Raw genomic sequence first — 111,377 nt, 5'->3', positions numbered from 1 at the left:
GACCGCCGATCCGCCGCTGCCCCTGACCGACGTGCTGGAACGCGCGCTGACCTTCGTCGACGCCCAGCTCGGCCCGGACGGCGTGCTGCCGCTGGCGCTGCAGGTGTGGAGCGAGGCGCAGCGGGATCCGGTGCTGGCGGAGTTCGTCGCCGCCACGTACACCCGGTTGCGCGGCCACTTCGTGACCGCGGCCCGACGGGCGCGCGACGCCGGTGAGCTACCCCCCGAGGCCGACCCGGAGGCGGTCGGCGCGGCGCTGTTCGGCCTGGTCCCCGGCTACTTCACCCAGCGCATCCTCACCGGTTCCCCGGACCGCGCCACCTACCTCGCGGGCGCCCGCACCCTCCTGCGCTGAGGTGTTGGGAGGGGCCCCTTGTTATGCAGAATGCGTTAACAAGGGGCCCCTCCTTTCACCAGCGCCAGACCTGGAAGGTGGGGCCGTCCGCGGGCAGCGTCACCGTGCCGTCGGCGTCGGGGCGCAGCGCGGGGGCGCCACCGTAGACGTTGTCGGCGGCGGGCAGGCCGGTCAGGCGGACCGGAGTGCCGGCGGCCCGGCGGGCCAGCACCAGCACCGTCGAGGTGGGCGCCTCGCGCAGGAAGACCAGGGTGTCCGCGTCCGCGTGCACCCACCGCAGGCCGCCGTGCCGCAGCGCCGGCTCGTCGCGGCGCAGCGCCAGCAGCGACCGGTACGCGTCGAACGTGCGCCGGTCCCAGCTCTCCGGCCGGTGCCACGGCATCGGGGTGCGCGAGCCCTCCCCGTTGGTGCCGGTCAGCCCCAGCTCGTCCCCGGCGAACACCACCGGCGTGCCGGGCATGGTGGCGAGCAGACCGGCGGCCACCTCCTGCCGGGCCGCGTCACCGACCACGGTGCGGATCCGGGCCGAGTCGTGCGAGCCGAGCAGCTGCCACGAGTGGGTGTACGACCGCCACGACACCAGCGACCGGTAGGTGTCCATGGTCGCCAGGACCGCGCCCGCGTCCCGCCGCCGCACCCCGCCCGGCGTGCCGAGGAAGTTCGGCACCGGGTCGTCGCCGGCCCGCAGCCAGGACCAGACCGGGTCGGTGAAGCCGACGTAGTTCATCGTCCCGTGCCAGCCGTCCCGGTCCAGGTCACCGGTGTGGTCGTGGCCGTGCTCGGCGAGCAGCAACGCGTCCGGCCGGGTGTCCGCGACCACCTCGCGCAGCAGCCGCGCCACCTCGTGGGTGTACGCGTCGGCGCCCCGCCGGCCGGTCATGTTCGCCACGTCCACCCGCCAGCCGTCCAGCCCGTACGGCGGGCGCAGCCAGCGGCGCAGCAGTGAGTCCTCGGCGGTGGCGAAGCGGCGGCGCAGCTCCGCGCTGCCCCAGTTCAGCTTCGGCAGCGACTTGACCCCGTTCCAGGACTCGTAGTCCGAGCCGGGCAGGTCGAAGTAGTACAGCTCGCGTTCCGGCGCGCCGACGTCGGAAATGGCAGCGGTGAACCAGTCGTGGGCGTCGCCGGTGTGGTTGCTGGTGATGTCGCCGAGCAGCCGCCAGCCCCGGGCGTGCACCGCGTCGGCGAGCCGGGCCAGCGCCGCGTCGCCGCCGAGCAGCGGGTCCACCGTGTCGAAGCTGGACGCGTCGTAGCGGTGGTTGGAGCGGGCCGGGAAGACCGGGGTGAGGTAGACCGTGTTGACCCCGAGCCGGTCCAGGTGGTGCAGGCGCTCGGTGATCCCGTCGAGGTCGCCGCCGTAGAACTGGCGGGGCGTCTCCGGGCCACGGCCGATCACCGGGGTGTCCCAGTCGCACGGAATGGCCCAGTCCGGCGCGGTCCGGGTGTCGGCGGCGGCCGAGCGGGCGAACCGGTCCGGGAAGATCTGGTAGATCACCGCGTCCCGGGCCCAGGCCGGCGGCGGCGCGTAGCTGACCAGCTTGAAGTCGCCGTGGTCCGGCACGTCGTGTCCGGCCGGGCCGGCGGCGTTGAGCCACCGGGCGCCGCGTTCGCCGTCGAGCAGGAAGCGGTAGTTGCTGACCGGGTTGCGGACCTCGACGTCGGCCCGCCACCACACGTCACCGTCGGCGGTGCGGTCGATCCGTGCCTCGGCGAAGCTCGGCTCGCCGTCGCCGGTGGTGCGCACGTGCACCTGGGAGACGCCGGATCCGGCCGGCACCCGGACGAGGACCGGCACGGTCTGCCCGAGCGCGGGCTCCTGCTCCGGGACGTAGGTGGCGGATCCGTCGTGGTGCGGTTGCAGGGACATGGTGCTGCCTTTCGCGTCGTACCGACAGGGAGTGGGGCGGGCACCCGCCGCGGTCGGTTCACCCGACCGCGGCGGTCCGCCCGAGAACCGCTCCGGTGTACGCCGACACGACGCCCTTGCCGCAGCGTGAGCCGAGGAGGCTCAGCCCTTGACGGCTCCGGAGGTGAGGCCGGAGACGATGTAGCGCTGGAGCAGTTGGAACACCAGCACCGTCGGGATCGCGGTGAGCAGCGTGCCCGCCGCGAAGATCCCGAAGTTGTTGTTGCGTTCGCCCGCCACCAGGCCGTACATGCCGACCGCGAGGGTCTTCGACTCGGTGTTGGTGAGGAACACGTTGGCGATGATGAACTCGTTGATCGACACGATGAACGCGAGCAGGCCGGTCACCGCCAGGATCGGCGCCACCAGCGGCAGCATGATCCGGAAGAAGACCTGCACGTGCGAGGCGCCGTCCATGGTCGCCGACTCGTCCAGCTCCTTCGGCAGCGTGTCGAAGAAGCCCTTCATCAGCCAGGTGTTCGCCCCCAGCGCGCCACCCATGTAGAGCAGGAACAGGCCCCACGGGGTGTTGAAGCCGATCGCCGGGTAGAGGTCGGTGACCGTGGTGAAGATCAGGAAGATCGCCACGATGGCCAGGAACTGCGGGAACATCTGGATCAGCAGCAGCGTGAGCAGGCCGACCCGGCGCCCGGCGAACCGCATCCGGGAGAACGAGTACGCGGCCAGCGCCGACAGGAAGATCGACGCGAAGCTGGCCACGCCCGCCAGGAGCAGCGAGTTGAGGAACCAGTGGGCGAACGCGGTGCGGTCGAACAGGTTGGTGAAGTTCTCCACCGACGCCCCGGTCGGTAGCAGTTCGGTGGAGGAGAGCGTGCCGAGCGGGTTGAGCGCCGCCGAGATCACGAACAGGATCGGAAAGAGGCTGAACACGACGGCCAGCACTCCGACCAGGTGCCGCCAGCCCACCTGGCTGAACCACCGGCTGCGGGCCCGGCCCGCCGCGTTGCGGTTGGCCACCGGGGTTTCCGCGATGCTGGTCACGAGTACACCTCCTCCTGCTTGCGGGTGCGCCGGAAGCTGATCGCCGACACCGTCGCCACGATCGCGAAGATGAAGATCGACACGGTGGCGGCCAGGCCGAACTCGGCGCCCTGCGCGCCGAACGCCAGCCGGTAGGTGTAGGTGATCAGCAGGTCGGTGGCGCCGTTGCGCGGGTTGTCCGGCGCGAACGGCCCGCCCTCGGTGGTGAACAGGATCGCGTTGACGTTGTTGAAGTTGTACGCGAACGACGCGATCAGCAGCGGCGACAGCGCCACCAGCAGCAGCGGCAGGGTGACCGCCCGGAACGACTGCCAGGGCGACGCCCCGTCGACCGAGGTCGCCTCGGTCAGCTCCCGCGGGATGGCCTGCAACGCGCCGGTGGCCACCAGGAACATGTACGGGTAGCCGAGCCAGAGCTGCACCAGCAGCACCGCGATCCGGGCCGACCAGGAGCCGCCGAACCAGTCGACGTTTAACCCGAACAGGTTGTTGACCAGGCCGAAGTCCGTGTTGAACATGTCCCGCCAGACCAGCAGCATCGCGAACGACGGCATCGCGTACGGGAGGATCAGCAGCACCCGGTAGAAGTTGGTGCCCTTCATCCGGGGTGAGTGCAGCGCGAGCGCGATGGCCATGCCGAGCAGGAAGGTGAAGCCGGTGGAGCCGATCGCGAACGCGAAGTTCCAGGCCAGGGTGCCGAAGAACGGCTTGGAGATGTTGGGGTCGGTGAGCACCGCGCTGAAGTTCTTCAGCCCGACGTTCACCTTCCAGCCCTGGGTGAGCCGTTCCCCGTCGGCGGCCACGAAGGAGCCGATCTTCTCGTCGGCGGCCCACGTCCTGCCGGTCTCGCTGTCCTTGATGCAGTCGCAGCCGGCGTCGTACGCCCGGGCCGCCTTGCCCTCGTAGGCCCGGGTGAGGCCGTTGGAGCGGATGGCGCCGTCGTCGGTGGGGACGATCAGCGCGGTGACGTCGTTGCTGCGGGTGCTGGCCTGGCCGATGTTCAGCACGGTGTAGCCGTCGGCGGCGGTGACCTTGCCGCTGAGGTTGCTGACCGTGACGTCGGAGGCGTCGAGGTTGCGCAGCCCGCCCGCGTCGCCCGCGAAGACCTCCTTGGTCTTCGGGTCGCTGAGCAGGAAGACCAGCGCACCGGTCGTGGGGTCGCCCTTGGTGGCGATGGTGAGCGCGTACTCGGTCGAGCCGGGGACCTGCTTCACCGAGGAGGTCTGGATGGCGACGATCGCGTCGTCCTTGCTGCCGCGGTGGCCGTCGCCGAAGTTCGTGAACGCGGTGCTCGCGGTGTAGAGCACCGGGAAGACCTGGAAGGCGATGAGGAAGAGCGTGCCGGGGACCAGGTACTTGGCCGGGATGTGCCGGCGGCTCAGGTAGAGGTAGAACAGGCCGGCGGTGGTGACCGCCAGGACACCAAGCCCGATCCAGTGTCCGGCCTCGATGAGCGGGAACGCCGCCCAGATCGCGATCCCGGCCACCAGGCCGAGCAGGACCACCTTGACGATGAGGCCGGTCGCGGTGATCGGCGCGTGGTTCCGCGCGGTACGGGACGTGCGCGGGAGCCCGGGGCGGGCGGGCTCCCGGCCCGGGGTCCGCGTGGCGGACCCCGGGCCGGACAGCGGCGCGCTCATTACTTGATCTGACCCTGGATGGTCTTGCCAGCGGCCGTGATCGTCTTGGCCGGGTCGGCGCCGCCGATGACGGCGGCCTCCGCCTTGCCGAACGGGTCCCAGATCGCGGCCATGGCCGGGATCGCCGGGAGCACCTGACCGTTCTTGCCGGCCTCGGAGAACTTGGCCAGGTCCGGGTCCTCACCCTTGACCTGGTCGAAGGCGGCGGTCAGCGCCGGCGGGCGCGGCTCGGCCTTGTACAGCGCGACGGCCAGCTCGGGCTTGGTCACGTAGTTGGTGACGAACTCCTGGGCCAGGGCCTTGTTCTTGCCCTTGGCGGCGACGTAGAACGCCTGGACGCCCACGAACGGCTGGGCCTCCTTGCCACCGGCGAAGCCGGGGACCGGGGAGATGTCGTACGTGATGCCGGCCTTCTTGGCGTCCGCGATGGCCCACGGGCCGGAGACCAGGTAGGCGCACTTCTTGCCGGTGAAGGTGGAGATCGAGTTCTCCGGGGTGATGGAGCGCTTCAGCGCGCCGTCGCCCTTCTCACCGAGCTTCGCGATCTTCTGGAAGGCCGCGATCGACCCCGGCTTGCCCACGCCCAGGTCCGTCGGGTCGTAGTCGCCGTTGGCGGCGGTGCCGAACAGGTAGCCGCCACCGGAGGTGTACAGCGGGTAGATGTGGTACGCGTCGCCGTTCTGGCCGGACTGGAGGCAGAGGATCTCGCTGGCCTTCTTCTCGGCCTTGAGCTTCTTGCCGGTCTGGACCAGCTCCTCGATCGTCTTCGGCGCCTCGGGGGCCAGCTCGGTGTTGCGGATCAGCGCCACGTTCTCGGTGGCGTAGGGCACGCCGTAGAGCTGGCCGTTGAACGTGACGGCCTTGATGGCGGTCTCGTTGAAGCCGCTCTTCTGCTCGGCCGGGAGCTGCACCGGGTCGATGGCGCCGTTCTGGACCAGGTTGCCGATCCAGTCGTGCGCGCCGACCACGACGTCCGGGCCGCTGCCCTGCTGCGAGGCGGTGACGAAGTTGGTCTGCAGGTCCTTGGAGACGGCCTGGACCTCGACGGTCACGCCGTTCTCCTTGCCGAACTCCTCGGCGAACGGCTTGAGGGCGGCCGTGCGCTTGTCGTCGGCCCAGATGACCAGCTTGCCGCCGGTCGCCTTGGCGGACTCGTCGGCGGCCGGCTTGTCGCTGCCGCTGTCACCACAGCCGGAGGCGGCGAGCGCCAGGCCGAGGACGGCGACCACACCCGCGGTACGGATGCGCATCGGTACTCCTGTCGTCATGGCGGCCCGCCGGGGGAAGGGCGGCCCGCCAGTGGAAACCTCTGAAATTTCTTGCTGACCGGCGCGGGAGTGCTGCGCCGCTGCTCTCGCATGTTGCGGGGACGTTAGCAAGAGGTTGCAGAGAATGGAAGGGCTTGCAGGAGTGTGCGCAAGAGTTTGCCATTGGGCTAAAGTGCCGCACATGCGCGCTCGACTGTCCGACATCGCCCAACAGGCTGAAGTCAGCGAGGCCACGGTGTCGCGGGTGCTCAACGACCGCCCCGGTGTGGCCCCCGAGACCCGGCAGGCCGTCCTCACCGCCCTCGATGTGCTCGGCTACGAACGACCGGCCCGGCTGCGCAAGCGCAGCGCCGGACTGGTCGGGCTGGTCGTGCCGGAGCTGGACAACCCGATCTTCCCGGCGTTCGCCCAGATCATCGAGTCCGCGCTCGCGCCCACCGGCTACACCCCGGTGCTCTGCACCCAGACTCCGGGCGGCGTCCGCGAGGACGAGTACGTGGAGATGCTGCTGGACCGGCAGGTCTCCGGCATCGTCTTCGTCTCCGGCCTGCACGCCGACACCGCCGCGGACCACGACCGCTACCGCACGCTGCTGGCCCGGCCGCTGCCGATCGTCATGATCAACGGGTACGCCCCGGGCATCCCCGCGCCGTTCGTCTCCTGCGACGACCGGGAGTCCGCCGAACTCGCCGTCGCCCACCTGGTCGCGCTCGGGCACCGCCGGATCGGCCTGATCACCGGCCCGGACCGGTTCGTGCCGGTGCAGCGCAAGGTCGCCGGCTACAAGGCCGCGATGGGGCGCCTGACCGACATCGCCCCCGACGAACTGACCGAGCTGACGGAGCTGTCCCTGTTCGGCGTCGAGGGCGGCGAGGCGGCCGCCGGACGGCTCATCGAGCGCGGCGTGACCGGACTGGTCTGCGGCTCCGACCTGATGGCGCTCGGCGCGATCCGGGCCGCCCGCCAGCGCGGGCTGTCGGTACCGGGCGACATCTCCGTGGTCGGGTACGACGACTCCCCGCTCATGGCGTTCACCGACCCGCCGCTGACCACGGTGCGCCAGCCGGTCGCCGCCATGGCCGTGGCCGCGGTCCGGGCCCTGGTCGACGAGATCAACGGGCACCCCTCCCCGAACTCGGAGTACCTGTTCCGCCCCGAGCTGGTGGTACGCGGCTCCACAGCGGTGGCCCGTCCCGTCGATCCCCCCAAGCGCCAGCGCCCCGCCACCCCTTCCTCCCCCACCCCGTCCCTCCCCATCCCCGCCTGACCCCCCGCGCCCGAGTCAGCCCGCCCGTCAACGCGGCGATCATGAAGTTGACGGGGACGAATCGGGCGGTGGAGGCCGTCAACCTCATGATCGACCGGGCCGAGGCCAGGGCGGGCCGAGGATGGGGGCAGGGTGGGTGGTGTCCCGGGATTCGGGAGAGGACGCGGGAGGGGTGGCGGGTGATCACTGTCATTTCTTGCGCAAGGAATGCTTGACTCTTGCAGTGCGATGGCGGCATTCTTCTCGAACACCCTGCGCCGCACCAGAAGCCGCCACAGAACGGGATCGACAGCGATGACCTCCGCCCCCCGCACCACCCCACGCACCGCCGACGACGACTGGTGGCGGTCCGCGGTCGTCTACCAGGTGTACGTGCGCAGCTTCGCCGACGCGAACTCCGACGGTGTAGGTGACCTCCAGGGCATCCGGCAGCGCCTGCCGTACCTGCGGGATCTCGGCGTGGACGCGCTCTGGCTGACGCCGTTCTACACCTCGCCGCAGGTCGACGCCGGCTACGACGTGGCCGACTACCGCGACGTCGACCCGTTGTTCGGCAACCTGACCGACTTCGACGAGATGATCACCGACGCGCACGCGCTCGGCCTGCGGATCATCGTCGACATGGTGCCGAACCACACGTCCAGCGCGCACCCGTGGTTCGCCGCCGCGCTCACCGCCGGACCGGGTTCGCCGGAGCGCGAGCGCTACCTGTTCGCCGACGGCAAGGGCGAGCAGGGCGAGCTGCCGCCGAACGACTGGGAGAGCATCTTCGGCGGTCCGGCGTGGACGCGCGTGGTCGACGGCCAGTGGTACCTGCACCTGTTCGACCCGGCCCAGCCCGACCTGAACTGGCGCCACCCGGAGGTGCGGGCCGAGTTCGAGGACGTGCTGCGCTTCTGGCTGGACCGGGGCGTGGACGGCTTCCGGATCGACGTGGCGCACGGGATGATCAAGGCCGAGGGTCTGCCGGACGTCGGCTTCAACTCGATGACCACCGGCCAGCGCCAGTCCGAGCTGCTGGGCAAGGGCCGGCTGCCGTACTTCGACCAGGACGAGGTGCACGACATCTACCGCGCCTGGCGGCCGATCCTGGACAGCTACCCGGGTGGCCGGATGGCAGTCGCCGAGGCGTGGGCGGAGACGCCGCAGCGGCTGGCCCGCTACATCGGTCCGGACGAGCTGCACCAGGCGTTCAGCTTCGACTTCCTCGACGCCACCTGGTCGGCCGACTCGTTCCGCAAGGTGATCGACACGGCGCTGGCCGAGTCCACGATCGTGGGCGCGCCGACCACCTGGGTGCTCTCCAACCACGACCGGCAGCGGCACGTCACCCGGTACGGCGACGGCGAGGCCGGCCTGCGCCGCGCCCGCGCCGCCGCGCTTCTGATGTTCGCGTTGCCCGGCTGCGCGTACGTCTACCAGGGCGAGGAACTGGGCCTGCCGGAGGTGCTGGACCTCCCCGACGAGCTGCGTCAGGACCCGGCGTTCCGGCGTACCGGGGAGAGCCGGGACGGCTGCCGCGTGCCGATCCCGTGGGGCGGCGAGTTGCCCCCGTACGGCTTCGGCCCGGACGGCAGCGAGCTCAGCTGGCTGCCGGCACCGTCGACCTGGCGGTCGCTGTCGGTGGCCGCCCAGACCGGGATGCCCGGGTCGACGCTGGAGCTGTACCGGACCGCGCTGCGCATTCGGCACGAACACCCGGCGCTGGCCGGTCTGGACGGCATCACCTGGCTGGAGACCGAGCCCGGCGTCCTGGCGTTCCGTCGCACCGCCGGGGACGCCGAGGTGACGTGCGTGGTGAACATCAGCGGCGCCGACGTGACGGTGAGGGGCTACGGCCGCCCGCTCGTCGCGAGCGCCGACCTCACCGAGCGGGGCGACGGGCACGTCCTGCCGGTGGACGCGGCTGCGTGGTTCGAACGGCGCTGAGCCGGGTAACCCGCGAACGACCTGGCCGTCCGTTGTGCCCCGCGCCGACGGGCGGCTGGGCTGCCGACCCCTTGTGGTGGGGGGTGAGGTGGCCCCGGCCCCTCGGGAGTGCGCTCCCGGGGGGCCGGTGTCCATCGGTGGCGCTGAGCGTCCTCAGCCGCCCTTCGTGGTGAGCAGCGCGGCGATCCGGGCGAACCCGGCCCGGATCTCCTCCCGGTCGGGTGCCCTCGCCGGCTCGGGCTCCGGCTCACGCTCGGCGGCTCGTTCCAGCTCCTCGTCGATGACGTCCTCGAAGTCGCCGTAGAGGTCCGCCTGGTCGACCTGCGCCGCCTCGTCCTCGGCCGCGATCTGCGCGGCCGCGATCTCACCGCGGATCTCCTCCGGAGTGAGCGCCGGCAGCAGCGGCTCCACCACCGCCATCAACTGCTCGTCGGCCACCACCGCCTCGGCCAGCGCCAGCGCGTGCGGTCGCTCGTACGGGCCGCAGACCACCGGCTCCCAGTCGTCCTCGGCGCCGAGCGGGCCGAACGTGATGATCCACGGCAGGCCCCGGATCGGCGAGTCGTCCGGCAGGTCCAGTGTCACGAGTGCGCCCACCGGCCCATCATGGTCGGCGCGCATCGGCCCGGGGAACGCAATCATCGGACTCTCCCCGCTTCGGGGACCACCCTCAGCCACGCGTACCGGCGTCCAGCGCCGCACGGACCAGGGCGACCGCCCGCTCCGGCGGGACACCCAGGCGGCGCGCCTGCTCGGCGTACTCGGCGGCGGCCCGCTGCAACCGGTCGGTGGCGTCGTCCCGGCCGGGTGCGACCACTGTGCCGTGCCGGCCCCGCGTCTCGACCAGCCCGGCGCCCTCCAGCTCCCGGTACGCCCGCGCCACGGTGTTCACCGCCAGCCCGAGGTCGGCGGCGAGCTGCCGCACGGCCGGAAGCCGGGTGCCCACCGGCAGCCGCCCGTCGCCGATGCGGGCGGCGAACTGCGCCCGCACCTGCTCGTACGGCGGCACCGCCGACTCTGCGTCGATCCGGATCCGCGCGCTCATCCCGCTCCCCCCGGCGTGCCCGGTTCGGTCTCCTCTTCGAGCACGTCCGCCTCCACGTCCACCTCCCGGGCACCGCCCTCGGCCAGGTCCACCACCCGGCCGTACCGGCTGGTGGCGGCGAGCGCGGCGCCGAAGAGCACCAGCTGGTTGAGCAGGTAGAGGTAGAGCAGCAGGCCCACGGCGGTGGCGACCACTGTGTACGCGGGGTTCCGCTCGGTGCGTACCACGTAGTAGCGCCCCACGGTGTTGAGCAGGGTGATCCCGACGGCGACGGTCAGCACCGCCGGGCGCAGCCGACGCCGGCTCATCCGCAGCCGGGGCACCGCGAGCAGCAGCGCGGCGGCGAGCACGGCGTTGACGAGCACACTCAGCACCGCGCTGATCGTGGTCAGGCCCACCGAGCCGGTGCTGCGCAGCAGGAAGCGCAGCAGCGACTCCAGCGCGTCCACGGCGGCGACCGAGACGAACAGCAGCACGAACACCGCGACCAGCACGCCCAGGTCGACCAGGCGCCGCACCACCAGGTTGCCGGGCTGCTGGTTGAAGCCGTACATCAGCCGCTGCGAGGAGCGGATGGCCTCCACCCAGCCGATGCCGGTGAAGACCAGGATGACCAGGCCGACCACGCCGACGGTGCCGCTGCTCTCGGCGATCTGCACCGGGTCCAGGAAGGGCAGGTTCTCCTCCAGGAAGTGGGCCGCGCCGCGGCTGACCTCCTCGTTGTCCCGCAGCACCGCCCCGAAGATCCAGTACGCGACGAGCGCGAGCGCGAACACGGCGAAGAAGCCGTAGTACGCGATGGCGGCGGCGAGCCGCCCGGCGAGCAGGTCGGCGTAGAGCGTCCCCGCCCGCCAGACGTGGTCGAAGACCGACGAGCGGCCCCGGGCCGCGTCGATGCGGCGCCCCGCCGCCGCTTCGATCCGGCCGAAGACGTTCACCCCGTCATCCTCGCCGATCTCCGCCCGTGGCGGAGGGGCCCCGGCCGGTCGGATGTTCAGCTTCGGCCGCCGAGCCGGAAGTCGCGGCGGGGCTGCCACCGGGTAGCCCCGCTGTGCGAGAACAGCGTGAACGCCTCCACCTGGAACAACGCGGAGAAGTCGGCCAGGTCCTCGTACGCCTTGTCGAGCACCTCGGGTGGCACGTCCTGCGCCACGGTGACGTGCGGGTGGTACGGGAAACGCAGCTCGCGCCGCAGCTCGGGGGCCGAGTTGATCGCGGCGGCCAGCAGTTCGCACTCGCTGATCCCGGCCGCCACCGCCACGAACACCACCTGGGTGACCGGGCGGAACGTGCCGGTGCCGCGCAGGTGCAGCGTGAACGGCAGGTGCGTGGCGGCGACCCGGTCCAGGTGCTCCTCGACGGCGGGCAGCGCGCGTACCGGGATCTCGGTGGGCCCGAGGAGGGTGACGTGCGCGGGGACGGCGAGCGGGTCGCCGGCCTCGACCCGGCGGCGGGTGAGCAGCCCACCCCAGGGCTCGGGGACGTCGACCGCGATCCCGATCTGGATCGTGTCCGCGCCGCCCGGCGCCGTGCCACTGCCCGCCACGTCGCGCGCCACCCCTCCGGCCACCGGCTGCGTCACCCGCTCCCGCCCGTCCGGGCCGCTACTCGAACCGCACCGGCGGGAAGAAACCGACCCGCTCGTACGCGTCCCGCAGCGTCCCGGCGGCCACCGACCGGGCCTTCTCCGCGCCCCGCGCCAGCAGCTTGTCGAGCTGGGCCGGGTCGTTCAGGTAGCCGTTCGTGCGGTCCTGGATCGGCGCGACGAACGCCCGGACCACCTCGGCGAGATCCTTCTTCAGGTCGCCGTAGCCCTTGCCGTCGTACGCGGCGACCAGGTCGTCGATGGAGCGGCCGGACAGCGCGGAGTAGATCGTCAGCAGGTTGCTGATGCCCGGCTTGCCCTCGGCGTCGAAGACGATCTCACGGCCGGTGTCGGTGACCGCCGAACGGATCTTCTTGGCCGACCGGGCCGGATCCTCCAGCAGGTCGATGATGCCGGCCGGGGAGGACGACGACTTTGACATCTTGGCCGTCGGATCCTGGAGGTCAGTGATCTTCGCGGTGTCCTTCACGATGTGCGGGGAGGGCACGGTGAAGGTGCGGCCGAACAGCGAGTTGAACCGCTGCGCCAGGTCGCGGGAGAGTTCCAGGTGCTGCCGCTGGTCCTCGCCGACCGGCACCGCGTTCGCCTGGTAGAGCAGGATGTCGGCGGCCTGGAGGATCGGGTACGTGAACAGGCCGACGCTGGCCCGCTCGCTGCCCTGCTTCTGCGACTTGTCCTTGAACTGGGTCATCCGGCCGGCCTCGCCGAAGCCGGTGATGCAGCCGAGCACCCAGGCCAGCTGCGAGTGCTCGGGCACCTGCGACTGCACGAACAGCGTGCTGCGCTCCGGGTCCAGGCCGAGCGCGAACAGCTGCGCGGCGGCCAACCGGCTGCGGCGCTTGAGCACCAACGGGTCGTGCCCGGCGGTGATCGCGTGGAGGTCGACCACGCAGTAGTAGGCGTCGTGGCTGTCCTGCAACGCCACCCAGTGCCGCAGCGCGCCCAGGTAGTTGCCGAGGTGGAACGAGTCGGCCGTCGGCTGGATGCCGGAGAAGACGCGCGGGCGGGCGGGTACGTCGGACATGGCGGCAATTCTGTCAGCAAGCCCCGGCATCCGTCATGACGGGCCGGTGGATCGGGCGGGTACGGGCGGAAGCGGACCGTTCACCTCACGCCGGGGCTCGGGCAGCCGTGCGGCGGAGACCGCCAGGCGGGAGACCCGCCGGCCGTCGAGTGTGAGCACCCGCAGCAGCCAGCCCGCCGGATCGGCGGGAACCGATCCGGTGGCCGCGTCGAGCGGCACCGGCACCTCGTCGCCGGCGACCGGTAGCCGGCCCAGGGCCGCCATCACGAACCCGCCCACCGTCTCGTACGGCCCGGCGGGCAGCGGCACACCGGTGCGCTCGGCGAAGTCGGTCAGGTTGAGCCGGCCGTCGACGACGGCGGGCAGGCCGGCGGCTTCCGGTTCGAGCGGGCCGTGCTCGTCGTCCCGGATCTCCCCGACCAGTTCCTCGACCAGGTCCTCGCAGGTGACGATGCCGGCGGTGCCGCCGTACTCGTCGACGACGACGGCCAGGTGGTGGCCCTCCCGGCGCATCTCGGTGAGCGCCGCCAGCACGCGTTTGCTGTCCGGCAGGCGCTTCACCTCCCGGATCAGGTCGCCGACCAGCAGCGGCCGGTCCGCTTCCGGGCGCAGCAGCACGTCCCGCAGGTGCACCATGCCGACCACGTCGTCCTGGGTGCCGTCGGCCACCGGGTAGCGGGTGTGCGGGTCGGCCCGGACCAGCCGCTGGGCCTGCGCCAGCGAAAGCGCCGCGCTGAGGAAGACCACCTCGGTGCGGGGCACCATCACCTCGCGGACGAGCCGGGCGCCGGCGACCAGCACCTCGTCGATGATCCGCCGTTCGTCCGGGTCGAGCAGTGTGTTCGCCGCGACCAGGTCACGCAGTTCGGCTTCGCTGATCCGTTCCCGCCCGGCGGTGGGGCTGGCCCCGAGCAGGGCGGTCACCAGGCGGGTCGCGCCGTCGGCGCCGCGCACCACGAGACGGGCCACGGTGCGGGCCAACGGGCCGGGTTCGCGTCGGGGCCGCCCCGACGGTCGCCGCCGGGGCCCGGGACCACCACCCTCCCGCATGAGAAGGATGGTAGACAGCGGCGGCGGCACGCTCGGCCGAATGTGCGTATCTGTTCAATCGTGAAGGATTATGGTGGAATAGAGGCGGGCTCAACTCGACAGCCGTGACGCAGCCCCCAGCCGTAGGGTGATCACGGTACGGCCGCCGCGGGACGCGGCCCAGGCAGGAGGACCGACGTGAAACTGCTCGTCACCGGCGGCGCCGGCTACATCGGCAGCGTGGTGACCCGGATGCTGCTCGACCACGGCCACCAGGTGACCGTGCTGGACGACCTGCGCACCGGTCACCGGGAGGCCCTCGCCCCCGACGCCACCCACGTCGAGCTGCCGGTGCACGAGGCCGCCCGGGTGCTCACCCCCGACGCCGGGTTCGACGGCGTGCTGCACTTCGCCGCGCTGATCGCCGCCGGCGAGTCGATGATCCGCCCCGAGCTGTACTGGCACACCAACACGGTCGGCTCGATCGCGCTCGTCGACGCGGTCCGCGCCGCCCGGGTGCCCCGGCTCGTCTTCTCCTCCACCGCCGCCGTCTACGGCAACCCCACCGAGCTGCCCATCCCGGAGACCGCCGTCAAGGCCCCCACCAGCACGTACGGCGCGACGAAGCTCGCCGTCGACATGGCGCTCACCTCCGAGGCCGTCGCGCACGACCTGGCCGCCGTCTCGCTGCGCTACTTCAACGTCGCCGGGGCGTACCTGCGCGACGGGCTGGCCATCGGTGAACGGCACGACCCGGAGACCCACCTCATCCCGATCGCGCTCGACGTGGCCGCCGGGCGGCGGGAGAAGCTCCAGCTCTTCGGCGACGACTACCCCACTGTCGACGGCACCTGCGTACGCGACTACATCCACGTCGAGGACCTGGCCCGCGCCCACCTGCTCGCGCTGGACGCGGCCACCCCGGGCCGGCACCGGATCTACAACCTCGGCAACGGCAACGGCTTCACCAACCGGCAGGTGGTCGACGTGGTCCGCGAGGTCACCGGGCACCCGGTGCCGGTCGAGGTGGCCCCCCGCCGCGAGGGCGACCCGGCCGAGCTGGTCGCGTCCTCCGCGCTGGCCCGCGACGAGCTGGGCTGGACGCCGGCGAAGGCGACCCTGCACGACATGGTCGGCGACGCCTGGGCGTTCTACCGGGCACACGTCGCGGGGCGTGCCTCATGAACGTCGCCGACCGCGCCACGGCCGGCTTCCGGCAGCGGTACGGCGCCGAGCCCGCGGGCCGCTGGGCGGCTCCCGGCCGGGTCAACCTGATCGGCGAGCACACCGACTACAACGACGGCTTCGTACTGCCCTTCGCGCTGCCGCTGCGTACCGTGGTCGCCGCCGCGCCCGCCCCCGGCGGACGCTGGACCGTCTGGTCGGAGCTGGACGACGAGCCGGTCGAGTTCGGCGCGGCCGAGGCCGACGAGCCCGGCCGGGTCGACGGATGGGCCGCCTACGTGGCCGGGATGGTGTGGGCGCTGCGCGCCGACGGCCACGACGTCCCGGGCGCGCGGCTCGCCGTCGCCTCCGACGTGCCGGTCGGCTCCGGGCTCTCCTCGTCGGCGGCGATCGAGTCGGCGGTGCTGGCCGCGCTGGTCGACCTCGGCGGGCTCGACCTGCCCGCCGGCCGGTGGCCGCGGCTCGCCCAGCGGGCCGAGAACGACTACGTCGGCGCGCCCACCGGAATCATGGACCAGTCCGCGGTGATCCGCGGCCGCGCCGGGCACGCCCTCTTCCTCGACTGCCGCACCGAGGAGGTCGAGCAGATCCCGTTCGACCTGGACGGCACCGGGCTGGCCGTCCTGGTGATCGACAGCCGGGCGCCGCACCGGCACGCGGACGGCGAGTACGCCGCCCGGCGCAAGAGCTGCGAGCAGGCCGCCGCGGCACTCGGGGTGACCGCGCTTCGCGACGTCATGGTGGCCGGCCTCGACGCCGCGCTGGCCCGCCTCGACGACGACGAGACCCGCCGCCGGGTCCGGCATGTGGTGACCGAGAACCAGCGGGTGCTCGACACCGTCGCGCTGCTGCGCGCGGGCCGGGTCCGCGACACCGGTCCGCTGCTGACCGCCTCGCACGCCTCCATGCGCGACGACTTCGAGGTCACCGTGCCGGAGATCGACACCGCGGTCGAGGCGGCGCTGTCCGCCGGGGCGTACGGGGCGCGGATGACCGGCGGCGGCTTCGGCGGCTGCGTGCTCGCCCTGGTCGACGCGGGCGCCGCCGACACGGTGGCCGCCGCCGTCACCGAGGCGTACGCCGAGCGCGGTTTCACCGCTCCGGGCACGCTCACCGTCCTGCCGGCCGATGGAGCAACCCGCCTGGGGTGAGGTGTAAGGAAGGGCCCCTTATTAACGCCTGCGGTAGAGGAAGGGCCCCTTATTAACGCCTGCGGTAGAGGAAGGGCCCCTTATTAACGCCTGCGGTAGAGGAAGGGCCCCTTATTAACAGTGACCTGTTAAGAAGGGGCCCTTCCTTACATGCAGGGGTCAGCCGGCTTCGACGATCATGCCGGCGCCGACCGTACGGTTCGTCGACTCGTCGATGATCACGAAGCCGCCCGTGGTGCGGTTGCGGCGGTACTCGTCGGCCAGCAGCGGAACCGTGGTCCGCAGCCGGACCCGGCCGATCTCGTTGAGCTTCAGCTCACCGGCCGTCTCGTCGCGGTGCAGCGAATTGATGTCCAGCCGGTAGTGCAGCCCGCGCACGATCGCCCGCGCCGAGCGGGTCGTGTGCTTGATCGCGTACTTGCCGCCGACCTGCAGCGGCCGCGTCTCGTCCATCCAGCAGACCATCGCCTCGATGTCCTGCACGGCCGTCGGGGCGTTGTTCGGACGGCAGATCATGTCGCCGCGGGAGATGTCCAGCTCGTCGGTCAGCCGGACCGTCACCGACATCGGCGGGAACGCCTCGTCCACCGGGCCGTCGGCGGTCTCCACCGCCGCGATCCGGCTGGTGAAGCCCGACGGCAGCACCATGACCTCGTCGCCCGGCTTGAGCACGCCCGAGGCCACCTGACCGGCGTAGCCCCGGTAGTCGGTGACGGTGGTGGACTGCGGCCGGATCACGTACTGCACCGGGAACCGCACGTCGACCAGGTTGCGGTCCGAGGCGATGTGCACCCGCTCCAGGTGGTGCAGCAGCGACGGGCCCTCGTACCACTGCATGTTCTCCGAGCGGGTGACGATGTTGTCGCCCTGGAGCGCGGAGACCGGCACCACCGTCAGGTCCGGCACGTCGAGCTTCGCCGCGAACGCGGTGAACTCGTCCGCGATCCGCTCGAAGACCTCCTGCGACCAGTCCACCAGATCCATCTTGTTCACGCACAGGACCAGGTGCGGCACCCGCAGCAGCGAGCAGAGGAACGCGTGCCGGCGGGACTGCTCCACCAGACCCTTGCGCGCGTCCACCAGGATCAGCGCCAGGTCGGCCGTGGAGGCGCCGGTGACCATGTTCCGGGTGTACTGGATGTGCCCCGGGGTGTCGGCGATGATGAACTTCCGCCGCGGCGTGGCGAAGTAGCGGTAGGCCACGTCGATGGTGATTCCCTGCTCCCGCTCGGCGCGCAGGCCGTCGGTGAGCAGCGCCAGGTTCGTGTACTCGTCGCCCCGGGCGGCGCTGACCGCCTCGACGGCGGCGAGCTGGTCGCTGAACAGCGACTTGGTGTCGTAGAGCAGACGGCCGATCAGCGTCGACTTGCCGTCGTCGACGCTGCCCGCGGTGGCGAACCGCAGCAGGTCCATCGGCCGCGCGGTCTCGCTCTCGGCCGGGGCCAGGGTCTCGACGCTCATCAGAAGTAGCCCTCTCGCTTGCGGTCCTCCATGGCGGCCTCGCTGACCCGGTCGTCGCCGCGGGTCGCGCCGCGCTCGGTGATCCGCGTGGCGGCCACCTCCTCGATCACCTTCTCCACCGTGTCGGCGTCCGAACGGACCGCCGCGGTGCAGGAGGCGTCACCCACGGTCCGGTACCGCACCTGGGCCTTGAACGACTGCTCACCGGCGCGCGCCCGGAAGAACTCGTTCACCGCGTAGAACATGCCGTCGCGCTCGATCACCTCGCGCTCGTGCGCGTAGTAGATCGAGGGCAGCGGGATCCGTTCCCGCTCGATGTAGTGCCAGACGTCCAGCTCGGTCCAGTTCGACAGCGGGAACACCCGGATCGACTCGCCCGGGTGGTGCCGGCCGTTGTAGAGCGCCCACAGCTCCGGACGCTGGTTCTTCGGATCCCACTGGCCGAACTCGTCGCGGAAGCTGAACACCCGCTCCTTGGCCCGTGCCTTCTCCTCGTCGCGCCGGGCGCCGCCGAACAGCGCGTCGAAGCGGTGCTTCTCCACCGCCTCCAGCAGCACCGGCGTCTGGATCCGGTTGCGCATGCCGTCGGCGGACTCGCGGACCAGACCCTTGTTCAGCGCCTCCGGCACGCTCGCCACGATGAGCTGCAGGCCCAGCTCGGCCACCCGCTGATCGCGGTAGTCGAGCACCTCGGGGAAGTTGTGCCCGGTGTCCACGTGCATCACCGGGAAGGGGATGTTGGCCGGCGCGAACGCCTTCTGGGCCAACCGGAGCATCACGATCGAGTCCTTGCCGCCGGAGAACAGCAGCACCGGCCGTTCCATCTCGGCGACGACCTCGCGCATCACGAAGATGCTCTCCGCCTCGAGCGCGTCGAGGTGCGACACCTGGTACGCGGCGGGGGACGTCATGACACGAACTCGATTCGCTCGGATCCGTACATCGGATTCCAGACCTTTCAGGTCGGACTCGTGAAGAAGAACGCTCAGGTTACCCGGAATGCCGCTGCAACGCTGCAAGCAACCGACTCGCGAGATCCTTGCGGCAGACCAGCAGATCCGGTAGGCGCGGGTCGGCCCCGTTGTATTTCAGCGCAGAACCGTCGATCCGGGAAGCATGCAGACCGGTGGCCGTCGCCACAGCGACCGGAGCAGCCGAATCCCACTCGTACTGACCGCCCGCGTGGATGTACGCGTCGACCTCACCGGTGACCACGGCGGCGATCTTCGCGCCCGCCGAGCCCATCGGGACCAGATGAGCGCCGACGTCCTCTGCCAGGTCGGTCAGGAAAACCGGTGGACGGCTACGGCTGGCCGCCAACCGGATGACCCGCGCGCCACCCCCGGTGGCCGCCTCCACAGTCATCGGCGGGTACGCCGGCGGGTGGTCGGTGCCGAGCACCCGGTGCTGGGCCGGCAGGGCCACCGCGCCCGCCACCAGACCGTGCGGCGTCGACGCGTTGCGCGACCAGAGCGCCACGTGCACCGCCCAGTCCGCGCGCCCCTCCTCCGCGTACTCCCGGGTACCGTCCAGCGGGTCGATGATCCAGACCCGGTCGGCGGTCAGGCGCGACAGCGCCGCGTCGGTCACCTCCGCCGTCCAGGCCAGCCGCGAACCCTCGTCCTCCTCGGACAGCACCGCGTCCGCCGGCCGCCACTTCGCCAGTTCGGTCCGGATCAGATCGTGCGACACCTTGTCGCCGGCCGACCGGAGCGCGCCCGCGTCGGCGAAGCCCATCTCCGCGCGCAGCGCCGTCAGCCCCTGACCGGCCCGGGACGCCAGCCACCGGGCGAACCCACCGTCGATCATCGGAGGACTGCCCATGCTGCTCCCCTCACCCGCCTTCGCTCCCGTCGCCCGAGGCTACCGGCCGGGCTCCGCCTCGCCGGTCAACCCCCGTGGTACAGGTTCTGCGTCGGCTCCACGCCCTTCAGAACCACCGACTCCACCACGTCCGCCGCGCGGTCCACCAGGAACTCCAGCTCCTTGCGCTCCGCCGAGGAGAAATCCGAGAGTACGTAGTCGGCCGGATCCTGCCGGCCCGGCGGCCGCCCGATGCCGAACCGCACCCGCACGTAGTCCTTGGTGCCGAGCGACTTGGACATCGAGCGCAGGCCGTTGTGCCCACCCTCGCCGCCGCCGCACTTCACCCGCACCTGCCCGTACGGGATGTCCAGCTCGTCGTGCACCGCGATCACGTGCGCCGGCGGGATCTTGTGGAACTGCGCCAGCCCGGCCACCGGACCGCCGGAGAGGTTCATGTACGTCAACGGCTTCAGCAGCACCAGCTTCGGCCCGCCGAAGCCCAGCCGCCCCTCGGCAGCCTCGGCCATCGCGCGCTTGTGCCGCCCGAACTTCGCGCCCACGCGGCCCGCCAGCAGGTCGGCGACCATGAACCCGACGTTGTGCCGGTTGTGCGCGTACTCCCGGCCGGGGTTGCCCAGGCCGACCACCAGCCACGGCCCCGCCTCGTCCGTCACCCGACGCCCCTTCCCGCTCGCTCGCCCGACCAGCCGTCCCGATACGCCGACAGGCGCCCCCGGGAACCGGGGACGCCTGTCGCACAGCCTTGCGGACCGGTCAGGCCTCGGTCTTCGCCTCGGCCGGGGTCTCCTCGCCCTCGGCGGCCGGAGCGCCCTCGGGTGCCTCGGCGGTCTCCTCGCCGACCTCGGCCTCGGCCTCCTCGGTGGCCTCCTCGACCTCGGGCAGGGTGGCCTCGAGCTGCTCGGCGGTCGGGGCGGCGGTCACCGAGGCGACCTGCGTCTCCGCGTCCGTGGCCAGCTCGACGCCGGCCGGCAGCTCGACGTCGGCGGCGGTGATCTGGGTGCCGACCTCGGCGCCCTCGATCGACGCCTCCAGGTGGTCCGGCACCTTGGTCGCGTCGGCGGTCACCGACAGCGTGTCGTGGTCGTGCACGATAAGCGTGTCCTTCGCGGCCTCACCGGTCAGCTGGACCGGAACCTCGACGGTGACCTTCTCGCCCCGGCGGACCAGCAGCAGGTCCACGTGCTCGAAGGTGTCCTTGATCGGGTCACGCTGGATCGCCTTGGGCAGCGCCAGCACCTGCGTGCCGTCGCTGACCTCGATCGCGAAGAGCTGGTTCGCGCCGCCCTTGCGGATCGCGGCGGCGAACTCCCGCGCCGGAAGCGCGATGTGCTTGGGCTTCTCGCCGTGGCCGTACAGCACGGCGGGCACCTTGCCGGCCCGGCGGGTACGACGGGCACCACCCTTGCCGAACTCGGTACGGGGCTCGGCGCTGATCTTTACCTCGGACACGGGGAAACTCCTGATGCTTCGCTGCGGCGGCTTGTCGTCTGGCGGTGCTGGGCGAGGGGCTCGCTGGGGCTAGGGTCATGAACGACCGCCCGGAGCACCGCGTCGATGACGGCGCCTCCGTGCGGTGCTTGTCAGCAGCCCGCCGGGCACCCTCGCCGTGGCAACCGCACCAGTCTACCCGAGGGATTTCCCGGCTCTCCGGCAGTCCCCCATATCACCGCCCCGCCGGGTCCGCAGGGCATCGGCCCGGCCGCCGGAGACTCTCCGGCGGCCGGACCGGCGTGCTCAGCTCAGGCCACCGAACAGGGTGGTCACCGAGCCGTCGTCGAAGACCTCCCGGATCGCCCGCGCCAGCAGCGGGGCGATCGACAGCACGGTCAGCTTGTCCAGCTGCTTCTCCGACGGCAGCGGCAGCGTGTTCGTCACCACGACCTCGCTGATCGGGCTGTTCTTCAGCCGCTCCGTCGCCGGGTCGGACAGCAGCGCGTGGGTCGAGGCGACCACGATCTCCGCCGCGCCCTGCTCCTTGAGGATGTCCGCCGCCTTGGTGATCGTGCCACCGGTGTCGATCATGTCGTCCACGATCAGGCACACCCGGCCCTCGACCTCACCGACCACCCGGTTCGCCACCACCTGATTCGGCTTGAGCGGATCGCGGGTCTTGTGGATGAACGCCAGCGGGCAGCCGCCCAGCCGGTCGGTCCAGCGCTCGGCCACGCGTACCCGGCCCGAGTCCGGCGCGACCACCGTCATCGGCCGGCCCGCGTACTTGTGCTCCACGTACTCGGCCAGCACGTCCATCGCGAACAGGTGGTCCACCGGGCCGTCGAAGAAGCCCTGGATCTGCGCGGTGTGCAGGTCCACGGTCAGGATCCGGTTCGCGCCGGCGGTCTTCAGGAGATCCGCGATCAGGCGCGCCGAGATCGGCTCCCGGCCGCGGTGCTTCTTGTCCTGCCGCGCGTACGGGTAGAACGGCAGGACCACGGTGATCCGCTTGGCCGAGCCGCGCTTCAGCGCGTCGACCATGATCAGGGTCTCCATGACCCAGGTGTTCACGCCGTGCGTCACGGACTGCACCACGAAGGCGTCCGAGCCACGGACCGAGTCCTTGTACCGTACGAAGATCTCGCCGTTGGCGAAGTCGTACGCGTCGGCCGGCGTCGGCGCGACGCCGAGCACCTCACCGATCTCCTTGGCCAGCTCCGGAAAACCCCTCCCGGAGAAGAGCATCAGGCTCTTGCGGTTCTCGGCGACGATGCTGCCCATGGGCCCGTCTGCTCCCGTATGTCGGTGGTACCCGGCGGCGGTGGGGCCGGGGACTGTTCGGTTGCAGTATGCCCCCGGTTCAGCGATCCACCCACGGCCCGCCGATCCCCGTGGATTCAGTCACCTTCGCTTGCGGCGCCGCCCGCGTCCGGCTCACCCTCACCGGCCCGCCGCGCCGCCTCCGCGGCGTCCGTACCGGCCCGCTTGCGCAGCACCCAGCCCTCCACGTTGCGCTGCTGACCACGCGCCACGGCCATCGCGCCCGGCGGCACGTCCCCGGTGATCACCGAACCCGCAGCCGTGTACGCCCCGTCGCCGACCCGAACCGGCGCCACGAACATGTTGTCCGCTCCGGTACGGGCGTGACTGCCGATGGTGGTGTGGTGCTTGCGTACCCCGTCGTAGTTGACGAAAACGGTGGCCGCGCCGATGTTGCTGTGGTCGCCGATCGTCGCGTCGCCCACGTACGACAGGTGCGGCACCTTCGACCCGTCACCGATCGACGCCTTCTTGGTCTCCACGAACGTGCCGACCTTCGCCTTGCGGCCCAGCCGCGACTCCGGACGCAGGTACGCGTACGGGCCGACGCTCGCCTGCGGGCCCACCTCGGCGCCGAGCGCGTGACTGCGCACGATGCTCGCGCCCGCGCCCACCACCGTGTCGACGAGCGTGGTGTCCGGGCCGACGAGCGCGCCCTCGCCGACCGTCGTGGCGCCCTGGAGCTGCGTGTTCTGGTCGATCACCGCGTCCCGCTCGACGGTCACCGTCACGTCGATCCACGTGGTGTGGGGGTCGAGGATGCTGACCCCGGTACGCATCCAGCCCTCGTTCACCCGGTCCCGCAGCAGCCGGCGCAGCGCGGCCAGCTCGACCCGGTCGTTGCAGCCGAGCGTCTCCACATGGTCGGCGGCGCGGTGCACCGCCACCGGCTCCCCCGCGTCGCGCAGCAGCGCGAAGACGTCGGTCAGGTACTCCTCGCCCTGGTCGTTGTCGGTGGAGAGCTTGCCCAGCGCCTCCCGCAGCCGGGCCGCGTCGAACGCGTAGATGCCCGCGTTGATCTCCCGCAGCGCGCGCTGCTGGGGGGTGGCGTCGCGCTCCTCGACGATCTGCTCCAGCTGCCCCTGCACGTCCCGCACGATCCGGCCCAGGCCGGTCGGGTCGGGCACCTCGGCGGCGAGCACGGTGGCCGCGGCGGCGGCGTCCTCGTGCGCCTCGACGAGCGCCTGGACCGTCTCCGGCCGCAGCAGCGGCACGTCGCCGTTGATCACCACGACGGTGCCGGAGGCGTCCGGCACCGCGTCCAGGACGATGCGGACCGCGTGCCCGGTGCCGAGCTGGCGCTCCTGGAGCACCGGCGTGGCACCCGGGGCGACCTCGGACAGGTGCTCCCGGACCTGGTCGGCGCCGTGGCCGACCACGACCACCGTGCGGTCCGCGCCGAGCGGACCGGCCGCGGCGAGGACGTGACCGAGCAGGGTACGGCCGAGCAGCGGGTGCAGCACCTTGGGCAGGGACGACTTCATCCGCTTGCCCTCACCGGCGGCGAGCACGACAACGGTGCGGAGGTGGGGCTGGGACACGACGTGGCTCCCGTCGGGACGGCGACAGTCTCGCGGTCATGCTAACCACGCGACGGAGGGCAAACAGCAGAAGCTCCCGGGAGAGGATTCGAACCCCTATAATCAGGACCAAAACCTGACGTCCTGCCATTAGACGACCCGGGATGGTCGAAAACGGGCAAATAGTAACCTGCCCGCCGGCTGCCTACACCTTACCGGCCACGAGGTGGATCTTCATCGCTCATTCCTTTCATGATCCCCTCGATCCGCCAGTAGAGCCGGACACCGCCGACGACGTACACGGTCAGGCAGCCGTGGTAGTCGACGCCGACGTTCTTGCGCCCAGTCAGCGGCCGATGCCTCTTGATCGTGGTGGGCTGGAAGCTTTCCGCAGGCACGCCCACGCGGGCCGCCCACCACCGCACCGCCGCCGCGTCGTCCGCCGTCTCATGGATGCTCACTCGAAACCTTCGGTCTTGGACCGGAACCTCGACGGCATCCAGGAAGCGCAGGAAGAGCATCACCAGCAGTGGATCGCTGTTGACGAATTTGATCCTGCAGTCGTTCGGGCGCCAGGGCTTCGCCTTGCCACCTTCACACCAGTAGATCGCCGCCCCGATCAGCAACAGCTCGCGCCGGTCGAGCCGCCCGACCCAGCCCGTGGCCGCGGCCACCACCTCGGCCCGGGCCGAGTCCCGTGCCACCCGGTGCGCGTTCCACTGAGCGTCGGCGCGCGCCCGCTGGGCGGCTCGCCGCCGGCGGCGCACCAGCTCCGGATCCAGCGGCAGATGCCGAGTCCACAGACATGCCGTGGACTTCGAGACGTCGAGCACCCTCGCAATCTCCCCCACCGGACAGCCGGCCCGTCGCAGGGCTAGCGCCTGCGCGTGCAGCTCCGGCTTCCAGCCTCGATAAGGAGGCGGGCGGGTGTCGGACTCGTCATCGATGGTCACCGGCGCAGATTAGAACCTGTGTACGACAGCGACCGGTCTGACCGCGAGCGTCGCGCCTGGCAGGATGGACGGGTGACCGACGTTTCCGGCAGCGAACGCGCCCGGCGGCGGCCCGTGCCGGCGGCGAAGCCCTCCCGGGTGCGGATGTCCGCGACGCAGCGACGCGAGCAGTTGATCTCGATCGCCCGGCAGATCTTCGCCGAGCGCGGCTTCGACGCGACCTCGATCGAGGAGGTGGCGGCGCGCGCCAAGGTCTCCAAGCCGGTGGTCTACGAGCACTTCGGCGGCAAGGAGGGGCTCTACGCGGTGGTGGTGGACCGGGAGGTCCGCGCCCTGCTGGACCGCGTCACCACGGCGCTGACCGCGGGCAACCCACGGGAGCTGCTGGAGCAGGCGGCACTGACGCTGCTGACCTACATCGAGGAGGAAACCAGCGGGTTCCGGGTGCTGGTCCGGGAGTCCCCGCTGATGTCGGCGACGGGCAACTTCAGCAGCGTGATGAACGACGTGGCGCACCAGGTGGAGCACATCTTGGCGGGCGAGTTCTCCATCCGGGGGTACGACCCGAAACTGGCGGAGCTCTACTCGCAGGCGCTGGTGGGCATGGTGGCGCTGACCGGCCGCTGGTGGCTGGAGGTGCGCAAGCCGCGCAAGGAGACGGTGGCGGCGCACCTGGTGAACCTGGCCTGGAACGGGTTGTCGCACCTGGAGTCGAAGCCGGGGCCGATCCCCCGCGGCTGAGCCGCCTCAGCGCTCGCCGATGGGGTGGTAGCGGCGCTGCCGTTCCTCCTCTTCGTGCTCGGGTGTGCCGACCTTGTCGTACAGGCCGGTGGCGAGCAGGACGAGCCCGAACAGCAGCGACACGATGACCGTCGACATCGAGAAGTTCAGGAAGTTCGCCGGGGTCTGCAGTACCGACATCATCAGGATGCCGGTGACCAGGAAGACCGCCCCGGCGGTGAGGTTCATGTAGTGGCCGAGGTTGTCGCGACGGGACGCGCCGACCAGCAGGACCGCACCGAAGACCACCGAGACCAGCGAGAAGGCCAGGTTGGTGCGCAGGCCGAGCGCCCAGTCGCTGTCCCGGCCGAACAGTCCTTCACCCCAGGTCTGGAAGACGCCGAAGACACCGAAGATCAGGATGTAGAGGCCGATGAGCCCGGACAGCACCCGGTAGAGCGGCCGTGCGGGGTGGTTCACCGGGAAGTGCGCCATGATGCCCTCCAGCCGTGTGACTGATTCGGGGTCATTGTCGCCCGGGTTGTCCGCTCCCGTCCGGAGAACAGCGAAGGCCCGGCGCAGCGCGCCGGGCCTTCGGTACGAGGCGGGATCAGAGCACCAGGCGGGCCTTCTGCCAGGCCTCGTGCTCGTCGTCGGTGCCGACCTTGCCGTACATGCCGACCATCAGGAGCACCAGCGACAGCGTCAGGACCACGACGTCGGTCATGATCGAGAAGTTGAAGATGTTGGCGTCGGTCTGGAGGAACGCCAGCGCGGCCAGGCCGACCACCATCAGCGTGTAGGCCAGCCACTGGTTGATCGCCACGTCGAGGTTGCGGCCGATCGCGGTGCCGACCAGGATCACGACGCCGAGGAGCACCGACAGCAGCGAGAACGCCATGTTGGTGCCCTGGCCGAGGACCTTGGTGTCGTCCTGGGCGAGGAAGTCGTTGCCGGCGCTGGCGATGACGCCGAGGCCGCCGAAGACGACGAAGTACAGACCAACGAGCCCGCCGATCGCCCGGTAGATCGGCCGCGCGGGGTGGTTGACGGGGGTGTGGGCCATCTCTGCGTCTCCAAAAGACCGTTCGGACGAGGGTTCCACCGGTGATTGTCCCGTACGCCGGACAGTGACGCCGCACACCCCCCACCTCGCCGGCAGGTCAGCCGGCCGGAAGCTCCTCGGCGAGGGCCAGCCAGGTCTCCTCGGTGCGGTCCCGCTCGGCCCGCACCTCCTTGAGCTGGGCGTCCAGCTCGGCGACCCGGGCGTAGTCGGTGGCGTTCGCGGCGAGTTGCTCGTGCAGGCCCGCCTCCTTCTGTTCGAGCTTGGCGATCTGCCGTTCCAGCCGGTTGAGTTCCTTCTTCGCGACGCGTACCTCGGCCGCGGACATGCCCTCGCGGGCCGGCGCCGCCGTGCCCGGGGTGAGGTCGGCGGGCGCCGGGCCGCCGGCCGCGGCGGCGCGCGCCAGGTACTCGTCGACGCCGCCGGGCAGGTGCACCAGCCGGCCGTCACCGAACATGCCGTACGCGACGTCGGTGACCCGCTCGATCAGGTAGCGGTCGTGGCTGGCCACCACGATCGTGCCGGGCCACGAGTCGAGCAGATCCTCCAGCGCGGCGAGCGTGTCGGTGTCCAGGTCGTTGGTGGGCTCGTCGAGCAGCAGCACGTTGGGTTCCCCGGCGAGCAGCCGCAGCATCTGGAGGCGGCGGCGCTCGCCGCCGGACAGGTCGCTCACCGGGGTCCAGAGCCGTCTGTCGTCGAAGCCGAAGACCTCGGCGAGCTGGGCGGCGCTGATCTCCCGGTCGCCGAGTTGCACGCGCCGGGCCACCTCCTCGACGGCTTCCAGCACGCGCAGGTGGCCGGGGAGTTCGGCGAGTTCCTGGGACAGGAACGCGGGCCGGACGGTCTGCCCGGCGGCGAAGCGCCCGCCGTCGGGGTCCGTCACCCCGGCGAGCATCCGCAGCAGGGTGGTCTTGCCGGCGCCGTTGTGGCCGAGGACGGCGACGCGGTCACCGGGGCCGACCTGCCAGGTGGTGTCGTGCAGGATCTCCTTCGGCCCGGCGTGCAGCCGGACGTGTTCGAGGTCGTACACCTGCTTGCCGAGCCGGGCGGTGGCGAGTCGTTGCAGCGACATGGTGTCGCGGGGTTCCGGCACGTCGGCGATGAGCGCGTTCGCCGCGTCGATGCGGAACTTGGGCTTGGAGGTGCGGGCCGGGGCGCCCCGGCGCAGCCAGGCGATCTCCTTGCGGAGCAGGTTCTGCCGGCGGGCCTCGGTGGCGGCGGCGACGCGCTGCCGCTCGACGCGGGCCAGCGTCCAGGCGGCGAAGCCGCCCTCGTACGCCCGGACGGTCTGGTCGGCGACCTCCCAGGTGCTGGTGCAGACGGCGTCGAGGAACCAGCGGTCGTGGGTGACCACGACGAGCGCGCCCTTGCGGGTGACGAGGTGGCGGGCCAGCCAGTCGACGCCGCCGACGTCCAGGTGGTTGGTGGGCTCGTCGAGGACGAGCAGGTCGGCGTCGCGGACCAGCAGCGCGGCGAGCGCGACCCGCCGGCGTTCGCCACCGGACATCGGGCCGACCGCCGTGTCCAGGCCGAGGTGGGGCATGCCGAGGCCGTCGAGGATGGCGCGCACCCCCGCGTCGCCGGCCCACTCGTGCTCGGCGCCCATGCTCTCGCCGAGCCAGGCGGTGCCGAGCACGACGTCCCGCACGGTCAGTTCGGGGGCCAGGTCGAGGCGCTGCGGCAGCCAGGCCACCCGCAGGTCGCGGCGGTGCGTGACGCGGCCGTCGTCGGGTTCCTCGGTGCGGGTGAGCAGCCGCAGCAGCGTCGACTTGCCGGCGCCGTTGAGGCCGACCACGCCGACCCGGTCGGCGTCGTCGAGGCCGAGCGAGACGTCGGTGAGCAGCGGCCCGGCGGCGCCGTACCCCTTGGACACCCGGTCCAGGTTGACGATGTTGGCCACTGACCCCACCCTTCACGACTCAGGCGTCCCGGGGGCCCGGGACGCCTGAGTCAAGGGTACGGGGCGTCAGACGACGCGGGCGCCGGCGACCGGACCGTGCGCGACGCGGGCCTCCCGGCACACCCCGGCGGCGGTGATCTCGGCGGCGATCCGGACCGCGTCGGCCTCGCCGGTGGCGAGGAAGACGCAGGTGGGACCGGAGCCGGAGACGATACCGGCGAGCGCGCCGGCGGCCTCGCCGGCCTTGAGCGTCTCGGCCAGCGACGGGCGCATGGTCAGCGCGGCGTCCTGGAGGTCGTTGCCGAGCGTGGCGGCGAGCACCCGGGGGTCACGCTGGCGCAGGGCGGCGAGCAGCGCGTCGGTGCTGCCCAGCGGCGTGCCGGCGGCTCCGGTGTCGCGCAGCCGGTCCAGTTCCCGGTACGCGGCCGGGGTGGACAGGCCGCCGTCGGCGATGGCCACCACCCAGTGCCAGGAGGTGGGGCGAGCCAGCACCGGGCTGACCGCCTCGCCCCGGCCGGTGCCGAGCGCGGTGCCGCCGTGGATGAGGAACGGCACGTCGGAGCCGAGGTCGGCGGCGATGCCGGCGAGTTCGTCGCGGGACAGCCCGGTGCCCCAGAGCGTGTCGCAGGCGACCAGCGCGGCGGCGGCGTCGGCGCTGCCGCCGGCCAGCCCGCCGGCGAGCGGGATCTGCTTGCGCAGGTGCAGCCGGGCGTGCGGGGCGACGCCCGCGTAGCCGGCGAGCGCGTGCGCGGCGCGCAGCGCCAGGTTGGTGTCGTCCAGGGCCAGCTCGCCGGCGCCCTCGCCCTCCATGGTGAGGGTGAGCGTGTCGCCACGGCGGGCGGTCAGCTCGTCGTAGATGGAGATCGCGTGGTAGACGGTGTTCAACTCGTGGTAGCCGTCACGCCGCAGCGGTCCGACGCCGAGATGCAGGTTGACCTTGGCGGGCACCCGCACCTTGACCGGGCCGCTGGACCCGCGCCGCTGCCCGTCCTCGTCCTCCGGTCGCCATGCCTCGGTCACCGGGCGGACTCCACCGGACGTGGGCGGATGTCGAACGGCTTCGGCACGGTCAGCTCCTCGGCGAGGGGTCGGACAACGGCGCCAGCCTACTGCTCGCCGCCGGGGGCGTCCGGGGCCGACGCGGCGATGGCGGCGAACTGCTCGACGGTGAGCGATTCGCCCCGGGCGCCCGGGTCCACGCCGGCGGCGGTGAGCGCGGCGGCGGCCCGGTCCGCGCCGCCGGCCCAGCCGGCCAGGGCGGCCCGCAGCGTCTTGCGGCGCTGCGCGAACGCGGCGTCGACGACTGCGAAGACGGTCTTCCGGGGTACGTCCGGCCGGGGCGGCTCACGCCGGGTGAACGCGACCAGACCGGAGTCGACGTTGGGCACCGGCCAGAACACGTTCGGCGGAACCTTGCCGGCGGCTCGGGCGCGGGCGTACCAGGCGAGTTTGACCGACGGGATGCCGTACACCTTGGAGCCGGGACCGGCGACGAGCCGGTCGGCGACCTCCTTCTGCACCATCACCAGGCCGTGGCGCAGCGTGGGCAGCTCGGCGAGCAGGTGCAGCACGACCGGCACGGCGACGTTGTAGGGCAGGTTCGCCACCAGCGCGGTCGGCGCCGGGCCGCCCAGATCGGCGGCGGTGACCCGCAGCGCGTCGGCCGGGTGCACGGTGAGCCGCCCGGCGGCCGTCCCGGCGAAGCGGGCGGCGGTCTCCGGCAGCGCGGCGGCCAGCGCCGGGTCGAGTTCCACCGCGTGCACGTGCGCGGCGACCGGGAGCAGGGCGAGCGTGAGCGAGCCGAGCCCAGGGCCGACCTCCAGCGCCACGTCGTCCGGGGTCAGCCCGGCGGTGGTGACGATCCGGCGCACCGTGTTCGGGTCGTGCACGAAGTTCTGGCCGAGTTTCTTGGTCGGCGTGACGCCGAGGCGCGCGGCGAGTTCCCGGATCTCCGCCGGGCCGAGGAGTCCGGTCACGCCCCGTAGCGTAAGCGCCCCCTTCCGCGGGGAAGGAAGGGCCCCTTCTTAACGCCTCGCGATATGGAGGGGCCCCTTCTTAACGCCACGGGCCGAACGCGCGCTCACCGTTGGTGGAGAGGGCGGCGCAGAGGGCGTCCAGGTCGGTGCCGGTGGTCCCGGCGAGGAAGCGGACCGTCAGCGGAATCAGGTACGACGCGTTGGGCCGCCCCCGGTACGGCATCGGGGTGAGGTAGGGCGCGTCGGTCTCCACGAGCATCTGCGCGGGCGGGGTGACGGCGGCGGCCTCGCGCAGCGCGGCGGCGCTGCCGAACGTGACGGTGCCGGCGAAGCTGAGCAGGAAGCCGCGCCGGACGCACTCGCGGGCGAAGTCGGCGTCGCCGGAGAAGCAGTGCATGACCACGGTGTCCGGAGCGCCCTCGTCATCGACGACGCGCAGCACGTCGGCGTGCGCGTCCCGGTCGTGGATGACGAGCGCCTTGCCGTGCCGCTTGGCGATGGCGATGTGCGCCCGGAAGCTCTCCTCCTGCGCGGCCCGCCCCTCCTCGCCGGTACGGAAGAAGTCCATGCCGGTCTCGCCGACGCCCCGGACGCGGTCCCGCCCGGCGAGCGTCTCGATCTCGCGCAGCGCCTCGTCCAGGTCGGTCAGCCGGGGCGCCTCGTTCGGGTGCAGTGCGACGGTGGCGAGCACCGGGGCGTACCGGTCGGCCACGTCGGCGCTCCACCGGGACGAGTCGACGTCCACCCCGACCTGGACGAGGCGGTCCACGCCGGCGCGGGCGGCGACGTCGATCGCGGCGGCCACCGGGTCGTCGCCGGATGCGCCGCCGGGAGGCGTGCCGAACTCGCCGACGGTGATGTCGAGGTGGGTGTGGCTGTCCGGCACGGGTACGGGCAGCGGCTCGGGGGCGGGCGGGAACTCCCCGGCCCGGCGGGCGGCGCGCTGCTTGCGGGTCTCGGTCTGCTCGGTCATCGCGGCCAGCATCACACACCGGCCCGGTGCGGCGTTCCCGGACCGCCACCGGCTGTTCACGCGCCCCACATCTGGCGGGCTTAGCGTCCTGGAGTGACCGTCACCGACCAGGCCGGCGGGCCCGCCTCCGACCGGGCCGGGCTACGCGTGACGTACGGCGGCCGGGTGCATCCGGCGGAGGAGATCGCCAGGGGCGCGGCGTACGAGTTGTTCAGCGCCGACGAGACGCCCGGGTTCGAGTGGTGTCCCCGGCCCGGCAACGGCTATCCGTGGCGCCGGTTCGTGCACGCGACCGAGGTGGACGCGGTGCACGGGGGCGCCGGGCCGGCGGACGACACGGACGCGCCGCTGCTGATGCCGGTGCACCGGGACCGGGGGTGGGCGTACCTGCACCAGCTCAGCCAGCAGCCGGGCGCGGCGGCCGATCCGACGCTCGCCGCGGTGCGGGCGTCGGCGGTGGTCCGGCCCGGTACCCGGATGGTGAAGGTGCTCTCCGCCCGGCAGCTCGCCGGGTACGTGCGCGGCTGGCTGCCGCACGGCTTCTGCTACCGGGAGCACGACGTGGCGCACCTGCGGACACCGGCGGGGATGGCGGTGCTGCGGGGCGACTCCGAGGGCGGCGACGTGGCGTACGCGCTGCGCTGGCGGGCCGCCGACCCGGCCGACTACGACGTGCCGGTGGGCCCGGCGCACCGGGGGCTCATGGCGTTGCCGCCCCGGGACCGGCTCGGGCCGCCGGTGCTGGGCACCGGGTTCGTGCCGAGCAGCGCGCAGCTCGTACCGGAGTTCGTCACTCGGGAGTTCGCCGACCTGCCGATGCCGGCGAACGCCACGCTGCTCGCCTACCCGGCCGAGGGGGTGGAGGTGGTGCTGTACACCTACCAGGCGGAGCAGCGGGGCTGGCTGCGCCTGGCCGGGCCGCAGTGGCGGCACCTGCTCGCCGCGGTGCCCGGTCTGGCCGCCGACCAGGAGTACGTGCCGACCGGCGAGGCGCCGCGCTCGACCCGGCTCGTCGGCACGTACGCCGGGTCGGAGTACGAGGCGGTGGCCGACCAGCCGGGCGGGTTCCGGGTGCTGGCGATGACCCGGGCGGCCCGGTACCCGGTGGACGCGGCGGCCCGGCGGGTGCGTACGGCGGTCTGGCGCGGGGTGCCGTGCCTGGTGCTTCGGGAGGAGGGCGGCTGGCTGCGGTTGCGGCTGCGCCGCCCGGATTCGGACGGGGTGGCCGCGACCGGCGCGCAGTGCCTGGAACGGGGTGTCTACGAGGTCTGGGCGCCCGGCGCCGAGCTGACCGACGACCGGGTGGTGGACCTGCCCTATCCGGCCCGCCACGAATAGACGAGGGCAGGTCGGGAAGGCGTGGGGGGTCCGAGAAGCCCGCGCGAGGGGGAATCCCGACATGCCTTTCGTCACCGTCGGTACGGAGAACTCCGCACCCATCGACCTGTACTACGAGGATCACGGTTCCGGCCAGCCGATCGTGCTGATCCACGGTTTCCCGTTCAACGGGGCGACCTGGGAGAAGATGAGCGGTCCGCTGCTGGACGCCGGATACCGGGTGATCACGTACGACCGGCGTGGGTTCGGCAATTCCGCGCAGCCGGCCATGGGCTACGACTACGACACGTTCGCGGCCGACCTGGACGTGCTGATGACCGAGCTGAACCTGCGCAACGCGATCCTGGTCGGGCATTCCATGGGCACCGGCGAGGTGACCCGCTACCTGGGTGCGTACGGGTCGGACCGGGTGGACCGGGCGGTCATGATGGCCCCGTTGGCGCCGTACCTGCTGAAGGCGCCGGACGACCCCGAGGGCGTCGACAAGAGCATGTTCGACGGGTTCCAGAAGGCGATCATCCAGGACCGGTTCGCCTACCTGACCCAGTTCTGCGACGCGTTCTTCAACGCCAGCGAGAACCGGGGGAAGCTGGTCAGCGACGAGGCGTACCACGCGCACTGGCAGATCGGCGCGCAGGCGTCGGCCAAGGGCACCCACGACTCGGTGGACGCCTGGCAGACCGACTTCCGCGGTGACCTGCCGAACATCGACGTGCCGGTGCTGATCATCCAGGGCGACAAGGACAACGTGCTGCCGTACCCGGTGACGGGCCAGCGGCTGGTGAACATGCTGTCCGACGCCAAGCTGGTCACGCTGAAGGGTGCGCCGCACGGCACGCCGTGGACCCATCCCACCGAGGTCAACAAGGCCATCATGGAGTTCATCGGCAAGCCGAGCATGGCGACCGCCTGACCTGGCGGACGACCGCGGCCCGGGGAGATCCCCGGGCCGCGGTCCGCGCGTGTGCTCAGCCGGCCAGGCGGGCCAGTTCCTCCTCGACGATGGACGGGTCGAGCTTGCGGAACACCGGCTTCGGCGCCGCGAGCGGCCGGCCCACCTCAAGGGGTACGGACTCCCAGCGCGCCCCGACCGTGTAGTCACCGGTCAGCACCGGGTACGACGGCCCGCCGTCGAGGTCGTCGACCTCCTCGACGACCGGCATCGGCGCGTGCACACCGGTGCCGCCGAGCAGCTCGTGGATCTTCTGCGCGGAGTGCGGCAGGAACGGGGTGAGCAGCGTGTTGGCGTCGCTGACCACCTGGAGCGCGACGTGCAGGACGGTGCCCATGCGGGGCTTGTCGTCGTCGCCCTTGAGCTTCCAGGGCGCCTGCTCGGAGAGGTACTTGTTGGCCTCGGCGACGACCTTCATCGCCTCGCCGATGGCCTGCTTCTGCCGGTGTCGGGCGATCAGGTCGCCGACGACCGCGAAGCCGGCCTTCGCGGTGTCCAGCAGAGCCCGGTCGGCGTCGGTGAGCCCGGCCGGGTCGACCGGCGGGATCGCGCCGAAGTTCTTCGCCGCCATGGACACCGACCGGTTGACCAGGTTGCCCCAGCCGGCGACCAGTTCGTCGTTGTTGCGGCGCAGGAACTCGGCCCAGGTGAAGTCGGTGTCGTTGCTCTCCGGGCCGGCCACCGCGATGAAGTAGCGCAGCGCGTCGGCGTCGTAGCGCTCCAGGAAGTCCCGGACGTAGATGACCACCTTGCGGGAGGAGGAGAACTTCCGCCCCTCCATGGTCAGGTACTCGCTGGAGACGACCTCGGTGGGCAGGTTGAGCCGGCCCAGCTCGCCGGGCTCGCCGTCGCGGGCGCCCTCACCGGAGTAGCCGCCGAGCAGCGCCGGCCAGATCACCGAGTGGAAGACGATGTTGTCCTTGCCCATGAAGTAGTAGGAGCGGGCGTCCTTCCCCTGACCGTCGGCCGACCACCACTTGCGCCACGCCTCCGGGTCGCCGGTGCGCCGGGCCCACTCGATGGACGCGGACAGGTAGCCGATGACCGCGTCGAACCACACGTAGATCCGCTTGTCCGGGCGGTCGCGCCAGTCGTCGAGCGGGATCGGCACGCCCCACTCCAGGTCCCGGGTGATGGCCCGGGGCTGGAGGTCGTCGAGCAGGTTGCGGGAGAACCGCAGCACGTTCGGGCGCCAGCCGTCGCGGTTGTCCAGCCACTGCCGCAGCGCGTCGGCCAGGGCGGGCAGGTCGAGGAAGAAGTGCTCGGTCTCGACGAACTCCGGCGTCTCCCCGTTGATCTTCGACTTGGGGTTGATCAGGTCGATCGGGTCGAGCTGGTTGCCGCAGTTGTCGCACTGGTCGCCGCGCGCGCTGTCGTAGCCGCAGATCGGGCAGGTGCCCTCGATGTAGCGGTCGGGCAGCGTCCGGCCGGTGGACGGGGAGATCGCCCCGGTGGTGACCTTCGGGACGATGTAGCCGTTGCGGTACAGGCCGGTGAACAGCTCCTGCACCACCGCGTAGTGGTTGCGCGTGGTGGTGCGGGTGAACAGGTCGTACGTCAGGCCCAGCGCCCGCAGGTCCTCGGCGATCACCCGGTTGTAGCGGTCGGCCAGCTCGCGCGGGGTGACCCCCTCGGCGTCGGCCTGCACCTGGATCGGGGTGCCGTGCTCGTCGGTGCCGGAGACCATGAGCACGTCGTGACCGGCCATCCGCATGTACCGGGAGAAGACGTCGGAGGGAACGCCGAATCCGGATACGTGGCCGATGTGGCGCGGGCCGTTGGCGTAGGGCCAGGCGACCGCGGCGAGAACGTGACTCATGGGCAGCAAGCCTAGTGATTGCCGTGGGTGTGCCGCGAACCAATGGGGTGCGCGCTCCGCCCGTACGTCCGATTTGTCGCCGACACGCGGCGTGAGCTGCCCGACAAGCCAGACTTACCGGTGTGAAATGAACATCGTGACCAGCAGACCAGCTGCGCCCGAGCCGTCGGCCGCCGCCACCCGGCGGGCGGCGCGGCCAATGCCGCCCGCCGGGCCCGTCGCCCCGCAGCCACGGCTCGACCCGGCGGACCCGCCGGTGGAGGTGGAGCCGACCACCGGAGCGCCGGTGGACGCGGTGCCGAACCGGGTGCCGGTACGCCAGCCGCGCTGGCAGCGCGAGACCGCTCCGTCCGGCGGCTGGGCCCCGATCGAGGAGGTGCACTGGGACGGCACGCCGCTGCGTGACGAGCCGCGCCCCCGCCCCGGCCGGCCACCCGCGCGGCGGGAACGCGTCCGCCCGCCCGTGCCGCCGAGCCCGGCCGCCGGGCTGGCCGTGCTGCTGACGCTGAGCCTGCTCGCCGCGTTCTTCGCCTGGGTGAGCGCCGGGCCGTTCTGGCTGGCGGCCGGGCACTCGACCGGCGGCACCGTGATGATCACCGAGTGCGCGGGCGGCGGGCTCACCCAGCGCTGCCGGGGCATCTTCTCCGCCGACGGCGACCGGTTCCAGGCCCACGGGGTACGCGTCAGCGGCGTCCCGGCCGGGCGCACCGACACCGGCAGTTCGCTGCGCGCGCGGATGACCGGGCCGGACGGGTCCACCGCCTACGCGGACACCGGCGCCGGACGGCACCTGCACTGGCTGCTGGGGCTGTCCCTGGTGGCCGGCTGCGCCGCCGGGATCGCCAGGTGGACCGGGGCCACACGGCTCGCCGACGAACGGCAGCGGCGGCGCGCGGTCGGCCTGGCGTTGGCCGGGCCGCTGCTGATCACAGTCGGTTTCCTGGCCGCCGCCTGGTGAGGTGAGGCGTTAAGAGGGGGCCCTTCCTCCACCGGAGGCGTTAACAGGGGGCCCTTCCTTTCACTGGTGCACGACGGCGTACACCTCGCGCCGCCGCAGCCCGTACGCGGTGGCGACCTCGGTGATCGCGTCCCGGCGGGACAGCCCCGCCGCCTCGCGCTCGGCCACCGCGGCGCGCAGCGTCTCGTCGTCCGGCCGGACCGCGGGCGTGGCCGGCGCGCCCGCCACGACGAGCGTGATCTCGCCCCGGGGGTCGCCCTCGGCGGCCCACTCGGCCAGCTCGCCGAGCGGCCGGCGGACGACCTCCTCGTAGGTCTTGGTCAGCTCGCGGCAGAGCGCGGCGGGCCGGTCCGATCCGAACGCCTCGGCCAGGTCGGCGAGCGCACCGGCGATGCGGTGCGGCGCCTCGAAGAACACCAGCGTGCGCTCCTCGGCGGCGAGTGCGCGCAGCCGGGAACGGCGGGCGCCGGGGGTACGCGGCAGGAAGCCCTCGAAGCAGAACCGGTCGCAGGGCAGCCCGGACAGCGCCAGCGCGGTGGTGACGGCGCTCGGCCCGGGTGCCGCGGTGACCGGCACCCCGGCGTCCAGCGCGGCCCGGACCAGCCGGTATCCGGGGTCGGAGACGCTCGGCATGCCGCCGTCGGTGACCAGCGCGACCGTGTAGCCGGCGGCGAGCACCTCGGCCAGTTCGGGGGTCCGCCGCTCCTCGTTGCCCTCGAAGTACGAGACGATCCGGCCCGGGACCGTCACGTCCAGGTCTCGGGCCAGCCGGGTGAGCCGCCGGGTGTCCTCGGCGGCGACCACGTCGGCGGCGGCCAGCACCTCGCGGAACCGGGCGGACGCGTCGGCCGGGTTGCCGAGCGGCGCGCCGAGCAACACGAGCCGCCCTACCTCGGACATTTCCCCCACGGCACGCGCTCCTTCATCGACGGTCGTACCAATTTCGGGGACGACAGACGCCACCGGGCACCCTCGCAGCCTACGATCGCCGGGTGACGAGTGCGTCGACAGCACAGAGCGCGAACCCGGACCCCTCCACCACCGACCGGGGCGACGGCGCCGGGCGCGGGCTCCCCGCCGCCGTGCGGCGCCGGCTCGCCACCGTCGACGACAGCATCGGCCGAGGTCAGGCGTGGCTGGCGACAGCGGTGGTGGTGGCCGTCGCGGCGATCCTGCGTTTCGTGGGGCTCAGTTTCCCGCCCGGGAAGATCTTCGACGAGACCTACTACGCCAAGGACGCGTACGGGCTGATCGACCGCGGCTTCGAGTGGAACTACAAGGACAACGGCCCCTCGTACGTGGTGCATCCACCGCTGGGCAAATGGATGATCGGCATCGGCGAGTGGGCCTTCGGCTACCAGGACGCGGACAGCGGCGTCTCGGTGCCGGGCCACCTGATCACCACCGCGCCGGAGTTCGGCTGGCGGTTCGGCGCGGCGGTCGCCGGCACGCTGTCGGTGCTGCTGCTGGTCCGCATCGGGCGGCGGATGTTCCGCTCCACGGTGCTCGGCTGCGCGGCCGGCCTGCTGCTCGCGCTCGACGGCTATCACCTGGTGCTGTCCCGCACGGCCATCCTCGACATCTTCCTGCTCCTGTTCGTGCTCGCCGCGTTCGGCGCGCTGGTGCTCGACCGGGACGCCCGGCGGCGGCGCTGGGCCCGGGCGCTGGAGGACGGGCTCGACCCGGCACAGCCGGGCAGGGCCGGCCGGCCGTCGTCGGGCTGGCGGGACTGGCCGTGGTGGCGGCTGGCGGCCGGCGTGCTGCTCGGCTGCGCCTGCTCGGTGAAGTGGAGCGCGCTCTACTTCGTGCCGGCGTTCGCGTTGCTGGTCCTGCTCTGGGAGGTGGGCGTCCGCCGCTCGTCCGGGGTACGCCGGCCGTGGCGCGACGCGGTGCTCGACGAGCTGCCGTGGCTGCTCGCCGCGGGTGCGCTGATACTCGTGACCTACGTGGCGACGTGGTCCGGCTGGCTGCTCGGGCAGGACGGCTACTACCGCCTGGCGGAGCGCTACCCGAACAACCCGGAGCTGAGCGACACCCCGGTCGTCGGGGCGCTGATCAACCTGTGGGAGTACCACAAGGCCGCGTACGGCTTCCACACCCAACTCGACGACCCGCACAAGTACCAGTCCTGGCCCTGGCAGTGGCTGCTGCTCGGCCGCCCGGTGGCGTTCCACTGGTCCGGGGACGGCAGTTGCGGCGCGCCGAGCTGCGCCTCGGAGGTGCTGCTGCTGGGCACGCCGCTGCTGTGGTGGTCGTTCCTGCCGGCGCTGGCCGCGACCGCCTGGCTCGGCCTGGCCCGGCGTGACTGGCGGGCGGGCGCAATCCTGCTCAGCGTCGCCGCCGGTCTGCTGCCCTGGTTCTGGTTCGCCCTCGACGGGCGGACGATGTTCTCCTTCTACGCCGCGCCGGCGGTGCCGTTCCTGGTGCTCGCGGTGGTCTACGTGCTCGGCGCGATCGCCACCCCGGCGCCGGTGACGAACACGGCCGTGCCACCGGACCCGCAACAGGTCCACGACCGCCGTCTGGTGGGCGGGATCATCGCGGGCGCGTACGTGTTGCTCGTGGCGCTCTGTTTCGCGTACTTCTACCCGATCTTCGTGGGCCGGGTGCTGCCGTACGCGGACTGGTCGGCGCGGATGTGGCTGGACGGCCGCTGGATCTGACGCGCGGTGCCGGGCGCCGGCACCGCACGGCGCCGGGCACAAAGAAGCGCGCCCCGATCGCCTGCCACGGGGGAAGCGGGCGATTGGGGCGCGCAAGACAGAGCTTAACCACACTCCGGCAACCGCACAACGGGTGCGGGCCGGTCAGATTTCCGACGAGTGCACCACCGGCCGAAAGGTTACATGGTGCAGCTGATGGCGGGTGGCCGGGCGCGGCCATGCCAGCCCGGCGGGCGCCGGAAAGCGGACCCCGGCCGGCACCTCCGCCCCGGATGATCTTCCAAAGTGGATCCCACTACACTCCGCCCGGTGATCAACAAGAGACGATCGACGACCGTCCTCATCGGACTGCTGGCGGCGGCCGCGCTGATCGGGCCGAGCCCCGCCGGGGCCGACGACGAGACCACCGAGCCCGTCGCCGAACCACCCAAGGTCGAGCTGGTCCTCGACGTCAGCGGGTCGATGCGGGCCCGCGACATCGACGGCCGCAGCCGGATCTCCGTCGCCCAGCAGGCGTTCAACGAGGTGGTCGACGCCCTGCCGGACGAGACACAGCTCGGCATCCGGGTGCTCGGCGCCACCTACCGGGGCAAGGACAAGAAGCAGGGCTGCCTGGACACCCAGCAGATCGTGCCGGTCGGCCCGGTGGACCGCACCCAGGCCAAGGCCGCCGTCGCCGGGCTGCGCCCGACCGGCTTCACCCCGGTCGGGCTGGCGCTGCGCTCCGCCGCGCAGGACCTGGGCACCGGCAGCACCGCCCGCCGGATCGTGCTGATCACCGACGGTGAGGACACCTGCGCGCCGCCCGACCCGTGCGAGGTGGCCCGCGAGCTGGCCGCCCAGGGAACCCGCCTGGTGGTCGACACGCTCGGCCTGGCGCCGGACGAGAAGGTACGCAAGCAGTTGCTCTGCATCGCCGGCGCGACCGGTGGCACCTACACCGCCGCGCAGAGCGCCGACGAGCTGACCGGCCGGATCAAGCAGCTCGTCGACCGCGCCCGGGACACGTACACGGCCGCCCCGGCGGTGGTCGGCGGCGGCGCGGCGTGCGAGGGCGCGCCGCTGCTCGCCCCCGGCGTCTACAGCGACCGGGAGGCGTTCTCCGAGCACCGCTGGTACCGGGTGCCGGTGCGTCCCGGGCAGGAACTGCGCGCCTCGGTGAGCGTCGCGCTGGACCGGCCGGTCAACCCGGACTACGGCGTGCTGCTGCGCGCCACCGCGCCGGACGGCCGGGAACTGGTCCGGGGCGTCGACGCCGGCAGCGGGCGTACCGACGTGGTCTCCGCCGGGCTGCGCTGGTCGGCCGCCGAAGAGGAGGAGGACGGCCCGAGCGCCGAGCCCACACCGGGCGCCGAGCAGGCGGTACGGACCGTCTGCCTGGTGGTCAGCAACTCGTTCGCGGCCAGGCCCGGCACCCGGGCCCAGCCCGGCATGCCGGTGGAGCTGACCGTCGACGTGGTGGCCGCCTCCCCCGCGCCGGACGGGCCGGATCTGGGTCGCGGCTGGGTGCTGCTGCTCCTGCTCGCACTCGCCGGACTGCTCACCGGGCTGGTCGCCGGACTGCTCACCCGCTGGTGGGTGCACACGTGGAGGACGAACTGAGCATGCGTACGCTGATCCGCGCCGCGGCGGCGACCACCGCCGCCGGACTCGCCCTCACCCCGGCGGCGGCCCTGGCTGCGCCCAGCCCGTCACCGGGCGCGACCACCGTCACCAAGGCCGGCACCTCGTTCCTCACCGCCGCCACCGTCACCGCCGGTCAGCCGGTGCAGGTAGGCGCGTCGACCGGCGACCACCTGTACTGGTCGTTCCGGGCCGACGCCGGGCAGGTGCACGAGATCGCCGCCACCGTCACGTTCCCGAAGCCACGCAGCGGCGCGTCCACCTGGACCGTCGACGTCTTCGACGGGCTGCGCCGCCGGCAGGCGTGCACAGCGGGCGCACAGACCCCCACCGCCGGCGCGTCGGCGACGAGCGTCGCGTTGGGCTGCACGCTGCGCCGGGTACGGCCGTGGGCCGAGCCCTGGTCGGGCGACCCGCTGCCCGGCACCTACTACATCCGGCTCTCCGTCACCGACCTGCCCGAGCCCGACCTCGGGCTGCCGATCGACGTGGAGATGCTCGTCGGCGCGACCGACTCCGGCGGCGCGTCCGGCGACGACGGCGAACTGGCCGCGCCACTGGTGCCGAACACCAGGGCCGGCACCGTGCTCGGCGCCGAGCCGACGCCCGAGCCGGTGGCCGACGAGGAGACCGACCTGACCGGCTGGCTCCCCGAGGCCGGATCGCGCTGGGTGTGGACCACTGTGGGCGGTGTGCTCGCCGCCGTGGCCGGCGTGGTCGGCTTCGGGCTCACCCGGCGACCACGCCGCCCCTGAGGACCGCCGCCCTCCGAGACCGCAACCGGTGGCCGCCGCGAACCCGACGCGGCGGCCACCGGACGCGCTCACGCCTCGGCGGTACGCGGACCGCGCGGCACCCAGCCGATGAACCGGTCCTGGAGCGCGGTGACCGGCACGGAGCGCAGGTCCTGCGTCGCCGCGGCGAGGCAGGAGCCGAGATAGACGCTCAACGACGCCCGGTCCACCTGGTACTCGCGCAGCAGGTGATGACGTTTCGCGGCGCAGGGCCAGTCGTCACCGCACGAGCCGCAGGTCCAGTCGGGGATCACCGGCACGTGTTCGCCGGTGCTCTCGGAAATCTCCGCACCAGGCGTCATCGGCCGCTCCTTCCGGGTCGGGTATGGGTGGTGGTGCACCGGTTGCCTCCCCGCAACACTCCTTCAGCGCGGCGGCACGCCCAAGCGTTACGGTACGTTCACCGCGTGTCCCCGTCATCCACCTCTCGTGCGTGATCTGCTTCCGGCCGAGGTCGCCGTGGCGGTGGCCGGCCCGGCCGACTGGGCCGGTGAGCTGCTCCCGGCCGAACTGGCGGCCCTGGGTGAGCGCGCGGTGCCCGGCCGTCGTCGCGACTTCACCGCCGGGCGGGTCTGCGCCCGGCGGGCGCTCGGCGCGCTCGGCCTGCCCGTCACGCCGGTACCGGCCGGCGCCGACCGCGCCCCTATCTGGCCCGTCGGCGTGGTCGGCGCCATCACCCACACCCGCGACTACTGCGCCGCGGCCGCCGCCCGCGCCACCGACGTGCGGGCCGTCGGCATCGACGCCGAGCGGCACCGCCCGCTCTCCCCGGGGGTACGCCGGAAGGTGTGCCGCCCCGACGAGGAGGCGGACCTGGCCCGGCTGCCGTCCGGCACGCCCTGGCCGACCGTGTTGTTCAGTGCGAAGGAGACCGTCTACAAGGTCTGGCACCCGCTCGTCGGCACGTGGCTGGGCTTCGCCGACGCGCGCGTCGTCCTCGACCCGGAGGCGGGCACGTTCCACGCCGAGATCGCCCCGGCCCGGCTCGCCGCCGCACCGGTGCCCGATCCCCCGTCGGCGGTGACCGGCCGGTTCGCCGTGGACGACGACCTGGTCCGCACCGCGGCCGTGCTGCCTCATCGCTGAGGCAGGACCGGCCCGGTTGTGCCCGGCCGGTACCGTCGTTGCGACTGAAAATCCCGAAGGCGCCCCAAGGAGTACGGTGAGCCACCCTCAGCCTCCGTCCGGGTCACCGGACCCGAACCAGCAGCCGCCGGAACCGCCGACGCAGGCGTTCCCCACCGCGCCGATGCCGCCGGTGCCGGACAGCCCGTACGCGCCGCCGCCCGCTCCGACCTCGGGCACGCCCTACCCGCCGCCGGGCAGCGAGTACCAGGCGCCGGGTGCCGCTTACCAGCCGCCGGGGTCCGAATACCAGCCCCCGGGCGGTGCGTACCCGCAGGCGGGGTCCGGGTACCAGCCCCCGGGTGCCGCGTACCAGCCCCCGGGTGGCGAGTACCAGCAGCCGGGTGCCTACCCACCTCCGGGCGGTTACCCGCCTCCGGGTGGTTATCCGCCGCCGGGTGGCGCGTACCCGCCGCCCGGAGCGCCGTTCGGGCCGCCGGCGAAGAAGTCGAACAAGAAGGTCTGGATCACCGTCGGCATCATCGCGGTGATCCTGCTGCTGCTGTGTTGCGGCGGCGGCATCTTCGCCATCTACAGCGGCGTGAAGACGACCCAGGAGGCGATCGACTCGCTGCCCACCCCGGGCGTCACCTACGGCCAGCCCACCGGTGACACCCCGACGGGCGTTCCCACCGGCACGCAGCAGCCGGGCAACGCCGACGACAAGTCGTTCAACATGCCGGCCGGCGACAAGCTGGTCGTCAACGACGACCGCGGCACCATCGAGGTCACCGTCGGCAACTTCCGGGCCAGGAACGCCGCCTGCACCGAGATCATGCCCGGCCCCAAGAACGGCATGTTCCTGATCGCCGACGTGACCGCCGAGATCACCAAGGGCACCGGTTCGATCAACCCGTTCTACTTCACCTGGGTGGCAGCGGACGGCACCGAGGAGAGCGGCATCGGCGGCGCCTTCTCCGGTTGCGGAAAGCTGATGACCTCGGGTACCAACCTGCCCGAGGGCTCCAAGCGCAGCGGGCAGCTCATCTTCGACGTGAAGGACCAGAACGGCGTCGTCGAGTACAAGCACCGCTTCCGTTCCGCCGGGTCCTGGAAGCCCTGACCCCAAGCGAAACCTCGCACGGGGGCCGGTCCACAGCGGACCGGCCCCCGTGTCCGTTCGGCCGGCGCCAGCAGCCGATCGGACATTTCCATGTGCGCATGACGGCTCACGGTCGCCAGGCTCGGACGCATGGCGAACGAGACGACGATCCCGCTGCTGCCGTGCCGCTCCCTGGACGACGTGGCGCCCTTCTACCAGGCCCTCGGCTTCGAGATCACGTACCGGCAGGAGCGTCCGAACCCGTACCTGACGCTGCGGCGGGAGGATCTCCACCTGCACTTCTTCGGGATGCCGCAGTTCGATCCCGCCGACTCGTACGGCTCCTGCCTGGTGGTGGTGGACGACCTGGTCGACATCCACCGGGCCTTCGCCGACGGCATGCGAGCCACGTACGGCAAGGTGCTCGTGCCCGGCGTACCCCGGATGACCCGGCCCCGGCCCCGCCGCAACCAGGAGGGCAATTCCGGGTTCAGCATCGTCGACCCCGGCGGCAACTGGATCCGGTTCGTCGGCCGGGCCGAGCCACCCGAGACCGACGACAGGGGCGGGCTGGCCCGCACGCTGGGCAACGCGGTGGTGCAGGGCGACTCGCGCGGCAATCCCGCCCAGGCAGCGCGGATCCTCGACGGCGCGCTGGCCCGTCCGGACGCCGCCGACGATCCGGCCGTCCAGGTGGAGGCGCTGGTCTACCGGGCTGAGCTGGCTCTGCAACTCGACGAGCCTGAGTCCGCGCGGGAGCTGGTGCGGCAGGCCCGTTCGATCCCGCTGGACGACGGTCCGCGCGACGCGTTGGCGGACACGCTGCGGCATGCCGAGGACCTGATCGCCGCCCTGCCGCCCGCATGACTGCACGCCCGGCCGGTGGCGGCGGTTTGCCGGCCGGGTCAGCGGGGACGCGGCGCGGCAGGCGGCGAGCGCCGCCACGCGACGATCCGGGGAGGCGGCATGAGCGTCGAGCGCGCGAAGAACGACCTGGAGGATCTGGCCGGTCCGGGGCGGGCGCGGCTCGGTGACCTGAACCAGGACGAACACGCCGAAGCGGACCGAGTACGTGAGCAGGACGAGATCCGGGGCAAGCGCCCTGGCGAGCACATCCAGGCGGACGCCCGCGACGCCGACGACAACTTCTCCGCCTGACGCGTCCCGCCACACATCCGAGGTCGGCCCCGGCCCGGCGGACGTCCGCTGTCGGGGTTCGTCCCTATCCTGGGGCGATGGTTCTCACCGACGCCACCGGGTCGTGGGCCGGCACCAACGGCTTCCGGCTGATGCCCGCCGATCCGCTCGCCGAGTCGCCGGCCGCGCTCACAGTCGCCACCGCGGCCGGCGGGCACCTGACCACCGTGTCGTACTCGTGGGAGCATCCCGGCGACGGCCCGCAGGAGGGGCTGCTGGTGATCGCCGCCGGCGACCGGCCGGGCTCGCTCGCCGCCTGGTGGGGCGACTCGTGGCACCAGCAGCCGACCCCGATGACGCTCACCGGCGCGGCGGGCGGGACGGCGGTCGAGCTGACCGCCGAGTACGGCGGCGGCTGGGGGTGGCGGATCGTCCTCGACACCGCCGACCCGGCCGTGCTGCGGCTGCGGATGGAGAACGTGGTCCCCGCGGACCAGGCCGGGCCCGGCACACCGGCCGGGCCCTACCCGGCGATGGTCACCGACGTGCGCCGGGCCTGAGCCCGGTCAGGCGTCGAGGATCTCCCGCAGCCGGCGCGCGAACGCCTCCGGCTGCCCGGCGTGGCCCATCTCCTCGCCGAGGAACCCGCCGTGGTGACTCGGGAAGACCGCTGGCTGCCCGCCCAGCAGCTCGGCCGTGGCCACCGACGTCCGCGCGGTGAGCGTCTCCGCCGACTCCTCGCCCACCGCGATCACCACCCGGGTCGGCGCGGCGCGTAGCGCGTCGGCGTCCGGCCGGAAGACGGTGACCGCCTCGGACCGGTCGGACAGCAGCGGATCGTCCCGGCTGCCGTCGTCCTCGGCGGGCAACCCGAACGCGGCGGGGTCCGGCGCGGGCTGGGCGAAGTAGTCGTCGGTGAACTCGCCCCGCCACGACGTCATGACGAAGAACGCCGCCATGCCGGCGCCCCAGCCGTTCTTCCGGTACGCCTCCTGGCAGGCGGCTGTCGCCCGGCCCACCGCTTCGGCGTCGGGAAGCAACGCGACCAGCGGCGGCTCGTGCGCCACGAGTGTGGTCACCACGTCCGGGTAGGCGGCCACCAGGGCCAGCGCCGTCACCGCGCCGCCGCTGCTGGCGAACATGTCGACCGGGCCCACGCCGAGGGCGTCGACGATGTCGCGTACGTCCCGGGCCTGCACCTCGGGCAGCGAGTCCGTCCGGCCGTCCTTGCGGACGCTGCGGCCGAGCCCGCGCGGGTCGTACGTGATGACTGTGCGGTCCGGGAAGTACGACGCGAGCGTGGCGAAGCCGTCGGCGCACATCGGCTGGCCGATCATGAACAAGGGGCGGTGCCCGTCCTCGGCCGCGGTGGGAGCGTGGACGTCGTAGACCAGGTCGACCTCGGGGGTCTGGAGCGTGAGCGTCTTCATGCCTCTGTCGACCGGCGCCGACCTCGGAATTCATCGGTCCGGTGCGAACTCGTGCCGGGACGGCTCGCGGCGGTGTCGACGCCCGCCGCCGCGAGCCGTGCCGCCGGGGTCAGCTCACCGTGCCGGTGACGGTTCCGCCGGACTTGGTCACGTGGTAGGTCAGCTTCGTCCCGCTCCAGAAGTGGAACGTCAGCGTGACCCGCTGGCCGTCGTTGACCTCGGCGAAGAACTCCGGCTTCAGCGCGATCGTGTTGCCGGTGTAGTTCGGCGCGAACGTCACGTCGAACTCCTTGTACGAGGTCCAGTTGTGCGGCCCGGCGTTGCTGCCGTCGGCGTACTTCGCCTCCATCGTGGCCAGCTGGTCACCGCGGAACTGCGCCGGGAGCGTGAACGCGGCGGTGGTGCCTGTCGCGTTGGAGAGCACCGGCGGGTCGTACGTGATGATGCTGATCCGCCACGGCACACCCGTCGAGAAGCGGGCCGTCAGGTTGGCGTTCACCCCGTACGCGCGGGAGCCGACCAGCCGGGTCAGCGCCGACGCGGTGAGCGTCAGGGTGCTGCCGGAGACCGTGTAGTCGGTGCCGTTGACCAGGTCGGTGGTGCCGTGGCGCAGCCCCTGGAACGTGGTGCCGTTCAGGTTGAGCGTCAGGCTCTTGGCGGTGATCGAGCCGGTACGCGGCACGTACACCTGGTCGCTGGAGGCGGTGCCGGAGCGGGTCGTCCAGCTCGACTTGATCTGGGCGAACAGCTCGGGGTCCTTCCACACGAAGGACGTCCGGTCGAAGTGCTGGCCGTTGTCCCAGAGCTGGGTGGTCAGCTTGCGGCTGCGCGCGTAGTGGCCGAGGAACTCGAAGAACTTGAGCTTCTCGCCCTGCTCGATGGTGCCGGTGTGCCGGTCGAAGCCGAGCAGCCCGTACTCGCCGATGATCACCGGGATGTCGCGGGTGACGAAGGCGTTGTAGACGCGGTCGAACTGGTCGGTCAGGTCCTGCTGGACGGTCGCGTCGAACCGGGTGCCCCCCGCGACGTTCACGCTGAACGGCCAGTACCCGTAGAAGTGCACGGTGGCGATCAGGTTCGGGTCGTCGAGCGTGTCGAACGTGCTGACCAACTCGTCCACCCGGGCCTGCTCGGCGGAGGTGTGCAGGGTCGGCAGGACGAGCAGCCGGGTGGCGTTGCCGCCGCCGGACTGGCGGACGATGCGGTGGAACGAGGTGTTCAGCTCGTTGAGCAGCGTGGCGTTCTGCGCGTCGCCGGAGCTGCCGGTGAACTGCGGCTCGTTGACGCTCTCGAAGGTCAGCTTCGGCGAGGAGTCCTTGAACGCGGCGGCGATCTGGGTCCAGAGCGCGTTGTAGCGGTTCAGCACGCCTGTGCGGTCGGTGGGCATCGTGTTGATCCACTGCCACGAGTCGTGGTGGATGTTGAGCACCACGTAGAAGCCGTCGGCGAGTGCCCAGCCGACCACCTCGCGTATCCGGTTCAGCCAGGCCGGGTCGATCGTGTACTTCGGCGCGGCGCCGTGGTGGTTGCTCCAGGTGACCGGGATGCGGATGCTGTTGAAGCCCTGCGCCCGGACGTTGTCCAGCAGCGCCTCGGTGACCCGCGGGTTGCCCCAGGCGGTCTCGTCCGCGCCGACCGCGTCGAAGGAGTTGCCGAGGTTCCAGCCGGGCTGCATGGCGGCGACAGCGGCCATGGCGTTGCCGGCGGGCGGCGGCGTGGTGGGCGGCGGAGTCGTGGGCGGCGGCGTGGTCACCGGGGGCGTGGGGCTGGGCGGCGCGGTGGTCCCGACGACGCCGCCGGTGCAGGCCACTCCGTTGAGGGAGAACGCTGTCGGCGCGGTGTTCACACCGGACCAGGAGCCGTTGAAGCCGAACGAGACGCTGCCGTTCGTGGCGATCGCGCCGTTGTAGCCGACGTTCGTGGCGGTGACATCGGCGCCGGAGGAGGTGACTGTGGCGCTCCACGCCTGGGTGATCCGCTGGCCGGACGGGAACGTCCAGCGCAGGTTCCAGCCGTTTATCGGGTCACCGAGGTTGGTCACGCCGACGTTCGCGGTGAAGCCGCCGGGCCACTGGCTCGCGGTCGTGTAGGTGACGCGGCAGCCGGCCGCCGCCTGGGCGTTCGTCGCCATCACGGCGGTGCCTGTCACGAGTGCGGCGGCGGTCGCCGCGACCAGGCCGACCCGCAGTCGGGCGGTACGGGGAGAGCGGAACATGGTGGTTCCTTCGTGGTGGGGTGGGCGCGTGGACGGGGAAGGCGGGGCGCGCACCCGCCCAGCGCGAGAATAAGTTTGGATTCCAAACATTGTCAATCGGCAGACGTTGATGCAGCGGTCCGGACGTTCCGCCGCGGCTGAACCGGGTTGCTGTCGCCTCCCGCCGGGTAGCAGAGGCGTCATGGATCGACGTACCCGATCGATGCAGAACCGGTGGAACACCTACCCGGAAGCCACGACCGGACAGCGGACCACAGCGATCGTCCTCGCCCTGGTCCTGTCGGCACCGGCGGGCCTGCTCTGCGTGTGGCTGGCCACGTCGCTGCTCAGCGGGACCCACTGGCTACTCCAGACGCTCGCCTTCGCCGTCGTGGGTCTCGTCATCGGCGGCGGCGCGCTCGTTTTGCTGTCGAAGCTCGCCGGGCGCGGCGGACGCCGGACGGTCTGAACGAGGCGAGCGCCTGCCTGCCCTTCGAGACCCGGGCACGCCGTCACGAGGGCTATGGTCGGTTCGTGCCGCCCGAGGGGACGGTCGCCTGACACCCGGCACGGGGGATCGCATGTTCGACGTGATCGTGGTCGGCGGTGGGCCGACCGGCATGATGCTGGCCGGTGAGCTGCGCCTTCAGGGCGTCGGCGTGCTCGTTCTGGAGCGGGACGCCGAACCGCCGCCGTACGTGCGCTCGCTCGGGCTGCACGTCCGCAGCATCGAGGTGATGGACCAGCGGGGGCTGCTGGAGCGGTTCCTGGAACACGGCGGCACGCACCCGATCCGGGGGTTCTTCGCCGGCATCGACAAGCCAGCGCCCGCCGACCTGGACACCGCCCACCCGTACGTCCTCGGCATCCCGCAGACACTCACCGACAGGCTGCTCGCCGACCACGCCGCCGAGGTCGGCGCCGAGATCCGGCGCCGCAGTGCGGTTGTCGGCCTGGAGCAGGACGGCGACGGCGTGACGGTTCACCTCGACGGCGAGACCTCGGAACCGTTGCGGGCGCGGTTCGTCGTCGGTTGCGACGGCGGGCGCAGCACCGTCCGGAAGCTGCTCGGCGTCGGATTCCCCGGCGAGCCGTCGACTGTCGACACGCTGCTGGGCGAGATGGAGGTGACGGCGCCACCGGACGAGATCACCGCGATCATGACCGAGGTACGCCGCACCGAGAAGCGGTTCGGGCTCGGCCCGTCCGGCAGGCCCGGCGTGTTCCGGGTGGTCGTACCGGCGGCCGATGTCGCTTCAGTGCCGCCGACGCTCGACGACTTCAAGAGGCAACTGACCGCGTATGCGGGCACCGACTTCGGTGTGCACTCGCCGCGCTGGCTGTCCCGGTTCGGTGACGCGACCCGCCTGGCCGAACGCTACCGGGCCGGGCGGGTGTTCCTGGCCGGCGACGCCGCGCACGTCCACCCGCCGCTGGGCGGGCAGGGGCTCAACCTGGGCATCCAGGACGCGTTCAACCTGGGCTGGAAGCTGGCGGCGGCGGTGGACGGCTGGGCGCCGGACGGCCTGCTGGACACCTACGAGTCCGAGCGGCGTCCGGTCGCCGCCGACGTGCTGACGAACACGCGCGCGCAGATGCTGCTGACCACGAACGAGCCCGGACCACAAGCGGTACGGCAGGTGCTGACGCAGCTCATGGACTTCGACGAGGTCAACCGCTTCCTGATCGAGAAGGTCACCGCGATCGGTGTCAGGTACGACGTCGGCGAGGGGCATGCGCTGCTCGGGCGGCGGCTGCGCGACGTACCGCTGCGGGAGGGACGCCTGTACGAGCTGATGCGTACCGGGAGCGGGTTGTTGCTGGACGGGACCGGGAAGCTGTCGGTGGACGGCTGGGCCGACCGGGTCCGGGTAGTCACCGGCACCGGCGACGAGCTGGACGTGCCGGCGGTGCTGTTGCGGCCGGACGGGCACGTGGTCTGGGTGGGCGACGATCAGCAGACGTTGGAAGCCGCGCTGACCAGGTGGTTCGGTAGCGCGACGGGGTGAGCTGCCGCCGATCGCCCGAGGGTGCTCAGGGTCCGGTCGTCTGGAAGCTGCGGAGCGCGGCTCCGGCGAGTCGGGTGAGGTGATCGTCGCCGCCGGGCTCGTTTCCCTGCTCATGAACGACCAACAAGGCGGTGCCGATCCGGACGAGGATGCTGTCCCATTCCAGCGTGATCGATCCGGAGGTCGCGCTGGAGTCGACGCGCATGCTCTCGTCACCGAGTCGCGGCCCCGGTACCACCGCGAAACGGTGGCTGCCGCCGTCCCGGCCCGGTGACGCGACGGTGGGGCACCGGCCGATGAACGTCCGCAGGTCCGCCATCGCACCTCGGGCGCCGTCGTCGGCGTACGTTCTGAGCACTTCGCTCGCCACCCACGGGTAGTCGGGGCCCTCGGCGGAGCTGACGGTGGCAGCCGCCATCGCCGACGGAGTACCGGTCAGCCGCTTGGCCGACAGCAGCGGAATCATGTCGGCACAGGGCACCTCGGGGCCGGGGCGCTGTCGGCCCGCATCCGTGGCCATGACCGTCGCGACATCCACAGTGAAGCCCGGTGGCAGCGCATCAGTGGTCACCAGCCGCGCCGACAACGTCGCGGAGTAGCCGGATCCGCCGGTCGCCGGAATCGTGGACGGCTTCCCGGTGGCGGGCGTGCCGGTCGCCTGGGCCGTGGAGGGAACCGCTTCGCCGGCCGAACGATCCGCCGGGTCAGCAGTCGAGGGTCCGCACGCGGCCACCACGCAGACCGCGCCGGCCGCGCCCAACCTTCGCAGCACCATGCTGAGCACCGGGCAGACTCCCTCTGTCGTACGGGACGCGTCAGGCTACCAACGGACGCGACTCCAGTCGGCTACCCGGCCGCGGGCCGGGTCACATCTGCGCGCTGCGAAAGATCGGGCGTCGAGGTCCAGGACGTCGTCGTGCAAAACGAGATCCCTGCCGACGGTGACTGGTGGTCAGCCACCGTCCAGTTTCACGAGCCCCGGTGACCATCGTCAGCCCGGGCGGCTGATACACGGCGAACGTGCCGGCGCACGACGTTCTCGTCCGGGCAGTGAGCGGGCCGACACCTGGCGGGGTGTAGGCGGGCGGGGTGCCGGGTACCTCGCGCCTTACCCCTTACCCCTGCTCAGGAGGACCCCTATGACCGTCGTACTCGCCATCGTCTGCAGCGACGGGGTGGTGATCGGTGCGGACTCCCAGATCACCGAGAGCGACCGCGGTCTGAGCTTCCCCGCCCAGAAGCTGCACCCGCTGGGCGACTGCGCCGCCTGGGGCGGCAGCGGCGCGCGGGGCGTACTCAACGACCTGCGCCCTCTCCTCCAGGACTCGGCCACCGCCATCCTCGAAGCACCCGACATCGGCGACGAGTTGCAGGAGCGCGTCCTGCCCATCTTCAAGAAGCACTACGAGAACTACATCCCGGACGTACCGGGCGAGGGCAGCGGCGGCGGGGTGTCGGCGTACCTGCTCGCGGCCGGCTTCAGCCAGGGCAATCCCTGGATCGTGGAGATCAACCCCAACGGGCTCATCGGCCGCTACGAGGACGTGGGCTTCCACGCCATCGGCTCCGGAGCGCCCATGGCCCAGCAGGCCGGCGCGCTGCTGTCCCACTTCCGGATGACCACGCGCACCGTCGAGTACGGCGTGGTGGGCGTGGTACGGGTGCTGGAGGCGCTGGAGCGGACCTCGCCGTCGGTCGGCGGGCCGTTCAGCGTCGCGTGCATCCGCGAGGAGGGCGCCCACCACCTCGACGAGAAGGAGATCACCAAGGCGATGAAGGACGCCCAGCGCTGGCGCGACCTCGAACAGGAAGCGCTCGACCGGCTGTTCGACTGACCCCGGCGGATTGTCGGAGACCGCCGGAAAAGGCCGTCTCCGACAAGCGGAAACGGCCTTTGAACTGGGTGGAGCTGAGGGGATTTGAACCCCTGACCCCCTCGATGCGAACGAGGTGCGCTACCGGTCTGCGCCACAGCCCCTCCGCCGGCGAACCGGCGTCGGTCCCACCCAGCTTTCACCGGGTGGGCCGGCGACAAGGCTAACAGGTCGCGCCCCCACGACGCGAACCGCCCCACCGCGCACGTAGATCTTGGAAGAAAGCGGCCCTCAGAGGGGCCCAATCCTTCCAAGATCGCCCGCCGCGGGCGACGCGTCGTGGAGGGCCGGAGACACCCATGGCGTTCCACCCGCTGGAGATCACACGCGGGCGAGGGCCGCGCCGACGAGGCGGGCAAGGCGGTCAGGCGCCCCGGCCGGACTGGTAGGGGCGCCCGCGCAGGCCGCCGGCCCGCCGGTAGGACACCGAGCCGCCGCTCGCCGCCGGTGGCAGGTCCGCGGGACGATCCAGCCCCATCGCCGTACGCCGGACCGCCTCGCGCTGGGCGGCCAGCCGGCGCTGCGCCTCCCGCCGGGCCGCCGCGCGCCGGGCCTGCTCGCGGCGCACCTCGGCCTGGCGGGCGGCCAGCCAGGCCGCCTCGCGGGCGTCCGCGCGCCGCCGCCGGCGCTCGGCCAGGGCGCGCTGCCGCAGGTGTACGACGTACGCGACGAGCAGCGTGCCGGTGACCGAGACGCTGATCCAGAACCCGGGTCCGACGAGCACCACGCCGCCCAGCTCGACCACGTTGAGCAGCAGCAGCGCGGCCAGCACCCGGCGGCGGCGGTAGATCGCCGGGGTGTGCCGCCGCCGGGGCGGGTGCCGTCGGCGGGACTGCGCCGGCACCGCGGAGACGGGCCGGAGCCGCCCGGAGCGACGGCGCAGCGGCGGGGCCGAGACCGGGCGGGCAAGACCGCCCGTGTCGGAGTCTTCACTGAGGGTAACGACGAGGGAGCGCGGCGGGTGCAGCGGTCGCCGCCCTGGCACGGTGCGCCGTCGACGCTGGCGCTGGAGCACCCGCGCCGTCGACTGCGCCCGCTCCGCCACCAGCCGCTCGGTGGCGTCGTACCGGCGGACCAGCGCCGGAGCGAGGGCGAGCAGACCGGCGGCGGCGAGGACGGCGAGGAGCACCGACGTGGGCACCCTCACCCCTCCCGTCACCAAAGTTCGGGGCAAGCATCAGACCGCCGCAACTTCTTCCGTCGGCCGTCGTTTACGGCGCACTTCGTGCGGGCGGGCAGCGCTTGCCACAGCTTGCAGTTACTTGAGGTTACGGGCCGCCGACCGGGTTCACAGTGCGCCGCGCCGGGCGTTCGCCTCAGCGGCGGTTGTCACGTACGCGGTGCCACCGCGCCAGCAGGCCGCCCTCGGCTACGACTTCCTCGCCGGTCATCGCATATCCGATGTGGTCGCGCCACGCGCCGTCGATGTGCATGTACCGCACGTGGTAGGCCTCCTCGCGGAAGCCGAGCTTCTCCACCACCCGCCGGGACGGCATGTTCTCCGGCCGGATGTTCACCTCGATCCGGTGCAGGCCGCCCGGCCCGAACGCGTGGTCCACGGCGAGCGCCACAGCGGTCGGGATCACGCCGCGACCGGCCACCCGGAAGTCCACCCAGTAGCCCACGTACCCGGAGCAGAACGCCCGCCGCACGATGCTGCCGATGTTGACGTGACCGACCAGCCGCTCCCACCCGTTCTCACGCAGGCAGACCGCGAACGGCATGCCCTCACCGGTGCGCGCGGACTTGCGCTGGTCAGCATGCACCAGGCGGAACGCGGCGGGCGAGTTCGTCTCGTACCAGCCGCCGGGCACATGGGACTCCCACGGCGCCAGCCACTCCCGGTTCGCGCGCCGGATCTCCGACCAGGAGGCGGCGTCCGAACGCCGGTACGGCCGCAGCACCACCGGACCGTCCACCAGCACCGCCGGCCACCCCGGCGCCCGCCGGAACCTCACCGGCGCCGGTCCAACAACAACACATCCACGGTGGACCCGGCAGCGGCCGTGGTGACCCGCTCGCCGAGCACCAGCAGGCCGTTCGCCTCGGCCAGGCCGGAGAGCGTGTACGGGCCACCGGCCAGCGGCTGCACGGTGTAGCCGCCACCGCGCCGCTCGGCCACGTGCGCGGGCCGGAACTCGCGCAGCCCCACCGGGGACGAGACCGTCTCCAGCAGGTGCGCGCGGACGCTCGGCCGGAACACCGGCTCGGCGCCGGCCAGCAGCTGGATGGCCGGGCGGGCCAGCACCTCGAAGCCGATCAGCGCCGCGCCGGGCTCACCGGGAAGACACACCACCGGCACCTCCTCGGCGCCGACCGTACCGAACCCGAGGGCCGTTCCGGGATAGAGGGCCACCTCTGTGAAGGCGACCGGCCCGGCCCGGCCGCCGTCGCGGCGGGACAGGATGCGGCGGACCATGTCGCCGGGGCCGGTGCCGGTGCCGCCGGTGGTGATGATCAGGTCGGCGCGCAACGTCTGGTCCTCCAGCAGACCGCGCAGCGCCTCCGGGTCGTCGTCGCAGATCCCCACCCGGTACGCGAGCGCGCCCGCCTCCGCCGCCGCCGCGGTCAGCGCGTGCGAGTTGGTGTCCACCACCTGGCCGGGCTGGCTGCCCCGGCCCACGTCCACCAGTTCGTCGCCGGTGGCCACGACGACCACGCGCGGGCTGGGCCGCACCACGACGTGCCCGATGCCGGTGGCGGCGAACACCGCGACCAGGGCCGGTGACACGTACGCCCCGGCGCGGGCGAGCAGCGTGCCGGCGACCAGTTCCTCGCCGGCGCGGCGCAGGCCGTACCCCCGTTTGGGGGCGCGGAAGATCTCGACGGCGGCCATGCCCTGGTCGGTCCACTCCACCGGGACGACCACGTCCGCGCCGATCGGCAGCGGCGCGCCGGCCGCCACCGAGAAGCACGAGCCGGGGGTGAGCCGGACCGGCCGCCAGCTCGCCGCGCCCAGGTCACCCACCACGTTGAGGCGGATGGTGCGGCCGCCGGGCATACCGGAGGGGGCCGGGACGTAACCCGGCCCCCGACTCCCACCGGAGATGTCCTCCCAGCGCGCGGCGTACCCGTCCACCGCCGCCTGGTCGAAGGCGGGATACGAGTGCGGGGCGACCACGTCCTCGGCGAGCACGTTGCCGTACGCCTGGGTCAGGTCGAGGTCGAGTGGAGGCAGCGCGCGTAACCTGCGCAGCACACTGCCCAGGTAGTCGGCGAGCGGCGTCAACTCGTTCGCGGCCGCCTCGGCGTCGGCCGTCGCGGTCATGTATCGGCACCGCCGGACGCGTCGCGGATGCCGTTGAGGACGGCGGCGGTGACCGTCTCGTCGCCGTTGTTGACGAACTCGGTCAGCCACTTGCGGAACTCGGCACCCAGGTCGTCGCGCTCGGCGGCGATCTGCACCACGGTCTGGAGGTAGCCGAGCGGCATGCCCGTGTCGTAGCGGGTGCCCCGGTAGACGATGGCGTGCACCGGCACCCCCTCGGTACGCAGCAGCTCCATCGCGTCGGTCAGCTGGATCTCGCCGCCGCTTCCCGGATCGGTACGCCGGATCGCGTCGAAGATCCTCCCGGGGAGCACGTACCGGCCGAGGACGGCCAGGTTGCTGGGCGCCTCTTCCGGGCTGGGCTTCTCCACCATGCCGGTGACCTTGACGACCTCGGCGACGTCGGAGTACTCCGACTCGGCCGGCTCGACGGACGCGATGCCGTACCGGCTGGTCTCGGCCGGGTCGACCTCGAAGAACGCGAGCACCACGCCGCCGGTGCGGGCCTGGAGTTCCAGCATGGCCGGCAGCAGCGGCTCGGACGGCTTGACGAACTCGTCGCCGAGCAGCACCGCGAAGGGCGCGTCACCGACGTGCGACTCGGCGTACCCGACGGCGTGGCCGAGGCCGAGCTGTTCCGGCTGGCGGACCGTGTAGATGGCGGCCAGTTCCTCGGTGCGCTTGACCTCGGCCAGCAGCTCGGGCTTCTTGGCGAGCCGTTCCTCCAGGTCCGGCCGGCGGTCGAAGTGGTCCACCATCGAGGTCTTGCCACGACCGGTGATCAGCAGGATGTCGTCGATGCCGGCCTGCGCGGCCTCCTCGACGATGTACTGCAACACCGGCCGGTCGACGACCGGCAGCAGTTCCTTGGGAACCGCCTTGGTGGCCGGCAGGAACCGGGTGGCCAGGCCGGCGGCCGGGATCACGGCCTTGACCGCGCGGGAGCGGCCGGGGGCCGCTGAGGGGTTCGCTGAGTGCTCCGACATGTCGCGAGACTATCGGCCACGGCTCTGCCGCGGCGGGTGAGGACCGGAAGACGCGCCGCCCTGGACGGTGCCCGCCGGGTCCGCCGCGCCGGCCCGGGGCAGCCCGTCCGGCGGGCCGGCACCGGCGGCCACCACCGGGATCTCCGGGGTGGGCACCGGATCGGGCGCCGGGGCCAGCCGGTAGCCGTCGCGTCCGGCGGCCTTCGCCGCGTACAACGCGTCGTCGGCCGCGTCGAGCACCTGCTGGCCGCCGGCCGCGTGGTCCGGGTAGACGGCGATGCCGATGGAGACGGTCACCGGCACCCGCACCGGCTCGTCGCCGCTCCCCTCGACCGCCACCGGCTGGTCACGTACCACAGCGCCGAGCCGCTCGGCGACGATCGTGGCGCCCCGGGCGTCGGTCTCCGGCAGCAGCACCACGAACTCCTCACCGCCCTGCCGGAACGCCAGGTCCACCTCGCGGATCACGCCGCGGACCCGGCGGGCGAACTCGACCAGCACGGCGTCCCCGGCGGCGTGCCCCCAGGTGTCGTTGACGTTCTTGAACCGGTCCAGGTCGAGCGCGAGGACGCTGAGCATCCGGCCGAACCGGTTCGCCCGCTCCACCTCGCGGCGGATCGACTCGCGCAGGTAGCGGTAGTTCCACAGCCCGGTGAGCGGGTCGGTGAGGGATAGCCGCTGCGCCTCCTCGTGCACCCGGACGTTCTCCACCGCGACCGCCGCGTGCCCGGCGAACGTCCGCAGCGTCACCACGTCGTCGTCGTGGAACTCGTGCCCGCCGACCCGGTCGTAGAGCACGAGCACGCCGAGCGCCGCACAGGCCGAGCCGGGCGGGTCGCCGTCGGCGGGCGGGTGGCCGGGCCGGTCCGGGCCGCGCGGCTCGGCGCCGCCCGGGGTGGCGAACGGCACCGCCACGTACGTCTCGCAGGTCGGCTCCCCGGTCGGCGCGTCCGGCGGCGCCCACCGTCCGCGCAGCGGTTCGCCGGTCGCGGCCACCGCCCCGAGCACCCCGGCGCCGACCGGCACCCGCAGCGTCGCCGGGTCGGCCGGATCGTCCGTCGGCCAGCGTCCGGTCAGCCCCTCCACGCACCGGCCGACGAGTACGCCGTCGCCGTCGACCAGCAGCACCGCGCCGGCCCGGGCACCGGTCGCGGCGATCGCGCTGTCCAGGATCACCCGCAGGATGCGTTGCAGGTCGTGCGTGCTGGCGAGCGTGTCGCCGAGCACGGCGAGGTGGTTGCGGAGCTGGTCGCGGCTGCTGGTCAGCGCCGTCACGTAGGTGCCGGTCTCCCGGGTCATCCGGTTGAACGCGCTCGCCAGCCGCCCGATCTCGTCGCGGCTGCGCACCGGCACCCGGGCGCTCAGGTCTCCGCGCGCCACCCGGTCCACCGCGCCGGCCAGCTCACCGAGCGGCCTGGTGGTCACCCGGGCCAGTCGCCAGGCGGCGAGCACGGCGAGCAGGGCGGCGAGCGCCACGGCGGCGATCAGCGCCCCGTACAGGCCCGGCGCACGCTCCCCCGGCACCGACAGCACCAGCGGCAGCGGCTGACCGGGAGACGGACCGACCCGGCGCACGTACCGGCCGTCGGCGGTCCCGGTCACCCGGTTCCCGTCCGCCTTGCCGGCGGCGGCCAGCACCGCTGCGCGTACCCCCTGGTCCTCGGTCGTGTGGGTGATGCCGCCGGGGTCGTCGAGGAGGGTGACCCCGACGCCGGTCACGGCGGCGAGCCGCGCCACGAAGGCCCGGTCGACGGGCTGGGCGGCGGCGACCGCCCCCAGGTCGGTGCCAGCCGGGTCGCGGAGCCCGACCTGGGCGGAGAGCGCCACGACGGGGGTGGCGGGGGCACCGGCGCAGTCCTGCCAGCGCCCGGCCGGCCCGCCGGCCGTGGCGTAGGTGGTGCGGCCGGCGGCGTCGGCCATTCGCACGGCGGCGGCCAGGCCCCGGGCCACCACCTGGTCGGCCGCGCGCGACCGGGCGGCCGGGTCGCCGACCAGCGCGACCGCGTCGGCCGCCGCGCGTAGTTGCTGGCAGAGCGCGTCGATCGAGGTACGGACGCCGGCCGCGGCCAGGCCCAGCCGCTCGGTGGCGCGGCTGTGGTCGACGGCGCTGAGCGTGGCCCCGACGAAGAACGCGCCGAGCAGGACGGGGCCGAGGACCACCGCGAGGAAAGCCGCCGTCAACCGCCCGCGTAGCGTCAATCTTCCCCCCGGAAGTTCCGCTCCCTTGGTGCGATGCTGACACAGAGCGACCATTAGGCAAGCGTTGCGTCAGGAGTGTTGCGTGCCGGAATTTTCGGATGAAGCGCACGATGCGAAGCGGGAGATGCGCATCGCGCTACTCGCCGCGCGCCGGTCGCTGTCCGCGGCCGACCGGGCGGTGGCGGCGGCCGCCGTCCAGGCCGAGCTGGTGACGTTGGTACGCCGGCTGCGGCCGGCCAGGATGAGCGCGTACGTGCCGGTCGCCTCCGAGCCCGGCGGCGGCGACCTGCCGGACGTGCTGCGCGCCGCGCTGCCGCCCGACGCCGAGTTGCTGCTGCCGGTGCTGCGCGCCGATCTGGATCTGGACTGGGCCCCGTACACCGGCCCGGAGTCGCTGCGCGCCGCCGGCCGGGGTCTGCGCGAGCCGACCGCCCCGCCCCGGGGGCGTTCCGCAGTGGCCGGAGCCGGCCTGGTCGTGGTGCCGGCGGTGGCGGTGGACCGGCGGGGCATCCGGCTGGGCCGGGGCGGCGGCTCGTACGACCGCGCGCTGGCCCGGGTACCCGCGACGGTGCCGACGGTGGCGTTGCTGCACGACGGCGAGCTGGTGGAGGCGGTGCCCGCCCTGCCGCACGACCGCCCGGTGCACTGTGTGATCACTCCAGCGGACGGGCTGGTGGCGGTCCCGGGTGTGGGCCCGGGCGCTTCCGCTGGACGAACCCGGGGGTCATGACGCACCATTGGCACTCGAATACCACGAGTGCCAGAAGGCCGTGCCGAAGATCCGGAGGAGAACGTGCCCACGTACCAGTACGCCTGCACCGCGTGCGGCCACCAGCTCGAGGCGGTGCAGTCCTTCTCGGACGAGCCGCTGACCGAGTGCCCGGCGTGTGAGGGGCGGCTGCGCAAGCTCTTCAACTCGGTAGGCATCGTGTTCAAGGGCTCCGGCTTCTACCGCACGGACTCCCGTTCGTCCGGCTCCGACAACGGCACCTCGACCACGAGCAAGCCGGCCAAGTCCGAGTCCTCGTCCTCGTCGTCGGACTCCTCGTCGTCGTCGACGTCCTCCTCGTCCGGTTCGTCCTCGTCGTCCGGGTCGGGGTCTACGGCGAGCAAGGCATCGGCGGCGTCCAGCTCCTCCTGACCCGCTGTCGCACGCGACACGTGGCCGTTCCCGCTCGGGGGCGGCCACGTTCCGTTCGCGGCGGATGCTCGCCAGCTCGGCGAGGTTGCTGCATCCGCCGATCCGTAAGCAGCAACCTCCCCGAGCTGGCGGTCCCAGCCGCACCGGACCTCCGCGCTGGTGACGGCGGGCCTCCCGGGGAGCGGTTTTCCACAAGCCGGCGGGTTATCCACAGGGACGAGCGGTGGGGCGGCGGGGGCCGGGAACCCGGTCCTAGCCTGCGGGTCAGACGGTTGACCGGCGGTGGGAGGCAGCGGTGGCGGATGGCGAGACGACGTTGCGTCCGGTCCGCTGGCGCGGGCTGCCCCGGCGCCGGACGCTGCTGCGGGTGACGCTCGTCGCGGTGCTGCTGGGCCTGGCCGCGGCGGTGCTCCAGACGCCGCCGTCCTGCCCGCCGCCCCGCATCCTGCCGGGCGCCTCGGCGACGGCGTCGCCGTCCGGCGGCACCCCCGCCCTGCCGGCCGGTGCCGTGGGCCTACCGATCCGGCTGGCCGAGCCGGCCGCGCTCGCCGTGCTGCGCCCGGGTGCCCGCGTCGACCTGCTCGTCGTGCCGGCCGGCGGCTCGCCCGACCCGACGCTGCTGGCGCCCCGCGCGCTGGTGCTCGACGTGGTCGGCGCCGCCGGGGCGGTCGACGGCTCCTCGGCGCTCTACCTGGCGCTGCCGCCGGAGCAGGCCCGGCGGGCGGTCGGATTGCCGGAGGGCAGCCGCTTCGCCGTGGTGGTACGAGGCTGACGCGATCCCCGCGAGCCGGGCCGCTGCGGCGCGATCAGCCGGCACGGGCCGGATGCGGGCGATCAGCCCCAGTGCGGCGGGCGCTCGGCGAGCAGCCAGTCGTCGTCGCCGGGGCGCTCGCCCCAGCCGCGGTCGGTGTCGTCGCTGGTCTGCTCGGGCAGCACCACGAAGTCGTCGCTGAGGTCGACCACGCGGTCGTCGTCGTCGCGCGGTGTCCGGATGGCGGGGTCGGTCACGAGCAGCAACGATACCGCCGAACCGGCCACCGGCTCGATTCCCGCAAGGGTGGCGGGCCGGAGGGCCCGTGCCCGGCCGTGGTGTGGCCGGGCGGCGGTGATCGACGCGTCGGGCGGCCGACCGGCCGGGGCGTTGGTAGCGTCGGACGGCGTGACGACGCCGAGCGGTGGCAGCCCCGACGACGAGACCTGGCGACGCCCGGAGGGCCGCGATCCGGACCGCACCGACGCGCCGACCGTGACCGCCGGGCAGCCCGATCCGCGCACCCCCGCAGCGGACCCGGCCGTCGCCGGCCGGATCGACACCGCCGGAGCCGCCACCGGCGCCGCCGGAGCAGAGGACACGCCGGGAGCGGCCGGAGCGGCGGAGACGCCGGAGGCGGCCGGGAACGCCAGCCCGTGGTCACGCGAGGCGGCCACCGACAGCCCGTGGGCCCGGCCCGAGGCGGCGGGCGGCTGGGCGGTGGCCGGTGGCGCGTGGCCGGGCCCGCCCGGTGGCGGCACCCCTCCCTCGGGGTACGCGGGACCGCCGCCGAGCACGCCTCCGCCGCCCGGGTGGCGGCCACCGGTACACGTGCAGCCGTCACCGCCCCGCCGGCTCCCGCCGCAGGACATGGCCGCGATGGACCAGGCGGAGCAGCGCGCGCAGCGGCTCACCTACGGCATCGGGGCCGCCGTCGCCGTGGTGCTGGTGCTGCTCACCTGCCTGCTGTGCTCGCGGGTGCTGTTCTGAGTCAGACGACGCCGTCCCAGACCATCTTGGCGCCGCTGTCGCCGGTCCAGTAGACGTACACGAGCGCGAAGACCGCGAGCACGGCCACCACGACGGTGAGCACCACCGGGAGCCAGCGGGGCAGGTTCCGGCCCGCGACGAAGCGGCTCGTCGACAGCACGAGCAGCAGCGCGGCGACGCCGAGCCCGAGCGCGAACCAGAACAGCATGTCGCCGTACTCGGCGTGCTCGCTGATCTGCTGGAGCCGGTCCGGCGGGTAGCCCTTCGCGCGCAGGGCCTCCTCCAGTTCCTCGCCGGACTCGGTCGCCACCCAGGCGACGATCGGGGTGACCACGGCCAGCGCAGCGACCGCCCAGTCGAGGCGGTGCCGCCAGCGGGGCAGCACCCCGTAGCCGACGGCGAGCAGTGCCAGCAGCGGCACCAGCACCACCGCCGCGTGGATGACCAGCACGTGGACCGGCAGACCGTTGATTTCCCTGAACACCGACACCTCCGGCGAGTGGGTGGTTTGGCGCGCTCAGCGTACGGCGTGACGCCGCCTTCCTCGATACACGCGGGCGCGGGGGCGCCGGTTCACCTGTGGCCCCGGCCACGGGTGGACAACGCTCGCTTGTCGGCCCGCCTGCCCCGTGCTGTCATGGATCCATGTCCACAGGTGAGGAAATGCTCCGGTCGAGGGGCCTACGGGTCACCCGGCCGCGTCTCGCCGTGCTGGACGTGCTCTCCGCCGGTGGCCACCTGGAGGTCGACGAGATCACCCGCCGGGTCCGCCAGCGCATCGACTCGGTCTCCACCCAGGCCGTCTACGACGTGCTCGGCGCCCTGTCCCGGGCCGGCCTGTCCCGCCGGATCGAGCCGGCCGGCAGTCCGGCGCGGTACGAGGCCCGGGTCGGCGACAACCACCACCACGTGGTGTGCCGGGGCTGCGGGGAGATCGCCGACGTGGACTGCGCGGTCGGCAGCGCCCCCTGCCTGGACCCGAACGTGGCGCACGGCTTCGAGCTGGACGAGGCGGAAGTGACCTTCTGGGGTCTCTGCCCGGCCTGCCAGTCCCGCCGCTCCGCCGACGACTGACAGTCGCGCCGAGGACGGCCGCCGCATGGCCGCCGCACCGAGGACGGGGGGCGGCGGCGCGTGGCACTCTTGATCGGTGGACACCGAAGACCTCGGCCTCTTCGGTCCGGGATCGGTCACGTGGAAGGTGCACGAGGAACCGATCCTGATCGTCGCCGGCCTGCGCTCGCTCTACCTCCAGGCGCTGCACCCCCGCGCGATGGCCGGCGTCGCCCAGAACAGCAACTACCGCACCGACGCCTGGGGGCGGCTGGTCCGCACGGCGACGTACGTGGGGACCACGATCTACGGCACCACCGCCGAGGCCGAGGCGGCCGGGCGACGGCTGCGTACGCGGCACGCCCGGATGCGCGCCACCGACCCGTTCACCGGTGAGGAGTTCCGCGTCGACGATCCGGAGCTGCTGCGCTGGGTGCACGTCACCGAGGTCGAGTCGTTCGTGAGCACCGTCCGGCGGGCCGGGCTGGCGCTCACCGACGACGAGGTGGACGGCTACTACACCGAGCAGCGCCGGTCGGCGGCCCTGGTCGGGCTGGACCCGGACGACGTGCCGGGCACCGCCGCCGAGGTGGCCGACTACTACCGGGACGTACGCCCGCAGTTGCGGATGACCCGGGAGGCGGCCGAGACCGCGGTGTTCCTGACCGCGCCGCCCATCCCGTGGAAGCTCAGCCTGCCGGCGCGGGTCGGCCTGAACCTCGGCCCGCCACGCTGGGCGTACCTGGGGATCGCCGCCACCGCGCTGGGGATGCTGCCGCCGTGGGCGCTGCGGCTCTACGGCGGACTGGGCCTGCCCACCACCGCCCGGTCGGCGGACCTGAGCGCGCGGGCGCTGCGGCTGGCGCTGGCCGCGGTGCCCCGGCGCTACCGGGAGGGTCCGTTGCAGCAGGCCGCCAAGGAGCGTGCCGCCCGTCTCGCCGCGGCCTGACGGCGCTCCGCACTCACTCCGGGTCGGTGAACCGCTCGACCGCCGACCAGGGCTCCTTGCCCGGGGTCTGCGCGCCGGTCGGGCACGTACGCCGGTAGTCGCACCAGCCGCATCGCGGCCCCGGCTCGGTGGGGAAAGCCGTGTCGGGGTCGGCGCCGTCGGTCACCGCGCGCTCGGCGGCCATGATGTCGCGCGCGGTGTCCTCGGCGCGGGTGAGCTGCCGGTGCAGGGACTCAGGTGTGTGCTCGTGCGCGGCGACGGTGCCGGTGGGCAGGTGGTGCAGCTCGACCCGGCGACACGGCTTGCGGAACACCCGCTCGGCCGCGTAAGCGTAGAGCGCGAGCGCCTGCGAGCCGCGCGCGTCGTCGGAGTCGAGGCCGGTGCGGCCGGTCTTGTAGTCGACGATGACCAGCTCGGGCCGCCCGTCCGGGCCGGGACGCGAGTCGATCCGGTCGGTGCGGCCGTTGAACGCGAGCACAGCGGTCTTGACCGCGACCACCCGTTCCACGCCGACCGGCTCGTCGGCCGGGTCCAGGCCCGCCACGTAGCTCTCCAGCCAGGCCAGGGCCCGCCGGAAGGCGTCGCGCTCCTGCTCGTCGTCGCGGTAGCCCTCGCGGACCCAGGTGCCCTTGAGCAGCGTGCCGAGCACCTCGGGCCGGCGGCGGCCGGGGGCCAGCGCGTACCAGTTCTTCAGCGCTGTGTGGACGCTCGCGCCGAGCGAGTTGTGCGCCCAGGGCGGGCCCTTGGGCGGCGCGGGCCGGTCCACGTAGGCGTAGCGGTAGCGGCGGGGGCAGTCCGCGTACGCGCCGAGCTTGCTCGGGGTGCAGACGAACAGGCGTTCCGGCATGCCCTCGAAGCCGAGCTGCTCGGACTGCTCGGCGCGGGGTCGGGGAGCCCGGGAGCCGCTGGCTGCTGACGGTCGTCGCACCCGGAGAATCCTGCCATCCGGGTACGACACCGCACGGACCCGCTCAGGCGTTGTTGAGGTACTGGGTGACGAACGCGGCGATCGCGTCGGCGATGAGCTGCACGGCGATGGCGGCCAGCAGCAGGCCGGCGATCCGGGTCAGCACCTCGATGCCGCCCGGGCGCAGCACCTTGACGATCCCGCCGGAGAAGCGCAGCACCACCCAGACGGTGACCATCACCGCGACGATGGCCAGCCCGATGGCGAGGTAGTCGACGGGGCCGCCGGCCTGCTGCACGAACAGCATGGTCGCCACGATGGCGCCCGGTCCGGCCAGCAGCGGGGTGCCGAGCGGCACCAGCGCGATGTTCGAGGTGACCTGGTTGCTCGGGTCGTCCGCCTTGCCGGTCAGCAGCTCCAGCGCGACCAGGATCAGCAACAGGCCGCCCGCCGCCTGAAGGGCGGGCAGGTCGACGTGCAGGTACGCCAGGATCGTCTGCCCCGCCACCGCGAAGATCACGATGACCACGAGCGCCAGCGCCACGGCCTGCCAGGCGGCCCGGTTCCGGTCGCGCGCGGGCAGCGGCCCGGTCAGCGCGAGGAAGATGGGCATCATTCCGGGCGGGTCGACGATCACCAGCAGGGTCACGAAGACCTCGCCGAAGAGCTTGAGATCCACGCGGACACGGTAGCCGTGCCGCCGCAGCGCTTCAGCTCGAAGCGACAGGGGTCACTCCGCGGGCCAGCGCGAGGATCCGCTCGTACGCCTCGGGGCCGGTGGTGTGCGCGCCGAGCCGGACGGTCTTGTGCGTGCCGTGGAAGTCGGAGGAACCGGTGACCAGCAGTCCCAGGTCGGCGGCGAGCCCGCGGACGTGCGCCCGCTCGGCCGGGTCGTGGTCCTCGTGGTCGGCCTCCAGCCCGGCCAGGCCGGCCGCCGCCAGGTCCGCGATCAGCTCGTCCGGCACGATCCGGCCGCGCCTGCTGGCCCGCGGGTGGGCGAAGACGGGCACGCCGCCGGCCGCTCGAACCAGCGCCACCGCCCGGAACACCTCGATGTCGTCCTTCGGCAGCCGGTACCGCTCGCCGAGCCAGTCCGGACCGAACGCCTCGGTGGTGGTGGCGACCAGGCCGGCCCGGATCAGCGCCTGCGCGATGTGCGGGCGGCCGACGGTGCCGCCGCCCGCACCGGTCAGGATCTCCGTCCAGCTCACCGGGATGCCGTCGGCCTGGAGCAGCCGCACGATGCGCTCGCCGCGTTCCTCGCGGGCCCGGCGTACCCGGGCCAGTTCCGCGGCCAGGTGCGGCTCGGCCGGGTCGAACAGGTAGGCGAGGAGGTGCAGCGGGATCGCCGGTTCGGCTCCGGACCAGCGGCAGGAGATCTCCGCGCCGCGGACCAGGGTGAGGCCGGGCGGCAGTGCGGCGACGGCGGGCGCCCAGCCCGCTGTGGTGTCGTGGTCGGTGAGTGCCACCACGTCGAGCCCGGCCTCGGCGGCGGCCCGGACCAGGTCGGCGGGGGTCAGGGTGCCGTCGCTGGCGGTGGAGTGGGTGTGCAGGTCGATGCGGGCGGGGACGCTCACCCGCCCGACGCTACGCCCCGTCCGGCACCGTGGGGACGTCGGCCACCACCACCGGGTGGTCTTCCGGCGCCAGCCCTTCGACAGTCGAGGCCGTGGGGCGGTCACCGGCCAGCACCCGCTCGGGCTTGACCCGGACCAACCCGCCGCTCGCGTCCACGTGCAGCGCCACGCCGCCCCTTGTCCAGGCCACGCCGCCGGCCAGCACCGGGCCGGCCGGGTGGGTGACCGGGCGGGCCGGGTCGCCCAGGTCCACCAGGAAAGCGGTACGCGACGTGCCGTTCGCGAGCAGCCACCGCCCGTCGAAGGAGACGGCGCCGAGCCCGTCGGTGGCCAGGTCCAGGCCGCATCCGGTACGCACCGGGGCGAGGTCGCGGGCCGGGTCGAGCAGGGCCAGGCAGAGCTGCTGCTCCCGGCCGGCGGCGACCAGGCCGACCACCCGGCCGTCGGGCCGGGTGCCGTAGACGGTGCGGACGTCCGGGTTCACCGGACCCGGCTGCCCGCCCAGTGCGCGGTCCCAGACGCTCATCCCGCCGCCGGGCTGCTGGATCAGCACGGTGTCGCCGGCGAAGCCGACCGGCACGGCGCCCTCCGGCGCGGCGGTCCGGACCGGCGCGATGAGCTGGCCGGCCACCACACCGGCGGCGATCACGTCCGTGCCGTCCCGCCAGGCGACCTGGCGGCCGTCCGGGGAGACCGCCACCGCGTCCGCGGCGGCGAGCATGACCTGCGGCGCGCCCCCACCGCCCGGCACCCACCAGAGGGTACGGCCGGCGACGGTGGCCGCCGAGGTGAGCAGCCAGCCCTCCTGGTCGTGGATCCGCTGCGCCCGTTCGACGCCGCTCACCCCGGCCAGCTGCCGCCGTTCGCCGCCGCTGGTGTCCAGCCGGTCACCGACGAGCAGGTCGAGTTCGGCGCGGACCGGCCCGAAGCGGGTGACCGAGGACGGCCCGGACTGCGACGGGGACGGAAAGAGGACGGGCGGGTCGCCGAGCACCACGGTGGGCGTGCCGCCGTCGCCGCCGGACGCGCTGAACTGGGCCACCCCGGTCGTGATGAAGACGGTGGCGACCCCGGCCAGCGCCAGGCCGGTGAGCGTGCGGCGCCGGCCCGTGCGCCGCGCCCGGCGCAGGATCTCCCCGGCCGGGTCGGCGGGCAGCGGGCGGGACGTCGCGACGCGGCGGGTCAGCGTCTCCCGCAGCGCCCGCTCCAGCTCGTCGTCGCTCACGGGGAATGGACGCTCCGGGCTGCCCGTCCGGTTGTCAGCGTCGTGCCGGGTGCCGCTCATCGGCTCTCCGCCGGGATCGGGACCGCGGGGCGGACCGGAGTCGCGGGTGGGACCGGTCGCGGTGCCCGGGCGGCGGGCTGCCGCGCCGGGGTACGGGTCGGCTCGGTGCCCCGGGCCGGGGTACGGGTCGGCTCGGTGCCCCGGGCCGGCGGGACGGACCGGCCGCCCGCAGCGGGCGCGGCCGGGTTCACCGCGGGCGCGCCGGCCGGCGCGGGCAGGCTCAGGGCCGCCTCGGAGCCGAGCCGGCGGCGCAGCGTGTTCAGCGCCCGGGAGGTCTGGCTCTTGACCGTGCCCGGGGAGATCTCCAGCAGCGCGGCGGTCTGCGCCTCGGACATGTCCTCGTAGAAGCGCAGCACCAGCACGGCCCGCTGCCGGGCGGGCAGCGCCTGGAGGTGCCGCCAGAGCGCGTCCCGGTCGAGTTGCTGCTCGATCTCGTCGACACCGGCGCGCTCCGGCAGCACCTCGGTGGGGCGCTCGCCGTGCCAGCGGCGCCGCCACCAGCTGGTGGACGTGTTGACCATGACGCGGCGGGCGTACGGCTCGATGGCGTCGATCCCGCCGAGCCGCTTCCAGGCGAGGTAGGTCTTGGTGAGCGCGGTCTGGAGCAGATCCTCGGCGGTGGCCCAGTCACCGGCGAGCAGGTACGCGGTGCGCAGCAGTGCGCCGGACCGGGCCGCGACGAACTCGCGGAACTCCTCCTCCAGCGGATCTCTGCTCACCACCACACTCATCTCCCCCCGTCCTGCCTGGCAGAATGCCACGGCCTGCCCGGTCGGGTCGATGGCGGAAGGTGTGCAGTTCATCCGATGTTCGGACGAAAAGTTTCAGGCTCCGTCGTCGGCCTTGGCCTCGTCGGCTTCCTTGCCCAGCCGCGCCTCGACCGCCTGCGGCTCGTACATCTCCTCGACCACGCGCAGGTAGAGCTCGTTCGGGTTGGGCAGGTTCTTGATCACTCGGAGTGCCTGTTCCTGACCGGCGGACTCCAGCACGAACGTGCCGTAGTTGAGGGCGCGGCCGGTCGGGCTCTGCTCGTACTTCATGTCGGTGACCCGGGTGAGCGGCATCATCGCGACCTGCCGGGTGATGATCCCGTTGACCACCATCACCCGCTTGTTGGTCAGGATGAACCGGTCGTACCACCAGTCGGCGACCTTCCAGGCGACCCAGCCCATCACGGCGAACCAGAGCAGCACGGCGACGGTGGTCAGCGCGCCGACGTCCCGCCCGGCGAGGAAGCCGGAGAGGTAGCCGAGCACGAAGGTGGCCGCCACGCCGACGATGATCGGGGTGGTGAGGTGGATCCAGTGCCGCTTCCACTCGCCCCGGTAGCGCTCGGTGGGGAAGAGGTAACGCGCCACGAGCGAGCTGGGCTCGTCCTCCAGCGGCAGCACCCGGCGGGGTGCCATGCCGGAGGCGTCGGACCGCAGCCCGGCCAGCTCGTCCTCGGAGATCGGCTGGTCCGGGAAGCCGTCCGGGTCACGCGCCCAGGCCCGGCCGGACCGCCCCTCAGCGGCGTACGCGCTGCCGTAGCCGGCGTCGTCCGCGTCCGCGTACGGACCGGGACCGTACGCGCCGGGCGGGTCGTCCGGATCGATCCGGGGGATCGGCTCGGTGTCGCGCTCCCGGCGTGCCCGGTCGGGGTCGTCCGGGTCGAAGGGTGGACCGGAGGGGCTTCCCATGTGCGGCTAGGCGACGAGGTTGGTGAAGAAGTCGCCGAAGCCCTGCGCGATGTCCATGATGCCGCCACCGAGGGACTTGAAGACGTCGGCGGCGGAGTTGGGCCGGTACGCAACAAAGAAGATCAAGAATGCGATGCCGGCCCAGGTGAGGACCTTCTTGACCATAGCGGGCCATCCTCTCGCGCGGCGCCGGGTCCGTTTACCGCAGCGGCACCCAGAGTATCAGCATGGTGTCTTACCGTGAATATCTGCGTCCGCTCTCCGACTAGCCGTGGCGAGCCGGTCAGGCCCGCCCATGCAGGTACGGAGACGGTGCGCCGTACACGAGTTCGGGCGGTGTCCACTCGGTGAGGTCGTGCAGCACGACTTCTTCCGCGAGGAGGTGACCCGCACTCGCCGGCCAGGCTATCGCATGGAGCCACATTCCCCGAGCCTCGCCGGCGTACGCGCTTCGATCCGTTTCGGAGCGGACGAGCCACAGTGGAGTCGGATGGCCGCCCGCCCGGATCTTCGCGTGCGGCAGCCGCTCGGGATGACCAGGGCCGGGATCGGTGAGCGCCTCCTCCACCTGTGGACCGGGGTCGGGTCCGGGCAGTCCCGCGAAGCGGGATCCGAGGCCGACGCCGGGTTCCTCGGCGACGAAGATCAGGTCGGCCGGCCCACCGTCCAGGGGGGCCGGTCCGGCGCAGGCGACCAGCGTGGCCCGCACGCCCGCGCGGTCGTCACCCGCCCACGCCACGCCGGTGAGCGTCCACCCCGGCGGGAGCGGCCACGGGCACCACAGCGGCATCCGGAGCCGGTCGGCCGGGTCCGGATCGGCCGCCACCCGCTCGACCACGCTGGCCATGATCTCGGCGCTGATGTGCTCCGGCACGTGCAGCGGCGCGACCGGGCCGCAGCGGACGCACCGGTGCTCGGCGTGCATCAGGTCCGGCTCGCGCACCGGGCCCGCACATCTCGGACAACTCACCGCGACAGTCACACCCTCACCGTCGCCCCGGACTCGCCGGGCGTCAAGCGGGGCGGGCGGACGAGCGTGGGATTTCCGCCCGGTGGTGGACCCACGCGGCGTTCAGTGCGGCGGCGGCCCGGCGTACGACCGGATCCAGGCGTGCATGGCGATGCCGCTGGCCACGCCCGCGTTGATGGACCGGGTCGAGCCGTACTGGGCGATGGAGAACAGCGCGTCGCAGGCCGATCGGGCCACCGCCGACAGCCCCGGCCCCTCCTGCCCGAACAGGAGCACGCAACGGCGCGGCAGCACCGCCGTCTCCATCGGCCGGGAGCCGGGCAGGTTGTCGATCCCGACCACCGCCAGCCGTTCGCCGCGCGCCCACGCGACGAACTCCTCGATCGTCGCGTGGTGCCGGACGTGCTGGTAGCGGTCGGTCACCATCGCGCCGCGCCGGTTCCACCGCCGCCGCCCGACGATGTGCACCTCGGCGGCGAGGAAGGCGTTGGCGTTGCGGACCACGGTGCCGATGTTGAAGTCGTGCTGCCAGTTCTCGATCGCCACGTGGAAGTCGTGCCGGCGCCGGTCCAGGTCGGCCACCACCGCCTCGCGCCGCCAGTAGCGGTAGCGGTCCACCACGTTGCGCCGGTCCCCGGCGGCGAGCAGCTCCGGGTCGTAGCGCGGGTCGTCCGGCGGGTCACCGGGCCACGGCCCCACACCCACGTCGAGCTGGTCGTCGGTCACGGTCTGCAGAGGGTACGGCCCGGCGGCGTCCCCGGTCAGCGCAGGTCGAGCGCGCCGCCCAGCCGGTCGAGGAAACGCGTGTCGGCGGGGCTCGGCGGGGTCTGCCCGGCCCGGCACACCCGGGCGGCGACCGACTCCACCCACTGCCGGTACGCCGCCGAGTCGGCCGGATCGGCCCGGCGGCGCAGCACCCGCACCGCGGCCCGGACGGCGGCCAGCAGGTCGACCAGATCGGTCAGGCGCTCGTCCCGCTCGGTGACGCCGTCGTGGCGGGCGTAGATCGCGGTCACCACGGCGCGGACGAGATCGCTGTCGAAGGCCCGGCCGGCGGCCACCGCGTCCAGGCCGGCCAGACCGGCGGCGACACCCCGCGGCGGGCGCCCGGGTCCGGGCGAGGCGGCGGCGACGAGGACGCGGCCCGGCAGGCCGGTCAGCAGATCCCACTCCGCCGCCGAGTAGGCGGCGGTGGTGACCGGTACGGCTCGGCGACCAGGGGAAGGCGGCTCTCCGGCGACGGAGTGGCTCATGGGCACCTCCAGCCCGAGCATATGCTCCCGGACGAGGTCCGGGCCCCGTCCCCGCCGAACGGGGAACGGGGCCCGGTGGCCGGACGGACGCAGGTCAGCGCGGCTCGGGGAAGCTGGGACGCTCCGGGTCGACGCCGTCCGGGACGGCGGCGGCCGCGTACTCCTTCTTCGGCACCATGACCTTGCGGCGGAACACGCAGACGAGCGTGCCGTCCTGGTTGTAGCCGCGGGTCTCGACCGCCACCACGCCGCGGTCGGGCTTCGACGCCGACTCCCGCTTGTCCAGCACCGTCGTCTCGCCGTAGATGGTGTCGCCGTGGAAGGTCGGCGCGACGTGCCGCAGCGACTCGATCTCCAGGTTGGCGATCGCCTTGCCGCTGACGTCCGGTACGGACATGCCCAGCAGCAGCGAGTAGATGTAGTTGCCGACCACCACGTTGCGCTTGAACTGCGAGGCGGACTCGGCGTAGTGCGCGTCCATGTGCAGCGGGTGGTGGTTCATGGTGAGCAGGCAGAAGAGGTGGTCGTCGTACTCGGTGACCGTCTTGCCCGGCCAGTGCCGGTAGACCGCGCCGACCTCGAACTCCTCGTAGTAACGGCCGAACTGCATCCTGGTCCCCTTCACGGGCGGCGATGGAGTTCGGCACAGCATGCCTTATCGCTTGTTAAGGCGAGGGGCGGGGCGCTCGCCCGGCGGAAATGTCACACCGGGGACACCGAGGTCCGGACGCAATGAGCGGCGGGGCCCTCCCCGGCACCCGCCGCCCACGCTCTGATGCGAAGAATTCTGCCGTACGACCACCCGGCACCGACAGAGACGGAGGTCACATTTATCTTTTCGTAACACTACTCAAAGTAACCGAAGTGCGGTCGGTAGGCGATCTCCGCAGGCCGGATAGACGCTTGTCAAGCCCGAAGTTACCGAGACGTAGCGGAAACTGAGCGTGATCTCCCTGGAAACGCTCCCATCACGTCCCGTCACGCAAGTGCGGTGTGCATTTGCGTTCCGCACGACCGGCGCGAACAGATGGTGTTCGATGTGCCCAGGGTCACCGTCCCGGCGCTCAGCGTTTCGTCACCCGCGCGACGGGAATTCGGGCGGACTGACCCTGGTTCCACCGGACGTACGACAATCCGCGGTGATCGGAGAGAGCAAATGGCAACGGTTGAGCTGACCACGGCCAACTTTGACGAGGTGACCGGCCAGGACGGGATCGTCCTGCTCGACTTCTGGGCGGACTGGTGCGGCCCGTGCAAGCGCTTCGCCCCGGTCTACGAGCGCTCCTCGGAGAAGCACCCGGACATCGCCTTCGGCAAGGTCGACACCGAGGCGCAGCAGGAGCTGGCGGCGAAGTTCAACATCAGCTCCATCCCGACGATCATGGCGATCCGTGACGGCGTGATCGTCTTCGCCCAGCCGGGCGCGCTGCCCGAGTCGGCGCTGGAGAACCTCATCGAGCAGGTCCAGGCGCTGGACATGGACGACGTCCGCAAGAAGCTGGCCGAGCACAACCACTGACGTTCGAACACGCCGCCGGCCGGTGCCCGCCTCGGGCGCCGGCCGGCGGCGTGTTCGCATTCCCGACCGGCAGGACGGCCGACCAGGAATGGCCGAGAGAGGGACCGTTTCGGACGCTTCACTCCCGTAACGTCACCAGACGATGGAGACCTTGACCGCCCGCGGGCGCGCGGTCCGGCTGGGCGCCACAGTGCTCGGCCTGGCGCTGTTGCTCTTCGGCACCGTTCGCGGCACCGACGACGACTTCCCGTTCGGGCCGTTCCGGATGTACTCCACCTCCGACCCGCCGAACGCGCCCGCGCCGGACACCCGCGTCGAGGGCGTCGACCGCTCCGGTGCGGTGGTGCCGCTCGGCCAGGAGGCCACTGGCATCCGCCGGGCCGAGATCGAGGGGCAGCAGGACCGGTACGCCGCCGACCCGAGCCTGCTGCGGACCGTCGCCGATGCGTACGCCGAACGTCACCCGGGCGCACCGGAACTGCTGGAGGTACGGATCGTGGTGCGCTGGTTCGACATCCAGGGCGGCCGCCCGACCGGCGAGTGGACCGACGAGACCGCCGTACGCTGGGAGACCGGCGGATGACCGCCTGGCTGACCGAGGCGGTCCCGCGCGGCCGGATCGCCGCCTTCCGCACCCTGGTCTACCTCTTCGTCGCCGCCGATCTGGTCGTCTTCACCCCCTGGGTGCGCACCCGGGTCGACGTTCCCGGCGACCTCTACCAGCCGCTGCTCGTCGGCCGGCTGCTCCCGCTGCCCACCCCCACCCCGGCCCTGGTCGGCGTGGTGTTCTGGGCGCTGCTGGTCACCGCGCTGCTCGCCGCCACCGGCCGGGCGCACCGGCTGCTCGGCTGGACGGTCTTCGCGCTGTACTTCGAGTGGATGATCGTGGCGATGAGCTACGGCAAGGTCGACCACGACCGGTTCGCGCTCCTGGTCGCACTCGCGGTGCTGCCCACCGCCGGCTGTGCCCGGCACGGCGACCCGATCCGTACCGAGGCGGGCGGCTGGGCGCTGCGGGTCACCCAGATCTCGGTCATCTGCACGTACTTCCTCGCCGCCTGGGCCAAGTTCCGCTTCGGCGGGTGGGACTGGGCGAACGGCTCGGTGCTGGCCCGGGCGATCATCAGGCGCGGCACCGACCTCGCCGACCTGATCGCGCAGGTGCCGCACCTGCTGATCGTGGCGCAGTTCGGCATCCTCGCGTTCGAACTGCTCAGCCCGGTGGTGTTCGTGCTGCCGGCCCGGTGGCGGACGATGACCGTCGGCTTCTTCTACTCGTTCCACCTGGTGACCATCGCGACGATCACCATCTCGTTCGCGCCGCACCTGGTGGCGATGACCAGTTTCCTGGCGCTGGAGAAGATCCGCCCGGTGGTGTTCGTCAGGCGCCTGCTCGGCCACCCGCCGCCGACGTCTCCCGCCGACGGGGTACCTGCGCTCGACCAGTCCGCGACGGCGACCGCCTGAGCGCGGGTACGCCGCTCACGCGGGCGGCCCGGGCCGCCCGGCCGGGCCGTACAGCCGCTCCCGGGCCTCCTGCGGCAGCGCGCAGGCGGCCGTGCCACCCGGCATCCGGTGCCGGTTGCGGGCCACCCAGCGGTACGCGGGCCAGGCCGCCGCGCGGACCGGCGGGAGGCGCAGCCCGGCCCCGGCGAACCGCCAGAGCGGCCCGCTGTCGCCGAGCAGCCGGGCGATGGCGTCCGGCCCGGCGGCCCGGGAGCCGTCGGCGCCCACCCACTGGACCGCCTCCTCGCACTCGGCCTCCGTCAGACCCAGCGCCGCCAGGTCGGCGAACTGCCACGGCACCACCCGGGCGCCGGTCGGGACACGACGCTCGATGAACTGCGCGCAGCTGGTGCAGAAGGCGCAGTCGCCGTCGTAGACGAAGGTCGACGTCTCCATGCCCCCATCCTGCACCGCCCCGGGACGCGGCGGCGCGCGGTGTCCGGAGCATCACTTGCACTTTGTTCGTACACATGTTCGAATGAGCTCCATGCGCTGGGACAACCTCTCCGCTCCCCCGGACGAGGGGACTCCCGATCGGGCGGCGCCGGCGGCTCCACCCCTGCCGCTGGCGCTGCCCGGCGCCGTCACCCGCACGTTCGACACCCCGGACTTCGCCGGCATGACCTTCTACGAGGTCCACGCCAAGTCGATCATCAACCGGGTGCCCGGCCAGTCGCGGGTGCCGTTCGAGTGGACGATCAACCCCTACCGGGGCTGTTCGCACGCCTGCGTCTACTGCCTGGGCGGCGACACGCCGATCCTGATGGCCGACGGCCGCACCAGAGCGATCAGCGAGTTGGAGCCCGGCGACCGGATCTACGGCACCCGGCGGCGCGGCGCCTACCGCCACTACGTCGTCACCACCGTGCTCGACAAGTGGTCCACCGTGAAGCGGGCCTACCGGGTCACCCTCGCCGACGGCACCACGCTCGTCGCCAGTGGCGACCACCGGTTCCTGACCGAACGCGGCTGGAAGCACGTCACCGGGACGATGCGCGGCGACGGGCGCCGTCCGCACCTGACCACCCGCAACCGCCTGCTGGGCACCGGCCGGTTCGCGGTGGCGCCGAAACGCTCGGCCGACTACCGCCGCGGTTACCTGCACGCCCTGGTCCGCGACGACGGCCCCTCCGGCGACCGGCGCGACACCCGGTTCCGGCTGGCCACCGCCGAGGCGGAGGCGCTGGACCGGGCCGAGCGCTATCTGACCGACGCGGGCGTCACCGTCGAGCGGGCCACAGTCGCCCGGGTGGGCCGCCGGGCGACGACCACTGTGGTCCGCACAGGCGGCCCGGCCGACGTCGTCACCGGGCTGTTCGAGCCACCCGACGAGACGACCGACGACTGGGCACTGGGCTACCTGGCCGGCATGTTCGACGCGGCCGGCACCTGCCATCAGGGTGTGTTCCGGATCAGCGTCGCCGACGACGAGCGCCGGGCCCGCGCGGCCGGCGCGCTGGAGCGTTTCGGCTTCCGGTGGGCGCTCGACGTGCCGGGCGCACCCGGCGCGGCGGGTCAGCTCCGGCTGACCGGCGGGCTGCCGGAGCGGTTGCGCTTCTTCCACCTCACCGACCCGGCCGTCACCGCCCGGCGCTCGATCGCGGGCATGGCGCTCAAGTGCGCGGCGCGACTCCAGGTGGCAGCCGTGGAGGATCTCGGCCTGGAGCTCCCGCTGTGGGACATCACCACCGGCACCGGCGACTTCATCGCCAACGGCGTGGTCAGCCACAACTGCTTCGCCCGCAACACCCACACCTACCTCGACCTCGATCCGGGCGCCGACTTCGACCGCAAGGTCATCGTCAAGGTCAACGCGGGCGAGCTGGTCCGCCGCGAGCTGGCCGCCCCACGCTGGCGCGGCGCGCACGTCGCCATGGGCACCAACGTGGACTGTTACCAGCGGGCCGAGGGCCGCTACCGGCTCATGCCACCGATCATCGAGGCGCTGCGGGACTTCGCGAACCCCTTCTCCATCCTGACCAAGGGCACGCTGCTGCTGCGCGACCTGCCCCTGTTGCGCCAGGCGGCCGAGGTGACCCGGGTCGGGCTGTCGTACTCGGTGGGGTTCGTCGACGAGGCGCTCTGGCGGGCGGCCGAGCCCGGTACGCCGAGCCCGCGCCGCCGGCTGGACGCGGTCCGCCGGCTCACCGACGCCGGCTTCTCCGTCGGCGTGCTGATGGCGCCGATCCTGCCCGGTCTCAGCGACGACGAGGAGTCCATCGACGCCACCGTCGCGGCGGTCGCCGCCTCCGGGGCGGCGAGCGTGACGCCGCTGCCGTTGCACCTGCGGCCCGGCGCCCGCGAGTGGTACGCCCGCTGGCTGGCCCGGGAGTTCCCCCACCTGGTGCCCCGCTACCGGCAGCTCTACCAGGCCGGCTCGTACGCGCCGCAGGCATACCAGCGGGAGATCACCGCGCGGGTGCGGATGGCGGCACGCCGGCACGGGCTGCACCGGGGCGAGACCGGCGACAATCGCCGGCTGCCGGAGACCCCGCCGCGTGCCCCGGCCGCCGAACAGCTCTCCCTGCTCCAGTGACCGGGAGAACCCGTACCGGCGGGGCTAGTCTCGGGGAATGCGTTCCGCTCAGCAGATCCTCGCCGACTCCGCCGTGATCGCCGTCGTGGGCGCCTCCCGTGATCCGGGCAAGGCCGCGCACCGCGTACCGCTGGAGATGCAGCGGCACGGCTGGCGGATCATCCCGGTCAACCCGACCGTGGACGAGCTGTTCGGCGAGAAGGCGTACCCGGCGCTCGCCGACATCCCGCACCCGGTCGACCTGGTCGACGTGTTCCGCCCGGCGCGCGACGCGGTCGACGTGGTGCGGCAGGCGGTGGCGATCGGCGCCCCGGCGGTGTGGTTGCAGCTCGGGATCTTCTCGGACGAGGCACGCCGGATCGCCGAGGAGGCCGGCCTCGACTACGTCGAGGACCGGTGCCTCATCGTCGAGCGGGCCGCCGGTGGGCTGACCCGGCGCGCCTGACCGCCGAGCCTTACTGCTTGTACTGCTTGAGTAGGCCGCGCGAGATGATCGTCTTCTGGATCTCCGAGGTGCCCTCGCCGATCAGCAGGAACGGCGCCTCGCGCATCAGGCGCTCGATCTCGTACTCCTTGGAGTAGCCGTAGCCGCCGTGGATCCGGAACGCCTCCTGGACCACCTCGGCGCAGTACTCGGAGGCCAGCAGCTTCGCCATGCCCGCCTCGACGTCGTTGCGCTGGCCGGCGTCCTTGAGCCGGGCCGCGTTGACCATCAGTGCGTGCGCGGCCTCGATCTTCGTACCCATCTCGGCGAGCTTGAACGCGACGGCCTGGTGCCTGGCGAGCGGCTGGCCGAAGGTGTGGCGCTGCTGGGCGTACGCGACGGCCAGCTCGAACGCCCGGATCGAGATGCCGCAGGCGCGGGCCGCGACGTTGACCCGGCCGACCTCGATGCCGTCCATCATCTGGTAGAAGCCGCGGCCGACCTTGTCCTCGCCGCCGAGCACGGCGGAGGCGGGCACGGTGACGCCGTCGAGCACCATCTCGGTGGTCTCGACGCCCTTGTAGCCCATCTTGTCGATCTTGCCGGGGATGGTGAGGCCGGGCGCGGTCTCGCCGAAGCCGGGCTCCTTCTCCAGCAGGAAGGTGCTCATGTTGCCGTACACCGAGTCGGCCCCGGTGTCGGTCTTGACCAGGGTGGCCACCACCGAGGAGTACGCCCCGTTCGTCAGCCACATCTTCTGGCCGTTGAGGACGTAGTCGTCGCCCTGCCGGACGGCCTTCGACTTGATCGCCGAGACGTCCGAGCCGCACTCGGGCTCCGACATCGAGAAAGCGCCGCGCACCTCGCCGGTGGCCATCCGGGGCAGCAGCCGGGCCTTCTGGTCGGCGGAGCCGTGCTGCGAGATCAGGTACGCCACGATGAAGTGGGTGTTGACGATGCCGGAGATCGACATCCAGCCCCGGGACAGCTCCTCGACCACGAGCGCGTAGGTCAGCAGGGACTCGCCCAGGCCGCCGTACTCCTCGTCGATGGTCAGGCCGAACAGCCCCATCTCGCGCATCCCGTCGAGGATGTCGCTCGGGTACTCGTCGGCGTGCTCCAGCCGCTGCGCGTGCGGGATGATCTCCTTGTCGGCGAACTCCCGGACGGTTTCCAGGATCGACCGCTGCACGTCGGTCAGTCCGGGTGTCTGGGCGAGTCGGGCCATCTCAGCCTCCGGGGTCGGCGCCTTACTCATGGGTAACTGAACGCTCGGTCAGTATCGGCCCCGGGACCGGCCGCGCCAAGGTGACCAGTCCACACAACCGCTGTGAAAAGGTTCACCGCTGCGGGTAGCGTCCGCAAGAGAGAGGGCCGTTGACCTGGGGGAAGGGGCGCCCGTGAGTGACGAGCAGCCACCGTCGCCGTACGAGCCGCCGTCGCACGGTCACCCGTACGGGCAGCCGCAGTACGGCCAGCAGCACCCGCAGTGGGGCCAGCAACCCCCGTACGCCCCCCAGCCGCCCTACGGCCAGTACGGCCCGCCCGGTCAGGGGCCAGGTCCTCGTGGCACGAACGTGCTCGCCATCCTGTCGCTCGTCCTCGCATTCGTCTTCGCGCCCGCCGGTATCGTCTGCGGCCACCTGGCCAAGCGGCAGATCCGGCAGACCGGCGAGGACGGCGACCAGCTCGCCAACTGGGGCCTGATCCTCAGTTACGTCTTCACCGTGATCGGCGTGCTGGTCTGCTGCGGTTGGATCGGGCTGGCGATCTGGGCAAACTCCGACAGCGGCACGTACTGACCGTCAGCGGAACTGCGCCTCCCGGACGCTGTTGCCGCCGTCGACCACGAGCATCTGCCCGGTGATGTACGACGCAGCCGGCGAACACAGGAACGCGATCGCGGCGGCCACCTCGTCCGGCGTGCCGGGACGCCCGACCGGCGTGCCGAGGCCCTGCTTGATCTCGGCCATGGTGGACGCCGCGGTGTGGATGATGCCCGGCGCCACCGCGTTCACCGTCACCCCGTCGGCGATCATCTCCATCGCCAGCGCCCGGGTCAGCCCGACCACGCCGGCCTTCGCCGCCGCGTAGGCCGCCTCGGTGGGCAGCGCGTTCACCGGCCCGGCGGTGGCGGCCAGGTTGACGATCCGGCCCCAGCCCCGCTCGGCCATGCCGCCGATGAACGCGCGGCTGCACAGGAACGCGGTGGTCAGGTTGCGGTCGATCTCGCCGCGCCACTCGTCGTACGTCAGCTGCGCCACCGGCCGCAGCACCTCCGGGCTGGCCCGGCTGGCCAGGCCCGCGTTGTTCACCAGCACCTCCACGTCGCCGAGCTGCTCGGCCACCGCGTCGGCGAGCGCGCCCACCTCCGACTCGTCGGTGAGGTCGGCGACGAAACCGGTGACATTCAGCTCGCCCGCGCGTTCGTGGATGCGCCGGGTGGTGGACACGATCGCCACCCGGGCGCCCAGGTCGGACAGCCGGCGCGCGGTCGCGTACCCGATGCCGTCCGGGCTGCCCGCGCCGGTCACCAGCGCGACCCGGCCGTCCAGGCGCGAGGTGGTCGGTTCCGGCAGCGGCGCCGGCCGTTCGGAGTCGGCGCCGCCGACCGGCTCGCCGCCGCGTGGGCGGCGCACCGAACCCGGCCGGCTCATGTCCCGTCGCGACCGACCCCCACGCGCGTCAAGTGCCATGCCGAGGATCCTGCCCGGTGCCGACCCCACGGGCAACGCGCTGGCCGGAAAGGGGACGTCCGTGTCGCGCGCCGGGTGGCTACCCTGAGCGCGACCACGTACCTGGAGATGATCAGATGACCTATCCCCCACCGTCCGGTGGCTGGCACGATCCGTCGGCGACGGCCGGACCGCAGTCGAGCCCGCCGGCCGACCCGGCGCTGCCGATGCCCGGCCACCCCGTCCCGACCCAGCCGACCTCGGCGGACCCGTACGCGTCCGCCGATCCGTACGCCGGCATGAAGTCCGCCGACCCGTACGCGGCGGCCGGCTACCCGCCGGGCGCCTACCCGCAGCCGGGTGCGTTCCCGCCCCCGGCCGGTTATCCCGGATACGGGTACCCGCCGGCGCCGAAACAGAACGGCCTGGCCATCGCCGCGATGGTCGTCTCGATCATCGGCGCACTCGGCCTCTGCGGCTACGGCCTGGGCGGCTACATCGGCGCGGTGGGCGCGATCCTCGGACACATGGCCCGCAAGCAGATCAGGGAACGCGGCGAAGGCGGCGAGGGCTTCGCCACCGCCGGCATCATCGTCGGCTGGATCTCCACCGTGCTGGCCGTGCTGGCCACCGCCGCCATCGTGATCTTCATCGTCTGGGCGGCCAACCAGGACTCGTCCGGCTACGGAAGCACGACCTACTGAACCCGGTGGGCCGCCCCGCGAACTCGGGGCGGCCCGGGCCGGTCACTCCGAGGGCGGGGTGAACGAGGAGGTACGCGACATGCCGGCGGCGCGGCCCTTGGCGGCGATCACCAGCGCCATCTTGCGGGACGCCTCGTCGATCATCTCATCGCCGAGCATCACCGCGCCGAGCTTCCCGCCCGCCTCCGAGGTGTAGTAGTCGTACGCGTCGAGGATCAGCTCGGCGTGGTCGTAGTCGGCCTGCGCCGGGGAGTAGACCTCGTTCGCGGCGTCGATCTGGCCGGGGTGCAGCACCCACTTGCCGTCGAAGCCCAGCGCCGCCGAACGCTTCGCCACCTCGCGGAACGCGTCCACGTCCCGGATCTGCAGGAACGGGCCGTCGATGGCCTGCTTGTCGTGCATCCGCGCGGCCATCAGGATGCGCATGAGGATGTAGTGGTACGGGTCGCCCGGGTAGTCCGGGATCAGCGCGCCGACCACGAGCGACTTCATGTTGATCGAGGCCATGAAGTCGGCCGGGCCGAAGATGATCGTCTCGACCCGGGGCGAGGCGCCGGCGATGGCGTCCACGTTCACCAGCCCGGCCGCGTTCTCGATCTGCGCCTCGATGCCGATCCGGCCCACCTCCAGGCCGAGCGTGCGCTCGATCTGGGTGAGCAGCAGATCCAGCCAGTGCACCTGCTCGGCGTTCTGCACCTTCGGCAGCATGATGCAGTCCAGGTTCGCCCCGGCGCCCTCGACCACCTCGATGACGTCCCGGTACGTCCACGGCGTGGTCAGGTCGTTGACCCGGACCACGCGGGTCTTGCCCGTCCAGTCGCCCTCGTTCAGCGCGGCCACGATGTTCTTGCGCGCGTCCGGCTTGGCCAGCGGGGCGACCGCGTCCTCCAGGTCCAGGAAGACCTGGTCGGCGGGGAGGCCCTGGGCCTTGCCGAGCATTTTGACGCTGGAGCCGGGTACCGCCAGGCAGGATCGGCGGGGACGACCGACAGCGGTCATGGATGCGCTCCTTCCAGCGTCCGGCGCGGGTGCCGGCGCAGCGGTGGATTTCGAGAACTCAACGATCCCAAAGGGCGTGGTGACGCCACGGTAACCTCGTGCCGTGACCGGGGTGAATGGACCTGTGGAAGATCTCACTGAGCGCCGGATCGTGGTGCTGACCGGCGCGAGCTCCGGCATCGGGCTGGCCGCCGCGGAGGAGCTGGCGCGCCGCGGCGACCAGGTGGTGCTGGTCGGCCGCGACCCGGCCCGGCTGCGCGCGGCCGGCGAGCGCGTACGCGAGTGCCGCGGCGAGCAGCCGGAGCTGTTCCGCGCCGACTTCGCGGTGCTCGACGACGTACGCGGGCTCGCCGAACGGCTGCGCGAGCGGTACGACCGGATCGACGTGCTCGCCAACAACGCGGGCGCGATCGTGCTGGAGCCGATCACCACGGTCGACGGTTTCGAGCTGAGCATGCAGGCCAACCACCTCGCCCCGTTCCTGCTCAGCAATCTGCTGCGGGACCGGATCCGGCGGATGGTGGTCACCGGCTCGGACGCGCACCGCAGCGGCGTGCTCGACCCGGACGACCTCAACTCCGCGCTGCGCTCGTACCGGCCGTTCCGCGCGTACGGCACCAGCAAGCAGGCGAACATCCTGTTCACCGCCGAGGCGGCCCGGCGCTGGCCGGAGGTGCCGGCGCACGTGTTCCATCCCGGCGTGGTGCGTACCCGCTTCGGCAACGAGAGCCGGATCGTGGCGCTGGGCATGCGGCTGCTGCCGTTCCGCAGCCCGGAGAAGGGCGCGGAGACGCTGGTCTGGCTCGCCTGCCAGGATCCGTCCCGGTTGACCGACGGCGGCTACTACGCCGACCGCAAGCCGCACCGGCCCCGGCCCAAGGCCGCCGACCCGGCGCTGGCCGCCCGGCTCTGGACGGCCAGCGCGAAGGCGGTCGGGCTGGACGCCTGACGACACCCCGGGGGGGACACATGACCACCGATCAGGCGGTCCTGCTGGTCGCGCTCGTCGACCTGAGCGCCGACGTGGACGCCGGGCAGCGGTACGAGGACGCGGTGCTGGCGCTGCTCAGCCGGCACGGCGGCGAGTTGGAACGGCGGCTGCGCACCGGGGACGGGGAGACCGAGGTGCACGTGATCCGGTTCGCCGCCCGCGCCGGACTCGACGCGTTCCTGGTCGACCCGGACCGCGTCGCGCTGCACGCCGAGGTGGGCGCCGCCGCGCCGACCACCCGCGTGCTGGAGGTTCGTGACGTCTGAGCTGCCCCTTCTCCTTCACTTCATCACGCGGGGACGACGAGAACAAGACTTGATCTTGGGGTCGGCGAGGCGCAGTGTCGGGGCATGAACTTCGATCCCCTGGCCACCGCCCGCCGCGCGCTCTGGGTCGGCGGCGCGCAGTGGGCCGGCAAGACGACACTCGCGGTCACGTTGGCACTGCGGTACGGGCTGACCGCGTACCTCTACGACCGCCACGACGCGCGAGGGCACGACGACCGGCGGATCGCCGACCGGATCCGACGGGGTGAGCCGCCGGACGGCCCGGACGCGGAGGCGACCTGGGTGACGACGGACCCCGGGCGGATGGCGGCCGAGACCCTCGCCGGGTTTCCGCGCCGCTTCGAGTGGGTGCTGGACGACCTGAGCGCGCTGGTGAGCGGCCGTCGGGTGGTCGCCGAGGGCTGGGGGCTGCGGCCCGAACTGGTCGCCCCGGTCGTCGAGTCGACCCGGCAGATGGTGGTGCTCGTGCCGACGCCGGAGTTCCGCGCGTACCAGATGGAACGGCTGCCACGGGCGACGGCCCGGCACCCCGGTGTGAGCGACCCGGAGCGGGCATGGCGTCATCGGATCGCGCGCGACGAGCTGGTCGCCGCCGACGCGGTCGCCGGCGCCCGGGCACTGGGAATACGCGTGATCGAGGTGGACGGCGGCCGGGACGCCGAGGCGGTCGCCGCGCTGGTCGCCGACCACTTCGCCGGATACCTCTGAGCGTCACCGCGACAGGTGCACCCCGTCTCCGCCGCGCCGTCCCGGTCCGCCCCCACTGTGAGCACTTTCGTGCAAGCCGGACGGCCCGGTGGCCGGAACGGCGCGACTTCGCCCCGACCGGCGCGGCGGCTGCGCTCGCGGCCGCGAGTGCCGCGGTCGAGGCCCGTCGCTCAGTCGCCGAGCGGGGTCGGGTCGGCGGGGGCCGCGACCGGTGTGGCACGGCGACCGGCCCGCGCGCCGCCGAGCACCACCACCGCCACCCCGGCCAGCAGCAGCGCCAGGCCCGGCAGGGCCAGCGGCCGGGGCAACTGCCCCAGCCACACCCAGCCGATCAGGGCCGCGCCCGGGGCCTCCAGCAGGATCAGCACGCTGACGGTGGTCGCGGAGACCCGGTGCAGGGCGTAGTTGAACATCGAGTGGCCGAGCAACTGGGCACCGACCACCAAGGCGAGGATCGCCAGCCAGGTCGCGCCGTCGAAGCCGTGCAGGCGTACGCCGCCGACCAGGCACACCACGAGCAGGATCGCGGCACAGACGCCGTAGCAGACGGTGGTGTACGTGGTGGTGCTGATGCTGGCCCGGGCCCGCTCACCGAACGCGGTGTAGACGGCCGCGAACAGGCCGCCGACCACGGCGAGCAGGTCACCGGCGAACGCCCGGCCGGAGACGCCGAAGTCGGCGCCGGTGGCGAGCACCGCGCCGAGCACCGCCACCCCGATGCCGCCCCACACCGCCGCCGGCAGCCGCCGTCCCTGCCCGCGGGCGATCAGCCCCTGCCACACCGGCTGCGTCGCGCCGAGCGCGGTCGCGGCCGCGACCGAGGTGAGCTGCGCGCTCGGCATCCAGGTGGCGAAGTGGGCGGCCAGGGCGACCCCGGAGAGTACGCAGTAGAGCCCCTCGCGCCGGCCCGGCCCGACGGTGAGCGCGCGGAGTTCGGCGCGGCGCCGGGTCAACGCGAACGGGCCCAGAACCGCCACCGACAACGCGGTCCTCCAGAACGCCACCGCCAGCGCCGACGCGGCGGCGAACGCCACGAGCGGCGCCGAGGAGGAGACCGAGGCGACGGCCAGGGCGAGCGCGCCCACCGTCAACGGGTCGAGCGGCGGGCGATGCGGAACGGTCGGCACGAACGGTAATCATCACACGAACACCCGGCCACCACGGACCGTCAGCACTCCGTTACGATCATGCGCGTCCCGGCGATCCCCCCTCGACGTCCGGAGTCGTTCCCTCATGCCCAAGTTCCAGGCGGTGCTGTTCGACTTCTTCGGCACCCTGACCCACTGTGTGCGGCGCGGAGCCGCCCACCGCGCCACCGCCGACATGCTCGGCTGCTCCACCGAGGCCCTGGCGGAGGTGCTGGACAGCAGCTTCTCCGAGCGGGCGAGCGGCTCTTTCGGGAACGCCGAGTCGACGATGCGCTGGCTGTGCGCCCGGCTCGGCGTCCACCCGTCCGACGCGACCGTGCGCGCCGCCGTCGCCACCCGGCACCGAGCAGTACGCGCCGACACCCGGCTACGCGCCGAGGCGGTGCCGGTGCTGGCCGCGTTGCGCCACCGGGGCGTCCGCACCGGGCTGGTCAGCGACTGCACTCACGAACTACCCGCCTTCCTGCCGCAGCTCGCCGTCGCGCCGCTGCTCGACGCCCAGGTCTTCTCGGTACGCCTCGGGCGCTGCAAACCGGACCCGGCGCTCTACCTGGCCGCGTGTTACCGGCTCGGTCAGGCCCCCGCCGACTGCCTCTACGTCGGCGACGGCGACAGCCAGGAACTCACCGGCGCGGAACGGGCGGGGCTGAGCGCGGTCCGGCTCGCCGCGCCGGATCTCGCCGACCACCTGGTCCTCAACGCCGACCATGACTTCGACGGGCCGTCGCTGACCTCGCTGACCGGCGTGCTCGACCTGCTCGACCCGGTCCCCGTCGCCTGATCCGGCTCGTCGACGGGTTCGCGTCAGCGGCGGCGGACGCGGTGCAGGCGGAACGGCTTGCGGACGTCCCGCACCACAGGGGCCGGCCGGGGCTGCTCGCTCAGCGAGCCGTCCGGCAGGTCGGCGCCGGTGACAGCGGTGCCGTCGGGCGCGAGCCGGTTGAGCGCGCACCCCTGCGTCGCCCACCGCTCCACCAGCTCGGCGGCGGAGCCGGAGGCGTTGAGCCGCTTCGCCGCGACCAACGGCGCGGCGGTGTCCCACTCGTCGGTGCCCGGTCGCAGCCGGGTCACCCGCGCCGGCCAGGTGACGATCCGCCCGCCGTGGTCGCCGCGCAGGGTCACGTCGGCCGTGTCGCTGTCGGCCAGCCCGGGTGCGGTCTGCTCACCGGGGCCGGTGACCACGAGAAGGGTGCCCTCAAGCGGCAGGCACCACAGCGCGTACGCCGGACCGCCACCGGTGCTCACCCAGCACACCGCGGCCTTCTTCACCGCCTCGTCCACCAGCGGCGGCGTCACCCGCTCGTCCACCTCGTCACTCACCCCGCCATCCTCTCCCATCCCACCCCGCAGCGGTCAGCCGATGAACGGGGGGACGGTGATCTCGCCTCGGGCCACCGGCATGACCTGGCCGGACACGGTCGCGCCCACCGCCAGTCCACCGGACGCGGTCACCGTGCAGTCGAGCGTCGACGGGCGGTTGATCTCGATGCCCTGCCGGACCGTGTACGTGGAGCGCCCGTCGCCGGGCAGCAGGCCGCTGGCGACCAGCCACACGCCCAGTCCCAGAGCGGCCGAACCGGTCGCCGGGTCCTCCGGCACGCCGAGCCCCGGAACGAAGACCCGGGCGTGCGCGGTTTGCGAACCGGGCTCCCAGGAGAAGAGGCTGACGTGCTCCACTCCGTACCGCTGCGCCGCAGTCGTGTTCAACCGTGCCCGGGCCACCGCGTCCGGGCGTACCGGAAGGTAGGGGAATTCGAGGCCGCACCCGGCGACGCGTGGTGGCGGGCCGACGTAATCGGGGCCGGTGAGGCCGACCATCTCCAGCAGCGGCTCCGGGTCGAGTTCCGGGCCGAGCGTGGGCGTGCCGCCGGTGAGCGTCGCGCCGGTGGCTGTGACCTCGATCGGCAGGACGCCGGCGCCGCACTCCTGGGTGACCCGGCCCGCGTCGAAGACGCCGCGCCGGCTCGCCGTCACCGCGGCGCCGACGCTCGGGTGCCCGGCGAAGGGCAGCTCGTCGGCCGGGGTGAAGATCCGGGCCCGGTAGGTGGCGCCCACCTGCGTCGGCGGCAGCACGAAGACCGTCTCGGACAGGTTGAACTCCAGCGCGAGCGCCTGCATCTGCTCGGTGGCCAGCCCTTCCGCGCCGAACACCACGGCCAGCGGGTTGCCGGCGAACGGGCGGTCGGTGAAGACGTCCACGATCTCGTAGCCCAAGGTCGACATGTTGTTAGAGAGTAGGCCCTTAGGCTGGTGGCCGTGAGCACGCCGAACCGGGTCTACCTCGCTCGACTCGCCGGAGTCGCCGTCTTCGACCCGAACGGCGACCAGGTCGGCCGCGTCCGGGACGCGGTGGCCCGGATGCGCGCGACCCAGCGACCGCCGGAGGTGGTCGGCCTGGTCGCCGAGATGCCGATGCGACGGCGCATCTTCCTGTCCATCAACCGGATCACCTCCATCGACCCCGACGCGGTGGTGCTCGGCAGCGGCACGCTCAACCTGCGTCGGTTCGAGAAGCGCCCGAACGAGTTGCTGGTGCTCCAGGAGTTGCTGGACCGCCGGGTCCAGCTCGACAGCGGGCAGGCCGGCTCGGTGGTGGACGTGGCGATGGAGTGCAGCCGCGGCGGCGAGTGGGCGCTGAGCCGCGTCGCAGTGCGCGAGCACACCGGCCGGCTCACCCGTCGCGGCCACCTCCACCAGGTCGACTGGGACCGGGTCCGCGGGCTGGGCGCGGTCGGCGACAACCGGGGTACGGCGAACCTGCTCGCCGTCCTGGAGGACATGCGCCCGGCCGACCTCGCGAACGCCCTCCAGGATCTGCCCGACGCCCGGCGTAACGAGGTGGCCGCCGCGCTCGATGACGAACGCCTGGCCGACGTGCTCAGCGAGCTGCCCGAGCACGACCAGGTGGAGATCCTGGCCGCGCTGGACCGGGAACGCGCCGCCGACGTGTTGGAGGAGATGGAGCCGGACGACGCGGCTGACCTGCTCAACGAGCTGCCCCCGCCGGAGCAGGACGTGCTGCTGGACCTGATGGAGCCGGACGAGGCCGACCCGGTACGCCAGTTGCTGCGCTACGCCTCCGGCACCGCCGGCAGCGTGATGACCTCGGAGCCGGTGATCCTGCCGCCTGATGCCACGGTGGCCGAGGCGCTGGCCCGGATCCGGGAGCCGCAGCTCTCGCCCGCGGTGGCCGCCCAGGTCTTCGTGACCCGTGCCCCACTGACCACGCCGACCGGCCGCTACCTGGGTATGGTGCACTTCCAGCGGTTGCTCCGCGAACCGCCGGCCGATCTGCTCGGCGGCATCGTGGTCAACGACATCGACCCGCTGCGCACGTCGACGCCGCTGCCCGAGATCACCCGCCGGATGGCCACGTACGACATGGTCGGCATGCCGGTGGTGGACCGGAACAACCGCCTGGTCGGCGCGGTGACCGTGGACGACGTGCTCGACCACTCCCTGCCGCGGGACTGGCGGGACCGGGACGCGGCATTCCCCTCGTCCGCCACCCACGACGGCATCCTGGACGGCGACGATGAGTGACCAGCGACGCGGCGAGCGGCTGGACCAGCCGCGTACCCCGCGGAACCTGCGCCTGCGCCGGATCGACGCGGAGACGTTCGGCCGCTGGGCCGAGGGCATCGCCCGGGGCATGGGTACGGCGAACTTCCTCGTCTACATGACGCTGATCCTGGTGGCCTGGTTCCTGTGGAACACGCTGGCGCCGGCGGATCTGCGCTTCGACCCGTACACCTTCACGTTCCTGACCTTGATCCTCTCCCTGCAGGCGTCGTACGCGGCGCCGTTGATCCTGCTCGCGCAGAACCGGCAGGCGGACCGGGACCGGATCGCGCTGGACGAGGACCGGCGGCGGGCCACGCTCCAGAAGGCCGACACCGAGTACCTGGCGCGGGAGATCGCCGCGCTGCGGATCGCGATGGGTGACGTGGCGACCCGGGACTTCCTCCGCTCGGAGCTGACCCGGCTGGGTGAGGAGCTGGACGAGGCGGCCGAGCGGCGGCGCAAGCTGGAGCGGCGGCAGCAGGAGCGTGAGGGCCGGCGGGCGGGCGGCGAGCCGCTGGACGAGCCCCGGGACGAGCTGGACGGCGACTACGCGCGGGACGGCCGGCGCGACGCCTGACCGGCCATCGAATCGCTCACACCGCCCCCGCCAGCGGCGGTGGCCGATGACCCGCGACGTAGCATTGCGGGCATGTCAGCACCCGTCAGCACCGTCTCCGACGCGATCCAGGCCGCCCTGGCCACCGTCAACGACCCGGAGATCCGCCGGCCGATCACCGAACTCGGCATGGTCCAGTCCGCCGAGCGCGGCGAGGACGGCGTGGTCCGGGTGGAGCTGCTGCTCACCGTGGCCGGCTGCCCGCTGAAGGACAAGCTGCGCGGTGACATCACCGCCGCCGTGGGCGCCGTGCCCGGCGTGAGCGGTGTGGAGATCATCTTCGGTGTGATGAGCCCGGAGCAGCGCCAGGAGCTCCAGTCGAAGCTGCGCGGCGGCGCCACCGCCGAGCCGGTGATCCCGTTCGCCCAGCCGGGCTCGCGGACCCGCGTCTACGCGGTCGCCAGCGGCAAGGGCGGTGTCGGCAAGTCCAGCGTCACCGTCAACCTGGCCGCCGCACTGGCCTCGCGCGGTCTGTCGGTGGGTGTGGTGGACGCCGACATCTACGGCCACTCGGTGCCCCGGATGCTCGGCGCCGACGGCGCGCCGACCCGCGTCGAGGACATGATCATGCCGCCGCAGTCGCACGGCGTGAAGGTCATCTCGATCGGCATGTTCACCCCCGGCAACGCCGCTGTGGTCTGGCGCGGGCCGATGCTGCACCGGGCGCTTCAGCAGTTCCTCGCCGACGTCTACTGGGGTGACCTGGACGTCCTCCTGCTCGACCTGCCGCCGGGCACCGGCGACATCGCGATCTCGGTGGCCCAGTTGCTGCCGAACGCGGAGATCCTGGTCGTCACCACGCCGCAGGCGGCCGCCGCCGAGGTGGCCGAGCGGGCCGGCGCGATCGCGTTGCAGACCCACCAGCGGGTGGTCGGTGTGATCGAGAACATGTCCTGGCTGGAGATGCCGGACGGCTCCCGGATGGAGGTCTTCGGGTCCGGTGGCGGCGCGGCGGTGGCCGATTCGCTGACCCGGACGATCGGTGCGCAGGTGCCGGTGCTGGGGCAGATCCCGCTGGACACCCGGGTACGCGAGGGCGGCGACGCCGGTCAGCCGATCGTGCTGGCGCAGCCGGACGCCCCGGCCGCGAAGGCCATGTTCCAGGTCGCCGACCGGCTCGCGGTTCGCCGCGAGTCCCTGCTCGGCAAGCCCCTGGGCCTCAAGCCCGCCGGCCGCTGACCCGCTGACCCGCTCCCCACCGCCCCTCCCGCCGCGCGCGGGCGGGGCGGTCCCGTTTCCGGGGTCGATCATGAGGTTGACGGTCGCCGGAGCGGCGTGTCGCACCGTCAACTTCATGATCGACGGCGCAAGCGGGGCGAGGGGTGGCGTCAGGTGGCGTCGTCGTAGGACGGGCGGGGGGCCGGCGGCGCGGGGGTGGGGGTGCTGGTCGCCACGCTCGGGGTACGCAGGTCGGCGGCCTTCGCCACGTCCTTCAGCTCGTCGTGCACGCCTGTGACGTCCGAGCGCAGGTTGTCGTACATGCTCTGGAGCGGCTTGCGGATCGCCTGCTCGTCGTCCTCGCTGAGCAGGTGCTTGCGGATGAACGCCTTGGGGTGCAGATCCTCCAGCTGGATGTCCGTACCCAGCTCGCGGCTCAGGTCGCCGGTGGCGTTGCGCGCCATGTTGCGCAGGTTGCGGACCATCCGGAGGCCGTCGTTGATCACATTGGGCAGGCGATCACCGAAGATCAACAGCGCCAGGAGCAGCAGGACGCCGATCTCCCACCAGTTCAGGTTCTCGAACACCGCGGCCTCCTCGTCCGTGTCAGGGCAAGACTACGCACGTCGGGTGACCCTCGGGGAGGGGGTGACCGGTCCTCACTTCGCATCCGCGGCGAGCGTCACCGATGCGTTCTGCCGCGACGACCCGCGCCGGTACTCGACAGTCACCACGGAACCGGGCGCGTACTTGCGCACCAGGGCCACCAGGTCGGTCGGATCGGTCATCTGGTGGCGGTTCAGCCGGAGCACCACGTCCCCGGTGCGCAGCCCGGCCGCCGCCGCCGGGCCGGCCGGCTCGACCGCGTTGAGGCGTACCCCGCCGCCGGTGGCGCCGGTGCCGCCCACCTGGGCGCCGATCACCGTACGCCGGGCCTTGCCGGTGCCGATGATGTCCTCGGTGATCCGCTTCGCCTGGTTGATCGGGATGGCGAACGCGAGCCCGATGTTGCCCGCCTCCTGCCCGTCGGCCACCAGCGACTTGATCGTCGAGTTCACCCCGACCACCCGCCCGGCGCCGTCCACGAGCGGACCACCGGAGTTGCCGTGGTTGACAGCGGCGTCGGTCTGGATCGCCGCGTAGTAGCGGGTCGGCCCGCCCGGCTCGCCGGCCTGCATGGTCCGGTCCAGCGCGCTCACGATGCCGGCGGTGACGGTGTTGGCGAGCGACAACGGCGACCCGATGGCGAGCACCGGGTCACCGACCGCGAGCGCGTCGGAGTCGCCGAACTGCACCGGCGTCAGCCCGCTGCGCGAGACCTTGATCACGGCGAGGTCCGACTCCGGGTCCTGCCCGACCACTGTGCCGGCGGCCGTGCTGCCGTCGTTGAACACGACGGTGGCCCTGCCGGTCCCGTCGGCGACCACGTGGTCGTTGGTGACGATGTGGCCCTCGCCGGTCACCACGAAGCCGGAGCCCTCGCTGGTGCCGCCGAGGCTGACCACCCGGATCGTGACCACGCTGGGCAGGACCCGCTCGGCGACCCCGGCCAGTGACTCGGGCTTGCGCTGGGCCAGCGCCGGGGCCTGCCCGCTCTGCGCGCCGATCGTCGGCACGGCACCGCCGCGAAGGAAGGCGTACGTCAGGGCGCTGCCGAGAGAACCGGCCAGCAGCGCCGTGACCAGGGAGATCAGCACCACCTGGCGCATCCCCGGCCGGGCCGGCAGATCCGGGTCGGTGACCGGTTCCGGCTCCCCCGCCCCGGGCGTCGGCGCCGCCGGGACCACCACGGCGGCGGGCGCGTACGGGTCTCGCCACGGGTCGGCCAGCGCGTCGGACCACCACGGCGACGTCGCCTGACCCGGGGCGTCCTGCGGCGGTCGCCCGGACGCCGGTCCACCCGGTGCCGGCGATCCGCCGGGCCGCCGCCAGTCCCAGCCGTCGGTCACGTCGGTGCCTCCCACTCGTCCCGCTGGCCCCGCGCCGGCGGCCGGCGGAGCCGGACGACAGTGACGCGCGGGACACATCCAGGATTACACGGATGGCGCGAACGGGGTCAGGGGTTGCCCTCCGTGAGCACTGCACGGCGGACTCGCGGCTGCGCCGGTACCGGCCCGCCTCTACGCTCACAGTGCATACCGCCCCTCGCACCAGTCCGCCCCTCGGAGGTGTCCCATCGCCACGGTCGCCGGTCACGGCAGTTCGACGGCCCAGGCGCTTCACTTCGCCGAGTCTTTCGTCACCGAGGATCTCGTGCTGCGCACGGCCCGCGCCCTCGCCCACGAGGTGGGGGTGGAGGCGGTCACGCCCGGGTCGGGCGCCGCCCTGCGGCTGCTCGCCGCCGCCGGCAACGCCCGGGCCGTGGTGGAGATCGGCACCGGCACCGGGGTGAGCGGCGTGTGGCTGCTGCGCGGCATGCGCCCCGACGGCGTGCTCACCACGATCGACGTCGAGGTCGAATACCAGCGCATCGCCCGGCGGCTGTTCCAGGAGGCGGGCTTCCCGTCGGGGCGTACCCGGATCATCACCGGCCGGGCCCTCGACGTGCTGCCCCGGCTCGCGGACGGCGCCTACGACCTGGTGTTCGTGGACGCGGTGTCGACCGGCTTCGCCGCGTACGTGGACGCGGCGCTGCGGCTGCTGCGCCCCGGCGGCGTGCTCGCGCTCAACGGCGCGCTGGCGGCCGGCCGGATCGGCGACCCGGCCGCGCGGGACGTCGAGACCGTCACCGTGCGGGAGACCATCAAGGCGATCCGCGAGTCGGAGCACTGGGTGCCCGCGCTGCTTCCGGTCGGCCACGGCCTGCTCGCCGCGGTGAAGGCCTGACCGGCCTGATTCAGCCCAGCGTGCCCTGCACGCCTGATTCAGCCCAGCGTCGCCAGCCAGCGCAGCAGCCCGCGCACGCCCCAGCCGGTGGCACCCTTGACCAGCTCACCGTGCGTGTCGTCGGACCACGACGGCGCGGACATGTCCAGGTGCGCCCACCTGTCCCGCAGGTCGCCGGTGAACTCCCGCAGGAACAGCGCGGCGACCACCGAGCCGGCCCCCTGCGCCGGGGAGCTGTGCAGGTCGGCGATCTCGCTGGCCAGGTATTCGACGTAGTCGTCCGCGAGCGGCATCCGCCAGGCCCCCTCGCCCGCCGCGGTGATCGCGTCGAGCAGGCCGGCCGCGAGCGCGTCGTTCTCGCTGTAGAGCGCGGCGTGCCGCTTGCCCAGGGCCACGGCGTTCGCGCCGGTCAGCGTCGCCAGGTCGATCAGCAGGTCGGGCTTCAGCTCGCGGGCCGCGTACGCCAGCGCGTCGGCGAGCACCAGCCGGCCCTCGGCGTCGGAGTTGGTGCTCTCGCTGGTCAGCCCGCCGTAGTGCCGGATCACGTCGCCGGGGCGGAACGCCGAGCCGCTGACCATGTTCTCGGCGAGCGGGGCGAGCGTGGTGACCCGGACCGGCAGGCGCAGTTCGGCGGCGCCGAGCGTCGCGGCGATCACGGCGGCGGCACCGGCCATGTCCTTGCGCATGAGCTTCATCGCCGGCACCGGCTTGATCGAGATGCCGCCGGTGTCGAACGTGATGCCCTTGCCGACGAGCACCACGTGGGTCCGCGCGCCCTCCGGCCGCCAGTCCAGCTCCACCAGGCGCGGGCCGCTCGCGGAGCCGCCGCCGACGGCCAGCAGACCGCCGAAGCCCCCGGCCGCCAGCTCCTCCGGGCCGCGTACCCGCAGGTGCAGGTCGGGGTGCCCGGACGCAGCCTCGGCGACCTGCGCGGCGAACCACTCCGGGTTCTTGGTGGACGAGGGCATGTTGGTCAGGTCGCGGGCGAGCCGGGTCGTCTCGGCGGTGGCCCGGGCGGCGTCGAGCGTGCCGACGAGAGCGTCCGGGTCGTCGACGAGGACCGACACCTCGGCCAGGGCGGGACGTCTGCCGGCCTCGGTGAGGCGGAAGCGGTACGAGCCGAGCAGCAGCCCCTCGGCGAGGCCACGCAGCGCCGCCGCCGCTCCGGCGGGAAGCGCGATGGTGATCTGCGTCTCATCCTTCGCCGCGCGGGCCAGAGCCGCTCCGGCGGTGCGCCAGCCGCGCTCGTCGCCGCCACCGACACCCAGCAGCCACAGCCGCGCTGGAGAGCCGCCGGGACGCAGGTGCTCGCGTACCTCGCCGGCCGCGCCGGTGAGACGGGTGGCGGGCAGGACGGCGGCGGCCTCGGCCGGGATGTCGGCGTCGAGCGCCACGGCGGTCGGGACCAGTCGGGCCGGGGAGTCCGGGGAGTCCGGCGGGGCCAGGGATTCCGGCGAGTCCGGCCCTGCGGGACGGACGGGCAGGACGAGAGCGTCGGGCCCCGCGGGCCCACTCACCAGACGAATGACCAGCACGCTGGACCGTACCTCCGAAATGGGTTGAACGGGCGCATTCCATCACGCACCCGTCGAGGAAATACCCTGAGCCACCGGGCATCCCGGTGGCTCAGGGTAGGACGAACCGCCCGCACGGCGGACGCCGCGCGGGACACTCCTCGAATCAGCCCGCAGCCGCCTTCAGCGCGTCACCGAGCGCGGTGGCCTCGTCGGGAGTCATCTCGACGACGAGCCGGCCACCACCCTCCAGCGGGACTCGCATGACGATGCCCCGGCCCTCCTTGGTGACTTCCAGCGGACCGTCGCCCGTCCGCGGCTTCATCGCCGCCATGTTGTCTCCCCTCAGACCTACACCAGGGTCGGTGAGTTGCCCCACAGCCACTTCGCCATCGCCATCCGCAACCGTCGCGGAAGGCTCGACCAACGATTTTCCCTGATGAACACCGCCGGACCCAAACCGAAGCAGCATTGATGTAACAGCATCTAGCTTATCTTGGATAGGCCTGTCACAATGTGCGGTCATGCAGGCACGGTCGGCACTCTTCGACCTGTACGGCGACCACCTCCGGGCCCGGGGTGGCCGCGCACCGGTCGCCGCCCTGGTCAAGCTGCTCGCCCCGCTCGGGATCGCCCCACCGGCGGTACGCACCGCGGTCTCCCGGATGGTCCGCCAGGGCTGGCTGGAACCACTCCGGCTCGCGTCCGGACCGGGATATTCGATCACCCCGAAGGCGGCTCGTCGACTCGACGAGGCGGCGTCCCGGATCTACCGGACTGGGCGGCACAGCTGGGACGGACGGTTCGACCTCCTGGTGCTCACCGCGCCCTCCTCCCGCCGGGACCGGCAGCGGCTCGCCGCGAACCTCGCCTTCCTCGGCTACGGCACGCTCGACGACTGCACCTGGGTGGCCACCCGCCCGGGCGAGGACGTCGACCTGCTGCTCGACGAGGCGGGCGTGCGCTACGAGCGGTTCACCGCCGCGCACGCGGCCGGCACCCCCGGCGCGATGGGCGTGGTCCGCCGTGCCTGGAACCTGGCCGAGATCGGGCGGGCGTACGAGCGGTTCGTCGCCGAGCAGAAGCCGCTGCTCTCCGGCGTCACGGTCCGCAGCAGCGAGGAGGACGCGTACGCGGCCCGGTTCCGGCTCGTGCACGCATGGCGTACGTTCCTGTTCCGGGATCCGCAACTGCCCCCGGCACTGCTGCCCGAGCGCTGGCCGGGCACCAGCGCGGCCAGTTTCTTCGACCGGCACGCGGCCCGGCTCCGGCCGGCCGCCGACCGGTACGTCGAACAGTGCCTCGACGCCGGCAACCGCCTCGCCCGACAGAAGGGTCGTTAGAACGTGACCGAGCCGCTCCTCGTCGACCGCACCGACGCCGTCGTCACCCTGACGCTGAACCGCCCGACGGCGATGAACTCGCTCGACGTGGCGCTCAAGGAGGCGCTCCGGGACACGCTGGCCGAGCTGGAGACCGACCGGTCCTGCCGGGCGGTCGTGCTCGCCGGCGCGGGCGGCTCGTTCAGCGCCGGGCAGGACCTGCGCGAGCACGTGCGGACGCTGGAGACCTCGGGCGCCGACCCGCTGGGCACCGTGCGGGCGCACTACAACCCGATCGCCGCCCGGCTGGCCAACCTGCCCAAGCCGGTGGTCGCCGCGGTGCGCGGGATGGCCGCCGGGGCGGGCGCCTCGCTGGCGTTCCTGGCCGACTTCCGCATCGGCGGCCCGAAGACCCGGTTCCTGATGGCGTTCGCCGGGGTGGGCCTCGCCGCCGACACCGGCGCCTCCTGGACGCTGCCCCGGCTGGTCGGCCACGCCAAGGCCGTCGAGCTGCTGATGCTCGCCGAGCCGGTCGGCGCCGAGGAAGCCTGCCGGCTGGGCCTGCTGACCAGGCTGGTGGACGACGACGAGCAGGTGCTCCCGTCCGCGCAGGAACTGGCCGCCCGGCTCGCCGCCGGCCCGACCGTCGCGTACGGGGCGATCAAGCGTCAGCTCTCCATCGCCGACGCGGGCACGCTCGCCGACGCGCTGGCCGCCGAGGCGCAGGCCCAGGCGATCTGCGGCGCCACCGCCGACCACCGGGCCGCCACGATGGCGTTCGTCGACAAGCAGAAGCCGGTCTTCGAGGGCCGCTGACCGCGCCGGCCGGGCCCGGAGGGTTCAGTCGTCCTCTTCCGGATCCTGGTTGGCCTCGACGCCGAGCACGAACGCCTGCATGGCCAGCTCGTCGCCGTACGGCGAGACGAACGCCGGCAGCTCCCGCGGGCCCAGGTCCTGCACGTAGGACCAGAAGATCCGGACCGCCTCGGCGCGCGACGCGGCCTCGATCGGCAGGTCCAGGCTGACCAGCCAGGTGCTGCGGGCGGGCGGCGGACCGAGCCGGTCGGCCAGCGACCGCCAGCGGGCCGGGTCGAGCGCCACGACCGGGCCGTCCGGCGCCGGGCCGTCGACCGGCACCGGCTCGTCGAGCACCCGCCGGGTGTACGCGACCACGAGCGACCCGGCCACCGCGTCGGACTGCGGATCGTCCGGGTCCTCCCGGGTCTCGGACGACGCGAGCGCGACCCGGCCGAGCGCGACCAGGCGCAGCGGCTCGTCGACGAGCACTGCCACCCGGTCACCGGGCCGAGGGCGGACCAACTCGGACAGCCCGGTCAGCTCCAGCGCGTCGTGGTGCACCAGCCGCTCGGCCTCGAAGCGCTCGGCGGGCAGCAGCACCGCCCAGGCTCCGGTCGTGGTCGCACCGTCTGTCGTCCCGGTCGTACGCGGCTCGGTGTCGGTCATGCCCCAATCCCATCACGCCGGAGGTGGCGCGCTCCGTCACACCCCGGCCCGGTCACCGCTCACGTGGCACTCGGCCAGGTGGTCGTCGACCATGCCGGTGGCCTGCATCAGCGCGTAGGCGGTGGTGGGGCCGACGAACCGGAAACCCCGCTTCTTGAGCGCCTTGGCCATCGCCACGGACTCCGGGCTGGTGGCCGGCACCTCGGCGAAGGACCGGGGACGCGCGGCCCGGGGCGGGGGCGCGAAGGACCAGAGCAGCGCGGAGAGGCCCTCGGGCAGCTCCGACGCGGCCCGGGCGTTGGCGACCGCCGCCTCGATCTTGGCGCGGTTGCGGACGATTCCGGCGTCGGCCATCAGCCGGGTCACGTCGGCCTCGCCGTAGCGGGCCACCGATTCGATCCGGAAGCCGGCGAAGGCGTCCCGGAACGCCTGCCGCTTGCGCAGGATGGTCAGCCAGGACAGGCCGGACTGGAACGCCTCCAACGTCAGCCGTTCGTAGAGCGCGTCGTCGCCGCGCAGCGGCCGGCCCCACTCCTCGTCGTGGTAGACGGCGTAGTCGGGGGTGCTCGCCCCCCACGCGCAGCGCGGCAGCCCGTCGGGGCCGGTCACCAGGTCAGTCACGGCGTCCACGATAGGCCGGGCCACCGACAGCCCTGCCGCGCCGACCGCCGGTCAGGGCAGGCGACCCTGCTCGACCAGCCGGGCGAACTTCTTCAGCGCCTGGGTGAGGCTGAACTTCGAGCCGGGCCAGAGCACCGGCCAGGCCACCCGGCCGGCCGGTCCGCCCGGCAGGTGGAACCACTCGTGCCAGACCACCTGCGTGCGGTCGCGGTCCATCGGGGTGCAGCGCAGCACGCCGGGGCCGCGCAGCAGCTTGCCGCAGTGCACCACGCCGACCTCGTACGGCGCGTCGACCCGGACCACCCGCATCTCGTCGCGGAGCACGGCCGGACCGAGCGCGGTGACCGCCTCGACCAGGCTGCCCTCGCCGCCGTCGCCCTCGACCACCCGGACCCGGGTCAGCGGGATCCAGTCCGACTGCCGCTCCCACGCGGTGAGGGCGGCGAACACCCGGTCGGCCGGAGCTTCGACGATCACCGTGGCGGTGACCTCGGCGGCGCCGCGGCGGGACGCCTCGGCGAAGTCGTCGGCCGCCCGGCCGGCGCCGGTCACGCCGACTCCGAGCGGACCACCGAGCCGCGCTCCCGGTCGTCGTCGGCGCGGTCCGGGCCGGCGGCGATCCCGTTCGCCGGGGAGACGGTGTCCTCGGTCGCCGCGGCGGCGGGGGCCTCCGCCACGCCCGCCTCGGCCGGGGCGCGTTGCGGCTGCCCGTCGGCATCGGTGCGTTCCGGCTGCCCGTCGGTGCCGGGCCGGGCCGGCGGCTCGGGCGCGGACAGGTCGATCACCACCGGCTCCGGGGTGGACGGGCCGGGCGCCCGCTCGGTCTCGGGGCGGGTCGCGGCGGCCTCCTCGCGCGCCCGGCGCAGCGCGTCGGCGTCCTCGATGCGCCCGTCCCGCAGGGCCGCGTTCTCCGCCTCCAGGACGCCGATCAGCTCGGTCTTGTAGCCGATGTCGTACGCCGCCCGGCGCAGCGCCGCGTCGACCTGGCTCATCCGGTAGCCGCGCAGCGCCGTGTCGAAGCGGACGTCGGACACGTCCGACTCGTCGAGCGGACGGCTGCCGGGCAGGGGCACGGCCCGCCCGTCCGGCTCGGCCGGCGTGAGGCCCGGATCCTTGCCGGAGACGAGCACCGTCACCCCGAACACCACAGCCGCGACGGTCAGCACGACGACCAAGAGGAGCAGAACCTCACCCATGCACAGATCGTGGCATGCGGGCCGGGATCGGGCGAGCCCTCCGAGACGTCCGGTCGATAAATGCCTGCGGCTCGCGGGACCGGCACGGGGGGCGCGGGCGGGACCGGATAGCGTCGGACCGGCCGGTGCGGTCCGGCGGCGAGGAGGCGGGCATGACCGGGGCGTTGCGGCTGGGCGGACGGACGTTCGGCCCCGGTGAGCTGGTGGTGATGGCGATCGTCAACCGCACCCCCGATTCGTTCTTCGACCGGGGCGCCACCTTCGCCCAGGACAGCGCGCTGCGCGCGGTGGAACGCGCGGTGGACGAGGGCGCCGAGATCATCGACATCGGCGGGGTGAAGGCCGGGCCGGGCGACGAGGTGGACGTGGCCGAGGAGATCCGGCGGACGGTGGACACCATCGCGGCGGTCCGGTCCGCCTTCCCCGACGTGGTCGTCTCCATCGACACCTGGCGCGCCGAGGTGGCCGTGGAGGCGGTCGCGGCCGGCGCGGACCTGCTCAACGACACCTGGTCGGGGGCGGACCCGGCACTGGCCCGGGTGGCCGCGGCGACCGGTGCCGGGCTGGTCTGCTCGCACGCCGGCGGGCTCGCCCCGCGTACCCGGCCGCACCGGGCCGCCTTCGACGACGTGGTGGCCGACGTGGTCGGCACCGTGACCGGGCTGGCCGAACGCGCGGCCGGGCTGGGTGTGCGCCGGGACGGCATCCTGATCGACCCCGCGCACGACTTCGGCAAGAACACCCGGCACTCGCTGGAGATCACCCGGCGGCTGGCGGAGCTGACCGGCACCGGCTGGCCGCTGCTGGTGGCCCTGTCGAACAAGGACTTCATCGGCGAGACGCTCGACCTGCCGGTGCCCGAGCGGCTGGAGGGGACGCTCGCCGCGACGGCGGTCTCGGCCTGGCTCGGCGCCCGGGTGTTCCGCGCCCACCAGGTCCGCGAGACCCGCCGGGTGCTGGACATGGTGGCGTCGATCCGGGGCGACCGGCCGCCGGCGGTGACCCGGCGCGGGCTGGCCTAGCGGACGGTCCGGGCGGGTCAGGTCCAGCGCAGGACGCCGCGCCGCCACGCGTACAGGATGCCGAGCGCGACGATCGCCACGAAGACGCCCATCTCCACGACGGTGGTGGCGCCGAAGCCGGGCCGGTCGAAGACCAGCGCCCACGGGAACAGGAAGACCGCCTCGACCGCGAAGAGCACGTAGAGATACGCGTAGACGTAGTACCGGATCTGCATCTGGGCCCAGTCGCCGCCGACCGGATCGATGCCGCACTCGTACGTGGTCCGCTTGCCCCACGGCTCGGCCGGCCGGCTCGGACGTAACACCCGGTTCGCGGAGAACGCCGTCACGAAGAAGAGCACGGCGGCGAGCAGCAGCAGACCGAGCGTGGCGTAGGAGCCGAGATATCCGGTCACGACCGGAGCGTACCGGTCCCGTCCAGATGTCCCGGACACGTTACGAATTTGTTTCCTGGCAGGACTGGTGCTGAATGGCAAGCATCACCGAATAATGAGACCTCTTGATCGTCCCGGAGGACAGATGGCCCGCCTGCGCGTTCGACCCGTTCGGCGGGTCGCGCTCCGCCGTACCCTCGCGCTGCTGGCGCCCGCGTTGGTCGCGGCGCTGGTGGCGGTGGCGCCGGTCGGGGCCGTCGCCCACCCGGGGCCGGCCGCCGCGCTCCGGATGATCGAGCCCGTGGAGCCGGGCGGCGAGCCCACCGAACCCGCGGCCACCGGCGAGCCGACGACCACGGCGACGGCCCCACCGCCCACCGAGCCGCCGCCACCCGCGACCGAGCCTCCGGCTCCGGTCACCACCCCGCCGCCCCCGCCGCCGACGAGCGCGCCCGCCGAACCGGCGCCGACCACCGCCGCGCCGGCCACCACGGCACCGGCGCCCCCGCCGGTCGTACCGCCGGTCAAGACCCCGCCGCCACCGCCGGCGCAGCCGGCCGGCGGGCCCCTGGGGGTACGCGTGAACACCGAAGACGTGGTCCTCCCGCCGGCCTACTGGAACGCCGACGCCACGGTGGCCACGCTGCGGGTGACGGTGACCAACACCGGCGGGCGGGCGGAGCGGATCAGCCTGGGCTACACGCTGCCGCCCGGCCTGACCGACGCGGGCACCCCGGGCTGCGAATCGGCCGGCGACGGCAACCACCGCTGCGTCGGGTGGGACGCGGAGCCGGGCGCCCGGTTCAGCGCGACCATCCGGCTCCGGGTCGACGGCGACGCCTGGCGGACCATGCCGCTGGCCGGATCGGTCCAGGTAACCGCCGTCGCGCCCGGTGTGACCGGTGCGGCGTACGACGACGAGGGCTTCGCGGTGCTGTTCCCGCCCGGGCCGCCGGTACCGGGCATCTCGCTGCGCGCCGACGAGGTGCTGTTCGACATCAGCGGCGCGCCCAGCACGCTCACCGTCCGGCTCGGCAACACCGGCGAGGTCGACGCGGCGGGCCGGATCGAGGTGCTCCTGCCCGAAGGGGTGACCGTGGCCGGCAGCGAGAGCGGCTGCGCCCCGCTGTCGGCCGACCGGACCCGCTGCGAGCTGGGCGCGCTGGCGGCCGGGCGCACCACGACCGTACGGCTGACGCTGGCCGCCTCGGCGGAGGCGCAGCGTCGGGCGCCCCTGTCCGGCGCGGTGATCGGCCGGCTGGATCCGCGTAGCGGGCGGGACCGGCAGGTGCAGATGAGCTTCCGGATCAGCGCGGCGGCGGCGGAAACCGTCCCGCCCGGCGGGGCGCCGGCCCCGACCGGCTCGCAGGGCGTGCTCGTCGCCGCCGGCGGACGGGACGGGGACGGCACCTCGGTCCGGGGGACCGCCGTCGCGCTCATCGCCGTGTCCGGTCTCCTGGTCGTGCTCGCGCTGACGCTGGCGACCCGTTCGCTGCGCCGCCGCAGCGACATCACCGTGCCGGAGCGTCCGATCACCGACCGGTGATCATGGATATGCGGTGATCTGGGTTACGGACCCAGGTACTAAACCCTGCAAAGCAGGGCATACAGCGGCCCGAACCAGTCCCATACGTCGGACCTCGACCAAGGTGGCCCTAACGTGGCGACGTAGGCTCTGACGTGAGAATCGGAGCGGGCCGGGCCGGCAGGGGCGACGGCGCTCAGTGAAGCGAGGTGCGGGTGTGACCAAGCAGATCCGTCAGCTGGACCGGGTGGTCATCCGGTTCGCCGGTGACTCCGGCGACGGCATGCAGCTCACCGGCGACCGGTTCACCTCGGAGACGGCGCAACTGGGCAACGACATCTCCACGTTGCCCAACTTCCCCGCCGAGATCCGGGCTCCCGCCGGCACCCTGCCCGGCGTGTCGAGCTTCCAGGTGCACTTCGCCGACTACGACATCCTGACCCCGGGCGACGCGCCGAACGTGCTGGTGGCGATGAACCCCGCCGCGCTCAAGGCCAACCTGGCCGACCTGCCGCGCGGGGCGGACATCATCGTCAACACCGACGAGTTCACCCGGCGCAACCTGGCCAAGGTCGGCTACGCGGCCAGCCCGCTCGACGACGACTCGCTCGCCGGGTACGCGGTGCACCCGGTGGCGCTCACCTCGATGACGATCGGCGCGCTGGCCGAGCACGACGTGTCCAAGAAGGACGCCGAACGGGCCAAGAACATGTTCGCGCTCGGGCTGCTGAGCTGGATGTACTCCCGCCCGTACGAGTCCACGCTGCGCTTCCTGGAGCGCAAGTTCGCCGCCCGCCCCGAGCTGGTGGCGGCGAACGTGGCCGCGTTCCGGGCCGGCTGGAACTTCGGCGAGACCACCGAGGACTTCTCCGTCCGGTACGAGGTCAAGCCGGCCAAGATGCTGCCGGGCACCTACCGGAACATCACCGGCAACGCGGCGCTGTCGCTGGGCCTGGTGGCCGCCGGGGTGCGTTCCGGGCTGCCGGTGTTCCTCGGCGCGTACCCGATCACGCCGGCCTCGGACATCCTGCACGAGCTGAGCAAGCACAAGAAGTTCGGCGTGGTCACCATGCAGGCCGAGGACGAGATCGCCGCGGTCGGGGCGGCGCTCGGCGCGTCGTACGGCGGCTCGCTCGGCGTCACCACCACGAGCGGTCCGGGCGTGGCGCTCAAGAGCGAGACGATCTCCCTGGCGGTGGCGCTGGAGCTGCCACTGGTCATCGTCGACGTGCAGCGGGCCGGGCCGTCCACCGGCATGCCCACCAAGACCGAGCAGGCCGACCTGAACATGGCCCTGTACGGCCGGCACGGGGAGGCGCCGGTCGCGGTGATCGCGCCGAAGTCCCCGGCCGACTGCTTCCACGCGGCGCTGGAGGCGGCCCGGATCGCGCTGACCTACCGCACCCCGGTGATCCTGCTGTCGGACAACTACGTCGCCAACGGCTCCGAGCCGTGGCTGCTGCCGGACGTGGAGTCGCTGCCCGACCTGCGGGTCGAGTTCGCCACGAAGCCCAACGGCGAGGACGGCACCACGTTCCTTCCTTACCTGCGGGATCCGCAGACGCTGGCCCGCCCGTGGGCGGTGCCCGGCACGGCGGGTCTGGAGCACCGGATCGGCGGCCTGGAGAAGGCCGACAAGACCGGCGACATCTCGTACGACCCGGCCAACCACGACTTCATGGTGCGGACCCGGGCGGCCCGCATCGAGACCATCCCGGTCCCCGACGTCGAGGTGGAGGATCCGGACGGCGACGCCCGGGTGCTGGTGCTGGGCTGGGGCTCGACGTACGGGCCGATCGGCGCGGCCTGCCGTGGCCTGCGCCAGCGCGGGCTCTCGGTGGCCCAGGCCCACCTGCGGCACCTGGCCCCGATGCCGGCGAACCTCGGCGAGGTGCTGGGCCGGTACGACAAGGTGGTCGTGCCGGAGATGAACCTCGGCCAGCTCGCCCACGTGATCCGGGCGAAGTACCTGGTCGACGCGATCGGCTACAACCAGGTCCGCGGCCTGCCGTTCACCGCCGCCGAGCTGGAGACGATGCTGGAAGAGGTCCTGAAGAATGTCTGAGCCCGTCGCCCTCAAGCTCACCGCCAAGGACTTCAAGTCCGACCAGGAGGTGCGCTGGTGCCCCGGTTGCGGCGACTACGCCATCCTGGCGGCCGTGCAGGGCTTCATGCCGGAGCTGAACATCCCCCGGGAGAACATCGTCTTCGTCTCGGGCATCGGCTGCTCGTCGCGCTTCCCGTACTACATGAACACGTACGGCATGCACTCGATCCACGGCCGTGCCCCGGCGATCGCCACCGGCCTGTCGGTGTCCCGGCCGGACCTGTCCGTCTGGGTGGTCACCGGTGACGGCGACGCGCTCTCCATCGGCGGCAATCACCTGATCCACGCGCTGCGCCGCAACGTGAACCTGAAGATCCTGCTGTTCAACAACCGGATCTACGGGCTCACCAAGGGCCAGTACTCGCCGACCTCCGAGGTCGGCAAGATCACCAAGTCGACGCCGGTCGGCTCGGCGGACGCACCGTTCAACCCGCTGTCGCTGGCACTCGGCGCCGAGGCCACGTTCGTGGCCCGGACCATCGACTCGGACCGCAAGCACCTCCAGTCGGTGCTGCGGGCCGCCGCCCAGCACGAGGGTTCCGCGTTCGTGGAGATCTACCAGAACTGCAACATCTTCAACGACGGCGCGTTCGACCCGCTGAAGGAGCCGGCCACCCGGGACGACTTCCTGATCCGGCTGGAGCACGGGCAGCCGATCACGTTCGGCGCAGGCGGGCAGTTCTGCGTCGTCCACCCGCCGGGCGGCTTCGGGCTGGAGGTCCGGGAGACCGCGAACACGCCGGCCGAGGAGATCGTGGTGCACGACGCGGGCGTGGCCGACCCGGCGTACGCGTTCGCGCTGTCCCGGCTGCCCGGCCTGGACCTGAGCAACACCCCGATCGGGGTGTTCCGGTCGGTGGACCGCCCCTCCTACGACAGCGTGGTGCAGGAGCAGGTCACGGCCGCCAAGGCCACCGTCGACCGGAGCCCGGAGCAGCAGCTCGCCGCGCTGCTCGGCAGCGGCGACACCTGGACGATCCTCTGATCCGCCGCTGACCCGTCACGGACGAGGGGCGGGCCGTTCCCCCGCGGAACGGCCCGCCCCTCGCGTGTGACGCGGCTCGGTCAGGCGGCCGCCGAGGCGGACACCCACAGCTCGTCGACGGCCCGCTCGGCCGCGGCGAGGCTCTGCTCGAACAACGGGATCAGCTCGGCCATCGCCGGGTTGACCGGGGCCAGGGTCAGCTCGGTGCAGATGAACCGCGGCTCCAGCCCGGTCAGGGACAGGCCGTGCGGCAGCCACGGCTCGGCGTGGTCCCAGCCCTCCCGCGGGGTGCCCGGACCGTACCCGCCGCCGCGGCTGACCAGGACGACGAACTGACGGTCGCCGAGCAGCCCGGCGTTCGTCGCCGGGTCGTACGCGATGCCGGGGGCGATCAGGTGGTCGACCCAGGACTTCACGCTGCTGGGCGGGCCGTAGTTGTAGAGCGGGAGCCCGAGCAGGACGGTGTCGGCCCGCGTCACCTCGGCGACGACCTCCTCGGTCAGCCGCCAGGACGCCTGCTGCTCCGGCGTGTGCTGATCCGGCGGCACCATGCGCGCGAGGCCACTCGCCGTGTTCAGGTGCGGCAGCGGGTTCTGCCCCAGGTCGCGGTAGGTGACGGTGCCGTCCGGGTGGGCGGCGCGCCACGCGGCGGCGGCGCGGGCGGTGAGCCGCCGGCTGATCGACCGCTCCCCGGTGATGCTGGAGTCGATGTGCAGTAGGTGTGCCATTGGTAATCCTTCCTCTGACGATCGTTCGTGTAGAACGAACTATTTATAGCAGGCCGATGTTCCTCGGAGCGCGTAAACTGGGTCACATGTCCGCCGCACCGGTCGAGGAGTCCGAGCGCCGCTCCGGGCCCCTGCTCGATCACCTGGCCCGGCGGATGCGGCTGCGCTCGGAGTCGGTGCTGGCACCGCTGGGCCTGCGCCCCCGTCATCTGGTGGCGCTCACCGTGCTGCGCGACTCCGGCGGCATCAGCCAGCAGGCGCTGGCCGGCACGCTCCAGATCGACAGCACGAACGTGGTCGGGCTGCTCAACGACCTGGAGGCGGACGGCCTGGCCGAGCGCCGCCGCTCCCCGGAGGATCGCCGCCGGCACGAGGTACGCCTCACCGAGGCGGGCACGAAGCGACTGCGCGAGGCCGAGTGCGCGCTCGCCGGGGCGGAGGAGGAGGTTCTCGGCGCGCTGGCGCCCGGCGAGCGGGCCCTGCTCTACGACCTGCTGCGACGCGCCACCCAGGGCCGGTCGTCGACCTGCGGTGAAGTGATCGCGGAGGGCGGCGCGGGCGCCTGCTGACCGCAGGCGCTCAGCGGGCGCGGAGTCAGAGCGCGGACGTGGCCTGCGGCCGGTCGTCCCGGACGTGGACGAGCATGTCGCCGGTCTCGATCACCGAGGCGGCACGGTCGTTGAGCGTGACCACCTTGCCCCGGCGGACCAGCGCGATGACCAGCGCCTCCAGCTCGCGCGGTGAGCGGCCCACCTCGCTGCGCTCGGCCGACCGCATGGCAAGCGCCATGCCCTGCCCCGGGGTGAGCAGATCCTCCACCACGTCGATCAGGGGCGGGGCCGAGGTGGACAGGCCGAGCAGCCGACCGGCAGTGGCCGACGAGACGATCACGTGGTGCGCGCCGCTCTGCTTGAGCAGCGGCGCGTTCTCCGCCTCCCGGACCGCCGCGATGATGCGTACCTGGCCGGCGGTGAGCTGCCGGACCGTGAGCGCCACCAGCACCGAGGCGTCGTCGCTGTCGGTCGCGATGATGACCGACTTCGCGGTACGCACGTGCGCCTGCTCCAGCACCGACGAGCGGGTCGCCGAACCCTCGATCGTCACCAGCCCGTTGGAGGTGGCCTGCCGCAGCGCCGGCCCGCTCCGCTCGACCACCACGATCTTGGACTTGTCCGTGCCGTTCTCCAGCAGGGCGGAGACCGCGCTGCGGCCCTTGGTGCCGTAGCCGCAGATGATGACGTGGTCCTTCACGGTTCTCCTCCACCGCGACAGGCGACGGCCGGTGCGGTACTGCTCGGTCAGGACTTCCAGGGTGGTGCCGACCAGGATGATCAGGAACAGCACCCGGGCGGGGGTGACGAACAGGACGTTGATCAGGCGCGCCGACGGGCTGACCGGGGTGATGTCGCCGTACCCGGTGGTCGAGAGCGAGACCACCACGTAGTAGAAGCAGTCGAGCAGGCTCAGGCCGCTGTCGTCCACGTCGCGGTAGCCGTCGCGGTCGAGCCAGACCACCGCCACGGTGGCGAAGACCAGGCCCAGGGCGGCGAGCAGGCGCAGGCTCAGCGCGCTCAGCGGCCCCCGCCGTTGCGCGGGAAAGTGGATCACCGTCGGTCCTGCTCCGCCGTCGTCGCCTGCACGCCCTCAAGATAGCCGGTACGCCGCGAGCCGGCTGGCTGGGCCGGGCGTCGGCTCCCGGCGGCAAGCGGTAAGGATTTCGTCAGATCCATCGACGTGCCTACAGGTGAGACTGATGACTCACCGATCGTGACGAGGGGACGTCGGATGCGTACAGGCATGGCATTGACCGCGCTTGCCGCGGCAGTCGGGATGGTCGTCTCCGGGGCGCCGCCCGCTGTGGCGAACCGGCCCGGGGACCGCCCGCCCGGAACGGCCCGGCCCACCCGGCCGAAGCCCACCGTCGCCCCCTCGCCGACCTTCTCCCCACCACCGACCGCCTCACCGTCGCCGACCGCCTCGCCGTCGCCCACGGGTACGCCGACTGCCACCACCCCGGCGCCGATGCCGACGGCGAAGCGGACCGCCGTGGTGCTGCCGTCGCTGGACGGCCGGGGCAGCATCGCGTACGACGTCAACACGGCCGGGGTGGTGGTCGGTGCGGCGGAGGTGGCCGGCGGCTCCTGGCACGCGGTGCGCTGGGTGGACGGGCGAGTCGAGGATCTGGGGACGCTCGGCGGACCGAACAGCCAGGCCCAGGCGATCGACGACCGGGGCCGCATCGTGGGCACCGCCCAGGCGGCCGACGGCAGCAGCCACGCCGTCGCCTGGGTGGACGGGAAGATCCAGGATCTCGGCCTGACCGGGGGCATCTTCTCCATCGCGTACGACACGGCGGGCGACCGGGTGGTCGGCGTCTACCACGTCACCGACAGCGTCTCCGGGCGGCGGCCGTTCGTCCGGACCGGGAACACCGAGATCACCATCGACGCCCCGCCGGGTGCGAGCGCGCTCGCCGTGAACGAGGCGGGCACCGTCGCGGGCACCTACGGCTACAAGGACTGGACCGATCCGCCGTTCGTCAACCAGGCGTTCGTCTGGCGCGACGGCGTCCTGCGGTCGCTGGGCACCCTGGGCGGACCCACCAGCGACGCGGCCGGCATCAACGACCTCGGTCAGGTGGTCGGCACCAGCTGGACCGCGGACGGCCAGTTCGCCGCCTTCTTCTGGGACGGTGCGGCGATGCGCCGGTTGGCCACCACGTCGGCCTCCCCGACGGCGCAGGCCGTGAACGACTCGGGTCTGGTGATCGGCACCGACGGCACGGCGAGCCGGGCGATGATCTGGCCCTCACCCACTGCGGCATCGCAGTTGCTGCCCCTGCCGGACGGTGCGGTGAGCAGCGTCGCGGTCAATGTCAACGACACCGGCCTGATCGTCGGTCACGTGTCCTTCACCTCGCCGAGCTGGCAGCTCCGAGCGGTCGTCTGGCGTTGAGCCACACCTGCCCGGCCGGTACCACGGGGGCCGGCCGGGCAGGTGCCGGGCGCGTGGACGGGGCATGATGGGAACGTCCGGGACGCCCGACCGCGAGGAGGCCGGCATGTCGTTGCTGCGACGGGTGATCGGCGGGGTGCTCCGGCGCATCCGCCTGCGCCAGGGCCGCACGCTGCGCGAGGTGGCCCTGGCCGCGGGCGTCTCCCTGCCCTATCTCTCCGAGGTCGAGCGCGGGCGCAAGGAGGCCTCCTCCGAGGTACTCGCGGCGATCTGCCGCGCGCTCGGCATCCACCTCGCCGACCTGCTCGAAGAGGCCCGCGACGAGCTGCGCCGGGAGCGCCCCGCACCGGTCGGCCCCGGAGTCTCGGCGGCCCGGTTCGACCGGGTGCCGACCGCCCGCACCGGGCCACACCTGCGGGTCGGCCCGCCCCGGCTGTCCGTCACGCGCCGTCCGGCCGTGTCGCCCCGCCCACCCGTGTCCCGCCGGCCTGCCGTCTCGCTCCGGCCGCACGTCGCCCGCCGGCCGGTCACGGCCCTGCCGCTGCTCGGCGGCGCACTGCGGCCCGTGGGTCCGGGGCCGGCGCCGCTCGGTCCGGCCCTCGACGCCGCCACGCCGATCGGGTTCGCCGGCGGAATCCGGATCTGGCCGGCCCCCTCCGCACCGGCCGTCCGCCCCCGTCCGCGTACCTCCGTCACGGTGGCCCGGCGGCGAGCCCGCGCCGGCCGGTGGCGGCCGGTCGCCGCGTAGCTTCTGCCCAGGGCGAATCTGCCCCGGGCAGAAAGGCTGGGCCGCGTGGATGCGCCCGGCGGACGCTGGAGACCGCCGGGTTCCCGGGCGGTCCCCCGCCCACCGGCGGTACGGAGGTGGGCGGCGATGGGTGGCATCTGGATGCTCGACGAGGGGCAGCCGGCGTTCGGCGACCGGGTCTTCGAACGGCTGCTGACGGAACGGATCATCTTCCTCGGCACCGAGGTCACCAACGCGTCGGCCAACCAGATCTGCGCGCAGATCCTGCTCCTCGCGGCCGAGGACGCGGAGCGCGACATCTTCCTCTACATCAACTCGCCGGGCGGTTCGGTCAGCGCCGGGATGGCCGTCTACGACACCATGCGGTACGTCAAGAACGACGTGGCGACGCTGGCGCTGGGGATGGCCGGGTCGATGGGGCAGTTCCTGCTCTGCGCCGGGGCGGCGGGCAAACGGTTCGCGCTGCCGCACTCGCGGATCATGATGCACCAGCCGTCCGGCGGGATGGGCGGCACCGCCGCGGACATCACCATCCAGGCCGAGAACATGCTGCACGTGAAGCGCACCATGCAGGAGCTGATCGCCCGGCACAGCGGGCGGACGCTGGAGGAGATCCAGCGCGACTGGGACCGCGACCGCTGGTTCACCGCCGAGCAGGCCCGCGAGTACGGCCTGGTCGACCAGGTGCTCACCCGCGTCGACCAGCTCGCGGCGTGAGCGGGTGCGGCCCGGCCGGTCCCGCACCGGCCGGGCCGCCCTCGGTGATCAGGGGTAGCTGACCACCGTGCTGGTGCCGTACGAGCCGACGACGGGCGTGCCGATCTCGTTGATGGTGCGCTCGATGCCGCCGCTGCCGTCCAGGAACACGGTGATCGCGTCGTGGAACCGCACCCCGGCCCGGCGCGGCGCCTCGAATCCCCGGTCGCAGCGGATGTCCACGCCCTGGTTGAAATACGAGTAGACGCCGAGCCCCCACGCTTCGTGCGTGCGGACGTGGTCGGCGACCTTGTACGAGGCCCAGCCGTTGCCGGTCGGGCTGCGCCAGGCCGCCTGGCTCGGCGGATCGTAGGGCAGCTCGCTCTGGTAGAACACGGTCCGGCCGCGCTCGCCGTTCCAGATCGTCTGCCAGCGCTGGTAGTGCTCGACGAACAGCCCGTAGGCGGTCACGTCGTCGCCGTTGACGATCACGCCGGTCGCGGCGGTGTTCACGGTCCAGCCGATCGTGCCGGCCCGGCCGTGGTCGCCGCGCCAGGCCCAGATGTTGTCGATCAGCGTGTGCCGGCTGTTGACCACCAGGCTGGTCACCGCCCGCCCTGCGTACGGGCCGCCGATGCGGAAGAACACGTCCTGGAGCGAGATCGGGTTGGTGGCGTGCGACCGGTGGCAGTGCCGTGTACCGACCTCGACCAGCACCGGCGACTCGACCGGCCCGGCGTCCACGAGCACCCCGGCGATGCGGACCCCGTCCACGTCCTCGATCCGCAACGCCGCGTCTCCGCGGTCCGGCACCAGGCTGGGCATGCCGAGGCCGAGCACGACGGTGTTCGGACGGCGTACCCGCAGGGCCCGGTCCAGGTGGTAGACGCCGGGGGTGAGCAGGAGGTGCCGGCCCCGGGCCAGCTCGGCGTTGATCCGCTT

Annotated in this window: 117 protein-coding genes, 2 tRNA genes and 2 pseudogenes (2 of these 121 only partly in view); 51 read left to right on the top strand and 70 right to left on the bottom strand. The window is 72.8% G+C overall.

Going from position 1 to position 111,377, the window contains the following annotated elements; genetic code table 11:
* Positions 1-355 carry the 3' portion of a TetR/AcrR family transcriptional regulator gene (locus KSK32_RS16375; RefSeq protein WP_216931999.1) on the top strand. Its footprint begins 233 nt before the window's first position, so 355 of the gene's 588 nt are visible here — the last part of the coding sequence; its start codon lies off the left edge, out of view; the stop codon is at positions 353-355.
* Between the two features lie 55 nt (positions 356-410).
* Here the strand turns inward: KSK32_RS16375 and KSK32_RS16370 are convergent, their stop codons facing one another.
* From KSK32_RS16370 to KSK32_RS16355, 4 genes are all read right to left on the bottom strand, one after another.
* The gene (locus KSK32_RS16370; protein ID WP_216931998.1) at positions 411-2,219 is read right to left on the bottom strand and encodes a glycoside hydrolase family 13 protein; all 1,809 of its coding nucleotides are present in this window, start codon (positions 2,217-2,219) and stop codon (positions 411-413) included.
* Between the two features lie 141 nt (positions 2,220-2,360).
* Positions 2,361-3,260: a sugar ABC transporter permease gene (locus tag KSK32_RS16365; protein WP_216931997.1), complete on the bottom strand. Its 900-nt coding sequence runs from the start codon at positions 3,258-3,260 to the stop codon at positions 2,361-2,363.
* Positions 3,257-4,900, bottom strand: a complete 1,644-nt coding sequence (locus KSK32_RS16360; protein ID WP_216931996.1) for an ABC transporter permease subunit — start codon at positions 4,898-4,900, stop codon at positions 3,257-3,259. The genes KSK32_RS16365 and KSK32_RS16360 overlap by 4 nt, the downstream gene beginning before the upstream one ends.
* A complete protein-coding gene (locus tag KSK32_RS16355) occupies positions 4,900-6,150 on the bottom strand; it encodes a maltose ABC transporter substrate-binding protein (protein WP_216931995.1) in 1,251 nt (416 codons plus the stop codon). The genes KSK32_RS16360 and KSK32_RS16355 overlap by 1 nt, the downstream gene beginning before the upstream one ends.
* 199 nt (positions 6,151-6,349) lie before the next feature.
* Between KSK32_RS16355 and KSK32_RS16350 the strand changes: the two genes are divergently transcribed.
* Positions 6,350-7,435 carry a LacI family DNA-binding transcriptional regulator gene (locus KSK32_RS16350; RefSeq protein WP_216931994.1) on the top strand — a complete coding sequence of 362 codons (1,086 nt, stop codon included), beginning with the start codon at positions 6,350-6,352 and terminating at the stop codon, positions 7,433-7,435.
* Positions 7,436-7,729: 294 nt separating this feature from the next.
* The gene (locus KSK32_RS16345) at positions 7,730-9,364 is read left to right on the top strand and encodes a glycoside hydrolase family 13 protein (RefSeq protein WP_216931993.1); all 1,635 of its coding nucleotides are present in this window, start codon (positions 7,730-7,732) and stop codon (positions 9,362-9,364) included.
* 153 nt (positions 9,365-9,517) lie between these two features.
* Here the strand turns inward: KSK32_RS16345 and KSK32_RS16340 are convergent, their stop codons facing one another.
* From KSK32_RS16340 to KSK32_RS16315, 6 genes are all read right to left on the bottom strand, one after another.
* On the bottom strand, positions 9,518-9,961 hold the full coding sequence (locus KSK32_RS16340; RefSeq protein ID WP_216931992.1) for a hypothetical protein: 444 nt from the start codon (positions 9,959-9,961) through the stop codon (positions 9,518-9,520).
* 73 nt (positions 9,962-10,034) lie between these two features.
* Positions 10,035-10,409 (bottom strand): GntR family transcriptional regulator, encoded by a 375-nt coding sequence (locus KSK32_RS16335; protein ID WP_091049463.1) that lies wholly within the window; start codon positions 10,407-10,409, stop codon positions 10,035-10,037.
* Positions 10,406-11,347: a YhjD/YihY/BrkB family envelope integrity protein gene (locus KSK32_RS16330; RefSeq protein WP_216931991.1), complete on the bottom strand. Its 942-nt coding sequence runs from the start codon at positions 11,345-11,347 to the stop codon at positions 10,406-10,408. Before KSK32_RS16330 ends, KSK32_RS16335 begins: the two co-directional genes overlap by 4 nt.
* A 56-nt stretch (positions 11,348-11,403) precedes the next feature.
* Positions 11,404-11,991, bottom strand: coding sequence for a 2'-5' RNA ligase family protein (locus KSK32_RS16325; protein WP_216931990.1), 588 nt, complete (start codon positions 11,989-11,991; stop codon positions 11,404-11,406).
* A 22-nt stretch (positions 11,992-12,013) separates the two neighbouring features.
* On the bottom strand, positions 12,014-13,039 hold the full coding sequence (gene trpS / locus KSK32_RS16320) for a tryptophan--tRNA ligase (RefSeq protein ID WP_216931989.1): 1,026 nt from the start codon (positions 13,037-13,039) through the stop codon (positions 12,014-12,016).
* A gap of 33 nt (positions 13,040-13,072) precedes the next feature.
* Entirely contained in the window at positions 13,073-14,089 is a 1,017-nt protein-coding gene (locus tag KSK32_RS16315; protein ID WP_216931988.1) for a hemolysin family protein, read from the bottom strand.
* 177 nt (positions 14,090-14,266) lie between these two features.
* Here KSK32_RS16315 and galE point away from each other — a divergent pair, with 177 nt between their 5' ends.
* Positions 14,267-15,253, top strand: coding sequence for a UDP-glucose 4-epimerase GalE (gene galE, locus KSK32_RS16310; RefSeq protein ID WP_216931987.1), 987 nt, complete (start codon positions 14,267-14,269; stop codon positions 15,251-15,253).
* Positions 15,250-16,404, top strand: a complete 1,155-nt coding sequence (gene galK / locus KSK32_RS16305; protein WP_216931986.1) for a galactokinase — start codon at positions 15,250-15,252, stop codon at positions 16,402-16,404. The genes galE and galK overlap by 4 nt, the downstream gene beginning before the upstream one ends.
* 159 nt (positions 16,405-16,563) lie before the next feature.
* On the opposite strand, the gene KSK32_RS16300 is transcribed toward galK, so the two are convergent.
* From KSK32_RS16300 to KSK32_RS16260, 9 genes and pseudogenes are all read right to left on the bottom strand, one after another.
* Entirely contained in the window at positions 16,564-17,865 is a 1,302-nt protein-coding gene (locus KSK32_RS16300; RefSeq protein ID WP_216931985.1) for a sulfate adenylyltransferase subunit 1, read from the bottom strand.
* Positions 17,865-18,776 carry a sulfate adenylyltransferase subunit CysD gene (gene cysD, locus KSK32_RS16295; protein ID WP_216931984.1) on the bottom strand — a complete coding sequence of 304 codons (912 nt, stop codon included), beginning with the start codon at positions 18,774-18,776 and terminating at the stop codon, positions 17,865-17,867. Before cysD ends, KSK32_RS16300 begins: the two co-directional genes overlap by 1 nt.
* Before the next feature lie 79 nt (positions 18,777-18,855).
* A complete protein-coding gene (locus tag KSK32_RS16290) occupies positions 18,856-19,689 on the bottom strand; it encodes an inositol monophosphatase family protein (protein ID WP_216931983.1) in 834 nt (277 codons plus the stop codon).
* Between the two features lie 65 nt (positions 19,690-19,754).
* Complete coding sequence (gene pth / locus KSK32_RS16285) at positions 19,755-20,345, bottom strand: aminoacyl-tRNA hydrolase (protein WP_216931982.1); 591 nt, start codon at positions 20,343-20,345, stop codon at positions 19,755-19,757.
* A gap of 100 nt (positions 20,346-20,445) precedes the next feature.
* Positions 20,446-21,141 (bottom strand): 50S ribosomal protein L25/general stress protein Ctc, encoded by a 696-nt coding sequence (locus tag KSK32_RS16280; protein WP_216931981.1) that lies wholly within the window; start codon positions 21,139-21,141, stop codon positions 20,446-20,448.
* A gap of 285 nt (positions 21,142-21,426) precedes the next feature.
* Positions 21,427-22,407: a ribose-phosphate diphosphokinase gene (locus KSK32_RS16275; RefSeq protein ID WP_030501163.1), complete on the bottom strand. Its 981-nt coding sequence runs from the start codon at positions 22,405-22,407 to the stop codon at positions 21,427-21,429.
* Positions 22,408-22,463: 56 nt separating this feature from the next.
* A pseudogene (gene glmU / locus KSK32_RS16270) lies at positions 22,464-23,987 on the bottom strand (bifunctional UDP-N-acetylglucosamine diphosphorylase/glucosamine-1-phosphate N-acetyltransferase GlmU); the annotation flags it as partial.
* A 73-nt stretch (positions 23,988-24,060) separates the two neighbouring features.
* Positions 24,061-24,131: transfer RNA gene (locus KSK32_RS16265), tRNA-Gln, on the bottom strand.
* A gap of 47 nt (positions 24,132-24,178) precedes the next feature.
* Positions 24,179-24,919: a resolvase gene (locus KSK32_RS16260; RefSeq protein WP_216931980.1), complete on the bottom strand. Its 741-nt coding sequence runs from the start codon at positions 24,917-24,919 to the stop codon at positions 24,179-24,181.
* Between the two features lie 72 nt (positions 24,920-24,991).
* Here KSK32_RS16260 and KSK32_RS16255 point away from each other — a divergent pair, with 72 nt between their 5' ends.
* On the top strand, positions 24,992-25,660 hold the full coding sequence (locus KSK32_RS16255) for a TetR/AcrR family transcriptional regulator (protein WP_091049478.1): 669 nt from the start codon (positions 24,992-24,994) through the stop codon (positions 25,658-25,660).
* A 6-nt stretch (positions 25,661-25,666) separates the two neighbouring features.
* Here KSK32_RS16255 and KSK32_RS16250 read toward each other — a convergent pair whose 3' ends face one another.
* From KSK32_RS16250 to KSK32_RS16225, 6 genes are all read right to left on the bottom strand, one after another.
* The gene (locus KSK32_RS16250) at positions 25,667-26,134 is read right to left on the bottom strand and encodes a DUF4383 domain-containing protein (RefSeq protein ID WP_216931979.1); all 468 of its coding nucleotides are present in this window, start codon (positions 26,132-26,134) and stop codon (positions 25,667-25,669) included.
* Positions 26,135-26,249: 115 nt separating this feature from the next.
* Positions 26,250-26,705: a DUF4383 domain-containing protein gene (locus KSK32_RS16245; protein ID WP_216931978.1), complete on the bottom strand. Its 456-nt coding sequence runs from the start codon at positions 26,703-26,705 to the stop codon at positions 26,250-26,252.
* Positions 26,706-26,802: 97 nt separating this feature from the next.
* Positions 26,803-28,602 carry an ABC-F family ATP-binding cassette domain-containing protein gene (locus KSK32_RS16240; RefSeq protein ID WP_216931977.1) on the bottom strand — a complete coding sequence of 600 codons (1,800 nt, stop codon included), beginning with the start codon at positions 28,600-28,602 and terminating at the stop codon, positions 26,803-26,805.
* Between the two features lie 66 nt (positions 28,603-28,668).
* On the bottom strand, positions 28,669-29,622 hold the full coding sequence (locus tag KSK32_RS16235; RefSeq protein WP_216931976.1) for a 4-(cytidine 5'-diphospho)-2-C-methyl-D-erythritol kinase: 954 nt from the start codon (positions 29,620-29,622) through the stop codon (positions 28,669-28,671).
* A gap of 86 nt (positions 29,623-29,708) precedes the next feature.
* On the bottom strand, positions 29,709-30,578 hold the full coding sequence (rsmA, locus tag KSK32_RS16230; protein ID WP_216931975.1) for a 16S rRNA (adenine(1518)-N(6)/adenine(1519)-N(6))-dimethyltransferase RsmA: 870 nt from the start codon (positions 30,576-30,578) through the stop codon (positions 29,709-29,711).
* A 79-nt stretch (positions 30,579-30,657) separates the two neighbouring features.
* Positions 30,658-31,563 carry a TatD family hydrolase gene (locus KSK32_RS16225; RefSeq protein WP_216936138.1) on the bottom strand — a complete coding sequence of 302 codons (906 nt, stop codon included), beginning with the start codon at positions 31,561-31,563 and terminating at the stop codon, positions 30,658-30,660.
* Between the two features lie 81 nt (positions 31,564-31,644).
* Between KSK32_RS16225 and KSK32_RS16220 the strand changes: the two genes are divergently transcribed.
* Together KSK32_RS16220 and KSK32_RS16215 are read left to right on the top strand one after the other, a co-directional pair.
* Positions 31,645-32,889: a hypothetical protein gene (locus tag KSK32_RS16220; RefSeq protein WP_216931974.1), complete on the top strand. Its 1,245-nt coding sequence runs from the start codon at positions 31,645-31,647 to the stop codon at positions 32,887-32,889.
* Positions 32,890-32,950: 61 nt separating this feature from the next.
* Entirely contained in the window at positions 32,951-33,802 is an 852-nt protein-coding gene (locus KSK32_RS16215) for an alpha/beta fold hydrolase (protein ID WP_216931973.1), read from the top strand.
* Positions 33,803-33,857: 55 nt separating this feature from the next.
* On the opposite strand, the gene metG is transcribed toward KSK32_RS16215, so the two are convergent.
* Entirely contained in the window at positions 33,858-35,660 is a 1,803-nt protein-coding gene (gene metG, locus KSK32_RS16210) for a methionine--tRNA ligase (protein ID WP_216931972.1), read from the bottom strand.
* A gap of 127 nt (positions 35,661-35,787) precedes the next feature.
* Between metG and KSK32_RS16205 the strand changes: the two genes are divergently transcribed.
* Positions 35,788-36,618 carry a hypothetical protein gene (locus KSK32_RS16205; RefSeq protein ID WP_254187076.1) on the top strand — a complete coding sequence of 277 codons (831 nt, stop codon included), beginning with the start codon at positions 35,788-35,790 and terminating at the stop codon, positions 36,616-36,618.
* 60 nt (positions 36,619-36,678) lie between these two features.
* Here KSK32_RS16205 and rsmI read toward each other — a convergent pair whose 3' ends face one another.
* Positions 36,679-37,518, bottom strand: coding sequence for a 16S rRNA (cytidine(1402)-2'-O)-methyltransferase (rsmI, locus tag KSK32_RS16200; protein WP_254188052.1), 840 nt, complete (start codon positions 37,516-37,518; stop codon positions 36,679-36,681).
* A gap of 92 nt (positions 37,519-37,610) precedes the next feature.
* On the opposite strand from rsmI, the gene KSK32_RS16195 reads away from it, so the two are divergent.
* The 3 genes from KSK32_RS16195 (at position 37,611) to KSK32_RS16185 (ending at position 41,659) form a co-directional block, all read left to right on the top strand.
* A complete protein-coding gene (locus KSK32_RS16195; RefSeq protein WP_216931970.1) occupies positions 37,611-39,281 on the top strand; it encodes a dolichyl-phosphate-mannose--protein mannosyltransferase in 1,671 nt (556 codons plus the stop codon).
* Between the two features lie 309 nt (positions 39,282-39,590).
* Positions 39,591-40,883: a VWA domain-containing protein gene (locus KSK32_RS16190; RefSeq protein ID WP_216931969.1), complete on the top strand. Its 1,293-nt coding sequence runs from the start codon at positions 39,591-39,593 to the stop codon at positions 40,881-40,883.
* A gap of 2 nt (positions 40,884-40,885) precedes the next feature.
* The gene (locus KSK32_RS16185; RefSeq protein WP_216936134.1) at positions 40,886-41,659 is read left to right on the top strand and encodes a peptidase; all 774 of its coding nucleotides are present in this window, start codon (positions 40,886-40,888) and stop codon (positions 41,657-41,659) included.
* A 68-nt stretch (positions 41,660-41,727) separates the two neighbouring features.
* On the opposite strand, the gene KSK32_RS16180 is transcribed toward KSK32_RS16185, so the two are convergent.
* Complete coding sequence (locus tag KSK32_RS16180) at positions 41,728-42,000, bottom strand: hypothetical protein (protein ID WP_216931968.1); 273 nt, start codon at positions 41,998-42,000, stop codon at positions 41,728-41,730.
* Positions 42,001-42,127: 127 nt separating this feature from the next.
* Here KSK32_RS16180 and KSK32_RS16175 point away from each other — a divergent pair, with 127 nt between their 5' ends.
* From KSK32_RS16175 to KSK32_RS16155, 5 genes are all read left to right on the top strand, one after another.
* Positions 42,128-42,784 (top strand): 4'-phosphopantetheinyl transferase, encoded by a 657-nt coding sequence (locus KSK32_RS16175; RefSeq protein WP_216931967.1) that lies wholly within the window; start codon positions 42,128-42,130, stop codon positions 42,782-42,784.
* Positions 42,785-42,860: 76 nt separating this feature from the next.
* Positions 42,861-43,886, top strand: coding sequence for a hypothetical protein (locus KSK32_RS16170; protein ID WP_216931966.1), 1,026 nt, complete (start codon positions 42,861-42,863; stop codon positions 43,884-43,886).
* A gap of 129 nt (positions 43,887-44,015) precedes the next feature.
* Positions 44,016-44,732, top strand: a complete 717-nt coding sequence (locus tag KSK32_RS16165; RefSeq protein WP_216931965.1) for a VOC family protein — start codon at positions 44,016-44,018, stop codon at positions 44,730-44,732.
* A gap of 99 nt (positions 44,733-44,831) precedes the next feature.
* Positions 44,832-45,023, top strand: coding sequence for a general stress protein CsbD (locus tag KSK32_RS16160; protein WP_216931964.1), 192 nt, complete (start codon positions 44,832-44,834; stop codon positions 45,021-45,023).
* A 77-nt stretch (positions 45,024-45,100) separates the two neighbouring features.
* The gene (locus KSK32_RS16155; RefSeq protein WP_216931963.1) at positions 45,101-45,562 is read left to right on the top strand and encodes a hypothetical protein; all 462 of its coding nucleotides are present in this window, start codon (positions 45,101-45,103) and stop codon (positions 45,560-45,562) included.
* Between the two features lie 6 nt (positions 45,563-45,568).
* Here KSK32_RS16155 and KSK32_RS16150 read toward each other — a convergent pair whose 3' ends face one another.
* Positions 45,569-46,432, bottom strand: a complete 864-nt coding sequence (locus tag KSK32_RS16150; RefSeq protein WP_216931962.1) for an alpha/beta fold hydrolase — start codon at positions 46,430-46,432, stop codon at positions 45,569-45,571.
* Positions 46,433-46,541: 109 nt separating this feature from the next.
* Positions 46,542-48,647 carry a cellulase family glycosylhydrolase gene (locus tag KSK32_RS16145; protein WP_216931961.1) on the bottom strand — a complete coding sequence of 702 codons (2,106 nt, stop codon included), beginning with the start codon at positions 48,645-48,647 and terminating at the stop codon, positions 46,542-46,544.
* A gap of 181 nt (positions 48,648-48,828) precedes the next feature.
* Here KSK32_RS16145 and KSK32_RS16140 point away from each other — a divergent pair, with 181 nt between their 5' ends.
* Together KSK32_RS16140 and rox are read left to right on the top strand one after the other, a co-directional pair.
* Positions 48,829-49,095: a hypothetical protein gene (locus KSK32_RS16140; RefSeq protein ID WP_216931960.1), complete on the top strand. Its 267-nt coding sequence runs from the start codon at positions 48,829-48,831 to the stop codon at positions 49,093-49,095.
* A gap of 112 nt (positions 49,096-49,207) precedes the next feature.
* On the top strand, positions 49,208-50,635 hold the full coding sequence (gene rox, locus KSK32_RS16135; protein WP_216931959.1) for a rifampin monooxygenase: 1,428 nt from the start codon (positions 49,208-49,210) through the stop codon (positions 50,633-50,635).
* A gap of 25 nt (positions 50,636-50,660) precedes the next feature.
* Here rox and KSK32_RS16130 read toward each other — a convergent pair whose 3' ends face one another.
* Positions 50,661-51,395, bottom strand: a complete 735-nt coding sequence (locus tag KSK32_RS16130; RefSeq protein ID WP_216931958.1) for a hypothetical protein — start codon at positions 51,393-51,395, stop codon at positions 50,661-50,663.
* 379 nt (positions 51,396-51,774) lie between these two features.
* Between KSK32_RS16130 and KSK32_RS16125 the strand changes: the two genes are divergently transcribed.
* A complete protein-coding gene (locus KSK32_RS16125) occupies positions 51,775-52,470 on the top strand; it encodes a proteasome protein (protein ID WP_216931957.1) in 696 nt (231 codons plus the stop codon).
* Positions 52,471-52,539: 69 nt separating this feature from the next.
* On the opposite strand, the gene KSK32_RS16120 is transcribed toward KSK32_RS16125, so the two are convergent.
* The 6 genes from KSK32_RS16120 to KSK32_RS16095 form a co-directional block, all read right to left on the bottom strand.
* Positions 52,540-52,613, bottom strand: a tRNA-Ala gene (locus KSK32_RS16120).
* Positions 52,614-52,873: 260 nt separating this feature from the next.
* Entirely contained in the window at positions 52,874-53,656 is a 783-nt protein-coding gene (locus KSK32_RS16115) for a hypothetical protein (protein WP_216931956.1), read from the bottom strand.
* A gap of 169 nt (positions 53,657-53,825) precedes the next feature.
* Positions 53,826-54,467: a GNAT family N-acetyltransferase gene (locus tag KSK32_RS16110; protein ID WP_216931955.1), complete on the bottom strand. Its 642-nt coding sequence runs from the start codon at positions 54,465-54,467 to the stop codon at positions 53,826-53,828.
* Positions 54,464-55,777, bottom strand: coding sequence for a gephyrin-like molybdotransferase Glp (gene glp, locus KSK32_RS16105; protein ID WP_216931954.1), 1,314 nt, complete (start codon positions 55,775-55,777; stop codon positions 54,464-54,466). Before glp ends, KSK32_RS16110 begins: the two co-directional genes overlap by 4 nt.
* Positions 55,774-56,763, bottom strand: a complete 990-nt coding sequence (locus KSK32_RS16100) for a UTP--glucose-1-phosphate uridylyltransferase (protein ID WP_216931953.1) — start codon at positions 56,761-56,763, stop codon at positions 55,774-55,776. The genes glp and KSK32_RS16100 overlap by 4 nt, the downstream gene beginning before the upstream one ends.
* A gap of 9 nt (positions 56,764-56,772) precedes the next feature.
* Positions 56,773-58,962, bottom strand: coding sequence for a diguanylate cyclase (locus tag KSK32_RS16095; RefSeq protein ID WP_216931952.1), 2,190 nt, complete (start codon positions 58,960-58,962; stop codon positions 56,773-56,775).
* A gap of 82 nt (positions 58,963-59,044) precedes the next feature.
* On the opposite strand from KSK32_RS16095, the gene KSK32_RS16090 reads away from it, so the two are divergent.
* Together KSK32_RS16090 and KSK32_RS34190 are read left to right on the top strand one after the other, a co-directional pair.
* On the top strand, positions 59,045-59,692 hold the full coding sequence (locus KSK32_RS16090; protein WP_374226714.1) for a 5-formyltetrahydrofolate cyclo-ligase: 648 nt from the start codon (positions 59,045-59,047) through the stop codon (positions 59,690-59,692).
* Between the two features lie 27 nt (positions 59,693-59,719).
* Positions 59,720-59,848, top strand: a pseudogene (locus KSK32_RS34190) (FmdB family zinc ribbon protein); the annotation flags it as partial.
* A 62-nt stretch (positions 59,849-59,910) separates the two neighbouring features.
* Here the strand turns inward: KSK32_RS34190 and KSK32_RS33460 are convergent.
* Positions 59,911-60,123 (bottom strand): hypothetical protein, encoded by a 213-nt coding sequence (locus tag KSK32_RS33460; protein WP_254188911.1) that lies wholly within the window; start codon positions 60,121-60,123, stop codon positions 59,911-59,913.
* Between the two features lie 275 nt (positions 60,124-60,398).
* Here KSK32_RS33460 and KSK32_RS16080 point away from each other — a divergent pair, with 275 nt between their 5' ends.
* A complete protein-coding gene (locus KSK32_RS16080) occupies positions 60,399-60,875 on the top strand; it encodes a flagellar biosynthesis protein FlgA (RefSeq protein WP_216931949.1) in 477 nt (158 codons plus the stop codon).
* A gap of 62 nt (positions 60,876-60,937) precedes the next feature.
* Here KSK32_RS16080 and KSK32_RS16075 read toward each other — a convergent pair whose 3' ends face one another.
* Entirely contained in the window at positions 60,938-61,111 is a 174-nt protein-coding gene (locus KSK32_RS16075) for a hypothetical protein (protein ID WP_216936518.1), read from the bottom strand.
* Positions 61,112-61,262: 151 nt separating this feature from the next.
* Here KSK32_RS16075 and KSK32_RS16070 point away from each other — a divergent pair, with 151 nt between their 5' ends.
* Positions 61,263-61,844 carry a hypothetical protein gene (locus KSK32_RS16070; protein WP_216931948.1) on the top strand — a complete coding sequence of 194 codons (582 nt, stop codon included), beginning with the start codon at positions 61,263-61,265 and terminating at the stop codon, positions 61,842-61,844.
* 1 nt (position 61,845) lies between these two features.
* On the opposite strand, the gene KSK32_RS16065 is transcribed toward KSK32_RS16070, so the two are convergent.
* On the bottom strand, positions 61,846-62,328 hold the full coding sequence (locus KSK32_RS16065; protein WP_216931947.1) for a DUF2231 domain-containing protein: 483 nt from the start codon (positions 62,326-62,328) through the stop codon (positions 61,846-61,848).
* A gap of 161 nt (positions 62,329-62,489) precedes the next feature.
* Here KSK32_RS16065 and KSK32_RS16060 point away from each other — a divergent pair, with 161 nt between their 5' ends.
* Both KSK32_RS16060 and KSK32_RS16055 read left to right on the top strand, forming a co-directional pair.
* Positions 62,490-62,918 (top strand): Fur family transcriptional regulator, encoded by a 429-nt coding sequence (locus KSK32_RS16060; RefSeq protein ID WP_216931946.1) that lies wholly within the window; start codon positions 62,490-62,492, stop codon positions 62,916-62,918.
* Between the two features lie 76 nt (positions 62,919-62,994).
* The gene (locus KSK32_RS16055) at positions 62,995-63,846 is read left to right on the top strand and encodes an oxygenase MpaB family protein (RefSeq protein WP_216931945.1); all 852 of its coding nucleotides are present in this window, start codon (positions 62,995-62,997) and stop codon (positions 63,844-63,846) included.
* A 13-nt stretch (positions 63,847-63,859) separates the two neighbouring features.
* Here KSK32_RS16055 and KSK32_RS16050 read toward each other — a convergent pair whose 3' ends face one another.
* The 11 genes from KSK32_RS16050 to KSK32_RS16000 all read right to left on the bottom strand — a co-directional run bounded on the left by KSK32_RS16050 (position 63,860) and on the right by KSK32_RS16000 (position 72,127).
* The gene (locus KSK32_RS16050) at positions 63,860-64,693 is read right to left on the bottom strand and encodes a PD-(D/E)XK nuclease family protein (RefSeq protein WP_254188043.1); all 834 of its coding nucleotides are present in this window, start codon (positions 64,691-64,693) and stop codon (positions 63,860-63,862) included.
* A 124-nt stretch (positions 64,694-64,817) separates the two neighbouring features.
* Positions 64,818-65,432 (bottom strand): MarC family protein, encoded by a 615-nt coding sequence (locus KSK32_RS16045; protein WP_216931943.1) that lies wholly within the window; start codon positions 65,430-65,432, stop codon positions 64,818-64,820.
* A 31-nt stretch (positions 65,433-65,463) separates the two neighbouring features.
* Positions 65,464-66,330 carry a PHP domain-containing protein gene (locus KSK32_RS16040; protein WP_216931942.1) on the bottom strand — a complete coding sequence of 289 codons (867 nt, stop codon included), beginning with the start codon at positions 66,328-66,330 and terminating at the stop codon, positions 65,464-65,466.
* A gap of 10 nt (positions 66,331-66,340) precedes the next feature.
* Complete coding sequence (locus KSK32_RS16035) at positions 66,341-67,555, bottom strand: hypothetical protein (RefSeq protein WP_289256293.1); 1,215 nt, start codon at positions 67,553-67,555, stop codon at positions 66,341-66,343.
* Between the two features lie 56 nt (positions 67,556-67,611).
* Positions 67,612-68,334: a SigE family RNA polymerase sigma factor gene (locus KSK32_RS16030; protein WP_374226713.1), complete on the bottom strand. Its 723-nt coding sequence runs from the start codon at positions 68,332-68,334 to the stop codon at positions 67,612-67,614.
* A gap of 105 nt (positions 68,335-68,439) precedes the next feature.
* On the bottom strand, positions 68,440-69,294 hold the full coding sequence (locus KSK32_RS16025; RefSeq protein ID WP_216931939.1) for a PH domain-containing protein: 855 nt from the start codon (positions 69,292-69,294) through the stop codon (positions 68,440-68,442).
* Between the two features lie 6 nt (positions 69,295-69,300).
* Positions 69,301-69,459: a hypothetical protein gene (locus KSK32_RS16020; protein ID WP_013283898.1), complete on the bottom strand. Its 159-nt coding sequence runs from the start codon at positions 69,457-69,459 to the stop codon at positions 69,301-69,303.
* A gap of 118 nt (positions 69,460-69,577) precedes the next feature.
* Complete coding sequence (locus KSK32_RS16015) at positions 69,578-70,264, bottom strand: DUF6758 family protein (protein ID WP_353939623.1); 687 nt, start codon at positions 70,262-70,264, stop codon at positions 69,578-69,580.
* Positions 70,265-70,366: 102 nt separating this feature from the next.
* Entirely contained in the window at positions 70,367-70,990 is a 624-nt protein-coding gene (locus KSK32_RS16010; protein WP_216931938.1) for an RNA methyltransferase, read from the bottom strand.
* Positions 70,991-71,025: 35 nt separating this feature from the next.
* The gene (locus tag KSK32_RS16005) at positions 71,026-71,517 is read right to left on the bottom strand and encodes a hypothetical protein (RefSeq protein ID WP_216931937.1); all 492 of its coding nucleotides are present in this window, start codon (positions 71,515-71,517) and stop codon (positions 71,026-71,028) included.
* 94 nt (positions 71,518-71,611) lie between these two features.
* The gene (locus KSK32_RS16000; protein WP_013283894.1) at positions 71,612-72,127 is read right to left on the bottom strand and encodes a MaoC family dehydratase; all 516 of its coding nucleotides are present in this window, start codon (positions 72,125-72,127) and stop codon (positions 71,612-71,614) included.
* Positions 72,128-72,673: 546 nt separating this feature from the next.
* Between KSK32_RS16000 and trxA the strand changes: the two genes are divergently transcribed.
* From trxA to KSK32_RS15985, 3 genes are all read left to right on the top strand, one after another.
* Positions 72,674-73,036: a thioredoxin gene (trxA, locus tag KSK32_RS15995; RefSeq protein WP_018789069.1), complete on the top strand. Its 363-nt coding sequence runs from the start codon at positions 72,674-72,676 to the stop codon at positions 73,034-73,036.
* Between the two features lie 142 nt (positions 73,037-73,178).
* On the top strand, positions 73,179-73,619 hold the full coding sequence (locus KSK32_RS15990; RefSeq protein WP_216931936.1) for a hypothetical protein: 441 nt from the start codon (positions 73,179-73,181) through the stop codon (positions 73,617-73,619).
* Entirely contained in the window at positions 73,616-74,503 is an 888-nt protein-coding gene (locus tag KSK32_RS15985; protein WP_216931935.1) for an HTTM domain-containing protein, read from the top strand. The genes KSK32_RS15990 and KSK32_RS15985 overlap by 4 nt, the downstream gene beginning before the upstream one ends.
* Positions 74,504-74,518: 15 nt before the next feature.
* Here KSK32_RS15985 and KSK32_RS15980 read toward each other — a convergent pair whose 3' ends face one another.
* The gene (locus tag KSK32_RS15980; protein ID WP_216931934.1) at positions 74,519-74,938 is read right to left on the bottom strand and encodes a thiol-disulfide oxidoreductase DCC family protein; all 420 of its coding nucleotides are present in this window, start codon (positions 74,936-74,938) and stop codon (positions 74,519-74,521) included.
* On the opposite strand from KSK32_RS15980, the gene KSK32_RS15975 reads away from it, so the two are divergent.
* Positions 74,937-77,078, top strand: coding sequence for an intein-containing Rv2578c family radical SAM protein (locus KSK32_RS15975; RefSeq protein ID WP_308163671.1), 2,142 nt, complete (start codon positions 74,937-74,939; stop codon positions 77,076-77,078). The genes KSK32_RS15980 and KSK32_RS15975 overlap by 2 nt on opposite strands.
* 37 nt (positions 77,079-77,115) lie before the next feature.
* A complete protein-coding gene (locus tag KSK32_RS15970) occupies positions 77,116-77,523 on the top strand; it encodes a CoA-binding protein (RefSeq protein WP_216931933.1) in 408 nt (135 codons plus the stop codon).
* 10 nt (positions 77,524-77,533) lie between these two features.
* On the opposite strand, the gene KSK32_RS15965 is transcribed toward KSK32_RS15970, so the two are convergent.
* Positions 77,534-78,730, bottom strand: coding sequence for an acyl-CoA dehydrogenase family protein (locus tag KSK32_RS15965; protein ID WP_216931932.1), 1,197 nt, complete (start codon positions 78,728-78,730; stop codon positions 77,534-77,536).
* Positions 78,731-78,902: 172 nt separating this feature from the next.
* Here KSK32_RS15965 and KSK32_RS34560 point away from each other — a divergent pair, with 172 nt between their 5' ends.
* Positions 78,903-79,304: a DUF4190 domain-containing protein gene (locus KSK32_RS34560; RefSeq protein ID WP_216931931.1), complete on the top strand. Its 402-nt coding sequence runs from the start codon at positions 78,903-78,905 to the stop codon at positions 79,302-79,304.
* A 3-nt stretch (positions 79,305-79,307) separates the two neighbouring features.
* On the opposite strand, the gene KSK32_RS15955 is transcribed toward KSK32_RS34560, so the two are convergent.
* Entirely contained in the window at positions 79,308-80,198 is an 891-nt protein-coding gene (locus tag KSK32_RS15955) for an SDR family NAD(P)-dependent oxidoreductase (RefSeq protein ID WP_216931930.1), read from the bottom strand.
* A gap of 116 nt (positions 80,199-80,314) precedes the next feature.
* On the opposite strand from KSK32_RS15955, the gene KSK32_RS15950 reads away from it, so the two are divergent.
* Positions 80,315-80,881: a DUF4190 domain-containing protein gene (locus tag KSK32_RS15950; protein WP_216931929.1), complete on the top strand. Its 567-nt coding sequence runs from the start codon at positions 80,315-80,317 to the stop codon at positions 80,879-80,881.
* 42 nt (positions 80,882-80,923) lie between these two features.
* Here the strand turns inward: KSK32_RS15950 and KSK32_RS15945 are convergent, their stop codons facing one another.
* The gene (locus KSK32_RS15945; RefSeq protein ID WP_026268732.1) at positions 80,924-81,880 is read right to left on the bottom strand and encodes a CoA ester lyase; all 957 of its coding nucleotides are present in this window, start codon (positions 81,878-81,880) and stop codon (positions 80,924-80,926) included.
* Positions 81,881-82,004: 124 nt separating this feature from the next.
* Between KSK32_RS15945 and KSK32_RS15940 the strand changes: the two genes are divergently transcribed.
* The 3 genes from KSK32_RS15940 to KSK32_RS33450 all read left to right on the top strand — a co-directional run bounded on the left by KSK32_RS15940 (position 82,005) and on the right by KSK32_RS33450 (position 83,866).
* Positions 82,005-82,829 (top strand): SDR family NAD(P)-dependent oxidoreductase, encoded by an 825-nt coding sequence (locus tag KSK32_RS15940; RefSeq protein ID WP_216931928.1) that lies wholly within the window; start codon positions 82,005-82,007, stop codon positions 82,827-82,829.
* A 20-nt stretch (positions 82,830-82,849) separates the two neighbouring features.
* Positions 82,850-83,137 carry a hypothetical protein gene (locus tag KSK32_RS15935; RefSeq protein WP_216931927.1) on the top strand — a complete coding sequence of 96 codons (288 nt, stop codon included), beginning with the start codon at positions 82,850-82,852 and terminating at the stop codon, positions 83,135-83,137.
* An 84-nt stretch (positions 83,138-83,221) separates the two neighbouring features.
* On the top strand, positions 83,222-83,866 hold the full coding sequence (locus KSK32_RS33450; protein WP_254187075.1) for a hypothetical protein: 645 nt from the start codon (positions 83,222-83,224) through the stop codon (positions 83,864-83,866).
* A 170-nt stretch (positions 83,867-84,036) separates the two neighbouring features.
* Here KSK32_RS33450 and KSK32_RS15925 read toward each other — a convergent pair whose 3' ends face one another.
* Positions 84,037-84,993, bottom strand: coding sequence for a DMT family transporter (locus KSK32_RS15925; protein ID WP_216931926.1), 957 nt, complete (start codon positions 84,991-84,993; stop codon positions 84,037-84,039).
* Positions 84,994-85,099: 106 nt separating this feature from the next.
* Between KSK32_RS15925 and KSK32_RS15920 the strand changes: the two genes are divergently transcribed.
* Positions 85,100-85,795: an HAD family hydrolase gene (locus KSK32_RS15920; RefSeq protein WP_216931925.1), complete on the top strand. Its 696-nt coding sequence runs from the start codon at positions 85,100-85,102 to the stop codon at positions 85,793-85,795.
* A 23-nt stretch (positions 85,796-85,818) separates the two neighbouring features.
* On the opposite strand, the gene KSK32_RS15915 is transcribed toward KSK32_RS15920, so the two are convergent.
* On the bottom strand, positions 85,819-86,352 hold the full coding sequence (locus KSK32_RS15915) for a hypothetical protein (protein ID WP_216931924.1): 534 nt from the start codon (positions 86,350-86,352) through the stop codon (positions 85,819-85,821).
* Between the two features lie 15 nt (positions 86,353-86,367).
* Complete coding sequence (locus KSK32_RS15910) at positions 86,368-87,237, bottom strand: PhzF family phenazine biosynthesis protein (protein WP_216931923.1); 870 nt, start codon at positions 87,235-87,237, stop codon at positions 86,368-86,370.
* A 33-nt stretch (positions 87,238-87,270) separates the two neighbouring features.
* On the opposite strand from KSK32_RS15910, the gene KSK32_RS15905 reads away from it, so the two are divergent.
* From KSK32_RS15905 to KSK32_RS15895, 3 genes are all read left to right on the top strand, one after another.
* The gene (locus KSK32_RS15905; protein WP_216931922.1) at positions 87,271-88,557 is read left to right on the top strand and encodes a magnesium transporter MgtE N-terminal domain-containing protein; all 1,287 of its coding nucleotides are present in this window, start codon (positions 87,271-87,273) and stop codon (positions 88,555-88,557) included.
* A complete protein-coding gene (locus KSK32_RS15900; RefSeq protein WP_216931921.1) occupies positions 88,550-89,155 on the top strand; it encodes a DUF1003 domain-containing protein in 606 nt (201 codons plus the stop codon). Before KSK32_RS15905 ends, KSK32_RS15900 begins: the two co-directional genes overlap by 8 nt.
* Positions 89,156-89,227: 72 nt before the next feature.
* Positions 89,228-90,373 (top strand): Mrp/NBP35 family ATP-binding protein, encoded by a 1,146-nt coding sequence (locus KSK32_RS15895; RefSeq protein WP_216931920.1) that lies wholly within the window; start codon positions 89,228-89,230, stop codon positions 90,371-90,373.
* A gap of 149 nt (positions 90,374-90,522) precedes the next feature.
* Here the strand turns inward: KSK32_RS15895 and KSK32_RS15890 are convergent, their stop codons facing one another.
* Positions 90,523-90,939, bottom strand: a complete 417-nt coding sequence (locus tag KSK32_RS15890; RefSeq protein ID WP_216931919.1) for a preprotein translocase subunit TatB — start codon at positions 90,937-90,939, stop codon at positions 90,523-90,525.
* A 72-nt stretch (positions 90,940-91,011) separates the two neighbouring features.
* Entirely contained in the window at positions 91,012-92,316 is a 1,305-nt protein-coding gene (locus KSK32_RS15885; protein WP_216931918.1) for a S1C family serine protease, read from the bottom strand.
* Positions 92,317-92,527: 211 nt separating this feature from the next.
* On the opposite strand from KSK32_RS15885, the gene KSK32_RS15880 reads away from it, so the two are divergent.
* Positions 92,528-93,178, top strand: a complete 651-nt coding sequence (locus tag KSK32_RS15880) for an O-methyltransferase (RefSeq protein WP_081636063.1) — start codon at positions 92,528-92,530, stop codon at positions 93,176-93,178.
* Positions 93,179-93,216: 38 nt separating this feature from the next.
* Here KSK32_RS15880 and KSK32_RS15875 read toward each other — a convergent pair whose 3' ends face one another.
* Positions 93,217-94,713 carry a M17 family metallopeptidase gene (locus KSK32_RS15875; RefSeq protein ID WP_216931917.1) on the bottom strand — a complete coding sequence of 499 codons (1,497 nt, stop codon included), beginning with the start codon at positions 94,711-94,713 and terminating at the stop codon, positions 93,217-93,219.
* Positions 94,714-94,858: 145 nt separating this feature from the next.
* Complete coding sequence (locus tag KSK32_RS15870; RefSeq protein ID WP_013283866.1) at positions 94,859-95,026, bottom strand: DUF3117 domain-containing protein; 168 nt, start codon at positions 95,024-95,026, stop codon at positions 94,859-94,861.
* A gap of 190 nt (positions 95,027-95,216) precedes the next feature.
* On the opposite strand from KSK32_RS15870, the gene KSK32_RS15865 reads away from it, so the two are divergent.
* The gene (locus KSK32_RS15865; protein ID WP_216931916.1) at positions 95,217-96,035 is read left to right on the top strand and encodes a PaaX family transcriptional regulator C-terminal domain-containing protein; all 819 of its coding nucleotides are present in this window, start codon (positions 95,217-95,219) and stop codon (positions 96,033-96,035) included.
* Positions 96,036-96,038: 3 nt separating this feature from the next.
* Positions 96,039-96,830 carry an enoyl-CoA hydratase/isomerase family protein gene (locus tag KSK32_RS15860; RefSeq protein WP_216931915.1) on the top strand — a complete coding sequence of 264 codons (792 nt, stop codon included), beginning with the start codon at positions 96,039-96,041 and terminating at the stop codon, positions 96,828-96,830.
* A 24-nt stretch (positions 96,831-96,854) separates the two neighbouring features.
* Here the strand turns inward: KSK32_RS15860 and KSK32_RS15855 are convergent, their stop codons facing one another.
* The 4 genes from KSK32_RS15855 to KSK32_RS15840 are packed head-to-tail and all read right to left on the bottom strand — an operon-like array spanning position 96,855 to position 99,295.
* Entirely contained in the window at positions 96,855-97,478 is a 624-nt protein-coding gene (locus KSK32_RS15855; protein WP_216931914.1) for a hypothetical protein, read from the bottom strand.
* Between the two features lie 36 nt (positions 97,479-97,514).
* Positions 97,515-98,099, bottom strand: a complete 585-nt coding sequence (locus KSK32_RS15850) for a DNA-3-methyladenine glycosylase I (RefSeq protein ID WP_216931913.1) — start codon at positions 98,097-98,099, stop codon at positions 97,515-97,517.
* Between the two features lie 51 nt (positions 98,100-98,150).
* Positions 98,151-98,651 carry an SRPBCC family protein gene (locus KSK32_RS15845; protein WP_216931912.1) on the bottom strand — a complete coding sequence of 167 codons (501 nt, stop codon included), beginning with the start codon at positions 98,649-98,651 and terminating at the stop codon, positions 98,151-98,153.
* Complete coding sequence (locus tag KSK32_RS15840; protein ID WP_216931911.1) at positions 98,648-99,295, bottom strand: DivIVA domain-containing protein; 648 nt, start codon at positions 99,293-99,295, stop codon at positions 98,648-98,650. Before KSK32_RS15840 ends, KSK32_RS15845 begins: the two co-directional genes overlap by 4 nt.
* A 152-nt stretch (positions 99,296-99,447) precedes the next feature.
* Here KSK32_RS15840 and folP point away from each other — a divergent pair, with 152 nt between their 5' ends.
* On the top strand, positions 99,448-100,317 hold the full coding sequence (folP, locus tag KSK32_RS15835) for a dihydropteroate synthase (protein WP_091049656.1): 870 nt from the start codon (positions 99,448-99,450) through the stop codon (positions 100,315-100,317).
* A 17-nt stretch (positions 100,318-100,334) separates the two neighbouring features.
* Here the strand turns inward: folP and KSK32_RS15830 are convergent, their stop codons facing one another.
* On the bottom strand, positions 100,335-100,712 hold the full coding sequence (locus tag KSK32_RS15830; RefSeq protein ID WP_018788942.1) for an NADH-quinone oxidoreductase subunit A: 378 nt from the start codon (positions 100,710-100,712) through the stop codon (positions 100,335-100,337).
* 124 nt (positions 100,713-100,836) lie between these two features.
* On the opposite strand from KSK32_RS15830, the gene KSK32_RS15825 reads away from it, so the two are divergent.
* From KSK32_RS15825 to KSK32_RS15815, 3 genes are all read left to right on the top strand, one after another.
* Positions 100,837-102,237, top strand: coding sequence for a hypothetical protein (locus tag KSK32_RS15825; RefSeq protein WP_216931910.1), 1,401 nt, complete (start codon positions 100,837-100,839; stop codon positions 102,235-102,237).
* Positions 102,238-102,433: 196 nt separating this feature from the next.
* Positions 102,434-104,281, top strand: coding sequence for a 2-oxoacid:acceptor oxidoreductase subunit alpha (locus tag KSK32_RS15820; protein WP_216931909.1), 1,848 nt, complete (start codon positions 102,434-102,436; stop codon positions 104,279-104,281).
* The gene (locus KSK32_RS15815; protein WP_216931908.1) at positions 104,274-105,308 is read left to right on the top strand and encodes a 2-oxoacid:ferredoxin oxidoreductase subunit beta; all 1,035 of its coding nucleotides are present in this window, start codon (positions 104,274-104,276) and stop codon (positions 105,306-105,308) included. Before KSK32_RS15820 ends, KSK32_RS15815 begins: the two co-directional genes overlap by 8 nt.
* Before the next feature lie 80 nt (positions 105,309-105,388).
* Here the strand turns inward: KSK32_RS15815 and KSK32_RS15810 are convergent, their stop codons facing one another.
* Entirely contained in the window at positions 105,389-106,036 is a 648-nt protein-coding gene (locus tag KSK32_RS15810) for an FMN-dependent NADH-azoreductase (RefSeq protein ID WP_216931907.1), read from the bottom strand.
* A gap of 86 nt (positions 106,037-106,122) precedes the next feature.
* Here KSK32_RS15810 and KSK32_RS15805 point away from each other — a divergent pair, with 86 nt between their 5' ends.
* Positions 106,123-106,605, top strand: coding sequence for a MarR family winged helix-turn-helix transcriptional regulator (locus tag KSK32_RS15805; RefSeq protein ID WP_254187073.1), 483 nt, complete (start codon positions 106,123-106,125; stop codon positions 106,603-106,605).
* A gap of 25 nt (positions 106,606-106,630) precedes the next feature.
* Here KSK32_RS15805 and KSK32_RS15800 read toward each other — a convergent pair whose 3' ends face one another.
* Positions 106,631-107,644, bottom strand: a complete 1,014-nt coding sequence (locus tag KSK32_RS15800; protein WP_216931905.1) for a TrkA family potassium uptake protein — start codon at positions 107,642-107,644, stop codon at positions 106,631-106,633.
* A gap of 414 nt (positions 107,645-108,058) precedes the next feature.
* Between KSK32_RS15800 and KSK32_RS15795 the strand changes: the two genes are divergently transcribed.
* From KSK32_RS15795 to KSK32_RS15785, 3 genes are all read left to right on the top strand, one after another.
* Positions 108,059-108,991 (top strand): hypothetical protein, encoded by a 933-nt coding sequence (locus KSK32_RS15795; protein ID WP_216931904.1) that lies wholly within the window; start codon positions 108,059-108,061, stop codon positions 108,989-108,991.
* Between the two features lie 106 nt (positions 108,992-109,097).
* Positions 109,098-109,739: a helix-turn-helix domain-containing protein gene (locus KSK32_RS15790; RefSeq protein ID WP_216931903.1), complete on the top strand. Its 642-nt coding sequence runs from the start codon at positions 109,098-109,100 to the stop codon at positions 109,737-109,739.
* A gap of 126 nt (positions 109,740-109,865) precedes the next feature.
* Positions 109,866-110,456 carry an ATP-dependent Clp protease proteolytic subunit gene (locus tag KSK32_RS15785; protein WP_216931902.1) on the top strand — a complete coding sequence of 197 codons (591 nt, stop codon included), beginning with the start codon at positions 109,866-109,868 and terminating at the stop codon, positions 110,454-110,456.
* Positions 110,457-110,504: 48 nt separating this feature from the next.
* Here the strand turns inward: KSK32_RS15785 and KSK32_RS15780 are convergent, their stop codons facing one another.
* Positions 110,505-111,377, bottom strand: the 3' portion of a protein-coding gene (locus tag KSK32_RS15780; RefSeq protein WP_216931901.1) for an adenylyl cyclase. The gene runs 927 nt beyond the window's last position; only the last 873 of its 1,800 coding nucleotides appear in the window; its start codon lies beyond the right edge, outside the window; its stop codon occupies positions 110,505-110,507.

The organism is Micromonospora sp. WMMB482 (genome assembly GCF_019038635.1).
GTDB lineage: Bacteria > Actinomycetota > Actinomycetes > Mycobacteriales > Micromonosporaceae > Micromonospora > Micromonospora marina.
The sequence above is the reverse complement of the archived record's forward strand: the minus strand, read 5'-3'. Positions and strand labels throughout refer to the sequence as shown.

Bases quoted from the DNA above. Each gene is read 5' to 3' on its own strand.
- KSK32_RS16250 (WP_216931979.1), bottom strand. From the start codon at position 26,134: ATGGCGCACTTCCCGGTGAACCACCCCGCACGGCCGCTCTACCGGGTG.
- KSK32_RS15935 (WP_216931927.1), top strand. From the start codon at position 82,850: ATGACCACCGATCAGGCGGTCCTGCTGGTCGCGCTCGTCGACCTGAGC.
- KSK32_RS16225 (WP_216936138.1), bottom strand. From the start codon at position 31,563: ATGCTGGCCGCGATGACCGAGCAGACCGAGACCCGCAAGCAGCGCGCC.
- KSK32_RS15825 (WP_216931910.1), top strand. From the start codon at position 100,837: ATGGCCCGCCTGCGCGTTCGACCCGTTCGGCGGGTCGCGCTCCGCCGT.
- KSK32_RS33450 (WP_254187075.1), top strand. From the start codon at position 83,222: ATGAACTTCGATCCCCTGGCCACCGCCCGCCGCGCGCTCTGGGTCGGC.
- KSK32_RS15975 (WP_308163671.1), top strand. From the start codon at position 74,937: ATGCCCCCATCCTGCACCGCCCCGGGACGCGGCGGCGCGCGGTGTCCG.
- KSK32_RS16300 (WP_216931985.1), bottom strand. From the start codon at position 17,865: ATGAGCGTCGAGACCCTGGCCCCGGCCGAGAGCGAGACCGCGCGGCCG.
- KSK32_RS16125 (WP_216931957.1), top strand. From the start codon at position 51,775: ATGACCGTCGTACTCGCCATCGTCTGCAGCGACGGGGTGGTGATCGGT.
- glp (WP_216931954.1), bottom strand. From the start codon at position 55,777: ATGACCGCGACGGCCGACGCCGAGGCGGCCGCGAACGAGTTGACGCCG.
- KSK32_RS16205 (WP_254187076.1), top strand. From the start codon at position 35,788: ATGAACATCGTGACCAGCAGACCAGCTGCGCCCGAGCCGTCGGCCGCC.
- KSK32_RS16050 (WP_254188043.1), bottom strand. From the start codon at position 64,693: ATGCCGGAACGCCTGTTCGTCTGCACCCCGAGCAAGCTCGGCGCGTAC.
- KSK32_RS16180 (WP_216931968.1), bottom strand. From the start codon at position 42,000: ATGACGCCTGGTGCGGAGATTTCCGAGAGCACCGGCGAACACGTGCCG.
- metG (WP_216931972.1), bottom strand. From the start codon at position 35,660: ATGAGTCACGTTCTCGCCGCGGTCGCCTGGCCCTACGCCAACGGCCCG.
- KSK32_RS16060 (WP_216931946.1), top strand. From the start codon at position 62,490: ATGTCCACAGGTGAGGAAATGCTCCGGTCGAGGGGCCTACGGGTCACC.
- trxA (WP_018789069.1), top strand. From the start codon at position 72,674: ATGGCAACGGTTGAGCTGACCACGGCCAACTTTGACGAGGTGACCGGC.
- KSK32_RS16290 (WP_216931983.1), bottom strand. From the start codon at position 19,689: ATGGGCAGTCCTCCGATGATCGACGGTGGGTTCGCCCGGTGGCTGGCG.
- KSK32_RS15790 (WP_216931903.1), top strand. From the start codon at position 109,098: ATGTCGTTGCTGCGACGGGTGATCGGCGGGGTGCTCCGGCGCATCCGC.
- KSK32_RS16150 (WP_216931962.1), bottom strand. From the start codon at position 46,432: ATGAAGACGCTCACGCTCCAGACCCCCGAGGTCGACCTGGTCTACGAC.
- rsmI (WP_254188052.1), bottom strand. From the start codon at position 37,518: ATGTCCGAGGTAGGGCGGCTCGTGTTGCTCGGCGCGCCGCTCGGCAAC.
- KSK32_RS16140 (WP_216931960.1), top strand. From the start codon at position 48,829: ATGGATCGACGTACCCGATCGATGCAGAACCGGTGGAACACCTACCCG.
- KSK32_RS16360 (WP_216931996.1), bottom strand. From the start codon at position 4,900: ATGAGCGCGCCGCTGTCCGGCCCGGGGTCCGCCACGCGGACCCCGGGC.
- KSK32_RS15945 (WP_026268732.1), bottom strand. From the start codon at position 81,880: ATGACCGCTGTCGGTCGTCCCCGCCGATCCTGCCTGGCGGTACCCGGC.
- KSK32_RS15895 (WP_216931920.1), top strand. From the start codon at position 89,228: ATGTCAGCACCCGTCAGCACCGTCTCCGACGCGATCCAGGCCGCCCTG.
- KSK32_RS16315 (WP_216931988.1), bottom strand. From the start codon at position 14,089: ATGCGGGAGGGTGGTGGTCCCGGGCCCCGGCGGCGACCGTCGGGGCGG.
- KSK32_RS16355 (WP_216931995.1), bottom strand. From the start codon at position 6,150: ATGCGCATCCGTACCGCGGGTGTGGTCGCCGTCCTCGGCCTGGCGCTC.
- KSK32_RS16155 (WP_216931963.1), top strand. From the start codon at position 45,101: ATGGTTCTCACCGACGCCACCGGGTCGTGGGCCGGCACCAACGGCTTC.
- KSK32_RS15920 (WP_216931925.1), top strand. From the start codon at position 85,100: ATGCCCAAGTTCCAGGCGGTGCTGTTCGACTTCTTCGGCACCCTGACC.
- KSK32_RS16335 (WP_091049463.1), bottom strand. From the start codon at position 10,409: ATGAGCGCGCGGATCCGGATCGACGCAGAGTCGGCGGTGCCGCCGTAC.
- KSK32_RS16020 (WP_013283898.1), bottom strand. From the start codon at position 69,459: ATGGTCAAGAAGGTCCTCACCTGGGCCGGCATCGCATTCTTGATCTTC.
- KSK32_RS16245 (WP_216931978.1), bottom strand. From the start codon at position 26,705: ATGGCCCACACCCCCGTCAACCACCCCGCGCGGCCGATCTACCGGGCG.
- KSK32_RS16165 (WP_216931965.1), top strand. From the start codon at position 44,016: ATGGCGAACGAGACGACGATCCCGCTGCTGCCGTGCCGCTCCCTGGAC.
- KSK32_RS16215 (WP_216931973.1), top strand. From the start codon at position 32,951: ATGCCTTTCGTCACCGTCGGTACGGAGAACTCCGCACCCATCGACCTG.
- KSK32_RS15855 (WP_216931914.1), bottom strand. From the start codon at position 97,478: ATGACCGACACCGAGCCGCGTACGACCGGGACGACAGACGGTGCGACC.
- KSK32_RS16345 (WP_216931993.1), top strand. From the start codon at position 7,730: ATGACCTCCGCCCCCCGCACCACCCCACGCACCGCCGACGACGACTGG.
- KSK32_RS15870 (WP_013283866.1), bottom strand. From the start codon at position 95,026: ATGGCGGCGATGAAGCCGCGGACGGGCGACGGTCCGCTGGAAGTCACC.
- KSK32_RS15900 (WP_216931921.1), top strand. From the start codon at position 88,550: ATGAGTGACCAGCGACGCGGCGAGCGGCTGGACCAGCCGCGTACCCCG.
- galK (WP_216931986.1), top strand. From the start codon at position 15,250: ATGAACGTCGCCGACCGCGCCACGGCCGGCTTCCGGCAGCGGTACGGC.
- trpS (WP_216931989.1), bottom strand. From the start codon at position 13,039: ATGTCCGACGTACCCGCCCGCCCGCGCGTCTTCTCCGGCATCCAGCCG.
- KSK32_RS15810 (WP_216931907.1), bottom strand. From the start codon at position 106,036: ATGGCACACCTACTGCACATCGACTCCAGCATCACCGGGGAGCGGTCG.
- KSK32_RS15965 (WP_216931932.1), bottom strand. From the start codon at position 78,730: ATGGCCCGACTCGCCCAGACACCCGGACTGACCGACGTGCAGCGGTCG.
- KSK32_RS15785 (WP_216931902.1), top strand. From the start codon at position 109,866: ATGGGTGGCATCTGGATGCTCGACGAGGGGCAGCCGGCGTTCGGCGAC.
- KSK32_RS15955 (WP_216931930.1), bottom strand. From the start codon at position 80,198: ATGGCACTTGACGCGCGTGGGGGTCGGTCGCGACGGGACATGAGCCGG.
- KSK32_RS16025 (WP_216931939.1), bottom strand. From the start codon at position 69,294: ATGGGAAGCCCCTCCGGTCCACCCTTCGACCCGGACGACCCCGACCGG.
- KSK32_RS16275 (WP_030501163.1), bottom strand. From the start codon at position 22,407: ATGGGCAGCATCGTCGCCGAGAACCGCAAGAGCCTGATGCTCTTCTCC.
- rox (WP_216931959.1), top strand. From the start codon at position 49,208: ATGTTCGACGTGATCGTGGTCGGCGGTGGGCCGACCGGCATGATGCTG.
- KSK32_RS15910 (WP_216931923.1), bottom strand. From the start codon at position 87,237: ATGTCGACCTTGGGCTACGAGATCGTGGACGTCTTCACCGACCGCCCG.
- KSK32_RS16185 (WP_216936134.1), top strand. From the start codon at position 40,886: ATGCGTACGCTGATCCGCGCCGCGGCGGCGACCACCGCCGCCGGACTC.
- KSK32_RS16350 (WP_216931994.1), top strand. From the start codon at position 6,350: ATGCGCGCTCGACTGTCCGACATCGCCCAACAGGCTGAAGTCAGCGAG.
- KSK32_RS15980 (WP_216931934.1), bottom strand. From the start codon at position 74,938: ATGGAGACGTCGACCTTCGTCTACGACGGCGACTGCGCCTTCTGCACC.
- folP (WP_091049656.1), top strand. From the start codon at position 99,448: ATGACCGGGGCGTTGCGGCTGGGCGGACGGACGTTCGGCCCCGGTGAG.
- cysD (WP_216931984.1), bottom strand. From the start codon at position 18,776: ATGACGTCCCCCGCCGCGTACCAGGTGTCGCACCTCGACGCGCTCGAG.
- KSK32_RS15795 (WP_216931904.1), top strand. From the start codon at position 108,059: ATGCCGACGGCGAAGCGGACCGCCGTGGTGCTGCCGTCGCTGGACGGC.
- KSK32_RS15985 (WP_216931935.1), top strand. From the start codon at position 73,616: ATGACCGCCTGGCTGACCGAGGCGGTCCCGCGCGGCCGGATCGCCGCC.
- KSK32_RS16000 (WP_013283894.1), bottom strand. From the start codon at position 72,127: ATGCAGTTCGGCCGTTACTACGAGGAGTTCGAGGTCGGCGCGGTCTAC.
- KSK32_RS15815 (WP_216931908.1), top strand. From the start codon at position 104,274: ATGTCTGAGCCCGTCGCCCTCAAGCTCACCGCCAAGGACTTCAAGTCC.
- KSK32_RS16370 (WP_216931998.1), bottom strand. From the start codon at position 2,219: ATGTCCCTGCAACCGCACCACGACGGATCCGCCACCTACGTCCCGGAG.
- KSK32_RS16005 (WP_216931937.1), bottom strand. From the start codon at position 71,517: ATGAGCCACTCCGTCGCCGGAGAGCCGCCTTCCCCTGGTCGCCGAGCC.
- KSK32_RS16100 (WP_216931953.1), bottom strand. From the start codon at position 56,763: ATGTCGGAGCACTCAGCGAACCCCTCAGCGGCCCCCGGCCGCTCCCGC.
- KSK32_RS16145 (WP_216931961.1), bottom strand. From the start codon at position 48,647: ATGTTCCGCTCTCCCCGTACCGCCCGACTGCGGGTCGGCCTGGTCGCG.
- KSK32_RS15915 (WP_216931924.1), bottom strand. From the start codon at position 86,352: ATGGGAGAGGATGGCGGGGTGAGTGACGAGGTGGACGAGCGGGTGACG.
- KSK32_RS15840 (WP_216931911.1), bottom strand. From the start codon at position 99,295: ATGGGTGAGGTTCTGCTCCTCTTGGTCGTCGTGCTGACCGTCGCGGCT.
- KSK32_RS15970 (WP_216931933.1), top strand. From the start codon at position 77,116: ATGCGTTCCGCTCAGCAGATCCTCGCCGACTCCGCCGTGATCGCCGTC.
- KSK32_RS15805 (WP_254187073.1), top strand. From the start codon at position 106,123: ATGTCCGCCGCACCGGTCGAGGAGTCCGAGCGCCGCTCCGGGCCCCTG.
- KSK32_RS15950 (WP_216931929.1), top strand. From the start codon at position 80,315: ATGACCTATCCCCCACCGTCCGGTGGCTGGCACGATCCGTCGGCGACG.
- KSK32_RS15990 (WP_216931936.1), top strand. From the start codon at position 73,179: ATGGAGACCTTGACCGCCCGCGGGCGCGCGGTCCGGCTGGGCGCCACA.
- KSK32_RS15865 (WP_216931916.1), top strand. From the start codon at position 95,217: ATGCAGGCACGGTCGGCACTCTTCGACCTGTACGGCGACCACCTCCGG.
- KSK32_RS16160 (WP_216931964.1), top strand. From the start codon at position 44,832: ATGAGCGTCGAGCGCGCGAAGAACGACCTGGAGGATCTGGCCGGTCCG.